The organism is Chitinophaga sp. 22308, assembly GCF_052045305.1.
Classification (GTDB): Bacteria; Bacteroidota; Bacteroidia; order Chitinophagales; family Chitinophagaceae; genus Chitinophaga; species Chitinophaga varians_A.
In genome coordinates this window covers 421061-536403 of record NZ_JBQEOP010000001.1, presented here as the reverse complement: position 1 = coordinate 536403, position 115343 = coordinate 421061, and the positions used below count along the sequence as shown (strand labels likewise).

Sequence of the window (115343 nt, the reverse complement as noted above, 5' to 3'; positions counted from 1 at the left end):
AGTTTATTCACCGCACGTACAAACGGGATCATGGGTTGCAGGCACTCGCGCACGTCCAGGTGTTTGTACCGGATATTGGCGCAATTCACCATCAAGTTTTCAAGTTCGCCCTGTCGCAGTTCACACCATTCAGACAGGTAATTGAGCAGTTCTTCCTTGCCTGCGCCGGCCCGCTGGTCGATCGCATTTTTCATGGTACGTGCCAGTCCGGCTATTACTTCCAGCATCTGTGCCGGTGGCTGATTGAGCGCCAGCCAGCGGAACTGCGTGATGCGTGTGCCCAGGAATTGTACCATTTTCTCCGTGATGTATAATACCACCAGTGCCAGGTCGTTGTTCTGGTTGCGGCCATAGATTTTCTGCACAATGTGCACGCCATACAATTCCATCTGACCCAGGAACTGGTCCAGTTCGTGATACAGGTCCACAAGGGCCGGATGCGCAACCACGATGCTGCATGGCGGGATATAATCATCATCCATCTGCGGACGTCCGTCTGCTACCGTTATCTTGGCCAGTACGGCCTGATAGCTGCCCAGCTGTCCCTGCGGCATTTGTGAGGCAGGCAATACGTACAGGCTGTATTCAGGCGTGGCATATGGCAGGCGTGGCGGCTCCTCTTCCAGCAACGGCTCACCGCTCGGCTGCCGGTTAAACGGATTTATCTGGATCAGCACATAATAGGTGCTCTCTGTATGTTCCGGCTCCCAGGTGTAAGTAGCTTCCGGGAAAGTGGTGGCATAACGCAACGAATGCACGGTATGCTCCGGTATCTCAATACGGGCGCCACCAGGGGTCACCGCCCTGCATTCTGTCAGCTTAATACGCCACAGGTGCTGATTGTCGGTCACAAACCAGCAACGCAGTGACTCTTTATGTTCTGCTTTGGGGGGCAACAGTCCATAGTTAATGGCATTCACTCCACAGGCAAGGGCGTCCCTGATCTGGTCCAGCAACGCATTTTCAGTGTCGATAAAATGCTGCTTCTTTATCTTCATCCCGTCCACCCAGTTCACGGGAAAATGTTTCAACGGCTCGGCCATAATAATACGTTTAGGATAACATAATTCTGTTGCAAATGATCACGCTGTTCTCTTTGATCCCATTCATAAACACGGCCTTATGAGGGTCCAGTGTTTTGGCAGCGCCAAACCACCTCGGCTTCAGGTGGAACACCCAGCCATAGGCTTGCCCGTTATCGTCCACAAAATCAATCGGCGTATTCGGGTAACGGTCGTTATAGTCATTGATGAAATGATAAAACAGGTCGCCAAGGTCCATTTTAATAGGCGTACGGGCCCTGAAATAGGTCCGGTTACGGTCACCATTGCCCTTCTCCATTTCCAGCCCTATAACGATTAGATCACGCATATCGTCGTCATTCACCTCCGGTACCTCTTTATACATCGGGTACTGCCACCACTTGTGCACCTTCACCGGGATGGCCATCATCCGCTCAAATGTTTTGTAAACAAAAGTGGGCAACACAAATGAAAACATACTGGTGAGCATAGGGTAATAAAGAAAGGCGTCTTTGTCCAGGAAACGGTTCACCAGTACAAATCCGACACCGCCAAACAACCAGATCGCAACAATAAAGGCCAGTTCAGACCCTAACGTGGTTTCATTGGCCCAAAAGCGGGTATACATAAAGTGACAGTGCAATATCCCCAGCCCGAGAAACCATACCTGGTAAAAAAGATACTGGTCCATCAGGTTCTTATGGGTAAATAGGAAAGGGATGGAACTAATCACGGCAAATACCAGCGTCATACATGCTAAATACCACAGTGCCTTCTTTTTAAAAAGACTGAAATTTTTAATGTATCTGCTGAGCAAAGCCACTATGATTGATCCTACGGCCATAACGCCGGCCAACATCAAATAGAATTTAGCGGTGTATCTCATAGCTCTTCCGGTATGTCAGGTTTTTCTTTTTTTGGGCTTTTAACATAACAGCGTTTTTTACGCGTCAACAATGTTAACAAAAATAATTCCACATCAGCACAAAAAAGGTGTCTACAGGAAAAAATTATATCCCATAAGCCCGTCTTCCGCATGCTGATCGGAAAGGGGCTTCTTTTTATCGGCCGGATCAGGCACCAGTACGGTGTTAATATCCATATCCGCCGGAAAAAGATACCCGTAGCAGGTTTCCAGCAAGCGGCCATAAGGTTGCCATGGCAGGTAGTCATATACCCGTTGGCGTTGCAGCGGACCGATGGTCACCGTAGCCCTGGGCATATCTGTATAAAACACCTGGCTCACCATACTGTCCACCCCCAGCCGCCATTCACCAAGCGGCACACCGCTCTCCGTTCGTACAGCCTGCGGCGTATGGTCCACGCTTACCTCAACCTCCTGCTCCAACACCAGCTGCAGACAAAGCCGGACCATCCGGTAATTGCCGGCTATACGGTGCATATATGGCAATAGCTTCACCAGCCTGTTGGCCGCAGCGCCGGGCAGCCCCTCGGGCAAATCCCAGAACTGGCTGAACAACATGTCGGCATCTTTACCAAACACATCAAACAACAAATGTTTCTCCCGCTGCTCCAGAAATACCCGCTGCAGAAAAAACTCATTCTCCAATGGCTGGAAAAAACGCCGCGCCTGCAACTCTTCCTGCTGCTGCCGCTTATAACGGGCCACCATGTCCACCGTTCCCCGCGTTTTACCACGCTGCTCCGAAAATTCATGAAACAAACCCTCCGGCAAACGGTCATATATGCCATCCCGTGATAGCGACATCACCACATATGGTTGATATGGCTGACTGTCATCCAGTTTTACATGGAGAATATCTTTATTAAATGACCGGGTAAACACGTTCTTTAACTGTACCACTACTTCGTCCCTGCGTACCTGATTATCCAGCAGCTCGCCCACTACCACTTCCGCCCTTACATCATAAGGAAACTCTGCAACATGTGTGATCACTTCTTCCAATACCACCGCTTTCTGGGCGTTATTTACCATGAGGTTATTATTTTAGGTTTTTCGGGCTTGCCGTCGTTAGCATAACTATCTAATCTCAACTGTTCCTATGGTTATCCGGGCTAACTATCTGCCCCAAAAATAATATATTACATTTATATGTGACTCAAATTTTGAAAAAAGAAAAAACGCTGCGGCTACATAGGCAAGTTATCCAAAAAAACAGTAAAATTGTGATTCTGAAATTGTAAAACCTGAAAAACCAATGGCCCCCCGTAAACCCGAAAATGAACATAAGGTAAATTCGTTCAGACCCTTTGGGAAAATTGCCAGTCATGTTGACCCCATGGTACTGTGGACTTTCTTTGGCTTATTCCTGGTCAGCATCGTGCTGCTTGCATTCCAGCTGGATTCAAAGGAAGACTGCACCACCACTGACATTGTTCTCAGCAACAAACAACATACTTCCGGCAAAGCCTACACGGTAGGCGAAGTCATTACCTTCAATGCCGACAACAAGGACAAGAAAAGAAACAACTTCTCCTGGGAATTTGGTGACTCCTCCGCACGGCAAACCGGCGCGCAGGTATATCACTCGTTCAACAAGCCCGGCAGTTATATGGTAACGCTCATTTCCGGTAAATGCGCCTGGAACAAGGAAATTATCATCATCGCTGCACCGGCCGCCCCCACGGAAGCGCACCCCGATATCTTCCCTGTGATCGACGGCCCGGGTGAAGTGTTTGCCGGCAGACCGGTAACCTTCTCCAACAAAACCCCGGGCGCACACAGCTGGACATGGCGCCTTCTCCAGGATAACGCTGAGGCCCACTCCCAGTCGGCCGTTACCTACACGTTCTCCTCGCCCGGCGAAAGGACCTTGTCCCTCATCGTCAATGGCGACACGGCCCATATGGTGATGAAACGTATCACCGTTTTCCCGGCCAGGCCGCAGGCTGTAGACCCGACCCCCGATCCGGGATTCACCCCGCCACCGCCGCCACCGCCGCCCGTTGAGCCTGAAAAACCCAAAGGCCCCACCGCACCAGCCGTGGCAGACGACGAATTCCTGTTCATGCTCACCCAGGTGACCACCAAACAGAAAAGCGCCGGCGATTTCTCCAAGTACCTGTGCGATAACCTGTCTGCACGCGTACTGCTCAATGACAAGGAAACAGATAATTTCGCCCACTTCTGCTCACGCATATACGGCAAAAAGAAATTCAAAATAGAAAAAGTGAACCTGATCAAAGACGCCAACGGATGCGTGAAAGAAATCAGGATCATGTATGACAGGAAAAAACTATTGGGTATTTTTTAAGCAATTCCCATGAAAGGAAAGTATTATAAGCTACCCATGGACTTCTCCCAGCTGCTGCAAAAGAAAGATGTGCCCGCTGTCAACCTGGAAGAATCCGTAGCACAACATATTCACCTGCTGATCACCACTGTACTGGGGGAAAACAAAGACGACCCCCAGTACGGCTGTCAGTGGTGGGACAGCGATTTTGATATCAAAGCCTCCAACAACGAAGTAAAGGAACAGATCGAAAATGCGGTTAAAACAGCCGTATCACGATATGAAAAAAGACTGGCACAAATCCGCGTGGTAGCGGCCGTCAACCAGGAAGAACTGTTGATGACGCCCGCCCGCAAAATGAAAAAGAAGATACGGGTCACCGTTAGCGGCACACTGGCAAAAAACAACAACCCCTTCCAGTACACCAGCTATTTTTATATCAGCCCGCTGTCATATGATTAACAACTGTCCAGGAATTTTAGCGCCTTTGCGCGAAACCATCTGATACATGAAAGAAAAAAAAGAAAGGATAAAAGACCGTATGCTGAAAACCGCTGCCCGCCTGTGGGGATACCCCGACGCGGAAGTGGAAACCTCTTTTGACCCCATAGTACAACTCCTGCTGGAAGCCTGTGCCAGCGAACTGGAAAAAATATCAGGCGAAGTGGACGTCTCTCACGCCCGCCTGGTGGAAAGACTGGCCCAGATCATGATGCCGGAGCCCATCACCAGCAGCCAGCCTGCTTTCGGTATCCTCCATGCGATGTCTACCGAAACCATCGCTGACGTCCAGGCCGATCATCAATTCTATCACCATACAAAAGCCGGGCACAACAGCCAGGACCTGTTCTTTTCCCCGGTCACCACACATCGCCTCTTCAAAGGCCACGTGCAATACCTGGGCATCGGCAGTAAACTATACGAAACACGCGATAACTGGTTCAAGGAACAAATACTGCAAGGCCATACCCTCCCCGATGCAGCCCCCAACCACCTGTGGCTGGGCCTCTCCCTCGAGGACGCCAGCCTCAGCTACGAAGGCATGTCCTTCTTCTTTGACCTGCGCAATATCCACCAGCAGGAAATGTTCTACCACTACCTGCCGCTGGCCCGTTTCTTTATCAACGATACAGAAGTGACCGTAAAAGCCGGCTACCATCAGAGCCGCCCTGTTGACGAAGAAGAAATTGAAAGAATGGTGGAAGTGGCGGTGGACACCAACGCCCGCTACAGCCAGCATATACTGCAACGCTTCCGTAAACACTTCCTCACGATTACGGACACACGTACCCACAAGGCAGGCGCCTCACCGCTGCCGGCCATACTGGTCAGCACCTTCGGACAGGAAGCCGAGAAACTGCAGAAAGAAATACAATGGGTCCGCATCGAATTCCCGGAAGCGCTTCACCACACCCTGCTGGAGGATTTATACTGCAGCATCAACTGCTTCCCCGTTATCAACAAAAAGAACAACGAGCAGTCCCTGAAACTGAACCGTTATCTCAATATCATCCCCCTCCAGACACCGGACATCTTCTTCGATATCAAAAGGGTATACGACCTGGAAGGCACCGATTATTACGTACGTAACTTCGCCACTGCGGGACAAATGCAGGAAGGGGAACTGGTAGTCCGCAGCAGCGGCATCGGCCGCTTTGACACCCGCGAGGCCAAAGAAGTGATCGCCTATCTCATGGAAGTGATACGGGATGAAAGCTCGCTGTTTGAAGAAGTGAAAAACGACTACGTCACTAACCGCATGCGGGAACTGCATCAGCTGATCGCTTCGCTGGAAGAGCAACTGCAACCCGGTTCAAATAAAGGGAATATTCCGTACGTGATGGTGAAGCCCAAAGAAAATGCGGCTTATATCTTCATTGAGTTCTATTCCACCAACGGTACTGCTGCCAACAACATCCGCATGGGCAGCAAATTGCTGGAATATGGCAGCATACAAACCAAACCAGGCAGCATCACGCTGCTGACCAATACGCAAGGCGGTAAAGACAGGTTGAACATCGATGAGAAAATCAACCTCTATCGCGCTCACCTGTTGTCACATAACAGGGTTGTAACGCCGGAAGATATCAAGGCGCTGTGCCGCACCATTTTCGGCAAAGAGCTGAAAGCAACTACGGTGGGCAAAGGCGTGAGCCTTCAGCCAGGCGGCAATGCGGGGTATGTAAGGACTATGGACATCAAGCTGCAACTGCTACAGCCCATTGCCAAATATCCGTCCGCCAATCTGCATTATTTAAAAGAGGAACTGCTGCTCCAGCTGGAAGAAAAATCCGCCAATACATTCCCGTTCCGTGTATTCATCAATGATGTACTGATGTGAGCATCTGTACTCAGTAACCTTACCTCGCCGCCGGTCTTTAACAGATCGAGCGGCACTCCTTTTTTACCGTCTGTGGCGCAGAGCACTACGGTATTACCAAAGCCCAGGTCTACATATACCCGGTTGCTCACAATCCACCCTTTGCCGGACAAGCTGGCGTTACGTCCTACGTACACGCCATTGGCCTGCATATTGTCGAGCATATGAATGCTGACCAGCTCTCCGTCCCGGAAAGCGGCATTTGTTTGTAAACGGGCCGTATATACTGTGGTGGACTGTTTCGGCAGTGCTTTTCTCCCTACGTTGATACGGATAGTATTAAAGTCCTGGATATTGCCGGGAGGTGGTGTTTGTGGATTGGCAAATACAGAGCCTTTGCTGTCTCTTTTGGCGAAGACATTATAGCCAAAGCCCGGCAGATATAGCTCGGGACTTTCAAACAGCTGTTTGATGGCGATGATTTTGTAGATATACTGGGCCGTTTCGTTATTCAGCATCAGCTGGTAATAATCACGGCTACCCTGCCGGCGGATATTTTTGGAGATATTGCCAGCCCCGCAGTTATAGGCAGCTGCGGCCAGTGTCCAGGACTGCAGCTGATCATGCAACATGCGTATCAGCCGGCAGGCGGCATGCGTGGCCTTGATCAGGTGGTTACGCTCATCATAGCTGCCGGCTACGGTCAGCCCCAGTTCTGCTGCTGTACCCGGCATGATCTGCCATACTCCCTGTGCCCCTACGGGAGAGGTCGCGTTGGTAAGGCCGCTCTCCACAATAGGCAGGTATTTAAAATCAAGCGGTACCTGGTACTGTTGCAGGATAGGTTCTATCACCGGAAAATACATTTCCGCTTTGGAACGAAGTGCCGGCAAATATCCCTGATAACGGAGATTTCTTTTAATGACGTCCATGAGCCGGAACGATACAAAGTCCCGCTCCATAGGCACTACTTCGCCACAGAAGTCAACCTGCTGCGCCATTGCCGGAACAGTGAGGAGGCAGACGAACAACCCTATAAGGCACCAGTGTCTCATGGCACGTTTTCCTATTTTGTCAACATATACTTGGGCAATGTGCTGGCAGGCACATACAGCACCAGTTGCGGCTTGTTGTCGGCAGGCTCCAGCACGATGATGATCTCATCTTCCTTTTTGAAGGTTCTGGAAGGCACTACAAATACTTCCTGTGCTTCGCCGTGGGCTTCAATGGCAGCCGGGCCTTTCTTGTACAGCAAAGGCATGGTATGCAGCACCGCGGTGTCCTTTTTCTCCTTGTGTATCAGCGTAGCTTTCACAAACTCGTAAGGCTCCTTGTTTTTGTTGCGGATGTGGAAGCAGAAGTAGTTCAGTGAACTAAGTGTCATCGCTTTGGCGTAACCGAGGCTCACGCCGTCTATTTTCACTTCGTAGTTGTGATTTACTTTACTGTCTTTTTTGAAGTCTTCCGCCAGATCGCTGACAGTAACAGTATCCACGCTGATCAGTGGAGCGCTGTCATCTTCCACGGGCAGCTGAAGGGTGTTGGGATTTTTACTCCCGGAATCCTTGTCACCATGCCTCGGCTCAGGAGTGCCGCCAGCCATGACGGTTTCCTTGCCGCCTCCCGGTTTCTTTGACAACACGTACTTCAGTTTGGCCAGATCTGCATTCTCACGGTAGGTGAGGATCATGTAGTGAATATTGTCGCCTTCACGGACAATCAGATTGGTAGGCTTGGGAGATGCTGTGACCGCTCTTACCACCGCCATGTTGCCGTCTACGATCCGGTAATCATAATCGGTGTTTTTTCCATCACCGATCTGGAACGTGGTGATAGGGGAACCACTGGTAATAAGGGTAGAAGCGCCTCTTTTTGTCAGCACAGTGTCGGTCCTTCCGACTTGCTGCGCCATCGCTGTGGGGGCCGTTCCAATTAACAAACAAAATAAAATACTGCGCACCGCTTTCATTGTATTTACACTTAACAGTTGAGTTGGCTCTCAGGTTGTTTTATCTACCTGAAAAACAACCGTAATAAAAATTATGTCGTGCTGCAATGATCAACGTTGTACAGGGCCTTGCCGGTTGTTCAACGATGATCACTGCCAGCATGTAATTGATCTGACTACCTGTTTATTTATCCTGCTCATATTTGGTATCCCACTCAGCTGCATCATCTCCTTTCTGGCCTTCCATTTTAATCAGGAAGTTTTTGGCAGGAAAATAAGGCTTCAGGTGAATATCCAGGTGGATACGGTCTTTCTGAATCGGGTCCTGTTCAAAACGGCGTATGTTGAAATCTTCGATCAGTTTATCCGGGCCGGTAATACCATCGAGGAAGCGGATGATCTGCTTCATGAGGTCTTTACGGGTATTGGCGTTGAAGTTTTCAAAAGCACGGCGGTTCAGGAAGTCCATCAGCACTTTGGTCACAAAGTCGAACACACGTACTACGGAGTAAGTCTGCAGGCCAAGGTTATCACCATTGAACAGTGTTTTGGCACTGAAGGCCATTACTTTGCCATATTCCTTCACCATGGGCACGAGGCCCATTTTTTCGAGGCTGGCGATTTCGCTTTTCTTCAGTTCGAAGCGTACACCGTCCACTTCGTTCATGCCGCCGAATTTTTTACCGGCTGTTACCTGGGACATGAGGGTTTTGTAGATTTTACCTGCCAATGCGCCGGAAGGCGGCACGTAGAGGTTATCGTCCTCTCCTACTTCATCGAATTTGCCACGGCCAACGAGCCAGTTGCAGGACATGATCACATTGGAGCGATGTATTTCGCCACCGGTGAGGTTCGCCAGTTCAAACATTTCCATCACGTCGTCCGGAGCATCGAGGTGAGCGAAGTCTGTCACCAGCATGGCTTTGTTTTCATGTGCTATTTTAGCCCATTTTTCCAGCACCTTGTTGGAACCGAGATAACCCGGAATAACCAGCAGGCTGTAGTTATCGCGCAGATCGAGGCGGTCATAGTTGGCCACCAGTTCCTCACGGACAGCGTCAATAAAGCGGGTGTTATCGAGGTCTTTCAGTTGTTCAAGTTCCACATTCATGAAAGAGATGTTCTTCACTTTGTCGGACTCGGTATTTTTGAAGAACAGTGCCACATTGCGGTAGGACTGTTCCAGTTCGCGGGTGCCTTCCACCGCTTCAGCGAGGTTTTTGTTCAGCACCTGTTCAGCTTCGGCGGCGTGTTCGTTACAGAAGTCCACCATATCCGGCAGTTCTGTAGCTTCGGAGAGCACTTTTTCCCAGAGGGACAGTGTTTTCCTGAGTTTATCTCTTTCCGATTTTTTTCCTGCTTCCGTGAGGAAAATATTACGGCGTGCTTTTCGGTCCGGATTAAGGTTCTGAGCGCCTTCCACCGCAGCTTCGATGAGATCGAAGCCGCCGTATTTGACCAGGCTCTCAATATTTTGGGCGAGGTTAACTTCTGGTTTGGCTGACGGTTGTTGTCCCGCATTTTGCAGGTCCTGCAGCTCCTCGTTTTTCTGTAATTCTGCCATAAGAAATGATATTATGTTCCGGGATAGGGGAACCGTTTAATTATTTTGTGTTCAGGTCTTTCAGCATGCCGCGTATAGCGTTCAGCATGGCCTGTCTGGCTTCCGGATCAGCGAGCGCCTGTTTAAGGATCTTGTTGGTCTTCAGGTTTTTCATGATTTTCAGGTATTGCTCTTTCTCTGTGGCGAGGTCGTTGAGGAAAGCGCTTTGTTCGGTAATACCTTTCACGCCAAAATCGCCGAGGTGATGGAACTGCAGTTTTTCCGGCACCGGACGGCCTTCCGCATCATGGAAGCTCACGTTGAGGCTGGGCTTGAAGTGTTCAAAAACGGCTTCCACGGAAGTAAGCCCTTCCACGATTTCAGGCTTTACAGGTGCTTGCTGCGTGAGTTTTTCAGCAAACAATGTACGGTTATGCGATATTTCCACAATGGCTTCATTGGCGTCCAGTTTGACTTCTGTGCCACCAATTCCGTAGTTGTCATTCATAACAAAACATTTTGAGATTTTCCAAATTAGTAAAAGGCCGGGGGATATGTTCCCTGTCCCTTTTTATTGTTTGAGGTTTTTTACTTGTTGATAGACCATTCCAGTTTATCTTCTTTCAGGTCGAGCGTTACGGACATCTCCTTGCTAAGGCTGCCATCTATGATCATGCGTGACAATGGTTTGCGGAGCTGGCCACGGATCACTTCCCGGAGCGGGCGCGCGCCATAACGGGGCGAATAGCCCATCATAGCGAGGTGTTGCCGGGCTGCCGGTGTAACCGTCAGCGTGATCTGCTGCTGTTCCAGCAGGTGCAGCAGGTGTTGCAGATGGATATCGAATATCTTTTCCACATTTTCCTGCCGGATAGGACCGAAGGGAACGATCTCCGTCAGCCTTCCGAGAAATTCCGGCCGGAAGTGGCGGGTCATCAGTTCCATCAGTTGCTGTGACGGCGGTATCACCCCCTGCTCAAAGGAAGTGGCGATGGCGTCGCTACCGATATTGGAGGTAAAGAGCACCAGCGCATTGGAGAAGTCTCCTGTTTTCCCCAGTCTGTCGTGTAATTTGCCCTCGTCCATGATCTGTAAAAAGATATCAAATACAGACGGGTGGGCTTTTTCTATCTCGTCGAATAATACTACTGCGTAGGGTTGTTGCCGTATTTTGTTGACCAGCAGGCCGCCTTCTTCATATCCCACATATCCCGGAGGCGCACCGTACAGAAGAGCTGCAGCATGTTCTTCCTTAAACTCGGACATATCGAAGCGGATCATGCAGCGTTCGTCCTGGAACAAGAAGTCTGCCAGAGATTTCGCCAGCTCCGTTTTACCGGTACCGGTAGGTCCCAGGAGGAAGAAAGAGCCAATTGGCTGCCCCGGTCTGCTGAGGCCGGACCGCGATTCCAGGATGGCGTCGGATACGGCTTTCAGGGCATGGTCCTGTCCTACTACCCTTTTACGCAGGTGCAGGTCCATGGCCACCAGGCGTTCTCTTTCCTGTGACTGGATTTTGCCCAGCGGCACGCCTGTCATGCCGGCTATCATGGTGGCCAGGTCAACAGGCGTTACGGTCTTATGTTGCACGGATACCACGCCGGCCAGCTGGTCCAGCAGTTGTTGCAGGTTGTCCAGCAGTACGGTGGTATCTGTTATTTTGGTCAGTTCGGTTTCTACCTGCAATTTACCGGTCAGCAGTGCGCCCAGTCTGTCAGTCAGTTGCCTGTAAAACCAATGCAGGTCTTCACTTTGTAAGTCTTCCTTACCACGCAGCGTTTCCAGTTCTTCCCGCAGGGACACGAGCAATGGCGCGCGGGTGTCCTGCATGGTGCGGATGGCGGCCATGGTACGGTCCAGCAGGTTGATGGCGCTGTCCGGCAGGCAACGTTCCTTCAGGTAGCGCCGGGAGAGGCGGATAGCCTCACGGGTGGCGTCCTGGGGGACCTGTAGCTGGTAAAAGCTTTCATATACCGGCACTACGGCGCTCATCATGCGGACAGCCTGTGTTTCGTCGGGCTCAGCCAGCGTGATGGTTTCAAAACGATGCCGCAGGATGGCGTCCGGCTCAATGAGTTTGCGGAAACCTTCCGGCGTGGTGGTACCGATAAGAATGATCTCTCCTTTTCCAAGCGCGGCTTTGATGACGTTGGCCATGCCGCCGCCGGACTGTTTATCGAGAAGGGTATGCAGATTGTCAATAAAGAGTATATGCCTGCCCGTTTGTTTGAGCTGCTGGATGATCTGAAGCAGTCTGTCTTCCAGCTCATTTTTATAGGCAGCGCCGGCGATAAAGGCGCCGTAGTCGAGGGCGTAAATATCAGATTGCTGTAACTGCAGCGGTACCTGCTTTTGTGCAATTGCGCGTGCCAGTCCTTCCACCAGTGCTGTTTTGCCTACGCCGCCTTCACCGATCACCAGTACGCTGGCGCGGTCTTTACGGGTAAGCACCTCCGACAGCGCGCGTATGTCGCCGTCTCTGCCGATGACCGGGTGATAGGTCTGCAACAGTTGCGGGTCCGTCATCCGGTACACATATTTCAGCGATGCCGGTTTGATGGCCGCTGTGGTGGTTTTGCCGTTAGCTGTGTTTTCCGGTCTGCTGCGGCCCTGTTCGCTGGCGGCAATGAGCTGGTCACGGGTAAAGGGGAACGATTTTAACTGCTCGTACGAAAAGCCCACCCCGGGAGTGCATAACGCAATCAGCAGGCTCCAGGCATCCGTTTCCGGTTTATCTGCCTCCTGGGCTATGCTGATGGCCTCCTGCAATACAGTGGCAGCGGCATCGTCGGGTTCAGCTTCGTCTACGGTGCGGGATGTACGGGGCAGCTCGTCCAGCCTTACTTCGGCCCATTCTTCCAGGTAGTATACGTCTATATTTATCTGATGCAGCAAGGGAGCCAGTCCCACCTCCTTATGCAGGGCGGCACGGAGCAGGTGAGCAGGGGAATACTGCACATGATGATGATCTTTTGCAATTGCCTGGGCAATCCTGAGAGCAGATTGCAGTTCAACGCTGAATATGGTCAATGTTGAAAGGGTCATTTGGATGATTCAAGGTTTTTCTAATCAAGTTAACAGTTACAACAACGCAGCTGCTTAACAAAAGCAGTTGGGTAAAGATACTGCGAAAACATTTACATAAAATTGAATCTGCAAGAAATTCTTACCGGAGGCTAACATTAGTTTTTTCATAAATATTTACTATGGGGGCAACTTTTATCCGTATACGATTTTGAAGTCTTCAGAAATACAATACCAGTATGCATTACAAACGATCTACTGCTATTTTATCTCATTAAAATCAAAAAATATTTTAAACATAAAATTAATACATAAATTTTTTACTTGACAAAAAAATCATTAAAAATCGAAAGGATGTCTACCTATTAAATAGGACAGGGTAATATTCATGATCGAAAATAAATCACTGCTTCACACCATTTATCCACGAGAATAATTACTTTCGTATCAACCTTTATTGAAAGAGAAAAAACCTGAAACATCCATGAACAAGAGACCCGTGAGAACGACCTTTTGCCCGGAAACATGTGTCACCATTAGCTTTCATAACATTTCATTCACCCGTTCCAACAAGAGGACCACAACGACCATATAAATTTCGTATATAACCTGTTATACCTGTGTCTATCTGCGTATAGTCACGGGACAACGGGATTGTTAACACTAAAAAATTGCTTTTTTTATGTCTTTTAAGGCAGAACTGATTATAGCTGGAAAGTCAGCCAATGTGCTGGAATGTAACTATGGTTTCTCCCAGGGTACCGACGCCATCGGTAAACCCAGTACCATGCCCCGCGGCGGTACCATCTCCCTGGTATTGGAATCTGCCCGCGACACCGACCTGGTGCAGTGGATGATCTCCCCGGAGGAAAAACGTGACGGCACCATCATTTTTAAACGCCGCGATCATGACTCCAGCCTCCGCACGGTGGAATTTACCGAAGGCATCTGCGTACAGTTCCACGAAAGCTATCATCACTCCGGCAACAGCCCCATGATCACCCATATCGTGATCTCTGCCCGGGAACTTAAAATCGGCAACGTTGCCTATAAAAGAAAATGGGAGGACTAAGCCATGGAGCATATCCCCGAAAATATCAAAGTGGTGGCCCGCTTTATCCTGCTGTCACTACAACGTACCCTGGCGGATATCCACATGAGCGAACACCTGGAGGAACGTGACCACCAGAAATGGTACAACGAAAGCTTCCTGGAAAATGTCAATACCGACATCTCGTTTAGCCAGGCAGAGCAGCAGCACCTCAACCAGGGACTGACAGCCATGACTTATCATCTGCCGGTGGTATTACATAACGCAGGGCTCACCAAAACACTCATACCGGCTTCCCACATCTACTGCCAGCTGCAAAACAACCTGCTGGGCGTATACGTGCAGGAAGTAGGCACTTTTATACTCGACATACAGTATGGCAGAATGGTCACCTTTATGTGGCCGACCGTCGCCACAGATAAAACAACGGCAGCCCCTGCAACAGACAGCCTTTCCCGTTACCGGCTTCATACAAACGCTGACATGGACGGGCGCATCAGCCGCGACGCAGGGTTCCTGAAAGACAAGGCGAAAGACGCCATACAAGACAAAATAAAAGCTTTCGCCAAAGCACCTGCTGGTGTTAACCTCATGAAATTCAGATCACAGATCAAACATTTCGGCGGCGTGCATGATGTATACAAAGGCCTCTTCAAAGAAAGAGACCTGGTAAAAGGCGTACTGGCAGGAAATCCCGGCGAAATCATGGCCGACCTGAGCACCAAAAAAGCAGGGGAAGGCAACTTCCCGGGCATCGACTATGTGCCCGGCGCCACCCAGCTGCTGGACATCATGGCCAATGATAAATTTAAAGATGCCGACATGGAAAACATCAACATGGCGCAGAAGGCCCCGGCCGACCAGGGTGGCGGATACGGCCCCCTCACCAGAATGATGGACGCCTATAACAGGCACTGGGGCACGGAGTTCGTAGGCCTCTATCTCATGGAAGACGCCTATCAGCAGGCACTGCACAATAAAACCATTCCGGGCTCACTGACCCGCCATTATACCAGCCACTTTGACCTTAACCCCAGGGACGCCTCCGGGCATCCTTATAAATATTTTATCTACATGCATGTAGAAGATGTCAAAGGCGGCGATATCGATTTTCAAAAAATAGGCGTGATTAAGGTCAACCCAAAAGACTGACCACACACTCATTCATTGACAAAAATTTTTAAACCTGAATACTATGGGCGACGATAAATTTCTGAATAAGTCAACAATAGGCATTGAAGGCTATGCCGGACCGGTAGAGTTTAAAAATGTGACACTGGAACAGGCTGTCGGCAGCCACCATTATTTCAGCTTTCTGTGGCGCCCCGGCAGCCTGAGCAGCAATCTCTCCTATCAGCAGGGAATCATTGAAAAATATATCGGTAAAGGCATCTCCATCAACTTCGACGATTTCCGTTTCAAAGGCCTCATCACCAGCATGGCCGTGATAGAGGAAGATGGTGCCGCCATCGGTTTTCAGGTGTCAGGTGTAAGCCCCACCATCCTGCTGGACGATGTCCCGCAAAGCACGTCCTTCTACCAGAAATCCCTGCAACAAGTGATGCAGGGCGCCCTGCAGGATGCCGGCTCCGGCCTGTTGAAAACACAGGTGGTACCGGCCCATAAAGGCACCCTCCCCTATTGCGTACAATATAACGAGACTGACTTCGACTTCCTCGCACGCATATCCGCCCGCTACGGCGAATGGATGTACTACGACGGCAGCGCCCTCGTGATCGGCGACACTCAGAAAGGCGAAGTGAAACTCACCAAAAATGTTACGCTGCACCAGCTGAAAACCGTGGCCGCCGTGACACCGCAGCGGATCAACTATGTATCGTACGATATGATGAAAGCCTCTCCGCTGAGCGAAAAATCGCAAAAAGCGGAAGCCGGCTCCCACCCGCTGATGCACCTGTCTTCTGCCGCATCAGACGACCTGTACAGCTCTTCCTCCCAGAAACAAACGTTTGTGCATCACGGTTATACACAGGATGAACTGAAACAGGTAAAGGAAGTGCAGAACAAAGTCAACGCCGCCGCATTTGTCCGCGTCAGCGGTATCAGCGAACTGCCGGTAATGCCCGGTCAGCAAATCAGCATCGCCAGCGACTCCGGACAAAGCGCCTACACGGTCATCTCCGCAACACACTACGCCAGTACGCCCGGCAACTATCACTGCTCCTTTACGGCCATTCCCGCCGATGTGAAGGTGCCTCCCTACAGTAATCCCCACCTGGTGCCTAAAGCAGATATGCAGAGCGCCATCGTAAAAGACAACAACGACCCGGAAAAACTGGGCCGCGTAAGGGTGCAGTTCTTCTGGCAGCAACAAAATGACATGAGCCCCTGGATACGCCAGGCTTCACCCGCCGCCGGCGGTGGCACCGGTTTTCATTTTGTACCGGAAGTAGGGGAAGAAGTCGTGATCGGCTTTGAAGGCGGAAACGCGGAAATGCCTTTCGTACTGGGCAGTAAGTTCAACGGCAAATCCAAAAGCGGTTACGGCGACGCGCAAAACAATATGAAAGCCATCAAAACACGCAGTGGCAACCTGATACAGCTGGATGATAATTCCGGCAGCGTGACCGTGACCGACAAAAACGGCAGTACCATGATCATGGACGGATCAGGCAATATTACCGTAAAATCACAAACACTGGTCACCGTAAAAACCGAAGATAAAATCGTGGTAGACGCTCCTAACCAGATAGAATTCCTTTCTAAGGAAATTCATCTGAAAGGCACCAAAAAAGTGATCATCGGGGAGGGACCAGCTCAAATCACAGTGGACAACGAATCCAATAAAATCACCAGCGGGGCCGATAAAATAACGGCGACCGCCGATACGTTGCACGAGCTGAAAAGCCTCGCCAATATGAAAATGAGCGCTCTCCATCACGAAACAGAAGGTAATACACAGGTATCAATCAAAGGCACCTCCATTAAAGTAGACGGAGGCACCACAACAGACATTAAAGGAGGCATGGTAAACCTGAACTGCTAATGAACGAACACAATCCGATAGCACTGGAGATTAATAAAATTCAGGCACACTGGCGCAAGGCTGTCAGCGGTAATGACCCGCTGCGCCTGGTACGCCTCATGATATTGCCCGAAGAAGCAAGGCTCTATGAAGGTTTTTTTAAACTGGAGTCCTCTCCTCACGGCCAACTGGAAGAAATATTTGTCACACACCTGACACCATTTGAAGGGGAAGACACCTTCAGCGCGGCCATCATCCGGGACTGGCTGGCTACCTACGACAACAGCGCTACGCTGTTACAGGAAATGGAAGCCAAAAACAGTAAGCTGATGTGGGACCCTGCGCCCTTCAGACAGTTGCCCGCCGCTGTTCCACAGGACAAGCAGTTGCTGCAACTGTTACAATCTTTCCGCGAGGCATTGCCCCATCAACCAGCCACACTGGTGCTGGCGCTGCTGCCATGGCAGGTAAGCGATACCCGCAGTTTCGCCGGCTGGCTTACGCGGCTGCTCAAGCTGGGCATTCCGGCAGGCGTGCGCATCACGGTGGTGGACCATGTGGGAAAAGATTACCTGCTGATCAATGACCGCCCGTTTCCCGGACAGATCATATCGTTTCACGTCCCCCTGCAACTGGCAGACGCGATACAACGCCTCGCTACTTCCGGTAATCCCAATGATCCGGAAATAGCCTATCGCAAATGCCTGTTTGAAATGGGCAATGCCGCCAAAGACAAAGACATCAAACGGCTGCATTATTGGGGCGAACGTATGCTGGAAGTGACGCAACGGAGCGGCAACAAAGGGCTTTTTGCTACCGCGCACCTCACCTATGCCGGCATGTTGTTCAACTTCAAACGTGACCCGCAATTACCGCTGCTGCTGGAAAAAGCCACCCGTATTGCCAAACAGGGCATACAGATGGGCGACAACGCCTGCATCTCCCTGCTGATCCAGGCATACGGCTACCAGGGTGCCTACGCCCAGGTACGGCGCAACTATGGCCCGGCCATTGAATGGTTCCTGCAACAGGCGGCATTGGCAGAACAGCACCAATACCTGTCCCAGGCGGTAATGTCCTGGTACCAGGCGGTGGAACTGAGCCGCCGGAAAGACAGCAGCCGTTACCGCACGCTGCTGGAACAGGCCTACAAATGCGGTATTCCCATGACGGACGATGAAATTTCTTCTTCCGTTTACAGCTTCCTCGCGGCGGATTATTACGATTACGCCTATACGAATAAACAAACGGCGCTTATCAAAGAAATAGATGAACGAATGAGCCGTGTTTTTGGCAGGGAATGGAAAGCGGAAGTGGACAAACTGAAGAAATCGAAAATGAAGTCACTGATGCAACCACAGCTGAGCGAAGAAGAAGAGGAAGAAGCCGAAGAAACAGCCAGCTCTCCTGCAGAGAAATGATAAGCCTTTTCAGGAACGGGAGAAAGCCACAGATGTCCAGATACTGCCATTCTGCCGCAGATCGTCCAGGATCTCCAGCAGACCGGTAAAGTCCATGTAAAAATTAGTGAGCGTCCGCCTGTCTGTCAGCGAATCCTGCAGCCCGGCTTCAAAATAATCTTCCCCATGGCTGATACCGATATAGATACGGTTGTTGTAAAATGAGATGAACACCGGCGCCTGTGAACGTTCCTGCAAACGGGCGATCTTTTCCAGCAAAGGCAATGTCAGCAGCTGTTGCGCTTCATCTGCATCTTTGGCATATGCCATGAAGAGTTTATTAAAAGCCGCATCGGCTGTTGTTACTTTTTTCCCCAGGTTCCAGGTTTCAATATAATCGGTGTCTGTCTGTCCAGCTGATGTAAGGTTTTCCATCATCGTAACACGCGGTACGATGTACACCGGTGTATTAAAATAACGCGGGAACTGCGCCACAAAATAAGTGCCTTCAAAGACCACGTCAGGGCCCAGTCCACGGAGCGTAACAACAGGCATGTGCGTAACCTTGAGGTCACACCACTGAAAATTCAGGTCTCCCCTTTTACCAAAAACCTGGTCATTGCCTGTGATATTATATTCCTTGCGCGCAAACAGGCCACTTTCAATGAACTCCTCATAGCTGGCATGGTTCAGCGGCTGATAGGTAAAAGCCGGGTCCATAAAACGGACGATTGGTTGTATCACCTTGTTTTTAAAATCCTGTTTATAATCCACCATTTCCTGCATGCCTTTTTGTTTGGCCATATAACGGCGGAGCGCAAAACTCAGTCCCAGCGTGAGAGCCACCCCTGCACCCAAAATCAGGAAGACAGATAAACTGTTGGTGCCGCTGCTTTCCTGCCGGGGAATGACCACCCACATCAGGAAGATAAAAAAGATAATCACCGGCACTATGCCCAGGACACGCATGCGGCGTACCCATGCCTGTCCGGCTTTGCGCTGCTGCTCCAGTTGCTGTAGCTGCGCATCCAGTTGTTGGTCTACAAACGTATTAAATTCGGCTAATGTCTTCATACAGTTATAACAGCCTTGCGGCATGGTTGTTTAATTGACGGACCAGTTGGCGGAGGGGTTGTTGCCGGCAATGGTGCTGGTCCCGGCCATACTCACAAAAGCTCTGAAAGGTTGTACATTTTCTTCGGAAAGCGGCAGTTTATAAGCCTTTCTGCCAGGACCTACCACGACCTGTGCGTATTCCATAGGGAACAGCCGTATGCGGATGAGGCGCAATGGCAGAATGAGTTTATAGTCCGTATAAGTGTTCAGGTTGCTGACAGCTTCTCCTTTCCGCAGGCATTCCACGAACTCGTCAATTTTTTGCAGGCGTTTGTTGGCCTGCATGAGCATGATCGCATATGGAATCACCGGCCCCGCAGCGACGCAGCAGAAAATCAGTATCAGTAAAGGTGGTATTTCCGCACTGCTTTTGAGAACAGAAGTGAGGACCACTGCCAATAACAGCAATGCCAGTATCTCCGCGGTGATCAGCGCCTGAAATATCTGCTTCTTATCTTTCTCGTGGATGGCCGTCAACGTTGCCTTCAGGTCCTGTAGACTTTTCATATGGTAGCTAGTTTTTCAATATCAGGAAATCCGGGGATGGGTCAACCTTTTCCGTGACGAAGTAAAGTAAAAAGCATGACATCACAAAATAGATCCTTATTCTTTCCTGACTACCGGCGGGAAGGCAAAGTCCTTCCAGGCAGCTTCCGCTTCTGCCGGCGTGATGTCGCCATCATACACCATTACGCGATAGGTTAACGTATATTCATTTCCGTTAGTTAGCGTCCAGGATTTCATTTTAGTGGGAGAATAGTTGAGCATCAGTTCACCGCCTTCCATATTTTCAGGCCATACTCGGAGTGGTTCCGGGGAGTCATAGTTGGTTGGTGCGTTCATGATCAGCAGTCCGGCTTTGCCTTGTGGCGTGGTGCCGGTAATTTTGACCCATCGGGCACGGGTGCTGTCAGCGTCCTTGCGGGTTTTGCCTTCGGAGGTAAGGACCTGGCTGGTGCTGGCGGTGAAGGACGCGGTGGTGCGCAGCCCGAAACCGCCGCCGTAGCGGTATTGCAGCAATGTGATGCCGTCAGTTGTTGCGGGGGTGAACAGCGAGGTGATATCCCACAGGCGGCGTTTACCGTTGTCAGTTGCCGGATAGGCCCGTACCTTCCAGGTTTCATTGATCGCTACTTTTTCTGTGCCGTCTTTCAGAAACGCCACATGTTCCTGGCGGGCGCTGAAGCCGCACCAGGCGTTGCCGGCAGTGACGGATTCCATTTTCACGAAACGTACTTTGCCTTCTTTTTTCTGTACGTTCCAGAAGTCTGTCTCCCTTCCTTCAAAGCTGGTATGTGTCCAGGGGTTCCAGATGCCCATATGGTGCCGATGGCCGGCGTTGGGGAACGCGTTGGTGAGCACCATCCCGTTAGGTGCCCAGAGCGGATGGATAAAGGCGCTGCGGCGATATGCCGTATCGCTGCCGGCAGGTGGTTCTACCGTAGCATAGTTGTATTGCAGAATTTTTTGCAGGCCTTGTTGCAGTATCAGGGCACTGTGGTTATCGGTGATCTGCATGACCGGTGCCACGGATGTTTTCCGGTTGGCTTTTTTCAGTTCGTACGATCTTTGGGCGCCTGCGGGCGTACGGCCTTCCAGTACCCACCAGAGCGCTCCATCCGCCGCAGTAACGGCGACGGGCACACGTTTTTTCCCGGTCACTTCTTCCAGCAGCAGGCCTTCTGTGTCTGCCGGTTGCTCCAGCCGTATGTGCACGATGCTGTTATGTCGCTCGATATCACCTGCCTGTACGGTATAACGGGCAATGACCTGTGCGGCAGTCTGCTGGCCGGCCAGCAGGCCGCCGAGGAGACAGAAGCTGCGGAAATATGTTTTCATATGCAATCGTTTGCAACAAAATACGGTTTACTTTTTCACTATGCAAATACTTTGCGTGACGGTATGTTAATATTGTTACGGGAACCTTGCCTGTTATCCGTTTATTTTAATATTTTTAGCGCTTAACGAAGAATATATGGCAAGCCCTGCGATTCATATGTTGACGACGAAACTCATTATAACCAATAAAACGGCCTTACAAAAGAAGTATGGAGACCAGCACCAGGCGCTACTGGACGACCTTGCCTCATTGCAGGCGGCGGATGCCGGCAGGCAGTTGTCCACCCGGCTGATTTTCCTGGATGACGCCGCCCAGATGCAGGCCTGCCAGTCCACCCCGGTGACAGAAGTGACAGATGAGGCCCAGCATAAAAAAGCGATCGATGACCTGTACCGGTTTTATTCTCCCGGTTATATTATGTTGGTAGGCGCGCAGGACATCGTCCCCTTTCAGCGGTTAAAGAACCTGTTGAAAGATAACGACCAGGACAGCCTTATCCCCAGTGATCTGCCATATGCCTGTGACGCGCCATACGATACCGATCCCGGCAAATTCATTGCGCCCACACGGGTGGTAGGCCGCGTGCCGGACATCCCGGGAGTTGCTGACCCTTCCTATCTGCGGTCACTCATCAAAGACATACTGGACACGGTATCACAGCCGGCCCAGGTGTACAGGCCTTATTTTGCTGCCAGCACATTTGACTGGCAGGACTCTACACAGAACAGCCTGCAAAACATATTTGGCGATAAAAACGGCCTGCTGGTTTTCCCCGGCACGGACGCACTCAACGGCTCCAACTGGTCTACCCAGATGATGCCTAAAACACATTTCATCAACTGCCACGGTGCGATATACAACCCCGGCTACTATGGCCAGAAGGCGGCCGATTTCCCGCTGGCCATGCGGTCAGACACCATTACCGCCAAACTGAGCACCGGCACCATCGTGGCGGCCGAATGCTGCTATGGCGGCCAACTGTACGACCCGCAGAAAAATGCGGCCAAACTGATGAGCATGGCCAACAGCTATCTGCTGAACCATGCCATCGCTTTCGTAGGCGCTTCCAATATCGCCTACGGCCCGCCTACCGGCCAGGGACTGGCCGACCTGCTGACACAGTTTTTCCTGATCAACGTGCTCAATGGCGCGTCTACCGGCAGAGCGCTGCTGGAAGCCCGTCAACGTTTTCTGCATGAAATGGGCCCCACCCTCGATCCTTTTGAGCTCAAAACAGCGGCCCAGTTCTACCTCCTGGGCGACCCGTCGCTGCAACCGGTGATCAATGACAGAGACCCCAGCACCGATGGTGTAACACAACCTTTTGTAAACACCCTTCAGAACCGTCGCGACAACCTGGAAGCCCGTGGTAAAATGCTGGACGATTTCCTCTCACCACCGGAACACACTACAGACACCCATGCCACAGATCCCGCGCTGGAAGCGGCCATACACTCCCTGTTAGGCGTAAAACAGTTCACCTCGCCCCCACCGGCGAAAACATTTATCAGTCAGCGGAAAAGCCAGCTGACAAACACGGCATCAGGCGCGTCCATACCATCTGTAAAATTTCACGTATTTTCGGAATCAGCAGTCAGTGGAGAGCGCACCAGCACCAAAGTGCTGGTCGTAAAAGAAAAAAACAATCAAATACTGGGCTACCGTGAATATGTCAGCAGATAATCATCACGAAAAAAATATCATCCGCCTTACCGGCCGTCTGGTATTGCGGACCTTCGGCCAGCGCTCCAAAAGTGAGCATCTGGGCGTATATCTGGTCACCGACCAGGGCGACTACCTGATACGCCCTGCCGGCGCCAATCCCTTCATGGATAACCCGCTGATGAAACTGGCCGGGAAAACCGTCACCGTCGAAGGGTATATCGTAGACTACGTATTTCTGGCGCGCTCATGGAAAGAAGAAGAAGATCCCCACACGGATGCTGCTATTTAGCGGTTTTTTATTACTTTGGCGTTTGATGCCATCCCGCACGCATAGATGACAACAGCAACCTATGAACTTATCCTCTTTTGTAACCACCCTGGTCCGCGATGGACAAGTGACCGTAGCCACTGTGGCCCATCCCTTTTCCCAGGATGACCTGACGGAGACCCGGAAGGTGCTGCTGAACTACTACCAGCATGATGTTACTGATATGCCCGGACAGGCACCCGCCTTCGACAGTGATGCCGCACTATGGGCTGCCGGCTTCCTGTACAGAGGGGCACAACTGATCAAACTCCGGCATATCGACAATGCCGGCATCGATCAATGGTTGCCTAAACATCCCGGAGCCGCCGGACCGGAAGCTGTTTATTCCGCCGACCTGTGCCTGCGTTACTTGCCAGACCTGCTTAGCATGGCCAGAGACCTCACCCCCGCAGACCCGCTGGTACAACGCCTCACCGAAACAGCCGCCCAATGGCCATTCTCATCCACCGGTATGAACATCTTCCCTGTGACACCCCTGACCGCCATCACCGGACACCCTTCGCTGTTGCTGGCTTATACAGACCGCGTCATCGCCAGCAAAGACACCGGCAGATGCAGTAACCCCACGGTGATGACCGCCGTGAAAGCCGCTCTTGGTAACTATGCCGATCTGCTGTGGCCCGGGTTTTATGACAGCTTCCGGGATTAACATACAAACCGATCGCCCTCGATCATGTTTTTATCAAATAATTTTCTGCCGCAGCACAGCGCCCACACCAGGCCTGTCGGCATAAATAATACGGCCGTTGTCGATACGGATGCCATCGGCGGTATCTTCTGCCAGCAGCAGCGGTCCGTCCATATCCACATAGTCCAGTAAAGGCAACAGATGCGCCACGGCGGATGTGCCGACGGTGCTTTCATTCATGCTGCCGGTCATTACCTTCATATCATATTGCCGCGCTTCTTTGATCATACGCAGCGCCGGCGTAATGCCACCGCATTTGGTCAGTTTGATATTGATCCCGTGGAAATAGCCATGGCAGCGGGCCACGTCCTGTTCCACGATACAGCTTTCATCTGCAATGATGGGCAGTACCGACTGTTCAAAAACATTCTTCATACCCTCTCTGTCAGCTGCCGCCATCGGCTGCTCAATAAATTCCACGCCCAGTGGTTTCATGGCAGCGGCATTTTGCAGCGTTTCCTCTACGCCCCAGGCGCAGTTGGCATCTACGCGGAATACCGCCGTAGTGTGCTTTCTCAGCTCGGTGATAATCGCGATATCTTCTTTGGTGCCCAGTTTAATTTTATAGATCGGCCAGGGAAACTCCTTTAGTTTCTTCACCATATTTTCAATGGTATCAATACCGATGGTATAGTCTGTCAGTGGATTATGGGAAATATTGAGTCCCCACACTTCATAGAGCTTTTTGTTTTGCCGTTTGGCGTAGAGGTCCCATGCCGCGAGGTCCAGCGCGCAGAGGGCGAACATATTATCCTGCAATAAAGGGAACATGTCCTGCCAGAATGCTTCCGGTTTGTCCAGCGTATAGTTCTCGATAAAGGGGCGGTGAGCGTTGATGGATTCCATCAACCGGGGCACGGTCATATTGTAATAGGAATTGTCGGCCGTTTCTCCGAGGCCCGACAGGCCATCCTGTTGCAGTTCCACTACCAGTAAGGGTTGTACGTCTTTCGATTTGCGTGAAATGGTGAACGTATGGCGGAATTTCAGCTCAAAAGGATAAAGTGTGAGTTTCATTTTAAAACTTTCGTAGTTCGTAATCCGTAATTGGTTTATTAATTCTGTATCTCCAGTAATGTTGTGTCACCGCGGGAATATTGATCCTTTCCTTATCGGGATGCTGGTCTGGCATATACCCCGACGCTGCCAGCAGGTCCTGTATTTGAAAGATACGCCACATGGCATTAGCCTGCAAGTGTTGGCCGATAATTTCCTTTATCAGGACAGGATTGGCCTGTAGCGGGGCCGGTGTTGGATGTTTTAATACCTGTTGATAATATTTTCGGGAGATGCCTGTGTTTTCTTCCCACCACCCTCTCAACGTGCTCATATCGTGAGTGGCCGGGGTCAGCACTGACAGGTAGGGCGCCTCAAAAATAGCGGCGAAATCCTGTCCGCTCCTTTTGGGCATACGCTCTACTTCCAGTCCCAGGATGCCCTGCGCCTGTATCACGCCCGGCACGCAGTGTGGCACCATGCCCAGGTCTTCCCCGCAGATCAGCATACGGGTGGCCCTTCTGATGAGAGGCAGCTTATGCATGGCTTCCTTGCGCCAGCAGCTCTCCTGCCGTACATAAAAATAATGATGGTACAATGCCAGCAACCGTTGTTGTGTAACGGCGTCCAATGCTGCAAACGAGTTAGTGGCGGCCAGGTCGTAACGAGGGTGGTACGTCACCCTTTCCCCTTTGGCGACCTTTATCAATAATACGTCGGCGATCAGGCTGAACAGCGCCGATTCCACAGCTTCCGGCAGCTGCAGCTCCCTGATTTTACGCTGTGTGTCACAATGCGGCTGAAAAGCATAACGCCCGTTGGGCAAGGTGTACAGATAACGGTCTTTGACAATCCCGGCATAACTGCCGAAGATCTGGTCCAATATAGCGTCGGTCACCCATGGCTGGCAAAAACGCTCCTCTTCAAAAGGGATGCCTTTCTGCAGCAGCTCTTCCCGGCTAACGGGAATGGCTGGATGAAAATATCCCAGCAGCCCCTGTACGGCATGTTGGGGTATCTGCCAGATGCGAAAGAAGCCCAGGATATGGTCTATCCGGAAAGCGTCGAAATAAACGGACATATGCCGGAGCCGTTGCTGCCACCAGTCGCAGCCGTCGGCCATCATTTTTTTCCAGTTATAGGTAGGAAAGCCCCAGTTCTGCCCTTCTGCCGTAAAGCTGTCGGGAGGCGCACCGGCCTGCATGTCCAGATGGTAAAGGCCGGGATTCATCCAGGCATCTGCGCTGTAGCGGGAAATCCCGATAGGGATATCCCCCTTCAGGGCTATTCCTTCCCGGTGTACGGCTTCTACAGCGCTTTGCAGCTGAAGGTGCAGGTGGTACTGTATAAAAAAATAAAAGTGTACCGTGTCTGCGGCAGCCCTGTCTGCTATCACCAGCTGGTTGATAGCCGTATAGTCGTATTGGTTATATTCAGGCCAGCGGGAATAATCGCTGGTATGGTATTTATCACGCAGATAACAGAAAACAGCATAAGGCAGCAACCAGTGTTCGTTGGCGGCAAACCACTGCCAGTAGGCGCGGGTTTGCAGCTTCTCTCCTTCCGCCTCATAAAGGGCTTTGAGATAGGCCAGTTTATAGGACAGTACGGTTTCATAATCCACGTCCTCTTTTTCGTTGAGCCATTGCCGTAAGGAATGGAACTGCCGTTGCAGCGGATGGCTGTCAGGCAGCCGGCCTACGTCCTGCAGGCGGATATAGAGCGGGTGCAGGGCAAAGGAGGAGATGGCGGCGTACGGGTAGGAGTCGCGCCACGTCCAGGTGCTGATCGTGTCATTGACCGGCAGCAGCTGTATCAGTTGCAGGCCGTCCTGCCGCGCCCATTGCGCCAGCGGCGCCAGGTCGGCGAATTCGCCGGTGCCAAAGCCCTCGTTGCTGCGCAGGCTGAATACGGGCACGGCTACACCGGCGCCTTTCCAGAGAGGATAATCTCTCCGCACAAAGTCATCATGCAGCACTGTCAGGCCACTGGTATCGTAAGGAGACAGCTCTCTGTCAGGCCCGTTTTCATAATATTCGAAAGTATGGTTGTCCAGATCGTAGATACCGTATTTGTACCGCACAGGCGTGGCAGCAGTGGCCGGAAGTTGCAGCGCGGCGGTAAACCAGCCCTGGGCGTCATATTGCAGCAGCAGTGGTGTTTCGATGTTCCAGCTGCCCAGCTGCGGGATGCTGCCGAGCAGGCATACGGTTTTGCCGGCGGGCAACAGCGGGGCCTGTACACGGAAAAGGTGCGTAGCCTGACGGATGTCAGGCTGTTGTACCGGATGTCGGAAAAACACCCTGGTAAACGGGGCCGTTTGCCAGGCATGCTCCGGCTTTCCGGCGTAGCTCCAGGTATCTATGAACTGGTATGTTTCCCGGGCCGGATCAAGCGGTATTTCCCGGATACCGCCTTCATAGGTCACTTCTTCCAATTCCCTGAGTATGTATTGATATTGGAGAACAACAGGGGTATCGGCGGTAATATGGATAGTAGCGCTCCACCAGTCGTCATTTTCCCATTGCAGGCGAAGGGCCTGGTGCGGCACGTCGTTGCCCAGTGCGGGAATGTTTCCCAGCAGGTAAATTTCCTGCCCGTAATGGGTGTGGTACCGAAGGTTAAACCGTAATTTCTGATGCATCTGTTCCCTGGCTAAGCGGGAACAATGTAAAGATTATTTACGGATTTTTTAATGTGCGATTTTTCGATACCGGGATGACAAAAGCGATTGATCATGCATCATAAAAAAGACCGAAGCGAAAGTTATTCGCTTCGGTCTTTTTGTTTATCAATGTACGAAATCAGGAAATCGCACATCAAAAAATCCGCAAATGGATTTATTTCACTTCTTCAAACTCAGCATCGGTAACACCGTCTGCGCCTGCGTTAGGCTCGCCTTGTTGCTGGCCGGCGCCTCCTGCAGCAGCGCCTTCCGGCTGGCCCTGCGTTGCTTTGTAGATTTCTTCAGAAGCAGCGGTCCATGCAGCTTCCAGTTCAGTAGTAGCAGCATCCAGCTGTGCACTGTCCTGGGATTTGTGAGCTTCTTTCAGTTTATTGAGCGCTGTTTCGATGGTTGCTTTTTTATCAGCAGGAACTTTATCGCCGTATTCTTTCAGTTGTTTTTCTGTCTGGAAGATCAGGCTGTCAGCTTTATTGAGCTTTTCGATTTTTTCGCGTTGTTCCTTATCGGCTGATTCGTTGGCTTTCGCTTCCGCTTTCATTTTTTCGATCTCGTCTTTATTCAGACCGCTACCAGCTTCGATTTTGATATTCTGCGTTTTACCGGTGCCTTTATCTTTGGCAGTTACGTGCAGGATACCGTTGGCGTCGATATCGAAGGTCACTTCGATCTGCGGAACGCCGCGCGGAGCCGGAGGAATATCACCGAGGATAAAGCGTCCGAGGGTCCTGTTCTGGTTAGCCATTGGCCTTTCACCCTGCAGTACGTGGATTTCCACGCTTGGCTGGTTGTCAGCGGCAGTAGAGAAGGTTTCGGATTTTTTGCTCGGGATGGTAGTGTTGGATTCGATCAGTTTGGTCATCACACCGCCCATGGTTTCGATACCGAGGGACAGTGGCGTAACGTCGAGCAACAGTACATCTTTCACTTCACCGGTGAGTACACCGCCCTGGATAGCAGCACCAACGGCTACCACTTCATCAGGGTTTACACCTTTATTCGGTTTTTTACCGAAAAATTTCTCTACCACTTCCTGAATTTTCGGGATACGGGTAGAACCACCTACGAGGATAACTTCGTCGATCTCAGAGGTGTTCATGCCTGCATCTTTCAGGGCTTTGCGGCAAGGTTCCAGTGTTCTTTCCACCAGGCTGTCGCTCAGCTGCTCAAATTTAGCACGGGTGAGTTTTTTCACCAGGTGTTTAGGCACACCGTCAACAGCGGTGATATAAGGAAGATTGATTTCTGTTTCAGCAGAAGAAGACAGCTCGATTTTAGCTTTTTCGGACGCTTCTTTCAGACGCTGCCAGGACATCGGGTCTTTGTGCAGGTCTACGCCTTCGTCTTTTTTGAATTCGTCGGCCAGCCAGTCCATGATCACCTTGTCGAAGTCGTCGCCACCGAGGTGCGTGTCACCGTTAGTGGATTTTACTTCAAATACACCGTCACCCAGTTCCAGGATGGAGATATCGAAGGTACCGCCACCGAGGTCAAATACAGCGATTTTGGTATCGGTATGTTTTTTATCGAGACCGTAAGCCAGGGCGGCTGCGGTAGGTTCGTTGATGATACGGCGTACAGTCAGACCGGCAATTTCACCGGCTTCCTTGGTAGCCTGACGCTGAGCGTCGTTAAAGTAAGCAGGAACAGTGATGACTGCTTCGGTTACTTCCTGGCCCAGGTAATCTTCGGCCGTTTTTTTCATTTTCTGCAGGATCATCGCGGAAATCTCCTGCGGCGTATATAATCTGCCGTCAATATCAACGCGGGTGGTGTTGTTATCACCTCTTACCACTTTGTAGCTAACGTGTGTCAATTCGTTGGATACTTCGTCAAAATGACGTCCCATGAAACGTTTCACTGACATAATGGTATTAACGGGGTTAGTGATAGCCTGACGCTTTGCAGGGTCACCTACTTTCCTTTCTCCGTTTTTCAAAAATGCCACTACTGACGGGGTCGTTCTCCTTCCCTCGTCATTGGCAATCACTACCGGTTCGTTACCTTCCATAACGGCAACGCATGAATTGGTAGTTCCTAAGTCAATGCCTATTATTTTTCCCATAGTATTAAGATTCTCCTTTAGTTGTAAGTTAAAAGTCGTATTTGTCTTAGGTTTGTCAATGATTATGCCAAGCAAAAAAATATGAAATTATGTCAGTCAGGTGTCCTATATTTGAACAAGTGAGTTGATTATTTGGTTATTTAGTCATTTGTAAGACCCGACAAAATGGCCAGGCAGCATGGCCATCTGTGTAGTATCGTTACCCGTTCTTAACCTCGCCTTTCTTTAGCAGCCTATTCGTCTCTTGCCTGTATTTGTATCATTTTATCAGACAAAAGCAATTGTATCACTTAAGTGTTTTCTTATGAACAAATCCATTATCTGGCGGGCATCCTGTGCCCTTATGGCCCTTTTGCCCCTCTTTAGCAATGCCCAGGACCAAACAACGACGTCTGCTGTTCCCACCGTACAGCTATTTAAAGGCCCCCAGGAGTACAAAACATGGTCAATCGGTATCAATGGCGGCCTGCTGGCCCCAGTGGCTGCCACCGGCGGTAGTAACGACTTTACCAAATGGAAAGCCTCCGGCGGTTATGGCGCCTATGTAAAATACCAGATACTGCACTTTATGGCCCTACGTGCCGATTATGTAGGCGGCAAATTAAAAGCCGACAACAGTAAGAACTGGGGCAATGGCCAGCCGCCTGTTAGTCCTTACAGCTCCTTTGAAACAAAACTCAAATGGTCCGCTTCCCTGAACGCGGTATTTAATATTACAACGGTCAACTGGCTGTTCCGTAAAAACTTTGTCATGCTGTATGGCTCTGTGGGCGGCGGTATCGCCGGCTATAGCCCATCGCTCACTCCCGCCGGCAGCAACACTTCCTTCGATTATAAACCCGATGGCACCATCAAGGAGCTGATCATCCCGGTAGGCGCCGGCCTGAAGTTCAGATTATCTGAATTCATCAACCTCGACCTCGGTTATACTATGAATTATGTGGACGCGGACAACCTCGACGGCCGCAACTATGGGCCCAACAAGGACAAATACTCCTATGGCTACGCCGGACTGGAGTTTGCCCTTGGCAAAAAAGGCAAGCCCCAGCTGCAGTGGCATAACCCTGCCGCCGCCACCTACGATGAGCTGGAAGCGCAAAAAGCGTCCCTTCGCACAGCCCTCGACGCTGCCAACCAGGCTAATGCAAGGCTGACAGCAGACGTGGACAAACTGACCAAAGACAGCGACGGAGACGGCGTTTCCGACTTCTTCGATAAATGCCCCGGCACTCCGGCCAACACTGCTGTAGATGGCGCCGGATGTCCGCTGCCGGCCCCGGTTATAGAGAAGAAGGAAGAAAAGGTGGTCATCACGGAAGAAGATACCCGTATCGTGAAAGAAGCAATCCAGAACCTGGAATTCGACTTCGCGAAAGCCACTATTAAAGCACATTCTTACCCGGCGCTTGACAGGGTGGCAGAACTGCTCAAACGTAAAAACCTGAACCTCAAACTCAGCGGCCATACAGACAACGTGGGAAGCAAGGAACGCAACCTGGCCCTGTCCAGAGAAAGAGCGGAATCCGTAAAATCCTACCTGGTAGCCAAAGGCGTAAACGCCTCTAAAATTGAAGCCGTGGGTTATGGCATGACACAGCCCATTGCCAGCAATAAAACCGCTGCCGGCAGACAAAAAAACAGAAGAGTCGAATTCACCATATTCTAATTACGAATTACGAATTACAAATTACGAATTGAGGGCTTTCATATGGAGAGGTTATTAAATAGCCTTCCCATATGAAAGCCCTCAATTCGTAATTTGTAATTCGTAATTTGTAATTTTATAGCATGACAATCAGAACAATTACGCCTGCCGACAACCCAACGCTTGCCAACATTATCAGGACCTCCCTCGCAGAATTCGGGATGGACGTGCCCGGGACCGTTTATACCGATCCTACGACCGATCACCTGTCCGACATCTACAATAAACCACGGGCCACCTATTTTGTAGCAGAAGAAAACGGGGTTATCCTCGGTGGCGCCGGTATTCATCCGCTCGATGGCGGTGAAGACCATGTATGCGAACTGCAGAAGATGTACCTCCTTCCCGCTGCAAGAGGCAAAGGCCTCGCCGGCAAGCTGATCACCCTGAGCCTCGAATATGCCAAAGCCAACGGTTACACCCAGTGCTATCTCGAAACAGATCCCCGGCTGGCCAGGGCAAGACAAGTATATGAACAATTCGGTTTCAGGTACCTGACAGGCCCCATGGGCAATACCGGCCATTTTGGCTGTGATAGCTGGATGCTGAAGGATTTATAGGATTCCCCGTTCCGTAGTTTTTTATGGACTGATTAAATCCGGCATATTTCTTGGGATGAGGGGCGAAGCAAAAAATACATATCATGAAAAAACTTATTCTGTCTGGTATATTCGCCATTGGTACTGTACTGGCAGTAAAAGCACAAACAGTGAAATTTGGTGTAAAAGGCGGTCTCAATCTCGCTAAAATCACCAACGAAAGCTCCGCTAAAACCCGTGCCTCCTTCTATGCCGGTGGTCTCGTAAACATCGCACTGGACCAGAACTGGGCTATCCAGCCGGAACTGTTGTACTCCGGACAAGGCGCCAAGCTGAAATCCAGCTACCTCGGTGGCCTGATCACCACCGAAGGCACACTGAAAACAGATTACATCAATATCCCTGTAATGGTGCAATACTCCATCGTTCCGGCCTTCTACCTCGAAGCAGGCCCGCAGCTGGGCATCCTGGCAGGTGCCAAAGTGAAAGGCGGTAACGTGTCTGTAGATATCAAAGACCAGATGAAAACGGTGGACTTTGGCATCGGCGTAGGTTTCGGCTACAAGTTTGACATGGGCCTGGGCGTATCCGGCCGTTACAACTTTGGACTGACCAACATCTATGACTCCGATAAAACCACCAACAAAAATTCCGTAGCACAGATCGGTCTGTTTTATATGTTCTAATTACGAATTACGAGTTACGAATTACGAATTAAGGGCTTTTTTATGGAGAGGTCAGTAAATAAACTTCCCATAAAGAAGCCCTTAATTCGTAATTCGTAACTCGTAATTCGTAATTCAACTATCTTTGCTCCTCGCATTAATCATTTTCAGCATGAGTGTTGTACAATCAATCAGAACGGCGGCTGTTGCTGCCATTAAATCACTTTATAACCAGGACATCGCATTGGCCGACGTTTCGATCAATGTGACCAAGCCTGAGTTTCAGGGTGAGTATACCATTGTTGTTTTCCCGTTCACCAAATTCAGCCGACAAAAACCCGACGAAACCGCTCAGCACATCGGCGCCTGGCTCACTGCCAACCAACCGGAACTGATCGCCGGTTTTAACGTGGTAAAAGGCTTTCTCAACCTGGACATCAACCAGGACTACTGGACTGCTTTCCTGCAGCAAAACCATAACAACAGCAACATCGGCATACAACCCGCCAACGGCAAAAGGATCATGGTGGAATACTCTTCCCCCAATACCAACAAACCGTTGCACCTCGGTCACCTGCGTAATAACTTCCTGGGGTATTCCATTGCGGAAATCCTGAAAGCCAATGGATACGAGGTCATTAAAACAAACCTCGTGAACGACCGTGGTATTCACATCTGTAAATCCATGCTCGCATGGCAGTTGTTTGCACACGGCGATACCCCGGAATCGACCGGTATCAAAGGCGACCACCTCGTAGGCGACTACTACGTGAAATTTGAAAGCGTAGTAAAAGAACAGGCCGAGCCTATCATCGACCGGGTACTGGAAAACGATTTCCAGGACTTCGAAGGCGCCGATGTGGAAAAACTGACAAAACTGGTGACCGCCCTGCACAAGCCGGAAGTAAAAGCCGATGAAGATAAAACCGCCAAAATTATGGGCGACATCAAGGAGATGGCCCGTAATAAAACGGAGATCATGCAGCAGGCTAAAATCATGCTGCAACAGTGGGAAGCCGGTAATCCGGAAGTACGCCACCTGTGGGAAACCATGAACAGCTGGGTATATAAAGGATTTGACGCCACGTATAAAAGGCTGGGCATCGACTTTGATAAAATGTATTATGAAAGCGATACCTACCTGTTGGGCAAAGACCTCGTGGCAGACGGCCTGCGAAAAGGTGTACTGTTTAAAAAAGACGACAACTCCGTATGGATAGACCTCACCGCTGACGGGCTGGACGAAAAGCTGCTGCTTCGTGGCGATGGCACCTCTGTGTATATGACGCAGGACCTGGGCACCGCCCGGCTGAAGTACAACGACTATCACATGGAACAGAGCATCTATGTGGTAGCCGATGAACAGAACTACCACTTCAAAGTACTGCAGCTGATCCTGGAAAAACTGGGCGAACCTTCTGCTGCCGGTATCTACCACCTCAGTTATGGCATGGTGGAACTGCCCCACGGCCGGATGAAAAGCAGGGAAGGCACTGTAGTGGACGCGGACGATATGGCTGAAGAGATGGTAAATACCGCGAAAGAAGCCACCGAAAAAGCACTGCAAAAGCATAGCGATATCACGGAAGCGGAACTGAATGAGCTGTATGAAACCATTGGCCTGGGTGGCATGAAGTTTTTCCTGCTGCGGGTAGATCCGAAGAAAAAAATGATCTTCAACCCGGAAGAATCCATCGACCTGCACGGATTTACCGGTCCGTTTATCCAGTATGCGCATGCCCGTATCAAGTCTATTTTGCGGGACGTTGGTCCTGTCGAAGGTCTTGAGAATTTCCGCTACCACGGCGAACTACTGCCGCTGGAAAAAGAACTGATTGTGCTGAACGAACAGTTCGAAGGCGCTGTAGTAGACGCGCACAGGGAAATGAGCCCGTCTGTTATCGCCAACTACGTGTTCCTGCTGGCGCAGACGTTCAACTCCTTCTATGCGGCCAAAGTAGACGGCGTATATACTTACTCTGTACTGCGGGAAGAAAATGAAGACAAGAAAAAATTAAGACTGCAACTGATCACCCTCACCGCACACACTATCCGTCAGGGTATGAAGCTGTTGGGCATCAATGTACCAGAGCGGATGTAATCTTATCCGGCATAAAAATATGAAAAGGCAAAGCTTTCCGGCTTTGCCTTTTTTTTCATATAAAAAATAAACGCTGCGGTCCTCACGGGCCGCAGCGTTAGCAGCTTACGGCCGCCGTGGCCGAAACTGCCGAAGAAAATACCACAGCTAGCAGCAACGAAAAAGGAGCTTGCCAATCCTTGATACGCTGTTTTTAATCCTTCCTCACTGTGGCAAATAATGTTTGTTCAATGTTATCTGATAGTGCCTGTAGCCGTCGCTTTGTCACACAGGGCCATGCCTCTCTCCGTCTCACCCTTACCCATATACGACTTTCCGAGCATAAACATAGCAAATGCATTTGTTGGTTGCAAGCACAATACCTTTTCCCACTGGGCAACAGCCGCTTCAAAATCTCCTTTTCCATAAAAAGCCTGCGCAAGATTGAAGCCCACCTGTTCATCATCTGGCTGCAGTTGCTGTGCTTTCAGCAGACAGGCAATGCCTTTCTCTGTTTCCTGCAGTTGCAACCACGCAGCGCCGGTGTTGAACAGAAAAAGCGCGTCCTGTTTACATCCCAGTATGGCGGCTTTCTCAAAAGCCTGTACCGCTTTCGCCGGTTCGGTCACATTAAACCACATCATGCCCAGTTCATACCAGGCCGCGGTATGTGTGCTGTCCAACAACAGGTCTTCCTGATAATAGTGTATGCTTTCCCGGTAGTTTCCCAGCTGCGCATAAAGCTGTGCCAGCTGGTAAGGCACCATTTTATTGCCCGGTTCTTCGTTCAGGGCCTGTTGCAGCGCTTCCAGCGCGTTTTCATACTGATGCAGGTAGTAATAACTCAGTCCTATCTGCCGGCTCATATTGACCGCTCCCAGCTGCTGCGCTTTACGGCAACAGATCAGGGCGTCCGCGTATGATTTTCTCTCAAAGTAAATATCTCCCAGGGCACTATAGGCAGCAGTAAAAGCACTGTCTGCCTTAATGGCCGCAGCAAAGCGCAGGCGGGCAGCTTCATGCTGACCGGATTTTCTGAAGGCAATACCTTCGCGGTAAAGATCGCGGGCTTTATCGTACCATTTGGTTAACGGCACCGCGGTAACAGTGTGAATGGCCATGCTGAGCATCACAACAGGCAAACATAGGACAAGGCGATAGGTCATCATGTGTAGGCTTCCCTACAAAGATAATATTATTTAAATATTTATATATTTTATTATTAAGATGATAATAATTTAATACTCAATAAGTTGAGTTATTTTTCAGTCATATCGGATGCAGAGAACCCTAAGGGCAGCAGGTCATTGGCATTACTGATAACATACACCTTGCCGCTCAGTCCACCCAGGATGAGGCGTATCGGGCTTTCCTGGCGTAGTTCATATTCTGCCAGCGTTTGCCGGCAAACGCCACAGGGTGAAATGGGATGGTTACTGTCGCCGTGCATATTGTTATAGCTGACAGCGATAGTATCTACCGGCACGTCCGGATAGGCCGAAGAGGCGGCAGACAAAGCCACTCTTTCCGCACACAGGCCGGCGGGGAAAGCGGCATTTTCCTGGTTGGAACCGGCCACAATTTCGCCATTGACCAGCCGTATCACCGCACCCACCTGGAAATGGGAATAGGGTGCATAGGCATGACGGGTCACATCACGGGCCTCTTTCAGTAACCACGCGTCCTTATCATCCAGACCGGTAATATCATTATATACCAAAAACTCAAATTGTTGTAATTGTTTCTCCATAAAAAAAGTGTGAAGCTGTTACGTATAGCCTTTACCGGGATACGCCTGCAAACGGGGGCTGTAAGGGGGTAAAGACAACTACGGACCGGCAATATGCCAGTCCGTAATTTACTTTAAAAAATATTTTCAGCCAGTGCTTATTTGATACCCCTGAACAAGCGGCTCCAGCGGATGCCGTTGTCGCCATAGCTCATCCAGATCAGCCATGCCTTACCTACCACGTGATCTTCCGGAACAAAGCCCCAGAAGCGGGAATCGAGGGAATTGTTGCGGTTGTCCCCCATCATCCAGTAGTAGTTCATTTTAAAGGTGTAAGAATCCGCAGGCTGGCCATTAATGATGAATTTGCCATCTTTACGTTCCAGCGTATTGCCTTCATACACACGGATCACGCGGTCATATATGGCAATATTGCTGTCGTCCAGTTTAACGGTAGCGCCTTTCTTCGGAATATACAGCGGCCCGAAGTTCTCTTCTGTCCATTTGAAGTGCGCGGTATCGTGCGGAAACACCATGTTGTAGTTAAAATCAACATAGTTGGACTCTTCGTATACACTGATGTTTTTAACGATCGGAAACTGTTTCAGGGCAGCCACATTGTCTGGTGTGAGGTTGTACACGTACTTGTTGTTGTCGAACGTATACTCCGGGCCGGTAATGCCCAGTTCTTCCAGGCGGCTGGCGTTGAGCTGATCACCGGTTGTTTCCACCACGTACTTATGCTGGCTGCCAGGAGGCACCGGTGCCTCCTGGCCATTCACATATACGGCGCCGTGTACGATTTTGATGGTATCGCCGGCTTCCGCCATACAGCGTTTGATATAGTTTTCCCTTTTATCTACCGGGCGATGAATGATCTGATAGGAATTGTTGACTGCCGCCCAACCGTTCTGTCTTACCATGTTGTAATAACTTGGATCAGGTGCGTCGATAGCCACTGTGTCTCCTTCTGGGAAGTTAAACACCACTACGTCATACCTTTTGATATCGGAGAAACCGGGAAGACGTTTGTATTTCCATTTAATGGCTTCAGAGTAAGCTTTGGTGGATTTGGTGAACGGCATGGTATGATGCACAAAAGGCATGGCCAGCGGCGTCATGGGAATCCGGGGACCGTAACTGATCTTGCTGACGAAGAGGAAGTCATTTACCAGCAAGGTCTTTTCCATGGAAGGTGTAGGAATGGTATAGGCCTCAAAAATAAAAGTGCGGATAAGCGTGGCTGCTATAATAGCAAAGATGCCAGCGTCTAACCATTCTCTCGCCGTAGATTTCTTTTTCTTTGGCTGACCTTCTTTATTTTTTTTCCAAAATGCCAGATTCATTCAGATACGCTTATTAGATGCTTAAAAAGGCAAATATAATATTCTGTTGTTAGTGAGTAGCTTTTCCCATGGAAAAGTTTTCTTAAAAATAGCTTAAATAGTACCGCTATAGCTATTAAAATTAAAAATAATGTTTTAAAGCAGCAGTATAAAATCCCTGGAGGGCGCGGGCGGCTGATAAGCGGTTGGTCTTAGCTGAGCAGCGTTTCGCTTAGGATACGATTGACTTCCACCGCCCGGTTGAGCACCATAAAGTGGCCTCCATCGGGAATAACGTGAGTAGGCTTTACAAAACGGATGGGGAAGGGCATGTCTTTGGCCCCATGGATATGTACCAGGTTGGGCGGCACGGTATCGTTTTTCCAGTGCAGGATGGTGTTCACGGCCCACCGGGTGTAGGTGAAATCGCTCTTATTGAGGTATTCCTTTACCAGCTGATCTTCTTCCCTGCTTTCGATATTGAGGAACTTCTTTACTACCAGGCCCCGCTGGCGGTAGATGACGGCGTCCGGCAACTGGTGCAGCCGGAGCTTGCGCACCCAGTCGTAATATGGCGGCTTTTCAGTGGTGTGTTTGATGCTGGACACCAGGATGTTCTGTGCAATGGGCCGCACCTTGGCTATCTCCAGGCTCATGATACCGCCAAAAGACACGCCCATCAAAGAAATGGGCCCATCAGCGGTAATGCCGGCCGCCATACGGGTGGCATAGCTGCTGATGGGCTCATCGGGAAGCGGGTCAATCCATTTCAGGTGGTGTATGTCATAGCCGGCCGGGAAACGCAGGTTGTTGAAGATGCGTTCGTCAGCCCCGAGGCCACTGATGAGATACAGCTGTCTGGACATATTATTTTCAGATTCAGGAACCTGCTTTTTTTCTTTCGCGGTTAGGTACTACAAAGTCTTCCACATCTTCTGTGGTGATGGTTTTACCGGAGAGGATCACCAGTCTTTCCACCACGTTGCGCAGTTCGCGGATATTACCGGACCAGTTGTGGTTTTGCAACGCTTTCATGGCTTCCTTGTCAATTCCCTTGCGGGCGATGCCGTATTCAGAGCATACAGCATCGAGGAAGTTATCGACCAGCAGTGGCACGTCATCGCGGCGGTCGTTGAGGGACGCCACGTGAATAAGGATGACGCTCAGGCGGTGGTAGAGGTCGAGGCGGAAGTTTTTGTCTTCCACTTCTTTCAGCAGATCTTTATTGGTAGCGGCCACCACACGTACGTCCACGCTGATTTCCTTGTCGCCGCCCACGCGGGTGATTTTCCCTTCCTGCAGGGCACGGAGCACTTTAGCCTGTGCGCTGAGGCTCATATCGCCGATTTCGTCGAGGAAAAGGGTACCGCCGCTCGCCTGTTCAAATTTACCAATGCGTTGTTTAACAGCGGAGGTGAAGGAGCCTTTTTCATGGCCGAAAAGTTCGCTTTCTATCAGTTCGCTGGGGATGGCCGCACAGTTGACTTCCACCATCGGGCCGGCGGCGCGGTTGCTGCGCTCGTGGAGCCAGCGGGCCACCAGTTCCTTCCCTACCCCGTTTTCACCGGTGATCAGTACACGGGCATCGGTAGGCGCCACCTTCTCGATCGTTTCACGAATTTTCAGGATGGGCGCAGAAGAACCGATCATTTCCGGCACTTTGTTGACCTTGCGGCGCAGGGTCTTTGTTTCTGTCACCAGCTTGGTTTTGTCCATGGCATTGCGCAGGGTGATCAGCAGGCGGTTCAGGTCCGGTGGTTTGGAGATATAGTCATAGGCGCCTTTTTTCACAGCGTCAACGGCAGTATCGATATTACCATGGCCGGACACCATGATGATGGGCACGTCCTGGTTGATTTCCCGGGCTTTCTCCAGAAATTCCAGGCCATCCATTTTAGGCATTTTGATATCGCACAATACGGCATCGTATTGTTTTGCCTGGAACATTTTAAATCCTTCCAAGCCGTCCGCAGCCTCGTCTACCTTATACCCTTCATAGCTCAGAATTTCAGTGAGTGTTTTACGGATGCTTTTTTCGTCGTCAATAATTAAAATGTTAGCCATAGCGAATTTGAGATTTATAATACCGGTATAGCCCGGTAGTAATCAGCGCCAAAAATAACGGAGATTTGGCTATTTTCCACTTTGTTAGGTAGTTATTTGACAATTTATCCCGAAGAATGACCGCATTCAATTTACGTAAATTAACAGATGACTATCTTCGCGGCAGATAAATATCAAAAGATCCGATGTTAAAATTCCCAAATGAAAAGTCCACTAACTTTACAGGGAATATGTGTAATTTTATAATACAAACGAATACAGATCTGTAATTCCTTCCGCATATGAGCGATTTTTTGGAAGAACTGAAGCGGAGACACCAATTGGCTGCCGCAAATGCTTATCCCGCCACAAGTGTTGTAAGTGATTTTGCCAATAGTCTGATTAATTGGTTATTCCCCGAACACACCGGCCAGGTGATGGCCGATCCCGTACTATTAAAAGAGTACGGGCGCAAACTGGAGAAACAGTTGGAGACATTGCTGCTGCCGATGCAGCATCAGTTGCCCGCAGAAGCCGGCCATATCAGCCGGGATTTCATGAGCAGGGTGCCACAGATATATGATGAGCTGACCAAAGACGCAAACGCCATTTTCCAGGGCGATCCGGCAGCGACCTGTCTGTATGAAGTGATCCGTGCCTATCCGGGGTTTTATGCCATTGCGTCTTACCGTATGGCGCATGCCCTGTATGAACTGAAGATACCGCTGCTGCCCAGGATGATCACGGAGCTGGCGCATGCCCGCACCGGTATTGACATTCATCCGGGAGCGGTGATAGCGCCGTTCTTTTGCATAGACCACGGCACCGGTATTGTTATTGGAGAAACCACCGTTATTGGTCAGCATGTAAAGCTGTACCAGGGCGTAACGCTGGGGGCCCTGAGCATAGAAAAGACGATGGCGCGCAGCAAGCGGCACCCGACCATCGAAGAGCATGTGGTGATTTATGCCGGCGCCACCATCCTGGGCGGCGACACGGTAATAGGCCATCACAGTGTTATAGGCGGCAACGTATGGCTGATACGGAGCGTTGAGCCTTTTTCCCGTATCTATTACAAAGCAGAGCATAAGTACCTGGAGAGCAATCACGAATAACTACCGATTATGGCGACAATACTGGACCTCGTTGGCAATACGCCAATGGTGGAATTACAACGGATTCCGGAGAACCCGGACGTTAAAATATATGCTAAACTGGAAGGCACCAATCCCGGTGGCAGTGTGAAGGACCGGGCCGCCTATGGCATGATCAAAGGGGCGCTGGACAGGGGTGAGATACGCAAGGGCACCCGGCTGATAGAAGCCACCAGCGGCAATACCGGCATAGCGCTGGCGATGATCGCCAATTTGTTCGGTATCGAGATAGACTTGGTGATGCCGGCCGACTCCACGCTGGAGCGGGTGCAGACCATGCAGGCCTATGGCGCCAGAGTGGTGCTGGAAGAGTCTATGGAGACTTCCATTGACTATGCCAATGCACAGGTGGCCAAAGGCGGCTATGTGATGCTGAACCAGTTTGCCAATCCGGACAACTATGGCATGCACTATAAAACCACCGGCCCTGAAATCTGGCGGGACACGGCCGGCCAGGTCACCCATTTTGTGAGCGCCATGGGCACCACAGGCACCATTATGGGCGTATCAAAGTACCTGAAGGAGCAGAACCCGGCGGTGCAGATTGTGGGCTGTCAGCCTACCGATGGCTCCAAAATACCGGGTATCCGTAAATGGCCCGAGGCCTATCTCCCTAAAATATTTGATAAATCGAGGGTAGATGTGACCATGGAGATTGATGAAAAAGAGGCCAGGGAGATGACCAAAAGACTGGCAAAGGAAGAAGCCATTTTCTGTGGCATGAGCAGCGGTGGCGCCATGGCAGCGGCCTTGCGGCTTTCACGGGAGCTGACTGGCGGCGTGATCGTGGGCATTATTTGTGACCGGGGCGACCGGTACCTGTCGAGCGACTTGTTTGCCTGAACTACTGTATAAAAACAAAAACGGCGAAGAGGATATCTTCGCCGTTTTTTTATGTCCCGAAGGGGAATTATTTCTTCATGTACATTACTTCTTTCACCAGTTTCACGGTGCGTTCAACATCCGGCATGTACAGCTTCACCAGGTTGGGAGCGTAGTGCATCGGAGCATCAGGAGCAGTGATACGGCGGATCGGAGCGTCCAGGTAGTCGAAACCTTCTTTCTGGATGCGGTAAGCGATTTCAGAAGAAACGCTGGAGAACGGCCATTGTTCTTCCACGATCACCAGGCGGTTGGTTTTCTTAACAGACTCGAGGATGGTGAACCAGTCCAGCGGACGGATAGTACGCAGGTCGATCACTTCCGCTTCGATGCCTTCTTTCGCCAGTTCTTCCGCAGCGCCGAGGGCCACTTTCATCATTTTATTGAAGGAAACGATGGTCACGTCTTTACCGGCACGTTTGATGTCAGCTTTACCGATAGGGATGATGTACTCTTCTTCCGGTACTTCGCCCATATCGCCGTACATCACTTCACTTTCCATGAAAACAACCGGATCGTCATCGCGGATAGCCGCTTTGAGCAAACCTTTCGCGTCATATGGATTGGACACGGAGATCACTTTCAGGCCGGGGATGTTAGCATAGTAGCTTTCAAAAGCTGTAGAGTGCTGAGCGCCCAGCTGACCGGCAGAGCCGTTAGGTCCGCGGAAAACGATCGGACAGCCAACCTGGCCACCACTCATGGCGAGCATTTTGGAAGCCGTATTCAGGATCTGGTCTAAAGCCAGTGTTGCGAAGTTCCAGGTCATAAATTCCACTACCGGGCGAAGGCCGTTCTGTGCAGCACCAACGCCAATGGCAGCAAATCCAAGTTCAGCGATCGGCGTGTCAATCACACGTTTTGGACCAAACTCATCGAGCATTCCCTGGCTCACTTTATAAGCACCATTGTATTCGGCTACTTCCTCCCCCATCAGTAATACCCGTTCATCACGGCGAAATTCCTCCTGCAGGGCTTCTCTTAAGGCTTGTCTGAAAGCTATCTGACGCATGCTATTCTTAATAAAGTTTGAAAGTTTAAGTGCCTGATTGTCGTAAGGCAGGGCAAAAATATTGTTTGTTGGTGAAAAAGCAAAGGATTAATAATTAATATGACAGCCAGCCCATAAATATTTAACTATTTGATTATTTAAACATTTAATTAATTTTATATTTAAATTTATATTTATTTAATTAAAGCCGGTTACCGGTTATTTCCATCCCGTTTAAACATTAAAATATTAAAACATATACCTTATCCTATGGTTACGCTGACCATTCTCACGATCAGTTTTCTCACCGCGATATCCTGCAAAATCAAGAAGGTAAAATCACCGGTAGCATTGGCACTCACCTGGTATGCCCATATCATATTCCTGTTCTTTTCGGTGATCTGCCTGTTGCTGATGATCAACGGATATGGATTTAAAGGCACCCAAACGGAGCGCATCTTCTTTACGCTTTATGCCGGCAGCGGCATGGTCCTGTATGGACTGAGCAAGCCCGGTACCGATGCCAGGCACGCCTATCTGACAGTGCTCTTTAGCTTCCCGTTTGTATTGTTGCTGGGCCTCGTTATCCCGCCGCTGCGTATCCTGACACTGGTGGTAACGCTCACCTTGTTGTCTGACAGCGACTTTCGCCGGTACACCATCGATGATGACCACGCCCTGCAGAGCAAAACCAGCGGCATTCTGTCGGTAACGCCTGCCTACAGCATGGTCACAGACAAATACTGGCTGTTTGAAGAAATTACACCTGATGTGATTAAATCCCGTCAGGCCGTAAGCAACCTGCGGTTAAAGAAAAAGGGAGAGGACAGCGTATTGGTGCAATGGGGCTATGGGAAGATGCGAAAAGACACGCTGCTGGCGCTGGAATAAATTTTTGATTTACGATTTTTTGATTTTGGGATTTCGGGAGATGTTCGCAAAATCCCAAAATCAAAAAATCGTAAATCAAATTATGCTTTTTCTATGATCATCGCGCTGGCGCCGCCACCACCGTTACAGATGGCAGCCAGGCCATAGCGGGCGTTGTTTTCATGCAGGATGGAATTGAGGGTCACCACTATTCTGGCGCCACTGCAACCGATCGGGTGTCCCATAGCTACTGCCCCGCCCCATACATTCACTTTGTCCAGCGGCATGTTCAGGTCTCTCGCATTGGCAATAGGCACGCAGGAGAAGGCTTCGTTCACCTCCGCGAAATCCATGTCAGTGATTTTCAGGTTGGCCTTGGCCAGCGCTTTTTCCGCCGCTTTCACCGGGGTGGTGGTAAACCATTCCGGCGCCTGGTTGGCATCGGCAAAGCTGATAATTTTAGCCAGCGGCTTCAGGCCCAGCTCCTTCAGTTTTTCTCCGCTTACCAGTACCACGGCAGCAGCGCCATCATTAATGTTGGACGCGTTGGCAGCGGTGATGGTACCATCTTTCTGGAAAGTGGGTTTCAGTGTAGGCACTTTTTCCAGGATTACCTTTTTATAGTCCTCGTCTTCGGACACTGTCACCACTGTTTTACCGGGTATTTCCACCGGCACCACTTCTTTTTTGAAGTAGCCTTTTTCCCAGGCAACAGCAGCACGGCGATAGCTTTCGATGGCGTAAGCGTCCTGGTCTTCCCGGGTAATCTTATATTCTGCTGCGCAAAGTTCGGCAGCGTTGCCCATGTGAAAATCTTTGTAGGGGTCCCAGAGGCCGTCGCGGATGATGCCGTCTGTCACCGTGCCGTGGCCCAGTTTATAACCGGTACGGGCTTTATCCAGGTAATATGGTACGCCGCTCATATTCTCCATACCGCCGGCCACTACAATATCGTTATCACCCAGCAGGATGCTCTGCGCGCCCAGCATAATGGCTTTCATACCGGAAGCACATACCTTGTTGACACCGGTGCAGGGCACTGTATTAGGCAAACCTGCGCCTAGGCTGGCCTGTGTGGCAGGTGCCTGCCCCAGGTTCGCACTGATCACGTTGCCCATATATACTTCATTCACTTTAGCGGCATCTACTCCTGCCCGCTCCAATGCAGCTTTAATAACGGCAGAACCCAGCTTTACGGCCGAAACGCCGGCCAGTGTACCGTTGAAACCACCAATAGGTGTACGGACCGCGGCTACTATAAAAACTTCTTTCATCTGTTTATTAAGATTGTTTGGCTTGTTTGGATAATCTACCAAATATAAGGAAAGCTGATTTGGAAAAAACAACAGGCGAATAACGAATTTTGAGCGAAAAACAGCAAATACTGAAAGCTGTTTAATGTATCGCCCGGGATTCGTTATCCGCCTGCTTTAAATGCCTGTTTTTATTGATTTTATTGAATACTTATCAGCACCGGCTTTTGTTTTTCCCTGCCGCTCACCTGCACATAATACAACCCTTTCGGCATATGGCCCAGGTCCATCACTGTCTGTTTGTCTTTCATCAGCAGGCTGTGAACGATCCTGCCGGAAGTGTTGTACACATGGATCAATAATGGCTGCGCAGGCTGTTTCTCCAGTTGCAGGTATACCGCGCCGGAAGAAGGGTTGGGATAGGCCGTCAGCACGCTGGCTGTCAGTCTGGTTTCCTCCAGGCCGGTGATCACCATGGCCAGCGGCGCAGAGATTGCATTGCAATCGCCACCGGCGCTTACCTGTACCTGATAGCTGCCATCTGCTTTGGCCCTTATGGCCCTGCTGGTAGCGCCCTGCACCGGAAGACCGTTCCTGTACCACTGATAAGCGCCTGCCGCAGATGATTCCAGCGTATCGCCACGTTGCGCTATCAATGGTATCGCCGGCATATTTCTCACTTCAAAAGGCTGTGACCAGGCGCTGCTTTCTGCCGGGCTGCTGGACACCACCCTGATGCGGTATTGTTTTCCGCAAGGCAAATTGTCCGGCAGTTTAACATTGGCAGACACCCGCGAACTGGTCGACGGGAAGCTGACGATATCCGTCACGACCGGCGCTCCTGCCCTTGCTCCGGGCACAGGGCCGTTGTCGGCATTGGCTAACTGTATGGTATATACGTTATCTGCATTACGTGCCACCGGGAATGTTACTGTCACCGGCACACTGTCTTTCACCTGCACCACGGCAGCATTGCTGTCCACTACCGGCGGTAAGGCCGCAGGCAGTTTCACTACAACCGTATCGGAAACCGTATAGCCGTACATGGTAGCGCGCAGCCAGTAAGTGCCCGGCGTATTGATCTGTAGCCGGTGCGTCGTGTCGCCAGTGGACCATAACCAATAAATGTCATTCATCGCCCCGCCGATAGCATCGTAGCCTTCCAGCAGAATCGGCTGGCCGTTGCGCAGCACGGTGTCAGGGCCAAGGTTGATACTGATACGTGGGCGGATATAGATCGTATTAATCGCAGAATCCCTGATGCCCAGGCTGTCTGTCACCAGCAGCTTCACCAGGTAACTGCCCGGCGCAGCGTAAGTGTGTGCTGTATTCCAGCTGACAGCCGAAGTTCCGTCGCCGAAGCTCCAGGAAGCGCTGGCATTGCTGGTTTTAACGATAGACGTATTGGTGAAGTTCATGGTATATAAACCATCGTTCGCACGTTTGGCCTCAAAACCCGCTGTCGGCCCTACGTGCGGAAGCGTTACCACAATTGTATCTGCAACAGTCTGACCATACATAGTAGCACGCAGCCAGTAAGTGCCCGGCGTATTGATCTGCAGCCGGTGCGTAGTATCGCCGGTGGACCATAACCAATAAATGTCATTCATCGCCCCGCCGATGGCATCGTAGCCTTCCAGCAGAATCGGCTGGCCGTCGCGCAGCACGGTGTCAGGACCAAGGTTGATGCTGATACGTGGACGGATATAGGCAGTATTAATTACAGAATCCCTGATGCCCAGGCTGTCTGTCACCAGCAGCTTCACCAGGTAACTGCCGGGCGCAGCGTAGGTGTGTGCTGTATTCCAGCTGACAGCCGAAGTTCCGTCGCCGAAGCTCCAGGAAGCGCTGGCATTGCCGGTTTTAACAACGGAGGTATTGGTGAAATTCATGGTGTACAGACCATCATTGGCACGTTGATAACTAAACCCAGCTCTGGGTACGGGCAAGACGCCTTGCGACACTTTGACGGTGTCGACACCAGCATAATGCGGGGCAGTCACTTTTACATAGTAAGTACCAGGCTGATTAACGATCATGTACTTGCCGCTTACTGCGCCCGGGTACCATATGCAGGCAACAGCAGAATCAGAAAAATAAGGCTCGTTTACTTTCAATCGTATTGGTGTGCCATGGTAGGAGGTATCAGGGCCCAGGTTGAGCGCAGGCCATACCTTCACTTTTTCCGTTACCGTATATACGTAACCGGTAGAGGCACTGACCTGCAGCTTAACATCATATGTTCCGGGCTGAGAGAAGATGTGTGATACAGCCGGCCCGCTCACGTCTGGAGAACCGTCACCAAAGGACCAGCTAATGGTGGAAATATTTGGTATCTGCGAAGTATTTTCAAAGTAGATCTTTGATGCATTGCCATCTTTGGCAGCATAGCTCATGGTAGGGTTAACGCCGGCAGGTGGCATTATCACGATAGTATCTGTCGATACAATTCCATAAGCTTTTGCTGTGAGTGTATATATACCGGGCGACGTTATACGAAGCAGGTCGGAAGTACTTCCGGTGGACCATAACAGACTAACGTACTGTATGTTTGAGCGATAGAAAGAATCCAATGCTGCAGCTGCATTCAAAAGAATGGACAAGGTGTCAGGCATTACTTTATCTGGTCCGAGATTTACTTTTATCGGCGGAGCTATGTATACCGTTTTGCGGGTAGTATCCATCGGGTAAAGGTTTCTCCACATCTTCACATCATAGTAACCTGGCTGGCTGTAGGTATGATTGACCATCATGCCGGTATCCACAGGAGAAGCATCTCCAAAGTGCCAGTAGGGAGTACCGGGATAGGGATCAAACGAGCCGGCCATGAATATCATTGTCAGTTTGCCGTCTTTATCCCGGACATTGTCAAATACATCGATGAAGGGTCGGGGGCTATTCAACACCTGTATGGTATCTGTTGCTGTAAATCCATCGGCAGCGGAGACTGTGGCCACATAAGTGCCCAGGGCCGTCACTGTCAGGCTGTGCCCGGAGATATTTCCAGGTTGCCAAACACAGCGTATGCTGCTGTCTCCGTAGAAGGGTGCGTTAATTTTTAAAGAGATGGGCGCACCCCGGAAAACAGTGTCTTTTCCCAGGTCCAGCGATGGCCATATGGTTATCTGCCTGAACGCAGATGACATTTCCGTTGTGACAGAATCGCTGGCATTCATACTTACACGGTAGTTACCCGGAGCGCTGTAAGTATGCCTTATCGTGTCACCGATTCCGTTAGTCCCGTCGCCGAAAAACCACAAATGCCGCAGTTTGTTGCCGGGATACCCTGTTGATGTGGCCATATAACGGATCGTACGCTCTCCTTCCCGTTGATAGGTAAACCCGGCTTTTAGCCGGGGACCAATTACAAGGGGAAGTACCACGGAATCGCGAAGTATGCCGCCTCTTTCCATATACATTTTCACCTTATAAATGCCGTTTTGGCCATAGGTATGTGTAATGGAGTTACCAGTGACAATAGTTCCATCGCCAAAATCCCAGTGGTACTGGTTAACAAAATAATTGGTACTGCCAGTGAAGGTATATGTCATGCTGTCCTGTCCCCTTTGCATTTGTACACGCCTTGATGGTGTATTCACGATCAGTGTATCAGTATATACTTCCTGAGGCTTTTGCGGACAGGGGGTGACCCTCACCCAATATGTCCCCGCATTATTAATAGTAATATAGGGTGTTTTTGCGCCGGTAGACCATTCAATCAAATTTGCCTCAATAACAGAATCCTTCCAGGGACGGCGTTCGGGGCTGTAGGCAAACCGAAGCGTATCCCCACCGAACAAAACGGTATCCTTGCCCAGATTTACATCTTCAGCTCTCACTGGGATAGCCCTCATAGCCCGTATTACTGAGTCTTTTTTACCACTAATACTAGTCACGATCAATTTGATGGAATCTCCTGCTCCCCAATTGATATTGTATTGAGCGTCGATAAGGCCTTTTGAGGTAGTACCATCAGGAAATATCCATTGACTGCTGGCGATGCCTGTTGGCGTCTCAGAAGTGTTATGGAATTTTATCACCCCACAACCTACCATCTCTGCGTCAAAAGAAGCCTTCAGGTAATCATTCGCAACGTTTGTTTTAATATAGACCGTGTCCCGGACATACCGGTCACAGTTGGCCGAAGTCGTTTCCAGAATGTACATGCCAGGGCGGGTCACCTGAAGACATTCCACATCGTATTGTTTTTCTTCGAAAACCCAGTGCTGGCTGACCACTGTATTTCCAATTTTGGGAGCACATTCCCAATGGGGATACCTGGACACCAGCAGTTCCGTTGATTTGAATCCAAACAGCACCCTGGTATCCACAATGTTAATCGGGGTGTATAGTGAATCCAGCTGCCCATTTTTTTTCTTAATCCAAATCCGGATGACTTTAGTTCCGGCAGTGGCATACCAGCCGTTATACCTCCAGTCAGCCTTGTAGCCTTGCCTGCCCAGACCATCATTGAGGTCTATGGCGCAACTGTCTACCTCGCTGTAAGCATACGGAACATAAAACTGAAAGGTAGCCTTATTGTTCAAACAATCCATGGTGCGGGACCAGTTGAGAACGATCATGGGGCCAGGTGTTTTGGGCGTTGCTGCCGAAGCATGCCAAGGGATCAACCCAAACAATAAAACAAACAATAGTAAAAATCTATTCATATAGGGACCGGTATAGGTAAACAAAAAATCGTATAAAATTATATATATTTTAAACAATATTTATCTTTTATTACTATCTGATAAGTTGGCATATTTCCGCTCCGGAGAAATTACCGTATGTTTGCAGTTGCATTGATCAAACCGTGATATCTCAACAATCCATACAACAGATCCTTGGCCGCATTGACATTGTGGAGATTGTGGGTTCTTTTGTGAAACTGAAAAAGCGGGGCGCCAACTACATGGGCCTTTGTCCGTTTCACAACGAGAAATCCCCTTCTTTCACCGTATCACCCAGCAAAGAGATCTATAAATGCTTCGGCTGTGGCAAAAGCGGCAACGCTATCAGCTTTGTCATGGAGCATGAGAAGTACTCCTATGTGGAAGCCATCAAATGGCTGGCACAGAAGTACCAGGTAGAGATCGAAGAAACAGAGGTAAGCCCCGAGCTGCGGCAGCATCAGCTGATGTCTGACAGCCTGTTTATTATCAACAGTTTCGCCCGGGAGTATTTCACCGACACGCTTTTTAATACGGACGAAGGACAGAACGTAGGGTTAAGTTACTTTGAAGAACGTGGCTTCACCGAAGAGACCGTCCGTAAATTCCAGCTGGGCTACTGCCTTAACCAGCGGGACACCTTTGCTCAGACAGCACTGTCCAAAGGCTACAACCTCGAGTATCTCCAGAAAACGGGGCTGGTGACCATCCGTAACGAGCAACCGGCCGACAACTACCGCGGCAGGGTCATCTTCCCGATACATAACCAGTCGGGCAAGATCCTCGGCTTCGGTGCGCGTATCCTCGTCAAATCAGACCGGGCGCCCAAGTACATCAACTCCCCCGAGAACGAGATTTATGTGAAGAGCCGGGTACTGTATGGTACCTATTTTGCGCGGCATGCCATTGATAAACTCAATGAATGCCTGCTGGTAGAAGGATATACCGACGTGATATCCCTGCACCAGGCAGGCGTGGAGAACGTGGTCGCCTCCAGTGGCACCTCTCTTACACAAGACCAGCTCCGGCTCATTAAAAAATACACCAACAACCTCACCATCATCTACGATGGTGACAGCGCCGGTATCAAGGCAGCCCTGCGCGGCCTCGACATGGCCGTGGAAGAAAGCCTCAACGTAAAGCTGGTACTGCTGCCCGACAAAGAAGACCCGGACAGTTATGTGCAGCGCATTGGCGCCGCCGCTTTCCGCACGTTCATCGAAGAACACAAGCAGGACTTTGTGCTGTTCAAACTGCAGTTAAGCATGCAGGAAGCCGGTAACGACAGTACAAAGAAATCGCAGCTGGTCAACGAGATCGCAGAAACCATTTCCAAGATCGACAAGGCTGAAGACTTCACCCGTCAGCAGGACTATATCCGGCAGTGCAGCCAGCTGCTCAAAATCGATGAACAGGGGCTTATAGCGCTGGTGAATAAATTCATCCGGGAAAGGCTGGTCAAACGGGAGCAGGCCATTGCCCGCAATGCGCCATCGCCGGCAGAGCAGGACGACGCCCTGAGCGAAGAAGCCATTGCCGCCATGGAGGCCGCCGAAACCGGCGTTTCCATTTCCTCGCTGCTCAACAAGGATGAAAAGCAGGAGAAGGAACTGGTGAAAATATTGCTGCGTTTTGGCGATAAACCATTTAGCGAGGAAGAAAACAATACCGTAGCCGACTATATTTTCCATCTCCCCTATGATTTTGAATCGCTGGCAGACAGTGAGATGGTGAAACGTATCCTGCGGGAATACAAACAGCTGTACGACGAAGGCAGCCTGCCCGACAAAAAATGGTTCCTGTACCACCAGGACCCGGATGTGAGCAAGTTTATTGCGCTGATACTGGAAGACAAGGAAGCGGAACTGAGCGTTAACTGGAAGGAGCGTTTCGAGATCGATACTGTTTATGGAGATAATGCCTATCTGAAAGACACGATATCCACCACCAATTATCTTATTCTCCGGAAGATCAAAAAGCTGATCACCGAAAACCAGGAGGAAGCGGAGAAAGCCACCGAAATGGACCAGGTGATGCGCTGCCTGGAGATGCAGGTACACCTGAAGGCCCTGGAAAAGGAGCTTACCCAGGGCCTCGGTACCGTTATTTTCAAATAAATTTTACTGATTGCGTTCCCATACCTGGAAAGAGAAGGCATGGTCGTTTTTCTCGTCTGCTTCGTGACGTTCATCGCGTACGAGCGTCCATTCGCTGCCATGGATGGCCGGGAAAAAGGCGTCTCCGGGCACTACTGCGTATACCCGTGTGAGGTAGATGCGCTCTACCAGGTGCCAGGCCTGTTCAAATATCTGGGAACCGCCAGTGATAAACAGCTCCTCGCCTTCGAATGTTTTTGCTTTGGCAATGGCCTCATCGATGGAAGCCTCCACATACACACCTTCCGGCCGAAAATCCGTCTGCCGCGTGATGACAATGTTAGGTCTTCCCGGCAGTGGCTTTCCAAGCGACTCAAACGTTTTTCTTCCCATGACAATGGGTTTGCCCAGCGTAGTGCTTTTAAAGTACTTCAGGTCGGTAGACAAGCGCCAGGGCAGTTGATTGTTGATGCCGATCACATTGTTTTCTGATGCGGCCACTATAATAGATACCCTCATATCAGATGGCTACGGGTGCTTTAATAGCAGGATGGAATTGATAATCCACCAGCTCGAAGTCCTCATACTTAAATGCGAACAGGTCTTTCACCTCCGGGTTGATTTTCATGACCGGCAGCGGGAAAGGTGTTCTGGTCAGCTGCAGCTGCGCTTGTTCCATATGGTTGCTGTACAGGTGCACATCACCGAAAGTATGGATGAAGTCGCCCGCTTCAAGGTCGCACACCTGCGCCATCATCATGGTGAGCAGCGCATAGGAGGCAATATTAAAGGGCACGCCCAGGAATACGTCTGCGCTGCGCTGATAGAGCTGGCAGCTGAGTTTGCCCCTGGTTTCGCCTTTGGAAGCGTCGGGAGGTGTCACATAAAACTGGAACAGGCAGTGGCAGGGGCTGAGCGCCATCTTATTGAGGTCGCCCACATTCCAGGCATTCACAATAATGCGGCGGGAGTCCGGGTTCTTTTTGATCGTTTCCACCGCGATGGTGATCTGATCGATCGTTTCACCGGAAGTGGTTTCCCAGCTACGCCACTGTTTACCGTATACCGGGCCCAGGTCGCCGTTTGCGTCTGCCCATTCATCCCATATGCTGACGCCGTGTTCTTTCAGCCAGGCGATATTGGTATCGCCTTTCAGGAACCACAGCAGTTCATATATAATGGACTTCAGGTGTAATTTCTTAGTTGTCACCAATGGAAAGCCTTTGCTAAGGTCGAACCTCATCTGATAACCAAAACAGCTGGTGGTACCGGTACCGGTGCGGTCAGTTTTAACAGCGCCTTCCTTGATAATATGTTGTAATAAAGTGAGATATTGTTCCATAATCAGGCGGCAAGTTACGAGAAAAATATAACCTAAATAAGTCAAACAAAAAAAGTGAAAGTCAGCCTGATTTTTCGTAAACTGACATTCAAAATAGCCAAAAGTTACAACAACAGCTTAACAGACGACTACGAAGACCACTATCGGAAGGTGTGCCCACGATTTGAAAAGCCTGATATTCGCCATTGCCGGTAGCAGAAGATAAGATGGATTCAACCAAAATCGAACTTGAACTCAAACGCCATATTTCCCCGTTCACCAAAATCTTAGTTACGCTATCGTGATTACGCCACTTTCATTTTAATCTAAACCAATTTTCGTGCTATGCTTCTACCAAAATCCAGTATGCTGGTAATGCTGTGCTTATGCAGTACACTTGCCTTATTTGCGCAACAAAACATTTCGGGCAGGATCAAGGATGCCGCCCATGGCAACGCTATCCCCGGCGCCACTGTGCGCGTGCCAAACACCAACAAGGGAACCATGACGGACATAGACGGTAAATACACGATCAGTGTACCGGCCTCCGTGTCTAAGCTGATCATCAGTTATACCGGCTACAAAACACAGACCGTATCTATCCCTCCCGGCGCCACCACGCTGAACGTCTCACTGGAAGAAGACCTTGCCCGTCTCGATGAGATCGTGGTGACCGGCCTGGCCACCAATATCAAACGCAGCAACCTGGCCAATGCCGTAGCCACCATTTCGGGCAAGGAACTGAACGGCGTGGCACCGGCACAAACCTTCGACGCCGCCCTCAGCGGCAAGGTGCCCGGCGCATTGATCACCGCCAACTCCGGCGCCCCCGGCGGCGGCATCTCCGTGAAGCTGCGCGGCATCACCTCTGTCTTCGGCAACTCCCAGCCGCTGTATGTAGTGGATGGCGTCTTCTTCAATAACAGCAGTATCCCTGCCGGCCTGAACGATGTCACCGGCGCCGCCACCTCCGGCAACCCCAACAACCAGGACAACCCTTCCAGCCGTATTGCTGACCTCAACCCGGAAGACATTGAGAACATAGAAGTGCTCAAAGGCGCTTCCGCCGCCGCCATGTACGGTGCCAAAGCAGCGGCAGGCGTTATCATTATCACCACTAAAAAAGGCAAGTCCGGTAAAACGCAGGTCACCCTCAACCAGGAAGTGGGCTTTGCGAAAGTACGCCACCTGGTGGGCGTGCGGAAATTTACCGCCGAAACAGCCGCCGATCTGGGAGGTAGCGCCACCAGCACCGACCCTGATGTGATCGCCGCCCGCGCAGCCATGAAAGCCCAGTTTGAAGCCGCCCAGGCTGCCGGTAAAATCTATGATTATGAAAAAGAACTGTTTGGTGAAACCGGCCTCATTCTCAATACCGGCGTTTCCATGAGCGGCGGTTCTGAAAAAACCACGTTTTATATGGCCGGCAACCGCAGACAGGAAAACGGCATCGTTAAACATACCGGCTACTTCAACAATTCATTCCGTCTGAACGTCAATCATAAAATAAATGATCGTTTATCCGTTGGCGTTACTACCAATTTTATCAACTCTTCTTCTGACAGAGGCGTCACCAACAACGACAACAACGGCGTATCACTTGGCGTAGCCCTTTCCACCACGCCCGGATTTGTGGAGCTGCATCCCAACTCTCTCGGTGAATATCCCCGTAATGCCTTCGCCGCTTCCAACCCGATAGAAACGCGCGACAAAATGATCAACAACGAAGGCGTAAACCGTTTTGTAGGCGGCGGCAATATTGAATACCGCATCCAGCAAAGCAACCACTCCTCCACGAAAGTAGCTGTGAGAGCGGGCGTGGACTACTTCAACCTGAAAACCATCGCTGTATTCCCCCGCGATCTTCAGTTTGAAGAAAAGGCCCAGCAAGGCCATTCCATCCAGGGAAATACCAATAACCTCAACACCAACCTCCTGGGCTTCATTGCCAATACCTGGACACCACACGAAAAACTCAGTCTCACCAGCACCGCCGGCGCCACACTGGAAACCGGCTATATGGACAATATCGTGACCGTGGCCACCAACCTGGTATCTGGTCAAACCAACCTCGATGCCAGTGGTAACACCAGCACCCGTCAGTTCCGGCAGAAATACCGTGACAACGGTATGTTCATCCAGGAAGACCTCTCCCTGATGGACGCCTTCACGCTCAGTGCAGGCGTACGTTTTGACCGGTCCACCAACAACGGGGACTATCTCAAATACTACGTCTTCCCCAAAGGCGCCTTCTCCTGGAACATCTCCAAAATGCCTTTCTGGCATGTGGACAAAGTAGACAACCTGAAAGTGCGTATCGCCTACGGCCAGTCCGGCAACGTACCGCCTTACGGCAGTAAGTTCACCGGCATGCTGGGCAGCAACATCGGCGGTTTCCCCGGCGTACTGGTAGATAACCTGCTGGGCAATCCCAACATCAAACCGGAAAGACAGTCCGAACTGGAAACCGGTATCGACTTCAGCCTGTTCAATGGCCGTGTGTCACTCGAAGCCACTTACTATAACAAACGCATCTACGACGTATTGTTAAGACATGCCATCCCCTCTTCCACCGGTTACGCAACAGAATGGAAGAACAGTGGTGACCTTACCAACAACGGTGTGGAACTGGGTCTGACCGTTATCCCTGTCAATACCAAAAACTTCAAATGGACGTCTAACATCAACTGGTGGAGAAACCGCTCCAAGATGACCAAGCTGATTATTCCGCCTTATGCTATCGGCGCGTTTGGCGCATCACTGGGCACTTTCTACCTGGAAGAAGGGCAACCGGTGACCCAGATCAAAGGTATTGTGAACAAACAGCTGGTGCTGATTGGTAATTCAGAACCGAAATTCCAGATGAGTTTTTACAATGACCTTACTTTCCTGAAGGACTTCTCCCTCCGTTTCCTCATTCACTGGAAAAAAGGCGGCGACAACATCAACCTGAGCCAGTTGCTCAATGATGGCGGCGCCACTTCTCCCGACTATGATGATCTGATCAACGGCGTGAAAGCCGGTGCATACAGGCCAGGGGCCGGTGCCGGCGTATATGTGCAGGACGCTTCCTATGTGCGTATCCGTGAGATCGGCCTTTATTACAATGTTCCGCTGAAAAATACCAAAACCATTAAAGGTATCCGGCTGGGCATTTCCGCCAATAACTTTTTCACCTGGACAAAATATGTGGGGTATGATCCGGAAGTTTCCAACTTCGGCAGTAACACCATTACCACTGCGCAGAGCCGCGGCAGCAACGGTTTGTCTACCGGTGTGGACGTAATGCCTTTCCCCTCCAACAAAAGGGCCAGCTTCCATTTAGGCATCGATTTCTGATCATCTGACTATTAAAACTGAAACAAATGAAAAAGCTTATTATATACCTGTCCGGCGCTCTGCTCGCCCTGAGTGCCTGCCAGAAAGGAGAAATCAACAGTCTGAATACACCGGTCGTAGGCGGCATTGTCGTCAACCCCAGCCGGAGCGATCTTTTTAACCTTGTCACCGGTGCGGAATCCGGGCTGCGTAACAATACCGGCACCTATCTCGATGGCTTAGGCGTACTGGGACGTGAGCAATACCGCTTCTCAGGCTCCGAGCCCCGCTGGACGACCGATATGTTGGGTGGTGGCACCAAAGAACTGGACAACAACACATTCTACATCACAAACCCTTTTGCGGCCCGTTACCAGGTGGCCCGTCAGTGTTTTATCCTAATGCAAGCGCTGAAAACCACCCGTACCGAAGTAGCCAGCGATGCGCAGAAAAAAGCCTTCCAGGGCTTTGCCGAAACACTTATCGGTTACCAGCTGCTGCTGAACATCAACATGACGGATTCCAACGGCGCCAGAATTCCGGTGGCCGATAATGCCAACCTGGGCCCTATCATCACTAATCCGGGCATCGTGATGGACTCCGTGCTGAAGTTCCTCGACGCCGGTAAAGCGGACCTCACCGGTTCTGATGTGCTTTTCCCGCTTTCTGACGGTTTCGCCGGTTTCAAAGATGCCGCCGGCCTGCTGAAGTTCAACCGGGCCATTGCCGCCAGGGTACATATCTACCGTAAAAACTGGGCCGCCGCGCTGACAGCTTTGAACGAATCCTTCTTTGATCTGAATGGTTCCTTCACCAAAGGCATATACAGTGCTTTCTCTACCAACGGCGGCGACCTGATCAACCCTATGTACCTGCAGCCTAATTCTACCGGGGAAGTAAGGGTGGCGCATCCTTCTTTTGCCACAGACATCATCGGCACCGATGACCGAATCAACAAAACAACGCTACGTACCTCTCCTGTGAGCAGCGTAGGGCTTACCGGTAACCGTGATCTGGCCATCTGGCCTACGCTGAGCAGCCCTATCGCCATCATCCGGAATGAAGAGCTGATCCTCATTTATGCCGAAGCCAAAATACAGCTGGGACAATTCCCGGATGCCATCGTAGCGCTCAACAGGATCCGGACCGGCCACAACCAGCCTGTCTACCCCGGCGCTGTCACCGCAGACGCCCTCACCAACGAGCTGCTCTATCAGCGCCGCTATTCCCTGTTCATGGAAGGCCACCGCTGGATAGACATGCGCAGGTACAACCGGCTCAACCAGCTCCCTATAGACCGCGCCGGCGACGATGTATGGTCACGGTATCCGCTGCCTATGAGCGAAACAAATCAATAATTAATCCGTATTAAAGGGTATAAAAAAGCGAAAACCGCCTGATATGTTATCAGGCGGTTTTCGCTTTTTATCTTATGATCAGGACACGATTATATGCCGCGTCTTTTCATTTCTTTTCTTATCAGCGATAGTTCGCGGCCCATCTGGCCGGCAATGGACGTGTTTTCCTGTGCTCTGCGGATCAGGTAGGGCATCACGTCTTTTACCGGGCCATATGGCAGGTATTTGGTGACGGTATAGCCGGCATGCGCCAGGTTGAAGGTGATATTGTCGCTCATACCCAGCAGCTGTGAGAAGCTCACATGCGGGTGGTTGTGCGGGATATTTTTTGCGTCCATGGTACGGGCAGCGAGCATGCAGCTGTTTTCATTGTGTGTGCCGATGAACACCCCCAGTTTATCGAGATGCTCCAGGCAGAACTGTACGGCAGCGTTGTAGTCTTTATCTGTGGCTTCCTTGCTGGGCTGGATGGGCGTTGGGTAGTTGTTTTCCGCCGCGCGTTTGTTTTCCTTTTCCATGTAGGCGCCGCGTACCAGTTTGGCGCCGAGCAGATAACCTTCTTTCGTTGCTTTTTCCAGCGATTTTTGCAGGAACGGGTAGCGGTCGTGGCAATACATCTGGAAAGTATTGTACACGATCACCTGGTTGCGGTTGAACAGCGACATCATTTCATCCGTCAGGTCGTCAACCGGATTCTGTATCCAGGATTCCTCCGCATCGATGAGCAGGCCTACCTTGTACTGGGCAGCCGCTTCCGCCACTGAATGCACGCGGGAACGGACACGGATATATTCCTGTTGTTCCTGTGGCGTGAGCGTATCGCCACGGTGTACTTTTTCGAGCAGTTCAAAACGTGCAAAACCGGTGATCTTGATGGCGATGAAGGGAATATCCGGTTTGTTGGCCGCATACTGGATAGCCCGGATAAATTCAGGCACCGCATGATCGTAGCTTTCTTCACCTTCCATGGCTTCCACGCCATAATCGAGCACTACGCCCACATGGTAATTGCCCAGTTGCAGCGCCGTGTGTGCCGCTTCATCCAGGGTTTCGCCCCCGCAGAACTGGGAGAATATTGTGTTTTTGATAATGCCTTTGATCGGTAGTCTGAGTTTGAACGCCAGCGGAGTGAGTGCTGCGCCCATTTTCACCAGCCACGGCTTTCCGATGTTGCTGAACAAAAAGTTGGCCTTTTTTAACGCCTTGTCGGTCTTTGCCTCAAATGCAATAGCCGTATTATCGAATGATAAAGTTAGCTGCTTTTCCATGAGGCGCAAAGTTAGGGTGCGCCTGCATCCTAAACAAAAATCATTATAATATCAGGAGATATTTTTAATAGCATAAACCGATATTGTCTATTGCTTTTCAAAAATTGTTGCCCGGGAAAACGTGGGCTGTATCAAGGTAAAATTTATCCGGCATCAATCTATCAAATATGTTATTATCTACATATAATACCTAAACATCATACAGAAAAATATTTGGGAGAACGATAAAAGGAGGGCCTGTGAGGCGATGGAATTCTTGTCCCGGGCAGTTTATTTTGTTTATTTTTAGGCTTTTCTGTTGACAAACACCCGGAAATATGAAGAAATCCCGTACATGGCTTTATGCATTGATTTTAGTGGCCTTAGGCGTTATTGTTGTAGTGACCTGGAAATTGCGGGAGCCGGCGTCACCGAAAACACCGGGGTACACCATTGCCGAATTAAAGGCGGCGGGCGTGCAATACCAGGAGCACCAGGGCAAGACCGGCAGCCGTACTGAAATCACGTTGCCTGACAGTACCACCGTTATCCTGAACTCCGCCTCTGTCCTGCATGTTCCGGCAGATTACGCTTCCGGCAACCGTTCCGTTATCCTTGACGGCGATGCTTTTTTTGACGTGAAGCCCGGCAAAGACAGTTTTACCGTGACCACTGCCATCCTCAAAGCCACCGTACTGGGCACCTCTTTCCGGATGCGGTCCTTTTCCAGCCAGCAGGGCGCCACCTGCTATCAACTGGAAGGTTCCAGCCGGGTGGGCAAATCCTACCATTCTGCTACTGACAATCAACCGGAAGTACTGGAGCGCGGCCAGATGGTACTGGCCAATCGCGAGATAGACCTGATGGAAAAAGAAACATACCATCCTGAAGAGCTGGAAACCTGGCTGTCCGATATTCTCCGCATCCAGAATGCCAACCCGATGGCCGTATCCCGTATACTGGAAGACTGGTTCGGCGTGGAAGTGGAAATGCGTGGCGACGCCTCCAAGGCCCGTGTTATTACAGAAGCACTCTTCTTCAACGCCTCCCTCGATGATGTGCTCAGCAATCTTAGCGACCAGCAAGGATTTAAGTACAAAATTGACAAGAACAAAGTGACACTCAACTTCTAGTATATCCATTAACGTTATAAAGGCCTGGTGTGTGCACACACCAGGCTTTTTTATTGTCTTGTAACAACCTGCGCCGGCTCATAGTACCCCTTACCGATTCACGCGACATTTTTTGTAATTTTAATACAATTAAAGCGCTCCATTTATGAAAAAGCTATCCTTACTGCTGCTGACATTAGGCAGCGCACTCGGGCTGTACGCACAAACAGCGCCGTGTTGCCATACAGACGCCGTGACAGAATTTACCGGGCTCGCTAACCGGGAAGATTTCCGGATGGCGCACAAAGACCCGCTCCCCTACACCTACCAGGGAACTGCCGGCACTGAAGTAAGCTTCCCCGCCCCTGACGGCAAAGCAGCCAACGGTTTCCTGTTTAAGGCAAAGAAACCTACCAACAAATACCTGTTTGTATTCCAGGAATGGTACGGACTGAATGACTATGTGAAAAAGGAATCCGAAAAACTATACAACGATCTCGGCGGCGCGGTAAACGTGCTGGCAGTGGACATGTACGACAAGGTTGTGGCCACCAACCGGGAGGAAGCAGCTAAAACCATGCAGTCGGTGCCCAGGGAGCGGCTGAAAGCGATCATGGAAGCCGCCCGCAATTACGCAGGCAAATCAGCCAGCATCGTAACGCTGGGCTGGTGCTTCGGCGGCGCTATCGCGCTGCAATCAGCACTGATTAATGGTGACAGGAACATGGGTTGTGTGATGTACTACGGCATGCCGGAAAAAGATGTGAATGCCCTGAAGCAGCTGCATGGTCCGGTATTGGGCCTGTTCGCCAACAAAGACAAAGGCATCACCCCACAGATAGTGGACGAGTTTGAACAAAACATGAAAAAAGCGGGTAAAACGTTAACGGTTAAACGTTATGATGCAGAACACGCCTTCGCCAACCCCAGCAATCCAATTTATAACAGCGAAGCCACGAAGGATGCCTATACGCATACTATTGCTTTTCTGAGGGAAAGATTCAAGTAATTATTTAGGTTTTTTTATTGAAAAATGCAGCGAAGACCAGGTTTTGTCAGGTGATCTTCGCTGCATTTTTCAATAAAAAAATAATACAATGATTAAATGGTCCCGAGGCGCATCAGCAGCTCTTTTGACTTCCTCACCCCTTCTTCCTCGGACAGGCGGTTGCCTTCATATTCAATACCGATAAAGCCATCTTTGTATCCTGCATCCTTTACGATCTGCAACATACGTTTGTAGTCGATGGTGGTTTCATTGCCGGCATCATCAAAGTCATATGTTTTAGCGCTGACACCTTTAGCAAAAGGCATTAGTTCCTTCACGCCCTCATAGCGGTCATATTCTTCCAGGCAGGTGGTTTTAGCCCATGCTTCCGGCGTATTGTTTTCCGGTTTGCTTCTTTTGATACAGAAATTGCCCAGGTCCGGCAACGTACCGCAGTTGGGCATGTTCACGGTTTTCATGATATTGCTCAACCATTTTCCGTCAGAGGAGAAACCGCCATGGTTTTCCACGATCACGTTGATGCCGTGTTCTTTTCCGAAGCCGGATAGTTTGGTGAGTGATTCGATGGCCGCTTTAGCTACATCTTCCGCTTTACCTTCACCGGCCGCATTTACGCGGATGGCATGGCAACCGAGGAATTGTGCCGCTTCCACCCATTTGTAATGGTTTTCCACTGCCTGCATGCGTTTTTTGGCGTCGAGGTCTCCCATTTCCCCTTCTCCGTCGCACATAATCAGGACGCTGCGTACGCCGTTGTCGTCGGCACGTTTTTTCATATCCGCGAGGTAGGCCTGATCTTTTGCTTTGTCTTTAAAGAACTGGTTCACGTACTCTACGCCGGTGATGCCAAATTCATTTTTAGCGCGCGCGGCGAAGTCGAGGTGGTTCATTTTACCGGCGAAGAGCGCCTTGTGGAAAGACCATTCTGCCAGAGAGATTTTAAAGAACAGTTCTTTGGCTGTTTCAGTACCGGCACCGGCGCCTGGTTGAGCGGTACTGTCTTTTGTGCCTTTGGTGGACTTACCTTCATTACAGGCTGCCAATACAGAAGGCAGGAAACCGATGCCCATCGTGTACAGCCCCATTTGGCGCAAAAACTGACGGCGGTTGTTGATGTTACTCATATAACGTGGGTTTTAAAAATTAAGCTTGACTAAAAATATTGATTTCAGCGGGGTAAAGCAAGTTTGTTGCCAGAAATGACAAAAAAGCCCGGAGCATTGGCCCCGGGCGATGTTATTATTTGAAAGATGATAACAATTTATTTTTCGAGGAACTGCATGACTTCCCTGATCACCGGCTCCTGGCGCATGATACGGAAATGTCCTTCGCCGGTGATGCGCATGGCGTGAATGGACGGATACTGTTCCACATAGGCAGTGACTTCCTTCTCGTCCACCAGCGTGTCTGTGGTATCGTAAGCGAAGAATATTTTCTCTGCCTTGATCTGATTGATATAGCGGTGGAGGTCCAGCTCTTCCAGGTCTTCCCGTAGCCGTTGATGTATCAGTTGCCGCAGTGGCGGCATTACGACGGGATGTATCCGGAACAATTGCAGGGCCTCGTTAAAAAACACGGGCGCGCTCAGGGCACAACTGAGCATGACCAGCCGCGGTACCTGCACCGTTCTGCGGGAGAGTGTCAGCGCAGCGTTTAGCCCTCCCAGTGAGTGTCCGATAATGGCGTACAGCGGACCTTCCCGGACGATCACCTGTTCCAGCACATGGCTCCATTGTACCAGATTGGTCCGTTTACCGTCTGAGTCGCCATGTGCGGGCGCATCGTAGGCAATCACCTCATATCCCTGCCGGAGCAGCGTGTCGATCAGTTTTTTGAAGTGGAGCGGGCTGCCGCCCCAGCCATGCAGCAGCAATATTTTTTTATCAGCACTTCCCCAGCGATAGGTAGTGATGGTCATAGGCCGTTCATCAAAAGGATAACGGGTAACGGTCAGGTGGTTTAGTTGTGCCGTGTTACGCAGTTCCAGATGAGAGGAGCGCATCTTGGTGCCTGGCGGCGTACAGTACAGGCGATAGAACAGGCGGGCGGTAAGCCCCGGAAAGGGTTTACTCATGCCGGATAGCAGGAAGGCTGTCATCCGCAGTGACAGCGGTAAAACCTGGTGTTGCATCTTTCAGACCGATTGGTTTATTATTAAAACTAAAAAAGTCACTGAAGAAGATGCGCAGCATCATTTACAGTGACGTTTGATTTCCTTTCTTAAAAAATCTATGACCACCAGCATCTGGCTGTTGCTGTTCATGATACCGGTGACAAAAATGGCGCCTTCCAGCATAGTGAACATCAACACGGCAAACTTATCTTCATCCCAGTCTTTTTTAAATTCCCCGTTTTTCTTGCCCAGCTGCACCAGCAGCCGGATGCGCTCCTGGAAATACTGCACCAGTTCCTGCACTTTCCTTTTCAGGACCGGGTTGGTATCATCCGCTTCCACGCCGAAATTGAGCATGGGACAGCCACCGGCAATACTACGATTGAGCGGGTAACGCGCATAGTACGAGAACAGGGCCTCAAACTTGGCCAGGGCCGTAGGCTCCGGGCCGGTGACCGCTTTGAGCCGTTGCTTTTCCTGCTCCGCGATGTAATCAAATACTTCCGCCACAATTTCCTCTTTCGAGGAAAAGTTGCCATACAGGCCGCCTTTCGCCAGCCGCGTAGCTTCCATGATATCACTGATAGCCGTGCCCGCCACACCTTTCTGGTTAAAAATGGGCGCCGCTGTTTCAATGATAAACTGCCTCGTTCTCGCTGCTTTGTTCATGATATTAAAATTAGACCTTTCGGTCTAATTTTACAAATAAAAATAACTGGGGGCAGAAATCCCCCGGGCATGCGCCCGGGGCAACGATCTTATGAAAAGTCTTTTAAGTATGAAATCTGAAGTAGAGGAGCAGGAGTATTTTCAGCGGGCGGATGACGCCATTTTTTACAGGAGCAATGTGGCAGCAGGCCATTACTACCACTGAACGACAGCTAACGGCCTGTGGCGCCCAGTATGTTATCCACAGCAGTGCCATAGGCCGCCCCAATGGGAATGGCCACATTGCGGATGTACAGAGAAGTACGGTCAGCACGTTCTACCTTATCATTGGCCACAATATAAGAGCGGTGGACACGGGTGAAAAGAGCAATTGGCAAAAGGTCCATCGCCTCCTGCATAGACAGGCGGGAGATCAGGCGACGGTCTTTCAGGATAAAATTTACATAGTTGCCGGCGCTCTCCAGATATAAGATATCTTCCAACATTATCTTAAACTGTTCGTATCCGCTTTTGAGAAAGATATAGGCCGGCGCTTCTTTTGCCTGAGGCGGGTTCTTTTGCTTCAGCTGCCACAGGCTGTGGGCCTTGTTGCACGCTTTGATAAAACGGATAAGCGAAAAAGGTTTCAGCAGATAATCTACCGCGTCCAGCTCAAAACTTTTAACCGCATGTTCGGAGTAGGCGGTGGTAAAGATGGTCATAGGCGGCTGTGGCAGACTGGAAATAAAATCCAGTCCGGAGATATCAGGCATTTTTATATCGAGGAAAAGCAGGTCTACTTTCTCTCTGCTCAGAAACTCCATCGCTTCATAAGCGTTGGTAAAATAGCCTTTCATTTCCAGGAAGGGCACCATGGCAGCGTGATTTTTTATCACGGCCAGGGCCACTGGTTCATCATCAATTGCAATGGCGGCAAGCTTCATAACACTTCATTTTCCTGTAATAAGATAGGGATTTACGAAATTCTACCGAGCAACAGGTCCTTTATCTGTTGCCAAAGGTGGCGGTACTGCCGGTTTTCCCGGCGTTGCCAGTCCTTTACGATGGCCGCAGCTTCTTCGCGGCGCAGTTCCCGGGTACTTTCAAACACTTCGTCCACAATTTCCTTGTCAGCTGTCAGCGCGGCCTCCTGGTAATGCTGCAACAGCTCTTTGCCGGTTTCTGTTTCCAGCCTGGCGGCAGCGGTGCTCTGCGTAGTGGCGCTGGCCAGCCTTTCTTCGTATTCGCCTTTAGGCATCAGTACTTTGCTGAGCAGTGGCATAATTTCTATCAGCGTGATGATAAACACGATGAGCCGGTACCGTTGCTGCAAGGCGGGGTGTTCGTCCGTCAGCTCGTGCAGGGCTTCTATCTGCGCCAGGAAACCATCTGTCAGCGTACCCTGGTAAATGGTTTCTTTCAGGCTGTCGGCGCTATGCATGGCGGCCACCTGCACCTGCAACTGTTGTTCCTTCGGCTCCCATTCGTGCTTCATGAGGGCCAGCTCTTCTTCTGACTTCATGTAGGCCGATTTTTTTACCTTGGCGATAGAGGACTCCCCTATCCTGCCAGAGCCGCCGGTACCATCTGTTTCCTTGATGTAGGCATCTTTATAAAATTTCAGTTCGCTTTCTTTTTGTTGCAGCTGCTGCCGGCCACGGTCCAGCGACTGTTGCAATTCCGCCCGCTGACCGGCATTCATGGCCGTCAGTTTTTTACGGTAGGCATCGAGCTTGGTTTGTTTGCTCAGCTCCAGTTGGGCTGTAATGTCTTTCTTAAACAACATCAGCACTACCGGCTGGGATATAAAAAGCCCGATGGTAACGGCCAGCAATAAACGAAATGCCACCGGCATAAACCGCATATTACCGTTACCCCGGGACATGGCTGCTATCAGGGTCCTGTCGATGGACAGGATGGCGAAACCGAAGAATAACGCCAACGCCAGCACGATCATATCATCTTTCACGATAGTGGAGAAAAAATATCCCCATGCCAGTGTGGCAAACATCCAGGTCACGAATACGGAGAGGCCGATGATACGGTACCGCTCTCTTTCTGTACGGCATTCTGCCAGGATATCGGCGTCAGCGGCCGCCAGCCACCACAGGAAGCGGGTGATACCGTCCGGTGCCGGCAGCGGCTTTACTTCATCTTTCGAATGGAGATCTTTCTTTAACATCTTACAAATTAATCTTTAACGTCTATGGTCAGGTGTACAAAAAATTCAGTCGTCGTATGCCGTATGCTTAACTCATGGCGGTTAGGATACAGCAATGCCAGTCTTTCTTTCACATTGTTGAGCCCAATGCCCATGCTGTCACGCTCAGGATCATTCTCCGGGCGCTGATGCACGCTGTTGTATACATCGAAGAAAAGTTGTTCGCTGTTGCAGCTGAGCGAAATCACGATGCGTGAGCGGTTACGCAGGCTGATACCGTGTTTGAATGCATTTTCCACGAACGGGATGAGCAACATCGGCGCTATTTCGTGCTGGCACTGGCTGTCATCAATATTCACTTCGATCAGGATATCAGGGGAAGACATCACCCGCAACCGTTGAAGATCGATATAGTTTTGCAGGTACGCCACTTCTTTGTCCAGCGGTATTTTAGTCAGATGGTTATCATGCAGCATAAACCGCATCATATCACCGAGCTTCTGGATACCTTCGCTGGTGCGTGGCGCTTCTTCCTGTAAAGCCGTGCCATATAAGGTATTCAGCGCATTGAACAAAAAGTGGGGATTGATCTGCGCCCGCAGGAAATCCAGGTTGGCAGCGGAGTGGCCCAACGCGGTCTGCAGTTTTTTCACGGTGGTCACCTGCTTCTGCCGGGACATATAAAGAAACCAGGTAACCGGCAGCACAATACCTATGCATATGAGCACCCCAAAAACGATCAGGGGCACGAATGTACCGGCGCCACCATGGCGGATAGCCCTGATGATCAGGCCCATCAGGAAGTTTGTCCCCAGCACCAGCAGCGCAACATCCCGGATCATTACCCGCTGGTTGTGATGTACGAGTTTAAAATCCGGGATGATTTTATAATAAAGGATGAAAGCAACGCTAATGATAATAGGCCCGAAGTAGAACATCAACCAGAAAGCATCCCTGGAATCGCTGAAAACAAGCGCCATAATAGCCAGCAGAATGCCGGAGATGATCAATACCTCACGGGCTATTTTCCGGTAGTAGGGATTGAGAAGTATGCGCTCATGCAGATAGTTGAAATAGGTCTGCTTCAGAAAATAATACACGACATATAACACACCGCTGAAGATCATGGTAATGAAAGCCGATTTCGCAAAATGTGTATGAGCCCCCTGTACCGTGCTATACACACCGAACAGGTATCCGTTGTAATAAGACCCGGCGATCATCATCCCCAGGAAAAATATTAATCCTGTCAGCGCCAGCAGGGAAATACCGCCCCACCATCTTTTCTGTTCCAGGAAACGGGGAACGATCACAAAATTTACCGCCAGGAAACTGACATACACCAACACAATACGCGCCATAGACGGCAGCAGGTAATGGATATAATAGTCAAACACCTGATCGTACCGGGCGAATTTTCGTCCATAGATTTGCTGTAACTCAAACACATTGTAGATAACACTGGGATAGAGCAGGCCAAACAACAGCAGCAGGGCCAACCCTGATGCCAAACCAAACTCTAATTTCCTGTACTGGTCCATAAGCGGGAATATTTACAGCAATATTAGCTATTGAAAAGGTGCAGCCGGCCAAAATGGGATGAAAAGGCCGGATTATGGGATGAATCCTGATCTTTTTATTATTTTCAGGACTTCAAATTTACACCTTATGAAAACATCCAACAGAAGAAAATTTCTCGGCACCGCCGCAGCCTTATGTGCAGGCAGCGCCGCAGCCGCTATGCCACTGCCCGCCGGCAACCGTAAATTCCCTATTGTACACCATGTGTTTTTCTGGCTGAAAAATCCCGGGTCCACTGCCGACCGCGATAAACTGGTAGAAGGCATTAAAACGCTCTCCGGTATTCCCGCTGTAGGTCAACTGCATGTAGGTATTGTTGCCGGCACGGAAAAACGGGACGTGGTAGATGCCAGCTGGGCCGTATCTGAACTGATTTTCTTCCGTGACCTGGCCTCGCAGGCCGCTTATCAGACCCATCCCATTCACCTCGATTTCGTTAAAAACTACAGTTCGCTGTGGGAAAAGGTGGTTGTATACGATATGCAGGAAGTATAAAACACCTATATCATGGCAACAGAATACTGGATGCAGGGGCCTGTAGCGGGCATCCCTGCGCTGCTGCAACCGGTGGCCCATGCGCTGCTACAGGCACGGGCCGAAATCAACGCGCTGATGAACGGCTTCCCCGAAGACCGGCTGTGGGAACAGCCCGCGGGCGTGGCCGCTCCCGGCTTTCACCTGCAACACCTGCGGGGCGTGCTGGACAGGCTCTTCACCTATGCCCGGGGAGAATTCCTGTCACCACAACAACTGGAGGAACTGGCCGCAGAAGGTAAGTCCACCGCTACGTCCACAGTCCTGCTGGACGCGTTCAACCAGCAGGTGGACAAAGCGCTGGCACAGCTATCGCAGACAGATCCCGCCACACTCAACGATTTCAGGGGCGTAGGCCGCAAACAGCTGCCGTCTACGGTACAGGGACTGCTGTTCCATGCCGCGGAGCATACGATGCGGCATACGGGGCAGTTATTGGTGACGGTAAAATTTCTTAGTTCTTCTTAATTTCTCTACCACTTGTCTTATCTCAAGGTGTATTAAGTGCTTATAGTCGACCTATAAAAATTCGGTTTTTTTCCGAACTTTAATTAACTTTGAGATGAGAGTCCTTGGTATAAGCAAACTTACTAAGCTTAAAAAGAAGCACATTGGCAATAAACTACTCTGTAATGAGATCGACAAACTTTTGAAAGATTTGCGGGAATTTAATCCAACAGATTTTAAGTTAGTTGATATACGAAAAGATGCTGATTGTGTCCATAATGACGGCTTTTACTTTTTTAATATTCATATTCATCGTTCTTTCGTAATGGTCAATTTTGATGGGCAAGGAGTAGCTACTATAATTTGGGTTGGCTCTCATGATGAATACGAACGAACTTTTAAAAACAATAAGTCAACAATTGAAAAGTGGCTTAGAAAAAATGAATATATAGGATAATGAAAACGCATATGGACATTGAGAAGCTGATTGAGTCCGGCTCAATCATGAACGAACTGGATTACGAACGGGCAATGATTGCTGATCGTAAACTGCGTCTACTTGCAAAAACAAATCCCCATTTCAAGAATTTGCGAAATAAATTGGGGAATTTAATTGAGGAATATGAGGCTCGGGTTTGGAGCGACGAAAACGCGGTAGGAAGAGAGTTGATAGCTCAAAGCGAACAGGCGGAGTTGATTGCGGAAAAAGAAAGGATATTTCTGGAGAAAAGAAGAAAGATAATTCAAAGTAAGCTGAAGAGTTTTAATTTAACCCAAGCTGAACTAGGCATGCTGCTTGGACATAAGAGTAAAACTCACATGTCCGAATTAATTACCGGGCTTAAACCTTTTACACTACAGGATCTTGTCATCATTAGCAAGATATTTAAGATAGATATCGATTCTTTGGTGCCTAAATATCTTCCAATTGAAAAGATAGACAGGATTAGTGCAACAATTGAAGTAATCAATAACCCTAAATTAAATAGAATAAAGCCGGTACTTCTTTTTGCCTCATAGATTTTTTGCTCAAAAAATTGTTCTCTGTTGCGCAGTGCTTAAGTACAAGGTACTCCATACTCTCCCCAATTAACAAACAGGCTGTCAGCAGCCAGGTGGGTTTGATCATAGTCGATAGAAGTTTGCGTGCTTTTGAAAGGTAAAAAATAATAAAAACATCGTTCCGGTGCAACAGGGGCTGGTACAATCAGGGATACTTTATTAATTTTAGTCCACCGGCGGCACAGTCATGTGTTGCCCGCAATCAAAATCCGTATCCAAAATCGCAAATTTGCTTTATGAGACATCTTCTTTTATGGCTGGCCGCGGGCCTTATCTGGACCGGCGTACAGGCGCAACAAACGCAGAAGCCGCCACTACACGGAAAAAACTGGATGGCCGTTACCGGTAAACCGCTGGCCGCCACTGCCGGCGCCATGATCTTCCAGCGGGGCGGTAACGCCGTAGACGCCGCCTGCGCCATGCTGGCCGCCACCTGTACCATGTGGGACGTATTAAGCTGGGGAGGCGAAACACAGGCTTTGATCTACAATCCCAAAACCGGGAAGGTGATAGCCATCAATGCGCTGGGCGTAGCGCCCACCGGCGCCACACCGGAATTTTTCAAATCGAAAGGATATGATTTTCCACCGGAATATGGTCCGCTGGCGGCTGTTACCCCCGGCACCGCAGGCGGTCTCTGTTATATGCTGGCACAATACGGCACCATGAGCCTCAAAGATGTACTGGCCCCCGCCATGGACATGGCTTCCGGCTACCCTATAGAAGCACAGACGGCCAACAGCATAGAACGCGGCAAAAAATATATCCAGCAATGGCCTTACAGCAAAGCTGTCTTCCTGACACATCCCGGTGAAAAAAGAGAAGCCCCCGAAGCAGGGGAAATGTTCGTCCAGAAAGACCTGCTGGCCACACTCACCAAAATGGTGGAAGCCGAACAGGAAGCACTGAAAAAACATAAAAGCCGTAAAGAAGCCATCATGGCGGCATATGACCGGTTCTACAAAGGAGACATCGCGAAGGAGTTTGTACGCGGCTGCCAGGAACAGGGCGGCCTTATCACCCTCGAAGACCTGGCACGCTGGAAACCGATAGAAGAAACACCGCTGCATGTCAACTATCGCGGCATTGACGTATACAAATTGCAGGAATGGACACAAGGACCGATGTTACTGCAAAGCCTCAATATCCTCGAGAACTTCGATCTTAAAACAATGGGCTATAATTCTCCGCAATACATCCATACGCTTTACCAGACGATGAATCTCACTTTTGCGGACCGCGATTTTTATTATGGCGACCCGTATTTCAACAAGAACAGGGCTATCGAAGGACTGCTGCATAAAGACTATGCAAAAGCGCGGGCCAAACAAATACTGCCTGACCGCAACGATGCCGCCGCCGGTCCGGGCGACCCGTATCCTTATATCGGTAAAACCAACCCCTATCTGCATTTCCTTGAAGAACGCAAAGGTTACACGGACACCACCAACGGCCGCAAGCCCGGTGGTTTTGTGCCCAAACATGATGCTACCACTTTTAGGGCCGGAACAGACCAGCTGTACGCACAACAAGCCACAGACAGCGCCTATCACGACCGCCTGTGGCGCGGCACCACCAGCGTGGAAGCAGCCGACAAAGACGGCTGGGTGGTATCAATTACGCCCAGCGGTGGCTGGCTGCCCGCATGCATCGCAGGCCGTACCGGTATCGGCATGAGCCAGCGCCTGCAGAGCTTTGTGCTGGATTCCGCCATCTGCCCGTTTAACGTAATAGCACCTGGCAAAAGGCCACGCGTTACCCTTACGCCGTCCATGGCGTTGAAAGACGGTAAGCCGTTCCTCTCCTTTGCCGTACAGGGCGGCGATACGCAGGACCAGAACCTGTTACAGTTCTTCCTGAATGTCGTGGATTTTGGCATGACCGTACAGCAGGCCACTGAAGCGGCCAATATCAATACCAACCAGTTATGGCTGTCACTCGGCGGCAGTAAGGTCAGCGATCGTATGCCGCGGCCGGGAAGCCTTTTGCTCAACAGCAATACGCCCGAAAAAACGCGCAGCATACTGGAAAACATGGGATATCACCTCAGCTTTGAGCAACGTACCAGTGGTCCCATCAATGCTATTTACCTGGACCGCAAGCATGGCACCCTGTGGGGCGGCAGCAGCAACCATGGAGAAGATTATGGAATTGGCTGGTAATACCACATTGTATAAAAAGAAGAGGCTGTATCATAAAATAAATGATGTAGCCTTTTCTTTTTTATCGATATATTTTATCGATTTGAAATAAAACATTAAAAAATCAATATCTTTTTGCAGTTACATTTTTTCCTCCCTGCTTATAAATCTTTTCTAACGTAACTTTAGACCAATGATGCAGGTACTACAGCATATCCCAAAATATCCGCTATGCAACTTTATTCAACACATCGTTTACGTAAGCGGCGCATTACCGATCCCTTACCTGCGGGAACTACCGCAGGGGGGTATAAATCTGGTGATTGAGCTGAATGAAAATTCTGTAAATACTGTCTATCCGGAAATAATGATGGGCAGTAAGAAGGTGGTAAAGAATGCCTGGATCTCCGGCACGCAGAAACAGGCCATTATGTACAAAAACAATCCGAATTCTACTATCATGGGGATCCGCTTTACGGCCGGTGGTTTTTTTTCGCTTACCAGGATCCCTGTAGCAGTATTGGATAAGGTGGGTATTGAAGCTGAGGAGGTTTTCGGAAGTTCCTTTATGCGGTTACATGAACAATTGCTCAATGCCAGCTCCTTTGCTGAAAGAGTTGCAATGGTTGAGCGCTATTTTTTACAGTATTCGGTGGAGGAGAATATGGGCGATCATATTGTGAAATTTATAAACCAGCATATAGACAAGCCTCTTGACTGGTTAATACAAAAATCGGGTTATTCACAAAAACATGTCATACATCTGCTTAAAACATATACCGGCTTTTCCCCCAAATACCTGCAAAGGATCCATCGATTAAATCAGGTGGTGACAGAAATTCAACGGAATAAAGACCATATTGACTGGTTTGCCATCATTCACCGGTATGGCTATTTTGATCAGGCTCATTTTATAAAGGACTTCTCCCATTTTACAGGTTTAAAACCAACGGAATATCTGGGATCGCAATTGGCATTGGACGCAAATAAGCTGGTCCCCGATGTGATTCTGCAAATTCCTGATGACGGTGGTACGGAGTGATACCTATCGCTGACTGGCTGACAGGTAAATTTTTTACAATGTGGGGGAGTTGCTGTTGTCTACCTTTGTTTCAACAAAATAAATACAACAATTATGAAATCCTTTAAGATCGACGTACCGCAAGAAGTATTAAACGATTTATCTGTAAGATTAAAGCAGACCAGATGGACCGATGAACCCGAAAATGCCGGGTGGAATTACGGTACCAACCCCGGGTACTTACGTGAACTGGTACATTATTGGCAGACAGCGTACGATTGGAGGACCCATGAAGCGGAGATCAACAAATTCCCTCAATACAAGGCCGAGATCGACGGGACCACCATTCATTTTATCTATGTAAAAGGCCAGGGAAAAAAGACGTCCCCTCTCATCCTGAGCCATGGGTGGCCCGACTCCTTCTACCGGTTTATCAAGATCATTCCTATGCTGACCGGGGCACCAGACAGCGACCACGCTTATGACCTGGTAATCCCTTCCATACCCGGTTTTGGCTTCTCTGAGCAAACGGCTTTAAATTCCGATAAGACAGCTATCCTGTTCAATAAGCTGATGACGGAAGTATTGGGCTATTCCAGCTATTTTGCCGCAGGGGGGGATATGGGAACTTTGATTACAAAATCGCTCGCGGTGCAATTCCCAGACAAGGTGAAAGCAATTCATCTGACGGATGTTGGCTATCCTGAAGGCCACGAGGACTGGAGCACGATGACTCCCGCAGAACAGGCGTTCGGACAGCAAATACAACATTGGTTCTTCACAGAAGGAGCATTTAATATGATCCAGTCAACCAAACCGCAAACCCTCGGTTATGCCCTCAACGACAGCCCGGTCGGCCTGGCATCGTGGATGATTGAAAAATTTTATGCCTGGAGTGACAACGGCGGCAATCTGGAAAACTGTTTCACAAAGGATGAATTGATTACCAACATCATGATTTACTGGGTAAGCCAATCTATCAATTCAACGATAAGGACATATGCCGAAAATGCACGCGCGACATATATGGGAGGGTTACAATCTTCCCAAAAGGTAGAGGTACCAACAGGAGTATCCCTTTTTCCAAAAGAAGCCCAGTTCCCACTGGAATGGGCACAAAGGAAGGCAAATGTCGTAAGCTTTAATGTAATGAATAAGGGAGGTCATTTTGCAGCCATGGAACAGCCGGAAGTTTATGCCGGAGAGCTTGCCCGGTACTTTGGGGAAACTATAACCGGAAAATATTCAGCCAGGGCAACAATGGCCTGATATAATGATAGTAATGGAAAAAGCGGGCGACAGGACTCCCTCCCTGCCCACTTAAAATACCTTTAAAATGTACAAGAGGCTGTATCACTTATTTATGATACAGCCTCTTCTTTTTTTATACAGAGCAATTATTTCGTCCATACTTCGTGTATCGGTTCCCCTTTGGAGCTTAAACCGCTGTGGTCCCAGGAATTGCCGTCCACTTTTCCTTTGAAGCTCAGTGAAGCCCCCACACGGGAATTATCGCGGGAGAAGAAATCAATTTTTTCAGTGTACACGCCATTTTCGAAGGTATAGGTGCCGCCGCCGGTGCCAAAGAATTCACCGGTGTCAGTATTGATAGCAACCCATTGAAAGCGGGTACCGGTAAGGATTTTAACCGTCTTGCGGGCGCCTGGCGTGATGGTGTTCATTTTTCCGGCCTGTTCCCGGCCGGTGATCTTCCAGCTGCCGGCCAGCGGGCCGTCACCGTTATCAATGCGGGTCCATTCCACCCGTTGGCCGCCGCTTTGGGTAGTAACGAGTTTCCCGTTTTCATATGAAACAGGCACAGTGCCTTCCCAGCCTATCTGATTACGCTCTTCCGTGTTGAATTCTATTTTTATGGACACATCATTGCCGCCATCGGCTTTCCAGGTGCCACCCATGGTATCAATAAAACTGGTGTCCTCGTAACTGGTGATGGAAAAATAATTCGGCGTGATCAACAGGATGCTGTTCACACTGCCATGAGCCGATTTCCAGGCGCCGTGGATGTTGTCCTGCGCTTTCCCGATGGCTGCAAAGGCACACAGGAAAGATAAAAGAAGGCATAATGTTCTCATATAAGCTGTTTTATAGTGAAAAATATAAGCATCTTATGAGGCGACATGCTGTCCTTACTTTGTAGCCTTGTTTTGCGCTGTAATGTTTTTCAGATCGTCCGCTTCCATGCCTGTGTGCGCCAGTATCGCCGTAATGAAGGCTGTTTTACCTTCCACATAACTATCAATATCGTTGGGATATTTTGCTGCCAGCTCCTGTTTGAGCGTGCCATACTGCCTGGCCGCATCGGGATGTTGCCGCAGGTAATTGCGCAGCTGCAAATGGTTTTTTAAACTGGTACATCCTTCTACACAGACATACAAATTATGCGCCGGCCATAAAGTGCCGTTGCCATCCAGCGGAGACGTGTCCGCATTTCTGCCAAAAGCCTCTCTGCCGGGAATGCCAAGATCGCCTCTCCAGGTATAGCCCAGTCGCTCCAAAACAGCCACCACGGAAGGTAAGCCCGCAGGTCCCTGTATAATAATATCAATATCGATAATTGGCTTGGCCGCCAGTCCGGGCACGGAGGTGCTGCCTACATGCTCAATACCGGTTATCAGTTCACCCAGCTGTGCCCGGTAAATACCGGCCAGTCGTTCAAAAGTCTCTGCCCATGCAGTGGTATAAGGTACTACAGTGATCGTTCTTTTTTCCATGGCTGTCGGTTTGGTCCGCGGTAAAGATCCTGAATTTTCCGGTTAGCCTGACTACTAAAATCCGTAGAAGATAGCTCTTTTGGTATACACACCACGATCGAACTGTAACAACACTTCGTAGCTGCCAGCCCCATCGCTGTTGGTGGCTGTGATATAAAGCCGGTCATTTTTACGATCGTAATACACGATGGTCAGCTCAGGATTGGGCTGGTACAGGTCACGTATAGCCTTGTCCGGTACCACTACGGCGCGATTGCCGATTTGTATGGTGAACGTGTTATATTCATGGGTAGGCAGACCGCCATCACAGCCGTAAAACGCTTTGCCGTCGATCTTATTCACAATAGGATAGTTACTGTCACTCTTATCACGGCCAATCTGATGGGCTTTTTCCACAAAAGGCCTGGTAGTAAACATCACCGTCACCGAGTCTTGCTGAAACACGGCGTTCGTCTCATCCTGCCGTCTTACTTTGATCTTCTCAAAAACATCTTCCAGCATTTTAATACGGGAGCTATGTACAAATCCACCCTGTATCTCACCATTCCGGCGGTAATTGACGTCACACCAGTCCCCTTCCCGCTCCCATGCATATACGATTTCGCCGTTCAATACCTTGTCTGCTATTTTCCGGGAGATGCCTGCGCCCTCTCTTACATTGGTATAACCGTCCTTATCCTGGATGATACCAAACTGGGCCCGCACCTGCATTCCCGTTAACAATAGCATCAACGCGCCGATATATTTCATCTTATTGTATTAATGAAAGGAGGAAATTCAACAGGGGCCACTCCCAATGCTGCTGCCAGCTGATTGATTTTTTGGGGCGTGAGCAGGCTTTTCTGCAGGTCTTCCACTTTCAGGTTATGATTACTGCTTTTAAATAAATATGTTTTGAAAGGATAACTGTTCGCCTCCCGGCTGAACACTTCCCGGCCATTCTCCAACAGCCGTGCGGCAAAAGCGTCCAGCTTTTCTTTGAGCACCGGGAACAACGCCTCCAGCCTGCCGAGGCCGTGGTGCAGCTGATCGAGGTACTGTCTGGCTGCCGGTTCTTCTATATAAGCCAGTTTGTCCAGCTGCCGCCGGATAGCGGTAAAGTCCATGTCCGCCCAGTCTCTCGCCTGCAACACCGGCACCTGCCATTCCTTTTGCGCTGTCTTCCAGTAATCTGTTTCACATTTCACCTGATGCACAATAAAGCCAGGCAGTTCTATCGCTGTAAGGTAACCACCATGACAACAACCGGTATCAATGCCGTAGGTATTGTTCGCTATTTTGATTTGATCGCCCACTACGTGATGTCCGTAGATGACCGGTTTTTCGCCGGTGTAATGGTCCGACCAGTAAGTTCCTTCGGGATATTTTTTTTCAAGATATTTTTCTCCGGCGGTAGCGCCACACAGCACATCTTCCCGCTGCGCTGACAACGGTACGCCGTCTTCCATCGCCGCATGAACAATGATGGCCTCGGGGGTTTCGTAATAATAGGGCAATTGCGCCGACCATTCCAGGAACGCCGGGTACTCCGCTCCCAGCTGCAGTTTCACGATGTCCTGCGCATAGTTGAGCACCCCGTTCAGGTGTTTACGTTCATGGTTCCCCATCAACACCACCGAACGGGGCCTGTTACTGAAATAATGATATACTTCTTTTGATTTATTGCCGCGGTCCACAATATCGCCCAGGGAGATTAACATATCATCGGCCGTAAGGCCTATTTTCCGGGTCAACATCATCAACTCATCAAAGCAACCATGGATATCTCCAATGATAAAATGACGGGCTGTTTGCATACTGTCAGGGATATACGCCGCAAGATACAGTTATTCCTCCAACAACGTCGATTTTTCGAACAGGGTGAGCTGCATGCCCGCAGGATCTTTCAACCGTGATACCCGGCTCCAGGGCGCCGTGGTGACAGGGCTTATCACCTCCGCCCCTGCTGCCGCCAGTGTAGCCGTGGCCGTTTCAATATCTTTTCCCACGTTCAGGGCCAGGCGCACAGGTCCTGCTACGCGGCGGCCCACTTCAAGCGCGTCGATAGTGGCGGCATGCCTGGCATCAATCAGTTCCAGCGATGCCCTGCCGGCTTCGAGGATTATTCCCCGGCCGGTTTCCTCGTCCCATGCCTTGGAAACAGGCAGACCCACCGTATCGCGATAGAATTGAATGATTTCTTCCAGGTTATCAACAGTCAATACGAGCCGTAATTCTTTTACTTTCATATGAGATCATTTTGATGATCAAAGGTAGCACGGGAGCAACAGGGGCAAATGGTATAAATAAAGGTTCTTCCGGTACACCGGCAGGTAAAAAAAGGGCACCTGTTTAACTAAAATCCCTATTTTGGCTTTGTGAAATGGAGTTCCAGATGCCAAAACCAAATCGTGACGCCCCGGATGACAGGGGAAAAGAGTTATGGGAAAAGATGAAGGTCGGGGGTGATCAGTCTGTCTTTGCCAATTTTTACCATCACTATGCCAACCGGCTTCTCCACTTTGCCAGCACCTTGCTGGGTGCGCGGGAGCAGGCAGAAGAAGTGGTGAATGACGTCATGCTCTGGACCTGGAAAAACAGGCATACCCTGCCGGCAGTGGAAAAAGTAAGCGTTTACCTCTATACTGCGACCAGAAATACCGCGTATAACTATCTGAAAAAAAATGCACGCAGCACTACCGATCCGCTGGACGATATCCAGCCAGAGCTGTTGCAGTTTTCCCCTTCCCCCGAGCAGTTACATCTTTCCACCGAAGCCGTCAGGAAGATAGAGAAAGCCGTCAATGCCCTGCCAGGCCGTTGCCGCCTTGTCTTTAAACTGATCCGGGAAGACGGACTGAAGTACCGGGAAGTGGCAGAGATACTGGACATCTCCGTCAAAACGGTAGAAGCCCAGATGGCCATCGCCCTCAAAAAACTGCACGAGCAGCTGCATGATATGACCGTACCTAAAAACAACTGAAAATTTTTTTCACCCTTTTAGGGGTTTTCGAATAAACAGGTTGCCTTATACACAGAGGCATCTTTTTGAGAGCTATCAGAACCAAGGATATGTTGCCTGAAAATATTTGGGAATTAGTGGCCCGGATTCAGTCCGGAGAAGCCTCCGAAGCGGAAGAACAGGAGTTACAGGCCCTTTTGGGCCAGCACCCCGAACTGTTGAAAACCATATTGGTGGTCGATGCGCTGCAGCTGGCACCGGAGATGAAAGCGGCAGCAGATGAGATGCGTATGCATAGCTGGCAACAGCTGCAACCGCAGTTGGATGAGGCGCCTCCCGCTCCCCGGAACAACATCCGTCGTTTGTTAATCCGTACCGGCTGGGCCGCGGCCATCCTGGTGGCGGGACTATTATCCTACAACTGGTGGCAGCACAACACCTGGAAAACGTTGGCCACCACCAACGCCAAAGACAGCCTGTTGCTGCCAGACGGCTCACGCGTATTCCTCAATGCCAACACCACCCTGCGTTATGCACGCAATTACGGCCAGGGCAGCAGGGAACTGATGCTGGAGAGTGGAGAAGCCTATTTTGAAGTAGCGCCGCAACAGAACAATCCGTTTACCGTACATGCTGCAGCAGTAGACATTAAAGTACTGGGGACAGCCTTTAATGTACACCGGTTGGCCAACGGGCAGGTGGACATCTTCGTCACCAGCGGCAGCGTGAAAGCGGAAAATAAAAGCGGTAAAAGCATGCTGCTGCACGCCGGCGCACAGGCCACCACATCGGACAAAACCCCGGACATCAAACCGGTAGCCACCTCCAGCGACAATGTGCTGGCCTGGAAAACCAACCGCCTCGTGTTCCACCAAATGCCACTCAGCGAAGTGGCCGTCGTACTGGCCAACTATTATCAGCTGGACGTGGTGGTGACAGACAGCGTAGTGTCACATAAAGTGCTGCAGGCCACTTTTAACAATAAACCACTGGACGAAGTACTGGACGTAATCGGAAAAGCATTAAATGTCAACATTACCAAAAAGCATAAAACACTTGAATTCCATCAGTAAAAAACGCAACCAAAATTACAGCCGAAGCAACGAACAGTGAACAAATTCCTGCTATCCGGCATCAACAAACAGCAACCATTTTAATCGTCATTCCAAACCACTGCGGATGTGCTGAAAAAGCATCCGGTGGGACCTTATTCACTTAAAAAAATAGCTCTAATGAAAAGAGTGCTACTAAGCATGCAACCGCGCCGCCGCGGAGGCAGGAAACTCCTTTGCCTGTTACTGACCGGCTCCCTGCTGGCATGGAACCAACTGGCATACGCCGGCGCCACCACCCGCCAACAGGACCCCGAAAATCCAAGGGTGTCACTACATATGACCAGGGCCAGCATGGCGGAAGTGATTTCACAGATCGAAAAACAAACGCGTCTCTCCTTTGCCTATGATGTCAGTATGCTCCCGCCCCGGGAAATCAACCTCAACATCGATGCACAACCGCTGAAAGAGGTGCTGACCAAGCTGTTCCCCACCGACCGGTTTGAGTACACCATCAAAGGCGACCAGGTGATCATCTCCACACGCAACGCCAAAACTACCGGCAGCAATAGTAACAGCAGCAGCACCACACAGGAAAAATTTGTCATCACCGGAAATGTGACTGATGGCACCAACGGCCTGCCCGGTGTTACCATACTGGAAAAAGGCACCCACAACGGTACCAGCACCGATGAAAACGGCCGTTTCCGCCTCGCGGTAAGCGACAAAAATGCCGTGCTGCTCATCAGCTTCATCGGCTATGAGCCACGCGAAGTAGCCGTTAAAGGCAGCGCCACCGTACATGTGCAATTACAGACCGACCAGAAAAAACTGGACGAAGTAGTGGTAACGGCCCTTGGCATCAAAAAAGAGAAAAAAGCCCTCGGCTACGCAGTGCAGGAAGTAAAAGGCGAAACAGCCGTGAAAGCCCGCGAGCCCAATGCCGTCAACTCCCTCGCCGGAAAAGTGTCCGGACTTGTCATCACCACGCCTACACGCTTATTTCAAAACCCGGGCATCTATCTGAGAGGCGTGAAACCACTGATCGTAGTAGACGGTGTGCCCATCAACTCCGACTCATGGAACCTCAGCGCTGATGATATCGAGTCCTACAGCGTGCTGAAAGGCCCTAACGCCGCAGCGCTCTACGGTTCCCAGGGACAGAACGGCGCTATCCTCATCACCACTAAAAAAGGCACCACTGATAAAAGAGGCATCTCTGTGGAATTGAACTCCAGCACTCAATTCCAGATGGGGTTCCTCGCCATACCCACCAAACAGGAAGAGTATGGCCCCGGCTCCAACTTCCAGTATGAATATGTAGATGGCATGGGCGGCGGTACCAATGACGCCGACTACGACATCTGGGGCCCTAAATTTGAAGGCCAGCTCATTACCCAATATAACAGCCCGATAAACCCGCAAACCGGCAAATTAGTGCCTATCCCGTGGCAGCGCCGCGGCCATGACAACCTCCGCAACTTCCTGCGTAACGGTCTGCTGTCATCCAATAACATCGCTATCTCTGCCAATAATGACAAAGGCAATATACGTATGTCGGTAACGCAACTGTACCAGAAAGGCGCCGTGCCCAACACCAAACTGGGTGGCACCAACGTGAACTTCTCCGGTACATTGAACGTCAATAAAAAAATGACACTGTCTACCGCCATCAACTACGATAAACAGTATACGCCCAACTATCCCGATGCCACCTATCAGCCGTCCAGCCCTATCTACACGCTGATGCTGTGGAGCGGCGCCGACTATGACATCCGCGATCTCAAAAACTACTGGATGCCAGGCAAAGAAGGAATACAACAACGCAACTTTGAATCGTACCAGTATACCAACCCGTACCTCACCGCATACGAAGCATTGCATGGTTATTACAAAAATGACCTGTACGGCCACATCAAACTGAACTACACCTTCGACGACCACTGGAGCGGCTACTTCCGTACCAACGTCAGCTCCTATGATCTTTCGGAAAACAAACGTTACCCTATCTCCGGATCGTACCGTTCCGGCGATGGCGGCTATTTCATCAAAGGCGGCTACAATGAATCGGGCGAAACGTACTGGGACAACAATACCGACGTGCTGTTGAGCTACAACAATAAAATCGGTAAGGCCTTCGATCTGAAAGCCTCTGCAGGCGGTAACCTCCGCACTGTGAAATACAGCCGCCTGTATGCACATACGAACAACGGTTTGCTGCTGCCGCAGCTGTGGACAGTAGACAACAGCGTAGACCCGCCAGGCGCCACTTCTACCAAAAACAGCCGCCAGGTGAAGAGCGCCTACGCCTCCGTGGATTTCTCTTTCCGTGATTATCTTTTTCTGGGGATGACCGGCCGTATGGACCAGTCCAGCACTTTACCGGCCAACAAGAACGCCTATTTCTACCCGTCCGTGTCCCTGAGCGCCGTGATGTCTGACATCCTACACCTGCCGAAAGCCATTTCTTTCTGGAAACTGCGTGCCTCCTATGCCAACGTGGGCGGCGATATGGTGAACGACGACGGCACCGCCAAATACAACCTCTATCCCAGCTATTCCGTGGGCAGCCGCTGGGATGGCAATCCTGCTGAAGTATTCGGGGATATTCTCTACAATCCCAATATCAAACCGGCATTCAGTAAATCATATGAAGTAGGTACGGATATCCGCCTGCTCAATAACCGCCTCGGTCTCGACCTGTCCGTTTACAAAACACTGGACGGCCCGCAGATATTCTACCCGGCCATCTCCGAAGGCTCCGGCTTCAAAACCCGTCAGATGAACGGACTGGTGACCATGCGCAAAGGCATCGAGATATCACTAAACGCATCGCCTGTACGCTCTGCGGGCGGCTTCAACTGGGACGTGCTCGTCAACTGGTCTACTTTCCAGAAATATCTCAACAAAGTATACGACACGCTCAATGTATACAATCGTGTAAAAATCGGCGAACGTATGGACCAGATTTTTATGACCGATTTCCAGCGTACGCCCGACGGCAAACTGGTATTGGGTTCCAACGGTCAGCCACGTTCCAATTCCTATGTCTCCAAGGTGGGATATGCCAACGACAAATGGGTAGCCAGCATCATCAACACCTTCTCCTATAAAAATCTCTCCCTGAGAATACAGGTGGATGGCCGCTATGGTGGTAAGATCATCAACTACCTCGATCAGAAAATGTGGCAAGGCGGCAACCATCCGCTGTCCGCCAACCAATACCGCCAGGCCGACTGGGACAACCGCAACACTGCCGGTTATAAAGGCACCTACGTACCGGATGGCATGCAGGTGACCGGTGGCTCCCTGCAGGTAGACGGTGACGGCAATGTAATTTCCGATACCCGCAAGTTTGCTCCCAACACCACACCGGTGCTCTGGCAAACATGGTCTAAAAACTACTATGGCAATGCCATTACCAACCTGTACGACCGCTCCTACCTGAAAATACGGGAAGTGGTGCTGACCTACAATCTGCCATCCTCCCTGCTGAAACAGGCCAAAATCATCAATAGGGCCAGCATCTCTGTTGTGGGCCGAAACCTGTACTATCTGGCACATAAAGGTGTAAGAGATATCGACGTAGACCAATGGATAGACCAGAACGCAGGACTGGAAATGCCTTCCACCCGTAGCGTAGGTTTCAACATTAACCTTGTTTTCTAAAAAATCAGACATGAACCGTACAACCAGAAATATACTCACCGCCTGCCTGCTGCCGCTGGCCATGACAGGCTGTAAAAACTTTGACGACCTGCGGGTAAACCCCAACGTGTCTGTGGTAGGTACTCCCAAACTACTGCTGACAGGGCTTGAAATGGATATGATCGGCGGACAGGGGTCCGCTAAAAGTGGGTTCAGCTCCGGCAGTGACCTCAGCGGCGATATGAGCAACAGTCCATGGAACTACACCCATATGAGCAATCAGTTCCTGGTACTCGGCCACGACTACTACGGTAGCCAGGACTACGCCTGGGACGGCGGTTCCAGCTACTATGGCAGTCTCCGCAACGCCGCACAGCTGGACATTGAAGCCGCCAAACAGGGCCCCGCGCTGGCAGCACCTTATTATGCCGTTAATAAGTTCATCCGCACCTTCTACTTCCTGTCCATGACCTCGCAGATGGGCGACATCCCTATGTCGGAGGCCATCAAAGGCGCTACCGACGGCATTTACGCGCCGCGCTATGATGCGCAGAAAGATGTGTTCCTGCAATGTTTCAAATGGATGGAAGAAGCCAACGACTCCCTTGCCGCCATCACCCAACGCAATGCCAAAGCCACTGTCGACGGTGACATCTTCTATGCCGGCAACCTGCTGAAATGGAGAAAGGCCATCAACACCTGCTATCTGCGTGAGCTGATGAACCTGAGCGTTAAAGAAAACGATCCCTCCCTCGACCTGAAAGGGCGCTTTAACCGTATCATCAGCAACCCGGAGAAATATCCGCTGATACTGGACAACGCGGACAATCTGCAGATGAACTATAACGCCACGCAGAAAAGCAACAACTATCCGTTATACCCTATGGAAGTGGGCATCCTGTCTGCCAAAAGAAACGCGCTCGGCAGCACTTATATCAACATCCTCGATTCGCTGCGCGACCCGCGTGTGTTCATTGTGGCCGCTCCGGCAGATTCACTGCCTGCTGTCCCCGGCAATCCGTTTGCCCGCTACAAAGGCGCCAATACCGGCGATCGTCAGGACCAGATCTATATCGATATCAACAAAGGCAAATACAGCACATTTAATGTCAGCTACTGGCTGAGCAGTCCGGCCGGTGTGCCCAACATCCAGCTGGGCGCGGCGGAAACACATTTCCTGATCGCAGAAGCCATCAACCGCGGCTGGATTGGCGGCGACGCCGCACAGCACTACAAAGACGGTATCACCGCCTCTATGAAGTTCTATGGCGTCAGCGACGCAGATATCGCCACGTTCCTCGCGCAACCGCTCCTGCAATATGCCGGCAACACCGACGCAGGCCTGAAGCAGATACTCACACAGAAATATGTGGCCTTCTTCAACAACGCCGGATGGCAGGCATATTACAATTATCGTCGTACAGGCGTTCCCGTATTTTCCGTGGGCCCGTCTAACCAGAACGGCGGAAAAATACCGGTACGGTTCACCTACTCTCAATCGGAATACCAGAACAACAAGGCCAACCTGCAAGAGGCACTGAAACGGCAGTTTGGCGGATCTGACACCCGAAATGACGTGATGTGGATGCTGAAGCCTTAAAAATAAACAAGGGACGTCTCATTTGTTTGAGACGTCCCTCTATGTTTCTAGTGTATTACCGTCAGGGCAGAGGGGTGAATTTAAATTCGTGAATGATCACTTCATATGACTGGCCATTGACAGGTGCAGTACCATTCATCAACCAAAGGTTCATGAGTATGGGCATATTCAGTGCCGACAGCTTAATATCTGAAGACGTGAACTTTTTCCTGGCAATAGTGCTGCCCGCATCGTAATGCCCGAACTGGCTTTCATACACGATGCTATCTGTCCTGTAACGCGTGAACCGGTGCGTAGTGTAGGTACCGTTCATTGTAATATTAGGCGATTCCCAGTGAACATTTTTATAACGTACACCGGATTGTGCCGGATAGACAGTATAATTGAACTGTCCGGCAGAGGGGTTACCCCACCGGGAAAGTTCCACATCCTGTTCATCGTAACCATCTTGTCCGGAGTAGTTAAACAGTCCCAGTACGATGTTCCTGTCAATAATATTCAGATCACATTCAACTTTCCACTGGTAGGTACCATAACCAAAGTTGTTGTTGCTGGTCACCTCAGCGCAGCTCCAGCGTCCCTGCGCATCCTTCTGCATTTTAAGGTGAAGGTAGCCATTTGCGTCCAGCCACGCATTATTGCTGTTCCAGTAGTTAGGGCCCGGGCCCTGGGTGCCGGAGGAAGTAGCACGCACTGTCCACGTATAGCCGCTGAAGTTAATGGTGCCCGCTGTCAAAGCGGCAGCGGGTTTTTCGTCCGGCAGCTTTTTAGTGGTGGCGCCATCTTCCGGTTTGATCATACTTTTCTGACAAGATGCAAATACTATAGCGCTCAGCGCTATAATTGCGATGATTCTGGTTGAAGTTGAAAATAGCTTTTTCATTCAGATATTTTTTTGGGGTGAAAAAAAGTATCCTTAACATACACTAAAACGGCACCACCGAAATGGCTTTGTACAACTTAGCAGGATCGTAGATCACGCCGTTCTTGATAACAAGTTTCGTTTTCCGGACATTACTGATATTCTTCACCGGGTCTCCGGCCACAAGTACCATGTCTGCTGTTTTCCCCGCTTTAATGCTTCCCAGGTCTTTACTTTTCCCGGTGTATACCGCCGTGCCGAAGGTGGCCAGCTGTAATACCTTCTCAGCCGGAATACCTGCTTTCACATACAGTTCCAGCTCCCGCTGGTAGTCAAATCCCGCCGTACCGTCTGTACCGGCAACAATCCGGATGCCGTTGTCATACAACAGCTTCGTCAGCTTCAAAAAGGCGGCGAAGGACCGAATATAAGTGGAGTCCATGCCCGGTGGAACAGGTATGCCCTGGCCTCCTGCGCGCATGCTTCGTTGCACCTGCAACGGGAAATGAGTGATGATGTCTTTATTTTTTTCTTCCAGTACGCCCTCCCTGCCGGTCAACATTGGCTCAAATGCCACCAGTGTGGGGTCAGAGGCGATATTGCGGGCTTTCATCAGGGCGATGAACTGTTTCACCTGCGGGCTGTTCAAATCCAATGACGCCGCCCTTTGCGCTGGGATAGCAAACCGTTGCGGCGTACGGGTGTCGATGGTATCACCGAAGAAGTTGAGCAGAAGCATGTTCATATGCGTCACTTCATCATAGCCGGCATCTATGGCCTTTGCTGCCGTCATAAAAGCAGGGATATGACCACATACACGCATATGGTACTTCTTTGCTTCCGCTATCAATGGCTTCAGCCATTCCGGCTTAATGGAACTGTAAAACTTGATCTGGTCATACCCCTTGTCGGCAAACATGCGGATAAACCGTTTGCCTTCTTCAACATTATTGATCAATATACCCGTAGGTGCCGCCATCGGACCAGCGCCGTCAATCAGTCCGCTGATGACTTCCAGGTGTGGGCCTATCAGTTCACCGTTGTCAATTTCTTTTCTGAGGTCCAACAGGGTGGTATCGTTGCCCATGTCGCGCACGTGGGTTACGCCGGCAGCAACGTGCATAATGCCTTCAGGACCGTCGCCGAGATGTACGTGCATGTCCCAGAAACCGGGCAGCAATGTTTGCCCGCTGCCATCCACGATCCTGTCGGCTTTTGCCTTAATAGCTTTTCCTACTGATACTTCCCTGATCTTTCCTTCCCTTATCAGCACATCTGTACGTGGCAGCAGCCGGGCTTTTTCCGCATCAAAAAGCGTCACGTTGCGTATCAGAATATTTCCCGCCACTTTCTCCGGTATCTCTTTGGCCAGCCGGTTGTCCTGCTGCCGCTCAATTTTTTTCTGTTCTGCCAACAGCTCCTTTACATATGTTTCATAACCCTTAGGGACCATCGCAAACCAATCCCCTATATATCCAAATGTTTCGTCGTGGTCGTCCGCCCAGATATATTCCGGCGTATAAGACAGTCCTGAAATTTTACAAAGCTGCAGTTGCCTGTCGCCCGCTTTATGTTGTAACACCACTTCCATCGAGGCTTCCCCAAAGGGCAGTAATTTAACTTTGTTTTGATTGGCTTTCATCGCCTTGATAATATTTCCGCTCTCACCATTGAGGCAGACATAGAAGGCCTTCCCGGAGACTGCCTGGGTTTCATTTTCAGCGGTGTTTTTCCATTTGGCCACACCGTCTGCCAGCAGGAAGTCTTCCGATATCGGCTTTTTATAATAGTCTTTTCCGACCGCACGCACGTAGGTAGGGAAACCCTCATTATCCTGGCGATAGATAGTATGCAGGCTGTCACCCCTGCCGCGGTCATTGTAATGGTACCAGGTTTCAAACGTTCCGGGCGACGTTTCAATCACCTTTTTTTCACCTTTGATATTTCCAGTTAAAATGAGAGAGTATCTGATGGTATCACGTTGCTGCGCAAATGAACACAGCGGTACACTGAAAACAAACAGCAGTAGCGTTTTGAAGATGGCATTATAGGGTAACATAAAAGATAGTTATTTTGATTGAAAGGAATAGAGTGAATATAAGGAATATTTACATGCTATTACTCTCACAAATATTTTATCCGTATGTCTGCTACTTCTTATCCAATGGATAAATCTCCTTTTTCGTGGCGCCTGTCCTTACATCCAGATAAGGGCACTCCAAAACGTATTTTCCGTTTTCTTTCCGTACGTACCCAAACCGGTTTTCCTTTTCCAGCACGGCACTTCCGCCATCCAGTACTTTTTTAAAGGCGAATGACAGCATACCATCTTTTTCAGTGCCGGTAAGTGCGTATTTACTGTATACCTGAAAACCGCTTTCTGTATAGATCACAGAATCGCCATCCACTTTAAGTTCCACATTGATATGGTCCCTGGAATCTTTGCTGTCCTTGTTCAGTACCGTTGAATAAGTGCCTTTCCAGGCGGCGCTGACAGCCGCAGCGGCTGCCGGACGTGTATCTGTTCCGGTTGTTATTACCAACTGCAGATAATCCACAGGGGCATTCTCCGCTTCGCCGCGGGTGGATTTAACATAAACGGTATGATTGTCTTTCCAGTACAGTTCCTTTTCCAGCCAGCGGTAAGGCTGCAGAAAAGCTTTTTTAATGACGTTGTTTTCAACTGTATAGATGGTGATATCCTGCGTTGGTGGAGGAATATGCTCATACTCCTCATATGGATTGGACTTACTGCATAATATCAATTTGCCATCCGGCGATATTACCGGCATATCGCTCAGCGTGTCCTGCTTTCCGGTGGCTTTATCTATGGCGAGACAATAACCGTATTCATACCCGTTCACTTGCACCAGGTATCTGTTCAATGGTTGCAGATATCCGGCATAATGGTAATCCAGGCGGTCTTCATCATGTGGCACGCCCGGGTTGTTTTTTAACACCACCTTTCCGCCATCTGTGGTAATGGTGATCTGGCCATTTACCACGGGGAACTTCAGTGAATCACGTTCTATCTGACTATGGTAGGCGCTCTTATATTGATCAAACTCCTGTTGGGTAATGCCCGCCACTTCCACTTTTAGTTGTTTAGTGGCAGGAGCCGCCACAACAGCTGCGCTGTCGGTCCTAACGGATGTTACCGTACTGTCAGCAGCTGCTTTATTTTGCACCGCTCCGTTGCAGGCATACAGGAGAATTAATAACGATAGTAACTTTCTCATTCTTTTACTTCTTTATAATTAGGGCTGTACTCTTGTACGTGTAAGTGGTCATTATGATGCCCGTCCGGGTCGGGAGAACAATGATTCAAAATTTTGTCCTCGTTATATGTCTGCGACAACATGCTCTTCCAGCCAAATTTGTACAATGCGTCATTAAATTTGGTTTGCCTGTCTGTATCCAGTGCTTTCCAGCCTTCTGTTTCGGAATCAGAAAACAGGTTCAGCCTGGCAATGGCCTTATCGGTACGAAGATAACGCAAGTCGCCATTGTAGCCGTTTTTATGTGATACGCTGGGTGCGGAGCTGCCATCTGCATGACTAAACCCGTTGAAGGTATAATCTTCATAACCGCATTCCAGCAAAGCGCCCAGCAGGCTGCCGAGGGTTTTATCATTCACAAAATTACGTACGGTGTTCAACGTTAACTTGAATTTCACATCACCGCTGGCATAATCCTTCAACTCCCTGATATCTATCAGATCAACGGTGGCACCGCCGTAATTGGCGCCGTAATTATTGTCAATGGTTTTAAAGTTAAATAATCCCAGAATATGTTCCTTGGAATTTTTATCATGGTAAACATATTTGTACTTTTTCTTGTACTCCTCCTTGATCTCTTTGGGCACATGCCTTTCCAGACGGCCATCTGCAAAGATATGGTAGGTAACGATCTCTTTGGCCTCAAAAGCACTGGCCTTCTGCTGGCAACTGAAGTCTGTAGCCTTTTGCGCCTTTCCTTCATTATAAATATCATTGATCGCTGCTTCAAATTCCCACACTTTGGAGGAGCCTTGCTGACCGGTATAATAATGTTTCTTTCCCTTTTTATCTATCCAGTACTCAGTAGGTTCCCGTTTGAATAACGGGTTATCGTCATAAGCGGCATTGCTGCTGTCATACACCACATAATCAGGTTCATCACCGTGACCGCAGGCAGCCGGATAGTTGATGGCCAGGTAGAGGTCCGTTTTGGATTTGAACTTGCTTTTATTTTTAGTAAGAAATTTTTCCACATAATCGAGCTGCTGCTCTGCGGTCAGCTTGATGAGCTCAGAACGCAGCACGCCAAGGTCCTGGGCGGCCGCTTTACCGATTTGCACCAATCCCACGTAACCGTTTTTGGAGTCATCTTTATGTTTGGCAAAGGTACCGCAGGTAGGGCTGAAAGTCCTGCCCGTTTCCAGTGCCATGACCGTCATCAGCCAGTTAGCACCTTCATTGTCTTTGGTTGGCAGGCCCAGTTTGGCCGCAATCTGCACTACTTTCTTCCGGAATTCGCAGCTCACTTTATTTCCCCATACCAGGTCATATTTTTTGCAGAGACACTCTGTGACGGCCCTTTCCATGGGTTCCCCGAGCACCGCCGGGGCTATGGGCCTGGCAGCATCGTTCAGTTTATCTGCCAGCAAGGCGGACAGTTTGATGTGGTGGTAGAAATTCACATCGCCCGGGTTGTACGCATTGGCATCGGCCACCTTTTCGGGAAACATATAATTGACTATCGTTTCATTGTCCTTGCTTTTTTCATGCCGCAGCACCACGTAGAAATTACGCAGCATATTATCCAGTGCAGCCACGCCTGACTTCAATTTAGCTGTATCCAGGTCAATAGGCAGCGTTTCATTGTCTTTCACCTTGAACTTAGATTGCTGCACCAGTTTATCTTCTGCCTTGTACCTGTTTTCCCACAACTGGAATATCAGTTCTTCCCCCGCCAGGTTTTTGGTTTGTATATGGATCCTTATTTTCTCTCCGTAGGGGTAAACTTTGTACGCCGGATAGTTGGTACTGTCAAAGAAAGACACACTAACGATCTCCGGTTTTTTGTTGATATAAATAAAATTACCTTTTTCATTATCGGTGAGACGGCTGGGCTTCACCGGGAACCAGAACTTCTTTCCATCGGAGACAATCGTTTTCATCCCCTGGAACTGTATCCCGTCGGGCTTTTGCAGTACACCAAAGAGGACTTTGTAATAATCGCCCTGCCACCATAATGCCTGCAGTTTTTCCTTCAGGTCGTTGGTTTTAACATCCAGCCGGGCTTCTCCTTTAGCGTCGAAAGCGACGTTGCCCAGGTCCTTGATATAGTTAAAATCATCTCCTCCGTCGGATTCCAGTACATGCAGGTTCACCGATACGCCGGCAGACTGAGGACTGACGATCAGCGCCTTGATGGTTTCATTCCATCCGGCCTTCGCTTTATACTTGTCCTCCGCGTCCGTAAAACACCAACGGGTCACCTCCGCGAGGTCGGCATTGATATCGAGCTTCTTGGAAGATCCCCGCAGTTGGGCCGTTACCACGAACTTGCCTTTAGCAGGTGCGTAGATGCCGTCACGAGTAGCGCCGTCTCCTCCGGCAGGAGCCCAGGTAATGGGCCCGTCCTTCGCCTGGTCATAGGGCATCAGCAAATCGGCGGTCAACGTATAGCGCTTACCTACCACCCACTGGGTATCCCCGTTTTTAACGCGGATAGCTGTTATTTCGTTGTGTTTTACGTCAAAACACCAGTCATCTTCCGATTTGGCAGCGCCTGCGCTGGGCTTGCCCTTCTTACTGTCCCACGCATCGGCATGGGATACATATGCCTCCACCACATAACTGCCGGGAGCGGCAAAATAAGTGTTGCCGTCCAGCGACAGCGATGCACCGCTTCCCACCTCCTTGCCATTGAGCTGCCATTTGATGGCCGCCTGTTCAAAGTCCTGCGCCGGCGTGGCGTAAGACATCTTACTTACTTTAAAACTCATGGTCGTGCCGGGGCGCACCACATGCGTGCCCTGATCGTTGGTGACGCTCACCACGCTATTGGCTTCAGATACCATCTCCTTGCTGACTTCCTGCGGAGACCCTTCTTCCGTGGCAGGCAGCATAGTGGCCGTCACGGTATAGGTAGCGGCGGTATTGGCCGGCGTAAAGGTAATTGTATCCGTACCGGGGTCTGTGGGGCCTGCAATGGTATTGCCGGCCGCATCAGTCACCTTCATGAATACACGTTTTTTCTCTTCATCCGTGGCCGGAGACATCTCATACTTCGCGCTGACAGTAACAGGGACGCCCCTACGCACACGGTATTGCTCCGGTTTGGCATTTTTTCCCGGCAAACCGGGAATAACACGGCCCATGCCCGCACCCAGCTCCAGTTCCTCTGCCAGCTGGTTATGCACCACAGACACGTCAATGGCACAACGTACATCATCCTGCGCCTCAGGATTGCCGAAAGCCATCACACGATAGCTGCCGGTTTCATCGAAGTTCATGTTGAACGAAGGGCCTATTTCTTCAAACACCTGGGCACTGCCGCCGCTCACTTTCCATCCTACTTTATCTTTATCCGCCTTGGCGGCGTTATAGTAACTGACTACTTCAAATTTCAGCGATTCATTAGGCCTGGTGCGCAACACCGGCACCGGGGCCGATTTCCCGGAAGCGCTCATCAGTTCAGGCGGTATACGCTTATCTAATTTTACCTTGATCTGTTTTACCTGCGGCTTTTCTTTTTTGGTATCAGGTTTGGGCGCCATCGGGTTCAGCACAGAAAGGCTCTCTACCTCCACCTTGTCGAAATGCGCCTGTGATACAGCAGCCTGCTGTCCGTGATGTTCAATGGTGATGGAACCGGGGCCGCCGGTGGCACAGGCAGCGGTACTGCTTTCCGTCAGGATTTTACCGCCATTGGTAAGGGTTACTTTTTCGTAAAAATCTTTCCATGCAGTAACACCGGGACTGCAAGCCCCTTTGGTGATAGAGCAGTTACCGAAGGTCCCCGCCTCAAAAGGTTTTCCCAGGTCTTTGGTGCTGGCAATAGGTTTCGAATTACCATCGTTGTCATTGATATAATCCTTTTCATTACCAGTCACCTTCAATTTGTCAATGGAGCTTCCAAACTTACAACGACAGGTGGCTCCCTGCACTACAAAATGTTTATCAGCCATGTTACTACCTGATTAATTACAAACAATTTTATTTCTTGTTGACAGTATGCTCTTCCAGACAAACAATACTGACAGATATCTGATGTTGTTGGGTACCTTCGTTGATCTCCCATTTCCCTTTTAACTGCTGCACATAATTACGGGTAGGTGTCAGGGTACAGGTCACATCGACCAGGCCGCGGCTATATGCCGGCGATGCTCCGGCCGACAAAATACCTTTCTGTGTAATTACATCCGGTATACTGCCGAAAGGCGTTCTTTCCTGTTGAATATCGAATGTCACCGGCGCGGAGAAAGGGACCACAGGATATTCCATCTCCCGTTGTGTTTTATAGTTGGCAAACAACAAGGGAAAATACATGCCCAGGAAAATGTCGCCGGACAAGGTTTTCCGAAAAGCTTCCGCATCGCGCAGCGTGGCATCTGTATGTTGTATATAAGACTCCGCTATCTCCCCGGTGTAATACTGTTCCAGCTTTTCCTTTTTGACGGTCCATCGTTGCAGTATCTCCTTGTAATTGGCCACAGCGGCGATACGGCCGCCATGCTCCAGTTTCACCTGCAGCGGATACACTACGCTGCCACATTGGGCGGCCAGGTCTCCGGCCAGGTAATCATCTGCCGGTGAACCGTTGATAAGTACGTCCGTTCGCGTGATACTGAAAAAAACCTGCGAGGTGTCTTTAGGGTTGCTCATCCGCTGTACAGTGGCATTGTACCGGACCGTCTGCGGCTGCGCTGTTTCAAAGACAATGGTAACGGCATGGATACAGGGAGGCTGGGCCGGCGTTAATTGCCAGCCAGGGCTATCAGCCAATGGTTTTTTAAAAGAGAAGAAGGCCATACTTTTTTACAGCATTAATGACCGATATGGTTGTTGGAAGTATCTTCCAGTTCTCCGGTTTTGAATTCGAAATCGTAACTCCTCATGAGGTCACCATAAGAAAAACTCACACCATACCCGGGAAACTTGGGGTTTTTATCCATTATATCGAAATAGGCGTGATGGGCGATTTTAAATGCTTCCCGCCTGAGACTGTCTTGTTGGAGACTATCTGTTTCCAGCCCTGCCGGGCTTTTAGCAAACGTCATGATAATGAAATATTCATCTTTTTTGGAAGTATCATTCATGAAGTACTTGGGTTCCCGCCAAATAGACCGACAGTTATAAACAGTACGCAGCGAATCAATATATTGTTTTTCTTTAGGCTGCAACTTACTTACCGGCGGCGTAAACATCCACAACACAATAGCAAAACCATAATAATATAAAACGCCGACAATTGCCACAATGAGGACGGAAACGAAAATCAGTATTTTGTGCTTTTTGCGGAGGGCCATTATACTTTCTTTTTTAAAACCAGATATGAATCAATAAGTTACCAATTTACATAATCATTTCCCTGAAAGTGTTTATATCGGCCATCTTTTGTCTTCAATATCCGAAATTGGGTGCCTTTCTTATTATTGGAGGCATGATACTGTTTCTTTTTTTCGCGTATAGTAGCCATGCCACCCCCCCCCAGGCTGGGCACCGCTTCCGTCACCTCCACCATTCCGGTATAGCTGAGCTGTATCGTTTCCAGGTCTTCCAGCCAGTCCCATACGTACGCCGCTGTTTTCGTGTACATATGTCCGTAGACATCCTTAGCAGGATTCTCTACCTGGCCTGCCAGCACGATGCCTTTTATAAAAAGGCTGTCGTTCATATTTTTAAATGTCAGTACAGGATCTACGCTGATATCGATCTGGAAGGTGCGGGCGGGAATATTAACAGAAAAGTCGCTGGCATCGGCCGGAGAGAAGTGCGCCACCTTTTTTACAGGCACGCCTTTTTCTTTTAACACGCTCACAATGCCTTCTGCGTAAGCGGCGCCCATACTATGCGACACCACACACACAGGCGTCAGGAACTGGTCGTCGCCTCCTTTCTCTTTAAAAACAGCCTGGTAAAAATTAGACTTCGGATTATTAAATCGCTCGAGGGCAAGCTTTCTCCCTTCGTTGAAACGCAACTTTCCGGAAGAAAACATGGTATTGGACCCGTTGATAAAAAGTTCTTTCTGCGCGGTGAAGTATTTTTTTGCGGCTGCCCGGAATCCTCTGCCCCAGTATTCCTGGCCGGCATCTGCTCCGGCATATGGCACGTCTTTGTTCCAATATCCGTTCACAAACAATATCACCGGCTCCGTCTCTTTAACGGTGGCGCCTACACTCACCGTTTTCGTTGGCCGCTGGAAATAGGCAAATATCTTCGTCTGCTGCACCTGCGTATGTGCGTTGACTTTATACTGGATATACACGGCTCCGTCTTTGACGGTCCCTCCGGTGTGGATATATGCAATAGGCTGCTCGTCCAGTTGCTTCGACCACTGCACTTGTTGCAGCTCTTTATCAGTAGGCTTGCGGCTGAATTGTGACGCTTTAAAGGTGTACCATTTTTCTTTGTACATAATGGTGACCAGTTTACCGTCTTCGTCAAAAGGGCCTTCTACTTTTTTCACCAGCAGCGTGTTTTTCTGCGTGGCTTCGTAGGTACCGAAGCGCACACCGGACTCCTGGCCGTGCATTTTTACGTGTTTGGCGGCGTTGAGCGTGGTTTCAGCACTGCTGTTCCAGCGCACGCCCTCGCCGTTTTCCGTATATTTTTTGGAGATCAGGACGATGTTACCTGAATTTTTCTCTCCCATTGGTTTTCAATTTAAAGAGGGTGGATGGGATATCAGAACAATTTTGATTTCTCTGCGCTTTTTACCTCTACCGATTTACCGGAATTAAAGGTCATCTCATCTTTTGAACTTTCCACTTTTATCTGTTCCGCTGTTTTTTCAATTTTCTTTGCCTGCACATCCATCCCTTCCATGGCTATTTTGGTAATATTGGTAGCAGTGAGTTTATAGTCATTTACCGAGAACTGGTTCATGGAATCACCGGCATTGTGAAGGATGTTCATGCCAGCTATCTGACTCATGTTCATACCGGCGACGTGTGTCATATTGGTGCCGGCGTTTACATCCACGCGTTCACGGGCGTCCATGATAATATTCCGGGCGTTGATCTTAATATTTTCGGGGGCGGTAATGGTGATGTTTCTGCCGTTGGTGTCCAGCACCACAATGTTGCCCCCTTTATCAAGGATGGTGATGCTTTCCTGTCCTGTAGTGTCATCCAGCCGGATGGTATGGCCACTGCGTGTTTTGATGACTTTGAGGTTGTTCTGCGCATCGCCGTAGCCCGTTTTGGCGTTACCGTTATAGGCCGCTGCAATGGCATAAGGTGCTTCGGCGTTACCGTTTTCGAAGTCCACCCACACTTCCTCTCCCACTTCAGGGATAAAGTAAAACCCTTTGTCAGCGCCGCCGTGAGGCTGCATGAGGCGTATCCACGGTGTCTGTCCTTTCTGCCAGTTGAACCGCACCCTGATGCGGCCCAGTCCTTTAGGATCGAAATTGTCCGTCACCACGGCGCTCTGGGCCTCACAGTAAGGCACATGCCCCAGTTCCAGGTCGGGGGCCGCTGCCGCAGCAGGAATGCCCTCAAACAGGTTGTAGTAGTCACCGTTGCCGTTACAGTGATGTTCCAGCGAAGTGATCATAAACTCGCCATGCGTAGCGCTGGACAGCACGCTTTCCTGTATTTCGATGGTATCGCCCAGCCGCAGGCTGGTGTTTTTGCTGCGTCCTTTAATACGCACCATCTGTGCCATCCGTGCCTTTTTCTGACGCAGTGTGAGTTCATCCATCTCTGCTTTCGCATTGCTGGTAAACGCAAATGGTATTTTATAAAGTGACGCCTGATGGTATAATTTTTCGCTCAGGGACTGTGTATGATCTGTATACGGATCTGTTTTACCTGCCGTCTTCTGCTGGGTGCCGTCGTCTACTATCTGGTACTGGCGGTAGTCGTACCCGTTAGTGGCCTGGTTGTTGGGCTTTATCTGCAGCTCCAGATCAAAGCTGATCAGGTCTACCTGGTGCACCAGCGTGGTTTTTTGCGGGGTATACTGTCCGAAGATCAGCTGCTGGCCGTTGTAGAAAAACCATTCGCCGTATCGCTGCGACAGACGGTGCAGGAAGTTGAAACCTGTCTCCTTGTACTGCACAATGTACTTCAGCTGCCTGCCGGTGGCGGGCTTTACTTCCGGGCGGCTGGCAAAAGGGTTGCAGGCTTTCAGCACCGTGTTAACGATGGCGGAAAGGTCCTGTTGCTCATATGCGCGGATGTGCGGGTCCGCGTCCAGTAATACGGACGGGCCGCTGCCTTTGAAGATGCAGCTGCCATTGGTGCCGTCGTCTTCCTTTCCGGCGCTGACTGCCGTAATAATGCCGTTAAACAGCATCGGTCGGAAACCGCCGGCTGCTTCCACCGGCTGAACGGAGATACGGATTTCCTTGCCTAACAATGATTTACCGGCTGAAATAGGATTATTGCCTGACTTGGAAAGCCATTCGTAGCCTATTTTCAATTCAAAATGGTGATGCCCGGAAATAGTCTGTTCAAGGCGGAAAGAATGGAATTGCCGGAATTGCTCTTCTTCAATAGATACGGTGGTGACGGTATACAAGGCCATAAGAATGCGGTTTGATATGGTATAGCTCCCTCCCTGACAAGGATTAACGGTTTATGGGCAAGCAGGGTTAAGCTAACAAACAGGACATTAAGATAAGAAAATTATAAGTACCAACATGGGATCCCGGGAAATTTATTATACAGATAACAGAACTTTAATATGGAATACTAATCTTTCCTAAAAAGATTTTTTATTTTTTGAGGTCGGTTACTGCTGACATAAGGTTGTCATCTCCCCGTTAGATCTTTGTTTCATTAAACATAAATCACTATGAAACAAGTCGTTCTGTTATTCACTGTCATTGTTTTAGCTATCAACACATATTCACAACCTACAAAAAACGACCGTATGTTCACCGTAAAACCTTTCAAAATTGATGTGCCGCAATCTGTACTGGACGACCTTAGCAATCGCCTTCGCCAAACCCGCTGGCCCGATGCCCCGGAAAACACCGGCTGGCAATATGGTACGGACCCCGCATTTCTTCAAAGCCTGGTAACGTACTGGCAAAGCGGTTACGATTGGCGCAAACAAGAAACTGCCCTCAACAAATTCCCTCAGTTTACCGTGGAAATAGACGGCGTCACCATCCATTTCCTGCATATCAAAAGCGCCAATCCCCACGCCAGGCCCCTGCTGCTGGTACATGGCTGGCCTGACTGCTTTTACCGTTTTCACAAAGTCATTCCGTTGTTGACCAACGACTACGACCTGGTGATCCCCTCCATTCCCGGTTTCGGCTTCTCCGGTCGTGTGGCCATGACCGATGACGGCTCCGCCAAAGTATTTGCCGCCTTAATGAAGGATGTACTGGGTTACCAGACGTTCTTTGCTGCCGGCGGGGATGTAGGCAGCGGTATCGTCAAATCACTCGCCAACCTGTACCCTCAAAACGTGGCCGCCATCCACCTGACAGACGTGGGGTATCCTAACGGCTCCGAAGACTGGAGCACCATGTCCGCGGCAGAACAGGCATTCGGACAGTTCATCCAGCAATGGTGGTTCAAAGAGGGCGCCTATGCCATGCTGCACGCCACCAAGCCACAAACACAGGCGTATGGCCTGAGCGACTCTCCCGTAGGCCTGGCTGCCTGGATCATTGAAAAGTTCAACTCCTGGCGTACACCCGGCGGCGTTATAGAGGACCATTTCACCAAAGACGAACTGCTCACCAATGTCATGATCTACTGGGTAAGCCAAACCATCAATTCCTCCATGCGCAGCTATGCTGTAGGAAGCTTTCAACAGCTGGCTTCCGGCCAGAAGGTAATCACGCCCACCGGCGTAGCGGTATTCGCCGGCGATGCCCCCACCCCAAAGGAATGGGCGGAAAGAAAAGCGAATGTGAAACGGTTCACCGTGATAGAAAAAGGCGGCCACTTTGCAGCATTGGAAGCTCCGGAAATATGGGCCGGGGAAGTGGACGCGTTCTTTAAAAGCGTGAAATAAGCGGTTCATCTGAAAATTAAAAGGCTGGCTGAAAACAATTTCAGCCAGCCTCAAAGACCTTCTTCCCACCTGCGTTATTGTGGATATAATATCTGTGTTGCCTTGATATCCCCTGCTGTAAATCCGTTCCAGGGAAGTACAGTGGAATTCATCACAGAATTCGGATCGGAAGTAGGTGTTCCGGATATCCATGTGCCATTGGTCTGGTTGGTATGATGGAACCCTATGGTGTGGCCAAATTCATGGGTGATGGCAAACAGTTGCTGGCTGGCGGACATCGTATTGTATTTGGAATTAATTTCAACACTTACCCCTGGTCTGCTGTCTGATCCCGGCAGATAGGCCCTGGCGATCCAGTTGGCATCTTCATAGCCCATAAAAACCCGGGTGTTGGCATCGGCCTGATTGGTTACAATCGACATTCCCAAACGGGTGCCGTTCACAGCGTTCCAATTGTTCACCGCACCCTGGATCGCTGTTCTCCACACGGTGGGTACAGCAGGATCGAGAAAGAACTTGATATTGGTATTATAGGCATTCCCTACAATGTAGGTGCCTCTTCGTTGTTCTGTTTGCGGTATGCCGGACTTTTGTGCCGCTTTCCAATCTTCAACGCGTTTTTTGAGCTCAGGAACAGTGATAATAATATCCCCTTCAATAACAACACGGTCTTTGTCAAAGACAATATGTTGCTGATCAACTCCCTGGCTTACCAGGTAGTTTGTCATCTCTTCTTTTGCATTGGGGACAGGGGATGGGTCTTTCAGGTCTTTGTCGTTTTTTGAACAGGAAGAAAAAAGGATCGTTAAAGCTGCCAAACAGGTTGCAGCGCTAATGCGGAGTCCATTAGAATGTTTCATGCTACAGATTTTGGGTTAAATAATAAAAATTGCTTCACTGAAACTACGGCTTATGGCGGTAATGAGGTAGCAGTTCCTGTTTTGGGGTATATAACCTGCATTAAATTTGCTACCTTTGAATTATATAAGGATGAAAACGATGGCAGACAAACTCATTCCCACTGAATCACTGGTGCAGTTTTACGCTCGTACCGGCCAGGACATTCCATCAGAACTTCTCCGTGATTATGGCAAAGCCTATTTTAATGTCCGGGAAACCTTTACCGCCACCCGCAAAACACCCTTCAACCGCCGTGACTATTTCAAAATATGCATGAGCCAGACACCGGCCAAGGCCAGCGGCATACTGCTGTATAACGACCAGGAAATACCGCTCAATCAATGCTGCCTGATTTTTACCAATCCTGCTGTGGCCACTTCCATAGAAGTGAACATTCCGTTCAACCGCTTTTATTGCCTGTTCAACACGCCCTTTATCGAGGGATGTATCCCCGCTGATGTACAATATGCCTCTCCGTTGTTCAATCCTTCCCTGATGCCGGTGATACCGATCACAAAGGAAGACAGGCAACGGATAAGCACCTACTTTACGCAAATGCAGATGCTCCAGGACTCCGACTATCCGCTAAAATGGGATATGATACGCCACCTCCTGCAACTGGTTATTCATGAAGGCATCCGTTTACAGAAAAGCCGGGAAACACCGGCCGCCACTGGGCGTGACCGGCTGGTGAAAGATTTCCTCGCCTTGCTGAACCAACAGTTTCCCGTAGACTCACCCGAAGCCCCTCTCAAATTATTAACACCGGCCCACTTCGCCGGTCTGCTGCATGTGCATGTCAACCATCTGAACAGCGTCGTAAAAAAACATACAAATAAAACCACCCGTGAAATTATCCACGAGCGCGTGATCACCGAAGCAAGGACCTTACTGCGCAATACAAACTGGAACATCTCAGAGATAGCCTATGCACTGGGCTTTGAATACCCTTCCCACTTCAATAAGTACTTTAAACAATTCACCAGCCAAACACCGCTGGAGTTTCGCATCGGAACAAAAACGGCGGCGTCCGCGAAACTCTCCTGAACCTCCACCTTTGATTTATATAACCATCCCTTTGATGCATGTAATCGCGGTAGTCACCTGCCGTCCTACCTTTACAGTGCTAATTTAAAGCAACTACTATGAGAACGATCAAAGAATCAAGGGCAGGCTGGAATACCATTATGTCGCTATGCCTGATACCGTTATCAGGATTTGCCATGGACATATTTATCCCCTCTCTGCCTGATATGGCGGTGCAGTTACATACCTCACCCGCTTCTATTCAGTTTACACTTTCACTCTTCATCATCAGCTATGGTATCTCGCAACTGATCGTAGGCGGACTGATTGACGCCTACGGCCGTTATCTGCCCAATATGATATCCATACTGGCATTCAGTGCGGCCAGCTTTATCATTGCCTACAGCACCAGTCTGCAGATGATCTACGCCATGCGTATACTACAAGGGTTTACAGTCGCAGTCATTGCCATCAGCAAGCGCGCGTTTTTTATAGACCTCTATAAAGGAGAAGCACTAAAGAAATATACCAGCATGTTCTCAGTGATCTGGGCCATTGCACCAATCGTAGCGCCTTTCCTGGGAGGCTTTTTCCAGACAACGTGGGGCTGGTCTTCCAATTTCATGTTCCTGGGTTATTTCGGCCTGGCCTTCTTTGTGATTGAGCTGATCATTGGCGGTGAATCGATGAAAACCGCGCAGCCATTCAGCGTACGGTCAATGACACAAGCGTATGGCACCATGGTCAAAACACCGGACTTTACATCTGGCATGATCATACTCGGACTGGCCTATGGCATGATATTATTGTACGGCATGTGCAGCCCGTTTCTGATCGAACAACAGTTGCATTTCTCCGCCGCGGTAACAGGTTATTGTTCGCTATTCTCCGGCGTATCAGTAATGATCGGCGGCACGATATCAAGAATACTGGTGAACAAACCAATGGGTAAAAAACTGATGGTGGCCAGTGTAGCGCAATTGCTGGTGGTAGCCATGATGGTACCGCTGACACGCAACTACCACAATCTATATACGCTGTTGACCTACGTCTTCCTGCTGCACAGCACTTCGGGTTTTATCTTCAACAACCTGATGTCATATTGCCTGATCCGTTTTCCCCAATATGCAGGGAAGGCAAGCGGTTTAACAGGCGGCGGTTTTGCCGTGGTGACTTCAATATTAAGCTCTCTGATGGTAAACACTATTTCCATTACCAATCAGGCGACCCTGGGCATGGCTTATGGTATGGTGGCGGTGATTACGTTTTTGTTTTTGGTGAGGACGAAATGGAGGGAGAAGGGAGAAAGGAACGACGCAGTGGAAGCACAACCACTTCCTGTACTCGCGGAAGCGTAGTGAAAGATAATTATAACGTGTTATAAAAATGTAAAAGCCGCTATAATAGCGGCTTTTACACTTATTGGTGGAGATGGCGGGAATCGAACCCGCGTCCAAACATATTCCTCAAAAGCTTTCTACATGCTTATTTATGCATTGATTTGTCGGGACTTGGCAGGGGCACAACGAACCAACCTTGTCCTTATCCGTTTAGCTTCAGTGCTCACTCACAGAAACCATGAGCACCTATCCCTATGGGTTTGATGATTCAGCGGCGGGAGTCGCATAAGGCGACAACTCCAGGCGGCTATAATGGGTGTCTAATCGCTGATTAGGCAGCCATGGCGTAGTTAGATTCGCCAATTAAAGTTTGAATATTCAGATTAACGTGCTAATTATCCAACGCACGACATGCTTACACTTTCAAAGACCTATGCTGTCAAAACCAGGCATCCCCGATTTTTAGAACTACAAATATACGAAAAAAATATGGATTACGGAAATCCCGTAATCCATACTCTTCATAAAATCATATGATTTAGAACCATTTGCTGATAATGTTCCGCCAGAAGTCGAGACCGTTGGCCAGCAGCAGCAGGCCGAACAGCACGATCATACCGGCGATCTGCGCATATTCCAGGAATTTCTCACTGGGCTTGCGGCCGGTAATAATTTCATACAGGAGGAATAACACGTGCCCGCCGTCCAGCGCCGGAATAGGCAGGATGTTCATAAACGCCAGGATGATGGACAGAAAAGCCGTCATCTCCCAGAAGGTCAGCCAGTCCCACGCTTCGGGGAACAGGTTACCGATGCTCATGAAACCACCCAGCGATTCGCTCACCTTCACTTCTTTGGAAACAAAGATCAGGCGCAGCTGCTGTACATATTTCACCAGTTTGTCCACACTCATGCTGAAACCGGCCGGGATGGCCTCCAGCAGGGTGTAGGTCTTGGTTTTGTAAGCAAAGAATTTATCAGGGTCCTGTGGATAAATGCCCAGTTTGGCCGTTTCATCCAGCTTGACCGGGATCACCAGCGAGTCTTTGCCTCTTACCACGCCGATCTTTACCTCTTCGTTTTTATGCTTGCGCATTTCTTTGGCGAAGTCGGTGAAGTAAGGCAGCACCTGACCATTGATAGACACCATCTGGTCACCGGGTTTAAAAAGGCCGCTTTTTTCGGCCAGGGAACCTTTCTCAAACCGGTCTATGTAGTACGGAAAACGGATGTAGGCAAAAGGCTCCTTCTGCTTCAGCAGGGAACGGATAAACCCTTCCGGAATAGGGATGCTCAGTTCCTGCCCGTCACGTATCACTTCAATGCTTTTGGCTTCATGCAGGATCACCTGTCCGGTGATCGCGCCAAACTGCTCTACTTTCTGATGGTTTACGCTGACGATTTTATCACCGTCGCGCAGACCAATGCTCTGCCCGAGGGAATCTACGGTAACACCATATTTCACGGCATCTGTGGGCAGGTACTTCTCACCCCAGTGCCACAGGATCATCGCATAAATAAAGAAGGCCAGTATCACGTTCACTGTCACGCCGCCAATCATAATGATCAGCCGCTGCCAGGCGGGTTTGGACCTGAATTCGTATGGCTGCGGAGGAAGAGACATCGCCTCTTTGTCCATGCTTTCGTCGATCATGCCGGATATTTTCACATATCCGCCAAGCGGAAGCCAGCCAATACCATATTCTGTTTCCCCCTTTTTTATTTTAAAGAGAGAAAACCAGGGGTCGAAGAACAGGTAGAACTTTTCTACCCTTGTTTTAAACAATTTGGCGGGGATAAAGTGGCCTAACTCGTGCAATACGACCAGTATAGAGAGTGACAGTAACAACTGCCCGGCTTTCACCAATATTACCTCTGTTGTCATTTACTTGTTTCTGCTTTAATCTGCCCAAGATATCGGATTTAACAGATATTCCGGCAAAACTATTTGTTAATTTTCAACGGTTATTTTAGATAACGATAGCATTAATAAGGGTTGCAGCGTGTTCACGTGCAGCCTGGTCGCACTCGTAGTAATCATGCAGCGTGGGCGTTTCGATGAACGGAATTTTGGCAATTGTTTCCTCAATTACCTCCGTCATTTGTAAGAACCCGATCCTGTTACGCAGGAAGGCATGCACCACTTCTTCGTTGGCGGCGTTCATCACGCAGGCCGTGTTTCCGCCCTTGTGCATCGCGTCAATGGCAATGGCCAGGTTACGGAAAGTCTTGGTATCCGGCTGTTCAAACGTAAGCGAAGAATAGTTCCGGAACGAAAACCGCGGGAATTCGTTGGCCAGACGGTCAGGATATCCCAGCGCATACTGTATAGGCAGTTTCATGTCCGGAAGGCCCATCTGGGCTTTGAGGGAGCCGTCCACGAACTGTACCATGGAGTGGATGATGGACTGGGGATGGATCACCACTTCGATGTTTTCCGGGTGTAAACCAAACATCCAGCGTGCCTCGATCATTTCCAGTCCTTTGTTCATCAGGGTGGCACAGTCGATCGTTATTTTAGCGCCCATCCGCCAATTGGGGTGTTGCAGGGCGTGATCTTTCTTTACATTGATGAGGAAATTAGGCTTTTTGCCAAGGAACGGACCGCCGGAGGCAGTCAGGATCACTTTTTCCACTTTGCTGAAAGGCTCTCCCACAAGGCATTGGAAAATAGCGGAGTGTTCGGAATCGACCGGGATAACGGGCACGTTTTTCCTGCGGGCAGTGGCCATTACGATATCACCGGCCACCACCAGCGTTTCCTTGTTGGCCAGCGCTACCGGCGTACCTTGTTCGATGGCCGACAAAGTGGGCGCCAGTCCGGCAAAGCCCATAATAGCGGCCAGCACCATGTCGATAGAGCTCCAGGAAGCTACTTCCACCATGGCTTTGGCACCGGCAAACACCTTAATGCCTTTGTCAAACAATACGTCTTTTACTTGTTTATATTTCTCCTCACTGCCTATCACAACCGCGTTGGGCTTGAATTTCAACGCCTGCTCAATCAGGAGGTCGGCATTTTGTTGTGCAGTCAGCACTTCCACACTGAATCTGTCGGGGTGCGCTGCTATCACCTCCAGTGCCTGTATACCAATGGACCCGGTGGACCCGAAAATGGCAATTTTTCGTTTATTCATTACGGTGATTTACTTTATTAATCTTTCACAGTGATGTGAACGCTACAGTGGTCACATCTTACATTATGGCTGCACGTATTTGGTCAGTTCATCGGCCAGCTTTCTGTCATTGCTGAGACGGGGCACTTTATTCTGGCCGCCCAGTTTTCCAATAGCCTTCATATAGTCAATGAAGCCTTGTTTGCGTACGGTCCTTATTTTCAGGGGTTGTAAAATATTGCCGGTCAAAAGGTCATTGTAATAAATATTTTTCTGACGCAGGTTGTGGTCTACTTTCATGGCAAAAGCCTTCAGGTCTTTCGGTTCGTTTTCAAACTCCACAAACCATTCGTGGTAAGGCAGTTCACCGCTTGTCTGTACCATGGGGGCGACTGTAAATTCGGTGATATGCACATTTTCTTCCGCAGCGGCTTTCATCAGGCTGTATTCCACTTCTTCCCCGATCACGTGCTCTCCGAAGGCGGAGATAAAGTGTTTGATCCTGCCGGTCACCAGCAATCGGTACGGATTGGTGGAGATGAACTTAACGGTATCACCGAGGTTGTATCCCCATAATCCGGCGTTGTTGTTGATGATCATAGCGTAATTTACACCGGTTTGCACTTCTTTGAGCGACAGTCTGGTAGGATTTTCATTAAAAATTTCCTGTGCCGGGATAAACTCATAGAAGATACCGGAGTTGGCGTTCAGCAGCAACCCCTCCTGTTCCTGGGAATCCTGGAAAGCAAAAAAGCCCTCAGATGCGGGGAATGTCTCTACCGTATGGATCGGGTGACCGATAGAAGCCATCAGCTTGGCGCGGTAAGGTTCGAAGTTAACCCCGCCGTATACCATCACATCAAAATTTTTGAATATCTCTTTGATCTTCTTGCCATTACTACGTTCCATCAGGCGGTCGAAGTACATCTGGACCCATGGCGGTATGCCACTGATCAGGGTCATGTCCTGGTCGATGGTTTCCTCCACGATCCGGTCCAGCTTGGTCTCCCAATCATCTATACAATTTGTCTCATACGAAGGCAATTGATTAGTACGCAGATAGCGAGGAATATGGTGATTGACGATACCGCTGAGGCGACCGGTGGGAATGCCTCCTACCCTTTCCAGCTCAGGGGAGCCGGACAGGAAGATCATTTTCCCGTCAGCAAAAGCGGTATTACCAGTTTCGCCCATATAATTAAGGAGGGCGTTACGAGCAGTATCAATATGATTGGAAATAGAATCTTTGGAAATAGGGATATATTTAACACCGCTGGTGGTACCGGAAGTTTTAGCCAGGTAAATAGGCTGTCCCCGCCATAACACGTTCTGTTTGCCCTCTTTGATCCGTTCTATATAAGGTTTGAACTGCTCATAATCCCTGATTGGCACAGCTTGTCTGAACTCTTCGTGGGTACGCACCGCATCCAGCTTATGCTCATTTCCGAACTCCGTTTTCTTGCCTGTCTTTATCAGTTCCTCCAGGATGGCCTCCTGGTCTTCCACCGCCCTGAGCATTTCCTTCTTGATCTTGTTGTGTACAATAGAAGCAAATGGTTTGGCTAGCAGTGATTTAAACTTCATGCCCGTTATTTTATAATTGAGAGTATACGTTCATTTTTTGTTTTTTGATACGACGATTTTGTTGATTTTGGAGGATTTCCAGCCATTTGTCAATAAATCTGTCGATCAAAAACGCAACATCCAAAATTCAAAAGTATATAAAATTGTGTTGGGTTGTGCAGTAAAATAACTGTTTTTACCGCTTTGTCATGTCCTGCCGGAAAGCCGGCCGGGATGGCCCGGAATTTGTTAAAAAAATTTAAAATTCAAGAAAGTATGTATCTTTGAAAAGATTAAGTTTTTATCCGGCTTTTAATACGTATTTACATATATGAATTAAAAAAAGCCGGAAATCTTTGTTCAATTGGAAAACAATTGATACTTTTGCGGAAATTATATTTTGGATAATTATGTTTGCAGTTGTAAAAATCGCAGGTCAGCAATTTAAAGTAGAAAAAGACCAGGAAATTTTTGTACAGCAGTTACAAGGAAAAGTTGGAGACAAAGTGGAGTTTTCCGAAGTACTGTTAACAGACAATGCTGGTGCACTGACCGTAGGCACTGATGTAAAATCAGTAGTAAAGGCAGAGATCCTGAGCCATGTGCAAGGTGACAAAGTGATCGCTTTCAAAATGAAGAGAAGAAAAGGCTTCAGAAAGAAAGTTGGACACCGTACCCATTTCACTAAGATCCGGATCAATGAAATAGCTTAATTCATTTTAAGCTTATTATTTTTATTTAGACAAATTATTAAAGTAATTATACAATGGCACATAAAAAAGGTGAAGGTAGTGTAAAGAACGGCCGCGATTCCCAGAGCAAAAGGCTCGGAGTAAAAATCTTCGGTGGTCAGCCTGCTATTTCTGGTAACATCATCGTTCGTCAGAGAGGCACCGTTTACCATCCCGGTCAAAACGTAGGTGTAGGTAAAGATTTTACCATTTTCGCATTGGCAGATGGTGTGGTTGAATTCAGAAAAGGTCGCGAAAACAAGACTTACGTTTCTGTTAAAGCATTTGACACCACTGCTCAGGCAGAAGCCTAATCAGTGTTAGCCATAAAGTTTTTTTATACCCAATATTTTTTTACTAACCCAAATTCAAAAAACAATGGCAACAATTAAAAAAGCAGCTGCTAAGAAAGCTGCGCCTAAAAAAGCTGCTGCTAAGAAAGCTGCTCCTAAAAAGAAAGCTGCTGCTAAGAAAGCCGCTCCTAAAAAAGCTGCTGCTAAGAAAGCCGCTCCTAAAAAGAAAGCTGCTGCTAAGAAAGCTGCTCCTAAAAAGAAAGCTGCTGCTAAGAAAGCCGCTCCTAAAAAAGCTGCTGCTAAGAAAGCTGCTCCTAAAAAGAAAGCCGCTGCTAAGAAAGCCGCTCCTAAAAAGAAAGCCGCTGCTAAAAAAGCTGCTCCTAAAAAGAAAGCTGCTGCTAAAAAACCTGCTGCTAAGAAGAAAGCTCCTGCTAAAAAAGCACCAGCTGCTCCTCAAGCACCAGCTGCTCCGGCAAACTAAGATCGGATTTACAAAATGTAGTTATAAAGGTCCCGGCTTCTACGCCGGGATCTTTTTTATTGCCCGCTTGCAGCGGCCCCAGGGCTGAAGCCCTGGGCTACGTTGTGTTTTAGGCTTTCTTTTACGAACAACCCTTAGTTCATACTTAGATACTGTCCTTTGCAGCTTGAAAGCATTTTAGCATTTTCACCTGTTATTGCACCGTGACACGGTTTTCCTGCCCGTCATAAATGTTTTCTCTGATTTAAAGCTATTCCTCCTGTATTTCACGCCCCCTCTACACAGTTTCCTTCCACAATAAATGTCTTTTCTTTGGCTTAAAGCTATTCCTCTGTATATCACTGCTACATACACCGTTTTCACACTACAATAAACCTCTTTTCTAACACCAGCCTGTTTCCCTGATACCCATCCTTATAACCATATCCCTCCTGAAAACCCTCCTCGAAAAAACAGCCCGGCACAAAACGTAGCCCAGGGCTTCAGCCCTGGGAATGCATGGAATTCGTATTTTTACCACATGGACAATAATTCAATAGCCGATAATTTCTCCCTGCTGTCCAAACTAATGGACATCCACGGAGAAAACAGCTTTAAAGCCAAATCCTTTGCCTCTGCAGCTTTCACCATCGAAAAACTGCCGGCACAACTCAAAGACACGCCACGCGACGAGATATTCCGTATCAAGGGCATCGGGGAATCTACCGGGAAAAGCATCCTCGAAATGCTCGACACCAGCAGCTTTTCCCTGCTCACCAACTACCTCAGCATCACCCCTCCCGGTATCCTCGAAATCATGAAGATCAAAGGACTGGGACCGAAAAAAATAGCGACCATCTGGAAAGAGCTGGAGATTGAATCGATGGGCGAACTGCTGTACGCCTGTAACGAAAACCGCCTCCTGTTGCTCAAGGGCTTCGGTGAGAAGACACAGGAAAACGTCCGTCAGAATATAGAATTCTATCTGTCTAACCGCAACCGCTTCCTCTATGCGGAAGTGGAATCCATAGCAGCGGACCTGGAAAAACAACTACAAGAACTGCTAACACCTGCGCCTGTGGCACTTACCGGCGCTTTCCGCCGCCAGGAGGTGATCATCGATGAACTGGAATTCGTGATCGCGGCCACACCGGAAACACTGCGGGAGCGTATCGCTGCCCTGCCAGGGTTCATCCCCGGCGACGCCAACGGCGCTGACCAGGTATGGAAATACAATGATAAGCTCAATGTGGTCACCCACGCGTGTGAGGCCGACGATTTCCACAGTACCCTCTTCTGCACCACCGGCGCGCCCGCTTTTATTGATAAATTCAATGCCGCAGGCGGCGCTGCCCATATCCGCAAAGCTCCCTCTGAAGAAGCTATTTTCAGCGGCGCCGGCATGGCCTATATACCACCCTGCTTACGCGAAGGACAACACGAAATTGAACTGGCCCGCCAACAGCAACTGCCCACGCTCATTACCCGGGCGGACATTAAAGGCATCATCCACTCCCACAGCCAGTGGAGCGATGGCGTGGACACGCTTGAAGAAATGGCCGTTGCCGCCAAAAACCAGGGCTTCGAATACCTCGTCATCAGCGACCACTCCCGCTCGGCGTTTTATGCCAACGGCCTGAGCATCGAAAGGGTGATTGCACAGCAGGAACAGATCGATGAACTGAATAAAAAACTGGCGCCCTTCCGTATTTTCAAAAGCATTGAAGCCGATATCCTCAACGACGGCACGCTGGATTATCCCGATGAGGTGCTGGCCCGCTTCGATCTTGTCATCGCTTCTGTGCACTCCAACCTGAAAATGACGGAAGAAAAAGCGATGGCCAGAATATTGAAGGCCATTGAAAACCCGTATACGACCATCCTCGGGCATATGACCGGCCGCCTGCTGCTGAGCCGCAACGGTTATCCTGTCAATCATAAAGCAGTGATCGATGCCTGTGCGGCCAACAACGTGGTGATAGAGCTCAATGCACACCCACGCCGGCTGGATATCGACTGGACCTGGCTGTCCTATGCGCTGGACAAAAAAGTGCTGATATCCATCGATCCGGACGCGCACAGCGCTCAGGGATACCGCGATGTGCATTATGGTACACTGGCAGCTCAAAAAGGAGGAGTCACCAAAGCCAACAATCTGAGCAGCTTCAGTGTTGACATGCTCAATAATTTCCTGCTGGAACGCAAAAAACAAAAAAATATCCTCTCATGATGTTACTGGCGCTGGCCGTAGCCCCGGGACTGGCTATCTGTCTCCTGATGTTTATAGTGGACAAATACGACCCCGAACCGGTTGGCCTCCTGCTGAAAAGCTTTCTCCTTGGCATGGGTTGTGTGGTCATGCCGCTGCTGTTTCAGGCGCTCGCTTCCATGTATGGATTCCGGGAAACCAATACAAGCCTCTTTGATACGGCCTTCTTTGCCTATGGCATCGTAGGCCTCTCTGAAGAATTCGCCAAATTTCTGGTGCTGCGCTTCTACGCGTATCCTAAAAAAGCGTTCAATGAACCACTCGATGGTATAGTGTATGCGGTGATGATCGGAATGGGCTTTGCCACACTGGAGAATATCGCTTATGTCAGTCAATTCGGCTTTGGCACAGGCGTGGCCCGTATGTTCCTGTCTGTGCCTGCCCACGCCACTTTTGCCATACTCATGGGATATTATGTAGGACTGGCCAAGTTCATACCGGAGCAAAGAAACACGCTCCTGCTCAAAGGCCTGCTGATAGCCGTGTTTTTCCATGGTTCTTTCGACTTTTTCCTGTTCTCCGGTAACAGCATCCTGGCGCTGGGCGCAGCGGTATTTACGCTGGTCATTGCAGCCAGACTGTCTTACAGGGCTACCCGGAAAGACATGATGCTGTCGAAAAAACTGTTTCACCGGCACTTTGACAAAGATGCGATAGGCCCCTCGCCGCTCGACGGGGACGAAGATGATTTGCTCTAAATCAGGAACTGCCCTGTAAAGGGATAACATATAACAGGTCAATTCAACCCGGAGATTAGTTATCTTTGCAGCGACTTGCACATTTTCCAACGGCTAAGCACAGCTAACCGCGAAAAGCTAAATGCCTGTTTATGCGCTTTATATATGTCTATGATCCGCTTTGTGGATGGTGCTACGGGTTTACACCGGTAGTCATGCAGTTTCAGCAACTGCACAGCGGCGACATGGAATTTGATATCCTCTCCGGCGGTATGATCGTAGGAGACAATCGCCACCCGTTCTCTACTATGGCGGCCTATATCCAACGGGAGCACACCAACGTGGAAGAAATGACAGGGGTAAAATTCGGTAGCGCTTTTCTCGAAAAGCTGCTGCCTTCAGAGGAAATGATGGATTCAGAAAAACCATCAGTCGCCCTGACCGTTTTTAAGGCCTATCAGCCTGAGAACGCCATCTCCTTCGCTCATGATATGCAACATGCGCTTAACTATGATGGGCTAAGCCTTAACCTTGACGCTACCTACCGGAAACTGGTCCGAAAATACAGCCTGCCGGAAGATGAATTTATTGACCGGCTGCATAATGAACACCTGCGGTATGAAACCAACCAGGAGTTTCAACTGGTGCAGAACTGGGGTATTACCGGCTTCCCCGCCGCCATTCTGGACACAGGCAAACAGCTGTATCTATGCGCAAGAGGATATACACCGCTCGACAGGCTGCAACAAACAGTCGATAATATTATTGAGGAAAGTAACCGTTTATAATACACAAACCATGTATCGCGTAAAATCAACAACAGTAGCCGACATTCCCGTTATACAGGAGTTGACTGAAAGAATCTGGAGACCAACTTACCAACGCATCCTCGAACCTGCACAGATCGATTATATGATCGATATGATGTACAGCACTGCCGCTCTTACCAAACAGATCGCGGAGTTAAACCACAAGTTCATCATTCTGCAGGACGATAAAAGACCTATCGGCTACGCATCTTATAGCACTACCGATACGGAAGGTGTCTATAAACTGCATAAAATCTATCTTGACAGCACCTACCAGGGCAAAGGGGTAGGCCGTTTCCTGCTGGATACTGTTATCCGCCAGGTAAAAAAATTAGGGGCCACCATCCTTGAACTGGATGTAAACCGCTACAATAAAGCCCGCTTTTTTTATGAGAAGATGGGATTCTCCACCTATAAAGAGAAAGATACCGATATCGGTAATGGTTATCTGATGGAAGATTACGTAATGAGGAAATCATTATAAAAAAAGAGCCCGGTAAGGACATACCAGGCTATTCCCAAGTTAACCATTAAAAGACACAACTCTTTTATCTTTAGTTATTTTATTAATTCCTTCTACCATTACCTACGATAAACGGATTATCGTGGATTTACAAATAGTAAAAAAAGCAGCATCTTTTATATTTTAATATAAATGATGCTGCTTTTAAGTTTATTAAAGAAAAATTCCCGCATAGAGGACTATGCGGGAACGTAGGTGTTGCCTGAAACAGCGTATATCGGTTATTGATTCAAGCCGGGTTTACTTGGTAGCTGTCAACACGGTCCCTTCGTCGTTATCATCATCATGGATAACAGCTATGGCCTTGTTCAGTTTCAGCTCGGGAGAGATTTTCAGCATACCGGCATTGTTAGCGGTGGTCACGTCACGCAGTTTCACGGCTACAACAGCGTCCGACTCTTTGATACGGTCGTTCACCACGGCCACCTGGATGTCTGTTTCGCTGAAAGCGCAGTCACCGGTGATTTTCACCATGTCGCCGTTCATGATCACGAACTTGCGGCCATAAGCAGCGGCACTCACGGAATCCACTCCAAAGTAGATATTAATATCGCTGCCGGTGCAGTTGGTCTGTACAGAACCATCAGCTGCTTTTACAAGGATACATTTGAACATGCTTACCGGCGCGGTAGCAGACTCGTTGGCGTCTGTCAGTTTTACCAGCGTGATATGCGCTGCCTGGTCCTGGATATACTGGGAAGCGGAAATAGAGGTCACATCGCCATTATAGCCCACGACAGCTTCGTTTTCCGCTTTGATTTCGCTGAGTACCAGTACTACGGTCTCGGCCAGTTCGAAACGGTTATCGTCTTTTACTTTCACAGACAGGCTCGCAGTGCTGGCGCCATTGTCAATAACAAAGGGCGCTTTGATGCTGCTGACAAAATCCGCACCCGGCAAAGCGGTGCCATTGCCGAATTTGTAGGTCAGCTTAACCGGCTTACCGGTGGCGTTGACCAGTGGCGTGTTGTCGCGTTTGAACAGGCCCGCAGAGAATACAACATCGGTATTAGGCTCTGCACCGTTAGTGCCGCCAATGAATTTCACCATGGCCGGCTGATCAAGGATGGTCACCTCCCCTTTGGCTTTGGTAAGATGCAGGTCAGACGCGTCCATGATTTCTACATGGAAAGACTCTTTACCTTCCAGCAGGTTGTCGCTTTTCACGGGTATCTGGATGGTTTTGGAGATAATAGCGCCTGCGGCAAATTCGGAAGGCACGAAGGAGATAGTACCTTCTGTGATATCGAAGTCCCCCTGGCCAGCACCATCTTTATGCGGGATGGTTTTGTAATGTACATTCACCGGTGTACGCACACCATTGCTTCTGAGGAAGCCGGAAAGCGTGATGGTCAGTGAAGCGTTAGACAAGCCATTGAGCGGCTCAGACACAGCGATATCGTTAACAGACACGCCATGGCTGATTTTGATGATACGGTTACCGTCTTCATCGCCACCGCCGGCTGCCAGGATTTCGCCGGAAGGGCTCATCAGCAGGGACGCAAGCGTGGTTTTAGTATCGTATTTGCCCAGTTGTTTGTCGAACATCAGTTCTCCGTCAGGCGTCAGTTTAATGAGGCGGTAGCCTTCTTTGGTCACCACACACATTTCATCATCTTCGGTGAGCAGCAGGTGCTGGAATACGGTGCCCAGGTTTTTGTTGACTACCTGTGTGCCGTCCGGCAGTAATTTCACGATCTTACCGGTATTCATGCCGATGTTGCCACCAGCAGCCACCACTTTGCCGTTTTTACCTACTTCCAGCGCATACAGGGCGGCGTCCACTTCTTTATTGAACAGCTCTGTACCATCAGGACGCAGTTTTACGATACGGCCTTTGTCTTTTTCTTCCGCGCAGGCGAAAATCTGGCCCAGGTCATTCACCTTCATGGCGTTGAACTTGCCGTCTACGGTGCTGTATTCTTTATCGAATACTACCTGGCCTTCGGCGTTCACTTTGGCGATACGGCTGGCGTTGCCTGTGCCATAAGCGCCACCGCCCATCGCCAGGATAGAACCGTCTTCCAGCAGGAGCATTTTTTCAAATACAGCGCCGGGCTTACCAAAGCTGAGGTCAAATTGTTTTTCGCCTTTACCGTCTACTTTTACCATAAAAGCTTTACCCTGGCCATCTCCTACGTCACCACCAACAGCCACAATATTTTCGTCTTCGTCGATTAATACGTTTGTAAATACGTTGTGAGCACCAAAACCTTTGTCAAACTCGATCTTGCCATCAGCAGTCATTTTGGTGATGCGCGCCTGTGCAGGCTTGCTGCCGTCTACACCAACGGTGATGTAGTTACCATGACGGTCTGCAATGATTTTGGTGAAATAACCACCCTGACCATTACCGATACTTTTGTCAAATATCACTTCTCCGGTGGCGCTCAGTTTGGTGATACGGGCATTACCGTAGGCAATAGTGCCGCCGCCTACCGCCACCAGTTCATTTTTAGGCAGCAGTAATAAGTCCTGGTAAGCTACCAGCCCGCCTTTGTTTAAACGGGTATTGTAAATAGGATTTCCCGTGGAGGATAATTTGGTGATACATCCGTTATCCAATCCACCGCCGATAGCAACAATGGCATTGTTCTCCGCAATGGCCAGTTTCCGGTACTGGTTCTTGGGAGCGCCCAT

At 49.7% G+C, this 115343-nt stretch carries 92 protein-coding genes and 1 other RNA gene (2 of these 93 running past the window's edge); 43 read left to right on the top strand and 50 right to left on the bottom strand.

Annotated features, from left to right (window positions below; all coding sequences use genetic code 11):
* The 3 genes from ACTJJS_RS02190 to ACTJJS_RS02180 all read right to left on the bottom strand — a co-directional run.
* Positions 1–1043 carry the 5' portion of a hypothetical protein gene (locus ACTJJS_RS02190; protein WP_168869505.1) on the bottom strand. Its footprint begins 133 nt before the window's first position, so only the first 1043 of its 1176 coding nucleotides appear in the window; the start codon lies at positions 1041–1043; its stop codon lies beyond the left edge, outside the window.
* A 10-nt stretch (positions 1044–1053) separates the two neighbouring features.
* Positions 1054–1866 carry a TssN family type VI secretion system protein gene (locus tag ACTJJS_RS02185; protein ID WP_247654902.1) on the bottom strand — a complete coding sequence of 271 codons (813 nt, stop codon included), beginning with the start codon at positions 1864–1866 and terminating at the stop codon, positions 1054–1056.
* A 153-nt stretch (positions 1867–2019) separates the two neighbouring features.
* Positions 2020–2979: a hypothetical protein gene (locus tag ACTJJS_RS02180; RefSeq protein WP_440662222.1), complete on the bottom strand. Its 960-nt coding sequence runs from the start codon at positions 2977–2979 to the stop codon at positions 2020–2022.
* A gap of 223 nt (positions 2980–3202) precedes the next feature.
* Between ACTJJS_RS02180 and ACTJJS_RS02175 the strand changes: the two genes are divergently transcribed.
* The 3 genes from ACTJJS_RS02175 to ACTJJS_RS02165 are packed head-to-tail and all read left to right on the top strand — an operon-like array spanning position 3203 to position 6578.
* Complete coding sequence (locus ACTJJS_RS02175; protein ID WP_168869508.1) at positions 3203–4258, top strand: PKD domain-containing protein; 1056 nt, start codon at positions 3203–3205, stop codon at positions 4256–4258.
* 9 nt (positions 4259–4267) lie between these two features.
* Positions 4268–4699 (top strand): GPW/gp25 family protein, encoded by a 432-nt coding sequence (locus tag ACTJJS_RS02170; protein WP_168869509.1) that lies wholly within the window; start codon positions 4268–4270, stop codon positions 4697–4699.
* A 46-nt stretch (positions 4700–4745) separates the two neighbouring features.
* Positions 4746–6578, top strand: a complete 1833-nt coding sequence (locus ACTJJS_RS02165) for a type VI secretion system baseplate subunit TssF (protein WP_168869510.1) — start codon at positions 4746–4748, stop codon at positions 6576–6578.
* On the opposite strand, the gene ACTJJS_RS02160 is transcribed toward ACTJJS_RS02165, so the two are convergent.
* From ACTJJS_RS02160 to ACTJJS_RS02140, 5 genes are all read right to left on the bottom strand, one after another.
* On the bottom strand, positions 6488–7612 hold the full coding sequence (locus tag ACTJJS_RS02160; protein WP_168869511.1) for a lytic transglycosylase domain-containing protein: 1125 nt from the start codon (positions 7610–7612) through the stop codon (positions 6488–6490). The genes ACTJJS_RS02165 and ACTJJS_RS02160 overlap by 91 nt on opposite strands.
* Before the next feature lie 11 nt (positions 7613–7623).
* Positions 7624–8469: a hypothetical protein gene (locus ACTJJS_RS02155; RefSeq protein WP_440662221.1), complete on the bottom strand. Its 846-nt coding sequence runs from the start codon at positions 8467–8469 to the stop codon at positions 7624–7626.
* Between the two features lie 220 nt (positions 8470–8689).
* The gene (locus ACTJJS_RS02150; RefSeq protein WP_168869513.1) at positions 8690–10069 is read right to left on the bottom strand and encodes a DUF5458 family protein; all 1380 of its coding nucleotides are present in this window, start codon (positions 10067–10069) and stop codon (positions 8690–8692) included.
* A 40-nt stretch (positions 10070–10109) separates the two neighbouring features.
* Complete coding sequence (locus ACTJJS_RS02145; RefSeq protein WP_168869514.1) at positions 10110–10556, bottom strand: hypothetical protein; 447 nt, start codon at positions 10554–10556, stop codon at positions 10110–10112.
* 80 nt (positions 10557–10636) lie between these two features.
* Entirely contained in the window at positions 10637–13093 is a 2457-nt protein-coding gene (locus ACTJJS_RS02140) for an AAA family ATPase (protein WP_440662220.1), read from the bottom strand.
* A gap of 661 nt (positions 13094–13754) precedes the next feature.
* On the opposite strand from ACTJJS_RS02140, the gene tssD reads away from it, so the two are divergent.
* From tssD to ACTJJS_RS02120, 4 genes are read left to right on the top strand one after another with little or no spacing between them, the layout of a single operon-like run.
* The gene (gene tssD / locus ACTJJS_RS02135; RefSeq protein WP_168869516.1) at positions 13755–14144 is read left to right on the top strand and encodes a type VI secretion system tube protein TssD; all 390 of its coding nucleotides are present in this window, start codon (positions 13755–13757) and stop codon (positions 14142–14144) included.
* 3 nt (positions 14145–14147) lie between these two features.
* On the top strand, positions 14148–15275 hold the full coding sequence (locus tag ACTJJS_RS02130; RefSeq protein ID WP_440662219.1) for a hypothetical protein: 1128 nt from the start codon (positions 14148–14150) through the stop codon (positions 15273–15275).
* A 43-nt stretch (positions 15276–15318) separates the two neighbouring features.
* The gene (locus ACTJJS_RS02125) at positions 15319–17130 is read left to right on the top strand and encodes a type VI secretion system Vgr family protein (protein WP_440662218.1); all 1812 of its coding nucleotides are present in this window, start codon (positions 15319–15321) and stop codon (positions 17128–17130) included.
* A complete protein-coding gene (locus ACTJJS_RS02120; RefSeq protein ID WP_440662217.1) occupies positions 17130–18530 on the top strand; it encodes a hypothetical protein in 1401 nt (466 codons plus the stop codon). Before ACTJJS_RS02125 ends, ACTJJS_RS02120 begins: the two co-directional genes overlap by 1 nt.
* Before the next feature lie 9 nt (positions 18531–18539).
* On the opposite strand, the gene ACTJJS_RS02115 is transcribed toward ACTJJS_RS02120, so the two are convergent.
* The 3 genes from ACTJJS_RS02115 to ACTJJS_RS02105 form a co-directional block, all read right to left on the bottom strand.
* Positions 18540–19583 carry a DUF3137 domain-containing protein gene (locus ACTJJS_RS02115; protein WP_440662216.1) on the bottom strand — a complete coding sequence of 348 codons (1044 nt, stop codon included), beginning with the start codon at positions 19581–19583 and terminating at the stop codon, positions 18540–18542.
* Between the two features lie 30 nt (positions 19584–19613).
* A complete protein-coding gene (locus tag ACTJJS_RS02110; protein ID WP_440662215.1) occupies positions 19614–20132 on the bottom strand; it encodes a hypothetical protein in 519 nt (172 codons plus the stop codon).
* A gap of 96 nt (positions 20133–20228) precedes the next feature.
* Positions 20229–21464, bottom strand: coding sequence for a PmoA family protein (locus ACTJJS_RS02105; RefSeq protein ID WP_440662214.1), 1236 nt, complete (start codon positions 21462–21464; stop codon positions 20229–20231).
* Positions 21465–21600: 136 nt separating this feature from the next.
* On the opposite strand from ACTJJS_RS02105, the gene ACTJJS_RS02100 reads away from it, so the two are divergent.
* The 3 genes from ACTJJS_RS02100 to ACTJJS_RS02090 all read left to right on the top strand — a co-directional run bounded on the left by ACTJJS_RS02100 (position 21601) and on the right by ACTJJS_RS02090 (position 24107).
* Entirely contained in the window at positions 21601–23148 is a 1548-nt protein-coding gene (locus ACTJJS_RS02100) for a hypothetical protein (protein WP_440662213.1), read from the top strand.
* A complete protein-coding gene (locus ACTJJS_RS02095) occupies positions 23135–23419 on the top strand; it encodes a hypothetical protein (RefSeq protein WP_440662212.1) in 285 nt (94 codons plus the stop codon). Before ACTJJS_RS02100 ends, ACTJJS_RS02095 begins: the two co-directional genes overlap by 14 nt.
* A 61-nt stretch (positions 23420–23480) precedes the next feature.
* Positions 23481–24107, top strand: coding sequence for a hypothetical protein (locus ACTJJS_RS02090; RefSeq protein WP_440662211.1), 627 nt, complete (start codon positions 23481–23483; stop codon positions 24105–24107).
* A gap of 33 nt (positions 24108–24140) precedes the next feature.
* Here ACTJJS_RS02090 and ACTJJS_RS02085 read toward each other — a convergent pair whose 3' ends face one another.
* The 3 genes from ACTJJS_RS02085 to dnaK form a co-directional block, all read right to left on the bottom strand.
* Complete coding sequence (locus ACTJJS_RS02085; protein WP_440662210.1) at positions 24141–25163, bottom strand: dipeptide epimerase; 1023 nt, start codon at positions 25161–25163, stop codon at positions 24141–24143.
* 1 nt (position 25164) lies between these two features.
* Positions 25165–27786, bottom strand: a complete 2622-nt coding sequence (locus tag ACTJJS_RS02080; protein WP_440662209.1) for a 4-alpha-glucanotransferase — start codon at positions 27784–27786, stop codon at positions 25165–25167.
* Between the two features lie 196 nt (positions 27787–27982).
* Positions 27983–29890 carry a molecular chaperone DnaK gene (gene dnaK, locus ACTJJS_RS02075; protein ID WP_440662208.1) on the bottom strand — a complete coding sequence of 636 codons (1908 nt, stop codon included), beginning with the start codon at positions 29888–29890 and terminating at the stop codon, positions 27983–27985.
* Positions 29891–30194: 304 nt separating this feature from the next.
* Here dnaK and ACTJJS_RS02070 point away from each other — a divergent pair, with 304 nt between their 5' ends.
* From ACTJJS_RS02070 to argS, 4 genes are all read left to right on the top strand, one after another.
* Positions 30195–31556, top strand: coding sequence for an OmpA family protein (locus ACTJJS_RS02070; protein ID WP_440662207.1), 1362 nt, complete (start codon positions 30195–30197; stop codon positions 31554–31556).
* Between the two features lie 122 nt (positions 31557–31678).
* Positions 31679–32155 (top strand): GNAT family N-acetyltransferase, encoded by a 477-nt coding sequence (locus ACTJJS_RS02065; protein ID WP_247654825.1) that lies wholly within the window; start codon positions 31679–31681, stop codon positions 32153–32155.
* An 83-nt stretch (positions 32156–32238) separates the two neighbouring features.
* A complete protein-coding gene (locus tag ACTJJS_RS02060) occupies positions 32239–32820 on the top strand; it encodes a porin family protein (RefSeq protein ID WP_440662206.1) in 582 nt (193 codons plus the stop codon).
* Between the two features lie 151 nt (positions 32821–32971).
* Positions 32972–34900, top strand: a complete 1929-nt coding sequence (gene argS / locus ACTJJS_RS02055) for an arginine--tRNA ligase (RefSeq protein WP_440662205.1) — start codon at positions 32972–32974, stop codon at positions 34898–34900.
* Between the two features lie 233 nt (positions 34901–35133).
* Here argS and ACTJJS_RS02050 read toward each other — a convergent pair whose 3' ends face one another.
* The 5 genes from ACTJJS_RS02050 to ACTJJS_RS02030 form a co-directional block, all read right to left on the bottom strand.
* Positions 35134–36048 (bottom strand): tetratricopeptide repeat protein, encoded by a 915-nt coding sequence (locus ACTJJS_RS02050; RefSeq protein WP_440662204.1) that lies wholly within the window; start codon positions 36046–36048, stop codon positions 35134–35136.
* A gap of 89 nt (positions 36049–36137) precedes the next feature.
* Entirely contained in the window at positions 36138–36629 is a 492-nt protein-coding gene (locus ACTJJS_RS02045) for a cytidine deaminase (RefSeq protein ID WP_440662203.1), read from the bottom strand.
* Positions 36630–36766: 137 nt separating this feature from the next.
* On the bottom strand, positions 36767–37954 hold the full coding sequence (gene lepB / locus ACTJJS_RS02040; RefSeq protein ID WP_440662202.1) for a signal peptidase I: 1188 nt from the start codon (positions 37952–37954) through the stop codon (positions 36767–36769).
* A 191-nt stretch (positions 37955–38145) separates the two neighbouring features.
* Entirely contained in the window at positions 38146–38799 is a 654-nt protein-coding gene (locus ACTJJS_RS02035) for an alpha/beta fold hydrolase (RefSeq protein WP_440662201.1), read from the bottom strand.
* Positions 38800–38812: 13 nt separating this feature from the next.
* The gene (locus tag ACTJJS_RS02030) at positions 38813–39997 is read right to left on the bottom strand and encodes a sigma-54-dependent transcriptional regulator (RefSeq protein ID WP_168869537.1); all 1185 of its coding nucleotides are present in this window, start codon (positions 39995–39997) and stop codon (positions 38813–38815) included.
* 281 nt (positions 39998–40278) lie between these two features.
* On the opposite strand from ACTJJS_RS02030, the gene ACTJJS_RS02025 reads away from it, so the two are divergent.
* Both ACTJJS_RS02025 and cysM read left to right on the top strand, forming a co-directional pair.
* A complete protein-coding gene (locus ACTJJS_RS02025; RefSeq protein WP_168869538.1) occupies positions 40279–41091 on the top strand; it encodes a serine O-acetyltransferase in 813 nt (270 codons plus the stop codon).
* 9 nt (positions 41092–41100) lie between these two features.
* A complete protein-coding gene (cysM, locus tag ACTJJS_RS02020) occupies positions 41101–41973 on the top strand; it encodes a cysteine synthase CysM (protein WP_168869539.1) in 873 nt (290 codons plus the stop codon).
* Between the two features lie 67 nt (positions 41974–42040).
* Here cysM and ACTJJS_RS02015 read toward each other — a convergent pair whose 3' ends face one another.
* On the bottom strand, positions 42041–43024 hold the full coding sequence (locus ACTJJS_RS02015) for a pyruvate dehydrogenase complex E1 component subunit beta (RefSeq protein ID WP_078672086.1): 984 nt from the start codon (positions 43022–43024) through the stop codon (positions 42041–42043).
* Between the two features lie 249 nt (positions 43025–43273).
* Between ACTJJS_RS02015 and ACTJJS_RS02010 the strand changes: the two genes are divergently transcribed.
* Positions 43274–43894 (top strand): hypothetical protein, encoded by a 621-nt coding sequence (locus ACTJJS_RS02010; RefSeq protein ID WP_440662200.1) that lies wholly within the window; start codon positions 43274–43276, stop codon positions 43892–43894.
* A gap of 80 nt (positions 43895–43974) precedes the next feature.
* Here ACTJJS_RS02010 and ACTJJS_RS02005 read toward each other — a convergent pair whose 3' ends face one another.
* Together ACTJJS_RS02005 and ACTJJS_RS02000 are read right to left on the bottom strand one after the other, a co-directional pair.
* Positions 43975–45147: an acetyl-CoA C-acyltransferase gene (locus tag ACTJJS_RS02005; RefSeq protein WP_168869541.1), complete on the bottom strand. Its 1173-nt coding sequence runs from the start codon at positions 45145–45147 to the stop codon at positions 43975–43977.
* A gap of 179 nt (positions 45148–45326) precedes the next feature.
* On the bottom strand, positions 45327–49796 hold the full coding sequence (locus ACTJJS_RS02000) for a PKD domain-containing protein (RefSeq protein WP_440662199.1): 4470 nt from the start codon (positions 49794–49796) through the stop codon (positions 45327–45329).
* A gap of 143 nt (positions 49797–49939) precedes the next feature.
* On the opposite strand from ACTJJS_RS02000, the gene dnaG reads away from it, so the two are divergent.
* Complete coding sequence (gene dnaG / locus ACTJJS_RS01995; protein WP_440662198.1) at positions 49940–51913, top strand: DNA primase; 1974 nt, start codon at positions 49940–49942, stop codon at positions 51911–51913.
* 3 nt (positions 51914–51916) lie between these two features.
* Here the strand turns inward: dnaG and ACTJJS_RS01990 are convergent, their stop codons facing one another.
* Both ACTJJS_RS01990 and ACTJJS_RS01985 read right to left on the bottom strand, forming a co-directional pair.
* A complete protein-coding gene (locus ACTJJS_RS01990) occupies positions 51917–52411 on the bottom strand; it encodes a dihydrofolate reductase (RefSeq protein WP_168869544.1) in 495 nt (164 codons plus the stop codon).
* Between the two features lies 1 nt (position 52412).
* The gene (locus ACTJJS_RS01985; RefSeq protein WP_440662197.1) at positions 52413–53234 is read right to left on the bottom strand and encodes a thymidylate synthase; all 822 of its coding nucleotides are present in this window, start codon (positions 53232–53234) and stop codon (positions 52413–52415) included.
* 324 nt (positions 53235–53558) lie between these two features.
* On the opposite strand from ACTJJS_RS01985, the gene ACTJJS_RS01980 reads away from it, so the two are divergent.
* Both ACTJJS_RS01980 and ACTJJS_RS01975 read left to right on the top strand, forming a co-directional pair.
* On the top strand, positions 53559–56552 hold the full coding sequence (locus ACTJJS_RS01980; protein ID WP_440662196.1) for a SusC/RagA family TonB-linked outer membrane protein: 2994 nt from the start codon (positions 53559–53561) through the stop codon (positions 56550–56552).
* Between the two features lie 26 nt (positions 56553–56578).
* Entirely contained in the window at positions 56579–57889 is a 1311-nt protein-coding gene (locus ACTJJS_RS01975) for a RagB/SusD family nutrient uptake outer membrane protein (protein WP_440662195.1), read from the top strand.
* 89 nt (positions 57890–57978) lie between these two features.
* Here ACTJJS_RS01975 and ACTJJS_RS01970 read toward each other — a convergent pair whose 3' ends face one another.
* Positions 57979–59157 carry a proline dehydrogenase family protein gene (locus tag ACTJJS_RS01970; RefSeq protein WP_168869548.1) on the bottom strand — a complete coding sequence of 393 codons (1179 nt, stop codon included), beginning with the start codon at positions 59155–59157 and terminating at the stop codon, positions 57979–57981.
* 317 nt (positions 59158–59474) lie between these two features.
* Between ACTJJS_RS01970 and ACTJJS_RS01965 the strand changes: the two genes are divergently transcribed.
* Positions 59475–60269, top strand: coding sequence for a FecR family protein (locus ACTJJS_RS01965; RefSeq protein WP_168869549.1), 795 nt, complete (start codon positions 59475–59477; stop codon positions 60267–60269).
* Between the two features lie 145 nt (positions 60270–60414).
* Positions 60415–61257 (top strand): dienelactone hydrolase family protein, encoded by an 843-nt coding sequence (locus ACTJJS_RS01960; protein ID WP_440662194.1) that lies wholly within the window; start codon positions 60415–60417, stop codon positions 61255–61257.
* 92 nt (positions 61258–61349) lie between these two features.
* Here ACTJJS_RS01960 and ACTJJS_RS01955 read toward each other — a convergent pair whose 3' ends face one another.
* The 6 genes from ACTJJS_RS01955 to ACTJJS_RS01930 all read right to left on the bottom strand — a co-directional run bounded on the left by ACTJJS_RS01955 (position 61350) and on the right by ACTJJS_RS01930 (position 67720).
* A complete protein-coding gene (locus ACTJJS_RS01955; RefSeq protein WP_168869551.1) occupies positions 61350–62381 on the bottom strand; it encodes a sugar phosphate isomerase/epimerase family protein in 1032 nt (343 codons plus the stop codon).
* Between the two features lie 137 nt (positions 62382–62518).
* Entirely contained in the window at positions 62519–63388 is an 870-nt protein-coding gene (locus ACTJJS_RS01950; protein ID WP_440662193.1) for an alpha/beta hydrolase, read from the bottom strand.
* Positions 63389–63448: 60 nt separating this feature from the next.
* Positions 63449–64039, bottom strand: coding sequence for a TetR/AcrR family transcriptional regulator (locus ACTJJS_RS01945; protein WP_440662192.1), 591 nt, complete (start codon positions 64037–64039; stop codon positions 63449–63451).
* 212 nt (positions 64040–64251) lie between these two features.
* Positions 64252–64962 (bottom strand): LytR/AlgR family response regulator transcription factor, encoded by a 711-nt coding sequence (locus ACTJJS_RS01940; protein WP_440662191.1) that lies wholly within the window; start codon positions 64960–64962, stop codon positions 64252–64254.
* 32 nt (positions 64963–64994) lie between these two features.
* Entirely contained in the window at positions 64995–66200 is a 1206-nt protein-coding gene (locus ACTJJS_RS01935) for a DUF4407 domain-containing protein (RefSeq protein WP_440662190.1), read from the bottom strand.
* Between the two features lie 8 nt (positions 66201–66208).
* Positions 66209–67720: a histidine kinase gene (locus ACTJJS_RS01930; RefSeq protein ID WP_440662189.1), complete on the bottom strand. Its 1512-nt coding sequence runs from the start codon at positions 67718–67720 to the stop codon at positions 66209–66211.
* A 127-nt stretch (positions 67721–67847) separates the two neighbouring features.
* On the opposite strand from ACTJJS_RS01930, the gene ACTJJS_RS01925 reads away from it, so the two are divergent.
* The 7 genes from ACTJJS_RS01925 to ACTJJS_RS01895 all read left to right on the top strand — a co-directional run bounded on the left by ACTJJS_RS01925 (position 67848) and on the right by ACTJJS_RS01895 (position 74234).
* Positions 67848–68255, top strand: coding sequence for a Dabb family protein (locus ACTJJS_RS01925; RefSeq protein WP_168869557.1), 408 nt, complete (start codon positions 67848–67850; stop codon positions 68253–68255).
* Positions 68256–68267: 12 nt separating this feature from the next.
* On the top strand, positions 68268–68762 hold the full coding sequence (locus ACTJJS_RS01920; protein ID WP_440662188.1) for a DinB family protein: 495 nt from the start codon (positions 68268–68270) through the stop codon (positions 68760–68762).
* 94 nt (positions 68763–68856) lie between these two features.
* The gene (locus ACTJJS_RS01915; protein WP_440662187.1) at positions 68857–69198 is read left to right on the top strand and encodes a type II toxin-antitoxin system HigB family toxin; all 342 of its coding nucleotides are present in this window, start codon (positions 68857–68859) and stop codon (positions 69196–69198) included.
* A gap of 11 nt (positions 69199–69209) precedes the next feature.
* Positions 69210–69761, top strand: a complete 552-nt coding sequence (locus ACTJJS_RS01910) for a helix-turn-helix domain-containing protein (RefSeq protein WP_440662186.1) — start codon at positions 69210–69212, stop codon at positions 69759–69761.
* A 278-nt stretch (positions 69762–70039) separates the two neighbouring features.
* Positions 70040–71965 carry a gamma-glutamyltransferase family protein gene (locus ACTJJS_RS01905; RefSeq protein WP_440662185.1) on the top strand — a complete coding sequence of 642 codons (1926 nt, stop codon included), beginning with the start codon at positions 70040–70042 and terminating at the stop codon, positions 71963–71965.
* Positions 71966–72137: 172 nt separating this feature from the next.
* Complete coding sequence (locus ACTJJS_RS01900; protein WP_440662184.1) at positions 72138–72986, top strand: helix-turn-helix domain-containing protein; 849 nt, start codon at positions 72138–72140, stop codon at positions 72984–72986.
* A gap of 93 nt (positions 72987–73079) precedes the next feature.
* Positions 73080–74234, top strand: coding sequence for an epoxide hydrolase family protein (locus ACTJJS_RS01895; protein ID WP_440662183.1), 1155 nt, complete (start codon positions 73080–73082; stop codon positions 74232–74234).
* A 128-nt stretch (positions 74235–74362) separates the two neighbouring features.
* Here ACTJJS_RS01895 and ACTJJS_RS01890 read toward each other — a convergent pair whose 3' ends face one another.
* The 5 genes from ACTJJS_RS01890 to ACTJJS_RS01870 are packed head-to-tail and all read right to left on the bottom strand — an operon-like array spanning position 74363 to position 77925.
* Positions 74363–75058, bottom strand: a complete 696-nt coding sequence (locus ACTJJS_RS01890) for a hypothetical protein (RefSeq protein ID WP_440662182.1) — start codon at positions 75056–75058, stop codon at positions 74363–74365.
* A 54-nt stretch (positions 75059–75112) separates the two neighbouring features.
* Positions 75113–75697 (bottom strand): GrpB family protein, encoded by a 585-nt coding sequence (locus ACTJJS_RS01885; protein WP_440662181.1) that lies wholly within the window; start codon positions 75695–75697, stop codon positions 75113–75115.
* A gap of 54 nt (positions 75698–75751) precedes the next feature.
* Entirely contained in the window at positions 75752–76447 is a 696-nt protein-coding gene (locus ACTJJS_RS01880) for an SH3 domain-containing protein (RefSeq protein ID WP_440662180.1), read from the bottom strand.
* Entirely contained in the window at positions 76444–77493 is a 1050-nt protein-coding gene (locus tag ACTJJS_RS01875) for a metallophosphoesterase (protein ID WP_440662179.1), read from the bottom strand. The genes ACTJJS_RS01880 and ACTJJS_RS01875 overlap by 4 nt, the downstream gene beginning before the upstream one ends.
* Before the next feature lie 30 nt (positions 77494–77523).
* Positions 77524–77925: a VOC family protein gene (locus ACTJJS_RS01870; RefSeq protein WP_168869566.1), complete on the bottom strand. Its 402-nt coding sequence runs from the start codon at positions 77923–77925 to the stop codon at positions 77524–77526.
* Positions 77926–78071: 146 nt separating this feature from the next.
* Between ACTJJS_RS01870 and ACTJJS_RS01865 the strand changes: the two genes are divergently transcribed.
* The 4 genes from ACTJJS_RS01865 to ACTJJS_RS01850 all read left to right on the top strand — a co-directional run bounded on the left by ACTJJS_RS01865 (position 78072) and on the right by ACTJJS_RS01850 (position 84938).
* Complete coding sequence (locus tag ACTJJS_RS01865; RefSeq protein ID WP_440662178.1) at positions 78072–78659, top strand: RNA polymerase sigma-70 factor; 588 nt, start codon at positions 78072–78074, stop codon at positions 78657–78659.
* Between the two features lie 65 nt (positions 78660–78724).
* Entirely contained in the window at positions 78725–79711 is a 987-nt protein-coding gene (locus ACTJJS_RS01860) for a FecR family protein (RefSeq protein ID WP_440662177.1), read from the top strand.
* A 159-nt stretch (positions 79712–79870) separates the two neighbouring features.
* On the top strand, positions 79871–83359 hold the full coding sequence (locus ACTJJS_RS01855; RefSeq protein WP_440662176.1) for a SusC/RagA family TonB-linked outer membrane protein: 3489 nt from the start codon (positions 79871–79873) through the stop codon (positions 83357–83359).
* 10 nt (positions 83360–83369) lie between these two features.
* Positions 83370–84938, top strand: a complete 1569-nt coding sequence (locus tag ACTJJS_RS01850; RefSeq protein ID WP_440662175.1) for a SusD/RagB family nutrient-binding outer membrane lipoprotein — start codon at positions 83370–83372, stop codon at positions 84936–84938.
* 61 nt (positions 84939–84999) lie between these two features.
* Here ACTJJS_RS01850 and ACTJJS_RS01845 read toward each other — a convergent pair whose 3' ends face one another.
* The 8 genes from ACTJJS_RS01845 to ACTJJS_RS01810 all read right to left on the bottom strand — a co-directional run bounded on the left by ACTJJS_RS01845 (position 85000) and on the right by ACTJJS_RS01810 (position 97547).
* Complete coding sequence (locus ACTJJS_RS01845; protein WP_440662174.1) at positions 85000–85821, bottom strand: glycoside hydrolase family 16 protein; 822 nt, start codon at positions 85819–85821, stop codon at positions 85000–85002.
* A 43-nt stretch (positions 85822–85864) separates the two neighbouring features.
* Positions 85865–87859, bottom strand: a complete 1995-nt coding sequence (locus ACTJJS_RS01840; protein WP_440662173.1) for an amidohydrolase family protein — start codon at positions 87857–87859, stop codon at positions 85865–85867.
* Positions 87860–87950: 91 nt separating this feature from the next.
* Positions 87951–89039 (bottom strand): hypothetical protein, encoded by a 1089-nt coding sequence (locus ACTJJS_RS01835; RefSeq protein WP_440662172.1) that lies wholly within the window; start codon positions 89037–89039, stop codon positions 87951–87953.
* Positions 89036–92977 (bottom strand): DUF4280 domain-containing protein, encoded by a 3942-nt coding sequence (locus tag ACTJJS_RS01830; RefSeq protein ID WP_440662171.1) that lies wholly within the window; start codon positions 92975–92977, stop codon positions 89036–89038. The genes ACTJJS_RS01835 and ACTJJS_RS01830 overlap by 4 nt, the downstream gene beginning before the upstream one ends.
* Positions 92978–93005: 28 nt before the next feature.
* On the bottom strand, positions 93006–93821 hold the full coding sequence (locus ACTJJS_RS01825; protein ID WP_440662170.1) for a hypothetical protein: 816 nt from the start codon (positions 93819–93821) through the stop codon (positions 93006–93008).
* 14 nt (positions 93822–93835) lie between these two features.
* Positions 93836–94318 carry a hypothetical protein gene (locus ACTJJS_RS01820; protein WP_440662169.1) on the bottom strand — a complete coding sequence of 161 codons (483 nt, stop codon included), beginning with the start codon at positions 94316–94318 and terminating at the stop codon, positions 93836–93838.
* A 38-nt stretch (positions 94319–94356) separates the two neighbouring features.
* Positions 94357–95667 carry a hypothetical protein gene (locus ACTJJS_RS01815; protein WP_440662168.1) on the bottom strand — a complete coding sequence of 437 codons (1311 nt, stop codon included), beginning with the start codon at positions 95665–95667 and terminating at the stop codon, positions 94357–94359.
* 32 nt (positions 95668–95699) lie between these two features.
* Positions 95700–97547 (bottom strand): type VI secretion system Vgr family protein, encoded by a 1848-nt coding sequence (locus tag ACTJJS_RS01810; protein ID WP_440662167.1) that lies wholly within the window; start codon positions 97545–97547, stop codon positions 95700–95702.
* 270 nt (positions 97548–97817) lie between these two features.
* Here ACTJJS_RS01810 and ACTJJS_RS01805 point away from each other — a divergent pair, with 270 nt between their 5' ends.
* Positions 97818–98996, top strand: a complete 1179-nt coding sequence (locus ACTJJS_RS01805; RefSeq protein ID WP_440662166.1) for an epoxide hydrolase family protein — start codon at positions 97818–97820, stop codon at positions 98994–98996.
* 74 nt (positions 98997–99070) lie between these two features.
* Here the strand turns inward: ACTJJS_RS01805 and ACTJJS_RS01800 are convergent, their stop codons facing one another.
* Positions 99071–99856 carry a M57 family metalloprotease gene (locus ACTJJS_RS01800; protein WP_440662165.1) on the bottom strand — a complete coding sequence of 262 codons (786 nt, stop codon included), beginning with the start codon at positions 99854–99856 and terminating at the stop codon, positions 99071–99073.
* A 130-nt stretch (positions 99857–99986) separates the two neighbouring features.
* On the opposite strand from ACTJJS_RS01800, the gene ACTJJS_RS01795 reads away from it, so the two are divergent.
* Together ACTJJS_RS01795 and ACTJJS_RS01790 are read left to right on the top strand one after the other, a co-directional pair.
* Complete coding sequence (locus ACTJJS_RS01795; protein ID WP_440662164.1) at positions 99987–100943, top strand: helix-turn-helix domain-containing protein; 957 nt, start codon at positions 99987–99989, stop codon at positions 100941–100943.
* 98 nt (positions 100944–101041) lie between these two features.
* Positions 101042–102280, top strand: coding sequence for an MFS transporter (locus ACTJJS_RS01790; protein WP_440662163.1), 1239 nt, complete (start codon positions 101042–101044; stop codon positions 102278–102280).
* A gap of 65 nt (positions 102281–102345) precedes the next feature.
* On the opposite strand, the gene ssrA is transcribed toward ACTJJS_RS01790, so the two are convergent.
* The 4 genes from ssrA to ACTJJS_RS01770 all read right to left on the bottom strand — a co-directional run bounded on the left by ssrA (position 102346) and on the right by ACTJJS_RS01770 (position 106962).
* Positions 102346–102719: a transfer-messenger RNA gene (gene ssrA, locus ACTJJS_RS01785) on the bottom strand.
* 81 nt (positions 102720–102800) lie between these two features.
* A complete protein-coding gene (gene rseP, locus ACTJJS_RS01780; RefSeq protein WP_168869582.1) occupies positions 102801–104147 on the bottom strand; it encodes an RIP metalloprotease RseP in 1347 nt (448 codons plus the stop codon).
* Between the two features lie 85 nt (positions 104148–104232).
* A complete protein-coding gene (locus ACTJJS_RS01775) occupies positions 104233–105399 on the bottom strand; it encodes a 1-deoxy-D-xylulose-5-phosphate reductoisomerase (protein ID WP_211092534.1) in 1167 nt (388 codons plus the stop codon).
* 63 nt (positions 105400–105462) lie between these two features.
* Positions 105463–106962 (bottom strand): GH3 auxin-responsive promoter family protein, encoded by a 1500-nt coding sequence (locus ACTJJS_RS01770; RefSeq protein WP_440662162.1) that lies wholly within the window; start codon positions 106960–106962, stop codon positions 105463–105465.
* A gap of 389 nt (positions 106963–107351) precedes the next feature.
* On the opposite strand from ACTJJS_RS01770, the gene rplU reads away from it, so the two are divergent.
* The 7 genes from rplU to ACTJJS_RS01735 all read left to right on the top strand — a co-directional run bounded on the left by rplU (position 107352) and on the right by ACTJJS_RS01735 (position 112664).
* Positions 107352–107654 carry a 50S ribosomal protein L21 gene (gene rplU / locus ACTJJS_RS01765; RefSeq protein ID WP_168811125.1) on the top strand — a complete coding sequence of 101 codons (303 nt, stop codon included), beginning with the start codon at positions 107352–107354 and terminating at the stop codon, positions 107652–107654.
* A 53-nt stretch (positions 107655–107707) separates the two neighbouring features.
* Positions 107708–107986 carry a 50S ribosomal protein L27 gene (rpmA, locus tag ACTJJS_RS01760; protein WP_078672044.1) on the top strand — a complete coding sequence of 93 codons (279 nt, stop codon included), beginning with the start codon at positions 107708–107710 and terminating at the stop codon, positions 107984–107986.
* A 64-nt stretch (positions 107987–108050) separates the two neighbouring features.
* The gene (locus ACTJJS_RS01755) at positions 108051–108446 is read left to right on the top strand and encodes a hypothetical protein (protein WP_188103555.1); all 396 of its coding nucleotides are present in this window, start codon (positions 108051–108053) and stop codon (positions 108444–108446) included.
* A gap of 520 nt (positions 108447–108966) precedes the next feature.
* A complete protein-coding gene (locus ACTJJS_RS01750) occupies positions 108967–110655 on the top strand; it encodes a helix-hairpin-helix domain-containing protein (protein ID WP_440662161.1) in 1689 nt (562 codons plus the stop codon).
* Positions 110652–111392, top strand: a complete 741-nt coding sequence (locus ACTJJS_RS01745) for a PrsW family intramembrane metalloprotease (protein WP_440662160.1) — start codon at positions 110652–110654, stop codon at positions 111390–111392. The genes ACTJJS_RS01750 and ACTJJS_RS01745 overlap by 4 nt, the downstream gene beginning before the upstream one ends.
* Before the next feature lie 131 nt (positions 111393–111523).
* A complete protein-coding gene (locus ACTJJS_RS01740; protein ID WP_168869586.1) occupies positions 111524–112159 on the top strand; it encodes a DsbA family protein in 636 nt (211 codons plus the stop codon).
* A 10-nt stretch (positions 112160–112169) separates the two neighbouring features.
* Complete coding sequence (locus ACTJJS_RS01735; RefSeq protein WP_440662159.1) at positions 112170–112664, top strand: N-acetyltransferase family protein; 495 nt, start codon at positions 112170–112172, stop codon at positions 112662–112664.
* 279 nt (positions 112665–112943) lie between these two features.
* Here ACTJJS_RS01735 and ACTJJS_RS01730 read toward each other — a convergent pair whose 3' ends face one another.
* On the bottom strand, positions 112944–115343 hold the 3' portion of the coding sequence (locus ACTJJS_RS01730; protein WP_440662158.1) for a Calx-beta domain-containing protein. The gene runs 87 nt beyond the window's last position; only the last 2400 of its 2487 coding nucleotides appear in the window; the start codon falls outside the window, past its right edge; it ends in the stop codon at positions 112944–112946.

What these genes read in the sequence shown, in the direction of transcription:
- ACTJJS_RS02185 (WP_247654902.1), bottom strand. Translation starts at nt 1,866, where the DNA reads ATGGCCGTAGGATCAATCATAGTGGCTTTGCTCAGCAGATACATTAAA.
- ACTJJS_RS02180 (WP_440662222.1), bottom strand. Translation starts at nt 2,979, where the DNA reads ATGGTAAATAACGCCCAGAAAGCGGTGGTATTGGAAGAAGTGATCACA.
- ACTJJS_RS02175 (WP_168869508.1), top strand. Translation starts at nt 3,203, where the DNA reads ATGGCCCCCCGTAAACCCGAAAATGAACATAAGGTAAATTCGTTCAGA.
- ACTJJS_RS02170 (WP_168869509.1), top strand. Translation starts at nt 4,268, where the DNA reads ATGAAAGGAAAGTATTATAAGCTACCCATGGACTTCTCCCAGCTGCTG.
- ACTJJS_RS02165 (WP_168869510.1), top strand. Translation starts at nt 4,746, where the DNA reads ATGAAAGAAAAAAAAGAAAGGATAAAAGACCGTATGCTGAAAACCGCT.
- ACTJJS_RS02160 (WP_168869511.1), bottom strand. Translation starts at nt 7,612, where the DNA reads ATGAGACACTGGTGCCTTATAGGGTTGTTCGTCTGCCTCCTCACTGTT.
- ACTJJS_RS02155 (WP_440662221.1), bottom strand. Translation starts at nt 8,469, where the DNA reads ATGGCGCAGCAAGTCGGAAGGACCGACACTGTGCTGACAAAAAGAGGC.
- ACTJJS_RS02150 (WP_168869513.1), bottom strand. Translation starts at nt 10,069, where the DNA reads ATGGCAGAATTACAGAAAAACGAGGAGCTGCAGGACCTGCAAAATGCG.
- ACTJJS_RS02145 (WP_168869514.1), bottom strand. Translation starts at nt 10,556, where the DNA reads ATGAATGACAACTACGGAATTGGTGGCACAGAAGTCAAACTGGACGCC.
- ACTJJS_RS02140 (WP_440662220.1), bottom strand. Translation starts at nt 13,093, where the DNA reads ATGACCCTTTCAACATTGACCATATTCAGCGTTGAACTGCAATCTGCT.
- tssD (WP_168869516.1), top strand. Translation starts at nt 13,755, where the DNA reads ATGTCTTTTAAGGCAGAACTGATTATAGCTGGAAAGTCAGCCAATGTG.
- ACTJJS_RS02130 (WP_440662219.1), top strand. Translation starts at nt 14,148, where the DNA reads ATGGAGCATATCCCCGAAAATATCAAAGTGGTGGCCCGCTTTATCCTG.
- ACTJJS_RS02125 (WP_440662218.1), top strand. Translation starts at nt 15,319, where the DNA reads ATGGGCGACGATAAATTTCTGAATAAGTCAACAATAGGCATTGAAGGC.
- ACTJJS_RS02120 (WP_440662217.1), top strand. Translation starts at nt 17,130, where the DNA reads ATGAACGAACACAATCCGATAGCACTGGAGATTAATAAAATTCAGGCA.
- ACTJJS_RS02115 (WP_440662216.1), bottom strand. Translation starts at nt 19,583, where the DNA reads ATGAAGACATTAGCCGAATTTAATACGTTTGTAGACCAACAACTGGAT.
- ACTJJS_RS02110 (WP_440662215.1), bottom strand. Translation starts at nt 20,132, where the DNA reads ATGAAAAGTCTACAGGACCTGAAGGCAACGTTGACGGCCATCCACGAG.
- ACTJJS_RS02105 (WP_440662214.1), bottom strand. Translation starts at nt 21,464, where the DNA reads ATGAAAACATATTTCCGCAGCTTCTGTCTCCTCGGCGGCCTGCTGGCC.
- ACTJJS_RS02100 (WP_440662213.1), top strand. Translation starts at nt 21,601, where the DNA reads ATGGCAAGCCCTGCGATTCATATGTTGACGACGAAACTCATTATAACC.
- ACTJJS_RS02095 (WP_440662212.1), top strand. Translation starts at nt 23,135, where the DNA reads ATGTCAGCAGATAATCATCACGAAAAAAATATCATCCGCCTTACCGGC.
- ACTJJS_RS02090 (WP_440662211.1), top strand. Translation starts at nt 23,481, where the DNA reads ATGAACTTATCCTCTTTTGTAACCACCCTGGTCCGCGATGGACAAGTG.
- ACTJJS_RS02085 (WP_440662210.1), bottom strand. Translation starts at nt 25,163, where the DNA reads ATGAAACTCACACTTTATCCTTTTGAGCTGAAATTCCGCCATACGTTC.
- ACTJJS_RS02080 (WP_440662209.1), bottom strand. Translation starts at nt 27,786, where the DNA reads ATGCATCAGAAATTACGGTTTAACCTTCGGTACCACACCCATTACGGG.
- dnaK (WP_440662208.1), bottom strand. Translation starts at nt 29,890, where the DNA reads ATGGGAAAAATAATAGGCATTGACTTAGGAACTACCAATTCATGCGTT.
- ACTJJS_RS02070 (WP_440662207.1), top strand. Translation starts at nt 30,195, where the DNA reads ATGAACAAATCCATTATCTGGCGGGCATCCTGTGCCCTTATGGCCCTT.
- ACTJJS_RS02065 (WP_247654825.1), top strand. Translation starts at nt 31,679, where the DNA reads ATGACAATCAGAACAATTACGCCTGCCGACAACCCAACGCTTGCCAAC.
- ACTJJS_RS02060 (WP_440662206.1), top strand. Translation starts at nt 32,239, where the DNA reads ATGAAAAAACTTATTCTGTCTGGTATATTCGCCATTGGTACTGTACTG.
- argS (WP_440662205.1), top strand. Translation starts at nt 32,972, where the DNA reads ATGAGTGTTGTACAATCAATCAGAACGGCGGCTGTTGCTGCCATTAAA.
- ACTJJS_RS02050 (WP_440662204.1), bottom strand. Translation starts at nt 36,048, where the DNA reads ATGATGACCTATCGCCTTGTCCTATGTTTGCCTGTTGTGATGCTCAGC.
- ACTJJS_RS02045 (WP_440662203.1), bottom strand. Translation starts at nt 36,629, where the DNA reads ATGGAGAAACAATTACAACAATTTGAGTTTTTGGTATATAATGATATT.
- lepB (WP_440662202.1), bottom strand. Translation starts at nt 37,954, where the DNA reads ATGAATCTGGCATTTTGGAAAAAAAATAAAGAAGGTCAGCCAAAGAAA.
- ACTJJS_RS02035 (WP_440662201.1), bottom strand. Translation starts at nt 38,799, where the DNA reads ATGTCCAGACAGCTGTATCTCATCAGTGGCCTCGGGGCTGACGAACGC.
- ACTJJS_RS02030 (WP_168869537.1), bottom strand. Translation starts at nt 39,997, where the DNA reads ATGGCTAACATTTTAATTATTGACGACGAAAAAAGCATCCGTAAAACA.
- ACTJJS_RS02025 (WP_168869538.1), top strand. Translation starts at nt 40,279, where the DNA reads ATGAGCGATTTTTTGGAAGAACTGAAGCGGAGACACCAATTGGCTGCC.
- cysM (WP_168869539.1), top strand. Translation starts at nt 41,101, where the DNA reads ATGGCGACAATACTGGACCTCGTTGGCAATACGCCAATGGTGGAATTA.
- ACTJJS_RS02015 (WP_078672086.1), bottom strand. Translation starts at nt 43,024, where the DNA reads ATGCGTCAGATAGCTTTCAGACAAGCCTTAAGAGAAGCCCTGCAGGAG.
- ACTJJS_RS02010 (WP_440662200.1), top strand. Translation starts at nt 43,274, where the DNA reads ATGGTTACGCTGACCATTCTCACGATCAGTTTTCTCACCGCGATATCC.
- ACTJJS_RS02005 (WP_168869541.1), bottom strand. Translation starts at nt 45,147, where the DNA reads ATGAAAGAAGTTTTTATAGTAGCCGCGGTCCGTACACCTATTGGTGGT.
- ACTJJS_RS02000 (WP_440662199.1), bottom strand. Translation starts at nt 49,796, where the DNA reads ATGAATAGATTTTTACTATTGTTTGTTTTATTGTTTGGGTTGATCCCT.
- ACTJJS_RS01990 (WP_168869544.1), bottom strand. Translation starts at nt 52,411, where the DNA reads ATGAGGGTATCTATTATAGTGGCCGCATCAGAAAACAATGTGATCGGC.
- ACTJJS_RS01985 (WP_440662197.1), bottom strand. Translation starts at nt 53,234, where the DNA reads ATGGAACAATATCTCACTTTATTACAACATATTATCAAGGAAGGCGCT.
- ACTJJS_RS01980 (WP_440662196.1), top strand. Translation starts at nt 53,559, where the DNA reads ATGCTTCTACCAAAATCCAGTATGCTGGTAATGCTGTGCTTATGCAGT.
- ACTJJS_RS01975 (WP_440662195.1), top strand. Translation starts at nt 56,579, where the DNA reads ATGAAAAAGCTTATTATATACCTGTCCGGCGCTCTGCTCGCCCTGAGT.
- ACTJJS_RS01970 (WP_168869548.1), bottom strand. Translation starts at nt 59,157, where the DNA reads ATGGAAAAGCAGCTAACTTTATCATTCGATAATACGGCTATTGCATTT.
- ACTJJS_RS01965 (WP_168869549.1), top strand. Translation starts at nt 59,475, where the DNA reads ATGAAGAAATCCCGTACATGGCTTTATGCATTGATTTTAGTGGCCTTA.
- ACTJJS_RS01960 (WP_440662194.1), top strand. Translation starts at nt 60,415, where the DNA reads ATGAAAAAGCTATCCTTACTGCTGCTGACATTAGGCAGCGCACTCGGG.
- ACTJJS_RS01955 (WP_168869551.1), bottom strand. Translation starts at nt 62,381, where the DNA reads ATGAGTAACATCAACAACCGCCGTCAGTTTTTGCGCCAAATGGGGCTG.
- ACTJJS_RS01950 (WP_440662193.1), bottom strand. Translation starts at nt 63,388, where the DNA reads ATGCAACACCAGGTTTTACCGCTGTCACTGCGGATGACAGCCTTCCTG.
- ACTJJS_RS01945 (WP_440662192.1), bottom strand. Translation starts at nt 64,039, where the DNA reads ATGAACAAAGCAGCGAGAACGAGGCAGTTTATCATTGAAACAGCGGCG.
- ACTJJS_RS01940 (WP_440662191.1), bottom strand. Translation starts at nt 64,962, where the DNA reads ATGAAGCTTGCCGCCATTGCAATTGATGATGAACCAGTGGCCCTGGCC.
- ACTJJS_RS01935 (WP_440662190.1), bottom strand. Translation starts at nt 66,200, where the DNA reads ATGTTAAAGAAAGATCTCCATTCGAAAGATGAAGTAAAGCCGCTGCCG.
- ACTJJS_RS01930 (WP_440662189.1), bottom strand. Translation starts at nt 67,720, where the DNA reads ATGGACCAGTACAGGAAATTAGAGTTTGGTTTGGCATCAGGGTTGGCC.
- ACTJJS_RS01925 (WP_168869557.1), top strand. Translation starts at nt 67,848, where the DNA reads ATGAAAACATCCAACAGAAGAAAATTTCTCGGCACCGCCGCAGCCTTA.
- ACTJJS_RS01920 (WP_440662188.1), top strand. Translation starts at nt 68,268, where the DNA reads ATGGCAACAGAATACTGGATGCAGGGGCCTGTAGCGGGCATCCCTGCG.
- ACTJJS_RS01915 (WP_440662187.1), top strand. Translation starts at nt 68,857, where the DNA reads ATGAGAGTCCTTGGTATAAGCAAACTTACTAAGCTTAAAAAGAAGCAC.
- ACTJJS_RS01910 (WP_440662186.1), top strand. Translation starts at nt 69,210, where the DNA reads ATGGACATTGAGAAGCTGATTGAGTCCGGCTCAATCATGAACGAACTG.
- ACTJJS_RS01905 (WP_440662185.1), top strand. Translation starts at nt 70,040, where the DNA reads ATGAGACATCTTCTTTTATGGCTGGCCGCGGGCCTTATCTGGACCGGC.
- ACTJJS_RS01900 (WP_440662184.1), top strand. Translation starts at nt 72,138, where the DNA reads ATGATGCAGGTACTACAGCATATCCCAAAATATCCGCTATGCAACTTT.
- ACTJJS_RS01895 (WP_440662183.1), top strand. Translation starts at nt 73,080, where the DNA reads ATGAAATCCTTTAAGATCGACGTACCGCAAGAAGTATTAAACGATTTA.
- ACTJJS_RS01890 (WP_440662182.1), bottom strand. Translation starts at nt 75,058, where the DNA reads ATGAGAACATTATGCCTTCTTTTATCTTTCCTGTGTGCCTTTGCAGCC.
- ACTJJS_RS01885 (WP_440662181.1), bottom strand. Translation starts at nt 75,697, where the DNA reads ATGGAAAAAAGAACGATCACTGTAGTACCTTATACCACTGCATGGGCA.
- ACTJJS_RS01880 (WP_440662180.1), bottom strand. Translation starts at nt 76,447, where the DNA reads ATGAAATATATCGGCGCGTTGATGCTATTGTTAACGGGAATGCAGGTG.
- ACTJJS_RS01875 (WP_440662179.1), bottom strand. Translation starts at nt 77,493, where the DNA reads ATGCAAACAGCCCGTCATTTTATCATTGGAGATATCCATGGTTGCTTT.
- ACTJJS_RS01870 (WP_168869566.1), bottom strand. Translation starts at nt 77,925, where the DNA reads ATGAAAGTAAAAGAATTACGGCTCGTATTGACTGTTGATAACCTGGAA.
- ACTJJS_RS01865 (WP_440662178.1), top strand. Translation starts at nt 78,072, where the DNA reads ATGCCAAAACCAAATCGTGACGCCCCGGATGACAGGGGAAAAGAGTTA.
- ACTJJS_RS01855 (WP_440662176.1), top strand. Translation starts at nt 79,871, where the DNA reads ATGAAAAGAGTGCTACTAAGCATGCAACCGCGCCGCCGCGGAGGCAGG.
- ACTJJS_RS01850 (WP_440662175.1), top strand. Translation starts at nt 83,370, where the DNA reads ATGAACCGTACAACCAGAAATATACTCACCGCCTGCCTGCTGCCGCTG.
- ACTJJS_RS01845 (WP_440662174.1), bottom strand. Translation starts at nt 85,821, where the DNA reads ATGAAAAAGCTATTTTCAACTTCAACCAGAATCATCGCAATTATAGCG.
- ACTJJS_RS01840 (WP_440662173.1), bottom strand. Translation starts at nt 87,859, where the DNA reads ATGTTACCCTATAATGCCATCTTCAAAACGCTACTGCTGTTTGTTTTC.
- ACTJJS_RS01835 (WP_440662172.1), bottom strand. Translation starts at nt 89,039, where the DNA reads ATGAGAAAGTTACTATCGTTATTAATTCTCCTGTATGCCTGCAACGGA.
- ACTJJS_RS01830 (WP_440662171.1), bottom strand. Translation starts at nt 92,977, where the DNA reads ATGGCTGATAAACATTTTGTAGTGCAGGGAGCCACCTGTCGTTGTAAG.
- ACTJJS_RS01825 (WP_440662170.1), bottom strand. Translation starts at nt 93,821, where the DNA reads ATGGCCTTCTTCTCTTTTAAAAAACCATTGGCTGATAGCCCTGGCTGG.
- ACTJJS_RS01820 (WP_440662169.1), bottom strand. Translation starts at nt 94,318, where the DNA reads ATGGCCCTCCGCAAAAAGCACAAAATACTGATTTTCGTTTCCGTCCTC.
- ACTJJS_RS01815 (WP_440662168.1), bottom strand. Translation starts at nt 95,667, where the DNA reads ATGGGAGAGAAAAATTCAGGTAACATCGTCCTGATCTCCAAAAAATAT.
- ACTJJS_RS01810 (WP_440662167.1), bottom strand. Translation starts at nt 97,547, where the DNA reads ATGGCCTTGTATACCGTCACCACCGTATCTATTGAAGAAGAGCAATTC.
- ACTJJS_RS01805 (WP_440662166.1), top strand. Translation starts at nt 97,818, where the DNA reads ATGAAACAAGTCGTTCTGTTATTCACTGTCATTGTTTTAGCTATCAAC.
- ACTJJS_RS01800 (WP_440662165.1), bottom strand. Translation starts at nt 99,856, where the DNA reads ATGAAACATTCTAATGGACTCCGCATTAGCGCTGCAACCTGTTTGGCA.
- ACTJJS_RS01795 (WP_440662164.1), top strand. Translation starts at nt 99,987, where the DNA reads ATGAAAACGATGGCAGACAAACTCATTCCCACTGAATCACTGGTGCAG.
- ACTJJS_RS01790 (WP_440662163.1), top strand. Translation starts at nt 101,042, where the DNA reads ATGAGAACGATCAAAGAATCAAGGGCAGGCTGGAATACCATTATGTCG.
- rseP (WP_168869582.1), bottom strand. Translation starts at nt 104,147, where the DNA reads ATGACAACAGAGGTAATATTGGTGAAAGCCGGGCAGTTGTTACTGTCA.
- ACTJJS_RS01775 (WP_211092534.1), bottom strand. Translation starts at nt 105,399, where the DNA reads ATGAATAAACGAAAAATTGCCATTTTCGGGTCCACCGGGTCCATTGGT.
- ACTJJS_RS01770 (WP_440662162.1), bottom strand. Translation starts at nt 106,962, where the DNA reads ATGAAGTTTAAATCACTGCTAGCCAAACCATTTGCTTCTATTGTACAC.
- rplU (WP_168811125.1), top strand. Translation starts at nt 107,352, where the DNA reads ATGTTTGCAGTTGTAAAAATCGCAGGTCAGCAATTTAAAGTAGAAAAA.
- rpmA (WP_078672044.1), top strand. Translation starts at nt 107,708, where the DNA reads ATGGCACATAAAAAAGGTGAAGGTAGTGTAAAGAACGGCCGCGATTCC.
- ACTJJS_RS01755 (WP_188103555.1), top strand. Translation starts at nt 108,051, where the DNA reads ATGGCAACAATTAAAAAAGCAGCTGCTAAGAAAGCTGCGCCTAAAAAA.
- ACTJJS_RS01750 (WP_440662161.1), top strand. Translation starts at nt 108,967, where the DNA reads ATGGACAATAATTCAATAGCCGATAATTTCTCCCTGCTGTCCAAACTA.
- ACTJJS_RS01745 (WP_440662160.1), top strand. Translation starts at nt 110,652, where the DNA reads ATGATGTTACTGGCGCTGGCCGTAGCCCCGGGACTGGCTATCTGTCTC.
- ACTJJS_RS01740 (WP_168869586.1), top strand. Translation starts at nt 111,524, where the DNA reads ATGCGCTTTATATATGTCTATGATCCGCTTTGTGGATGGTGCTACGGG.
- ACTJJS_RS01735 (WP_440662159.1), top strand. Translation starts at nt 112,170, where the DNA reads ATGTATCGCGTAAAATCAACAACAGTAGCCGACATTCCCGTTATACAG.